Annotated in this window: 100 protein-coding genes, 2 tRNA genes and 1 other RNA gene (2 of these 103 cut by a window edge); 48 read left to right on the top strand and 55 right to left on the bottom strand. The window is 67.8% G+C overall.

All coding sequences use genetic code 11. The features are described 5' to 3' along the window. The 5 genes from QY917_RS04235 to gltS form a co-directional block, all read right to left on the bottom strand. Positions 1 to 1080, bottom strand: partial view of a penicillin acylase family protein gene (locus QY917_RS04235; protein ID WP_123676350.1) — the 5' portion only. It extends 1431 nt beyond the left edge of the window; 1080 of the gene's 2511 nt are visible here — the first part of the coding sequence; the start codon lies at positions 1078 to 1080; its stop codon lies beyond the left edge, outside the window. Positions 1081 to 1170: 90 nt separating this feature from the next. Then, complete coding sequence (locus tag QY917_RS04230) at positions 1171 to 2157, bottom strand: LD-carboxypeptidase (RefSeq protein WP_123676351.1); 987 nt, start codon at positions 2155 to 2157, stop codon at positions 1171 to 1173. Continuing rightward, positions 2150 to 3235, bottom strand: coding sequence for a tRNA adenosine(34) deaminase TadA (gene tadA / locus QY917_RS04225; protein WP_123676352.1), 1086 nt, complete (start codon positions 3233 to 3235; stop codon positions 2150 to 2152). The genes QY917_RS04230 and tadA overlap by 8 nt, the downstream gene beginning before the upstream one ends. Positions 3236 to 3288: 53 nt before the next feature. Further along, on the bottom strand, positions 3289 to 3525 hold the full coding sequence (locus QY917_RS04220) for a hypothetical protein (RefSeq protein ID WP_015913150.1): 237 nt from the start codon (positions 3523 to 3525) through the stop codon (positions 3289 to 3291). Positions 3526 to 3553: 28 nt separating this feature from the next. Beyond that, positions 3554 to 4768: a sodium/glutamate symporter gene (gltS, locus tag QY917_RS04215; protein WP_123676353.1), complete on the bottom strand. Its 1215-nt coding sequence runs from the start codon at positions 4766 to 4768 to the stop codon at positions 3554 to 3556. Positions 4769 to 4973: 205 nt separating this feature from the next. Here gltS and QY917_RS04210 point away from each other — a divergent pair, with 205 nt between their 5' ends. Both QY917_RS04210 and QY917_RS04205 read left to right on the top strand, forming a co-directional pair. Next, entirely contained in the window at positions 4974 to 6977 is a 2004-nt protein-coding gene (locus tag QY917_RS04210) for a U32 family peptidase (RefSeq protein WP_123676354.1), read from the top strand. A 298-nt stretch (positions 6978 to 7275) separates the two neighbouring features. After that, positions 7276 to 8556: an O-acetylhomoserine aminocarboxypropyltransferase/cysteine synthase family protein gene (locus QY917_RS04205; RefSeq protein ID WP_123676355.1), complete on the top strand. Its 1281-nt coding sequence runs from the start codon at positions 7276 to 7278 to the stop codon at positions 8554 to 8556. A 68-nt stretch (positions 8557 to 8624) separates the two neighbouring features. Here QY917_RS04205 and egtB read toward each other — a convergent pair whose 3' ends face one another. From egtB to QY917_RS04185, 4 genes are all read right to left on the bottom strand, one after another. Further along, positions 8625 to 9926 (bottom strand): ergothioneine biosynthesis protein EgtB, encoded by a 1302-nt coding sequence (egtB, locus tag QY917_RS04200; RefSeq protein ID WP_302079264.1) that lies wholly within the window; start codon positions 9924 to 9926, stop codon positions 8625 to 8627. A gap of 79 nt (positions 9927 to 10005) precedes the next feature. After that, positions 10006 to 11007, bottom strand: a complete 1002-nt coding sequence (gene egtD, locus QY917_RS04195) for an L-histidine N(alpha)-methyltransferase (RefSeq protein WP_123676357.1) — start codon at positions 11005 to 11007, stop codon at positions 10006 to 10008. 297 nt (positions 11008 to 11304) lie between these two features. Next, positions 11305 to 11892 carry an OmpW family protein gene (locus QY917_RS04190; protein ID WP_011805496.1) on the bottom strand — a complete coding sequence of 196 codons (588 nt, stop codon included), beginning with the start codon at positions 11890 to 11892 and terminating at the stop codon, positions 11305 to 11307. Between the two features lie 153 nt (positions 11893 to 12045). After that, entirely contained in the window at positions 12046 to 13044 is a 999-nt protein-coding gene (locus QY917_RS04185; RefSeq protein WP_123676358.1) for a DUF808 domain-containing protein, read from the bottom strand. A gap of 115 nt (positions 13045 to 13159) precedes the next feature. Between QY917_RS04185 and QY917_RS04180 the strand changes: the two genes are divergently transcribed. Further along, a complete protein-coding gene (locus QY917_RS04180; protein ID WP_123676359.1) occupies positions 13160 to 13591 on the top strand; it encodes a hypothetical protein in 432 nt (143 codons plus the stop codon). A gap of 19 nt (positions 13592 to 13610) precedes the next feature. Here QY917_RS04180 and purL read toward each other — a convergent pair whose 3' ends face one another. Next, complete coding sequence (purL, locus tag QY917_RS04175) at positions 13611 to 17645, bottom strand: phosphoribosylformylglycinamidine synthase (protein ID WP_123676360.1); 4035 nt, start codon at positions 17643 to 17645, stop codon at positions 13611 to 13613. Positions 17646 to 17823: 178 nt separating this feature from the next. On the opposite strand from purL, the gene map reads away from it, so the two are divergent. Next, entirely contained in the window at positions 17824 to 18639 is an 816-nt protein-coding gene (gene map / locus QY917_RS04170) for a type I methionyl aminopeptidase (protein ID WP_011805500.1), read from the top strand. A 59-nt stretch (positions 18640 to 18698) separates the two neighbouring features. Further along, positions 18699 to 21353, top strand: coding sequence for a [protein-PII] uridylyltransferase (locus QY917_RS04165; protein ID WP_123676361.1), 2655 nt, complete (start codon positions 18699 to 18701; stop codon positions 21351 to 21353). A 58-nt stretch (positions 21354 to 21411) separates the two neighbouring features. Here QY917_RS04165 and def read toward each other — a convergent pair whose 3' ends face one another. Further along, positions 21412 to 21951, bottom strand: a complete 540-nt coding sequence (gene def, locus QY917_RS04160) for a peptide deformylase (protein WP_011805502.1) — start codon at positions 21949 to 21951, stop codon at positions 21412 to 21414. A gap of 105 nt (positions 21952 to 22056) precedes the next feature. On the opposite strand from def, the gene QY917_RS04155 reads away from it, so the two are divergent. The 3 genes from QY917_RS04155 to QY917_RS04145 all read left to right on the top strand — a co-directional run bounded on the left by QY917_RS04155 (position 22057) and on the right by QY917_RS04145 (position 22753). Beyond that, entirely contained in the window at positions 22057 to 22476 is a 420-nt protein-coding gene (locus tag QY917_RS04155; RefSeq protein ID WP_123676449.1) for a YbaN family protein, read from the top strand. A gap of 73 nt (positions 22477 to 22549) precedes the next feature. Further along, a tRNA-Asn gene (locus QY917_RS04150) sits at positions 22550 to 22625 on the top strand. 52 nt (positions 22626 to 22677) lie between these two features. Beyond that, positions 22678 to 22753 (top strand) — tRNA-Asn (locus QY917_RS04145). A 121-nt stretch (positions 22754 to 22874) separates the two neighbouring features. Here QY917_RS04145 and icd read toward each other — a convergent pair. Then, positions 22875 to 24134: an NADP-dependent isocitrate dehydrogenase gene (gene icd, locus QY917_RS04140; protein ID WP_011805504.1), complete on the bottom strand. Its 1260-nt coding sequence runs from the start codon at positions 24132 to 24134 to the stop codon at positions 22875 to 22877. Between the two features lie 276 nt (positions 24135 to 24410). On the opposite strand from icd, the gene QY917_RS04135 reads away from it, so the two are divergent. Both QY917_RS04135 and QY917_RS04130 read left to right on the top strand, forming a co-directional pair. Continuing rightward, positions 24411 to 24674 (top strand): hypothetical protein, encoded by a 264-nt coding sequence (locus QY917_RS04135; protein ID WP_123676362.1) that lies wholly within the window; start codon positions 24411 to 24413, stop codon positions 24672 to 24674. A 95-nt stretch (positions 24675 to 24769) separates the two neighbouring features. Next, a complete protein-coding gene (locus QY917_RS04130; RefSeq protein ID WP_123676450.1) occupies positions 24770 to 25276 on the top strand; it encodes a DUF192 domain-containing protein in 507 nt (168 codons plus the stop codon). A gap of 233 nt (positions 25277 to 25509) precedes the next feature. On the opposite strand, the gene QY917_RS04125 is transcribed toward QY917_RS04130, so the two are convergent. From QY917_RS04125 to xseA, 3 genes are all read right to left on the bottom strand, one after another. Continuing rightward, the gene (locus tag QY917_RS04125; RefSeq protein ID WP_015913126.1) at positions 25510 to 27744 is read right to left on the bottom strand and encodes an NADP-dependent isocitrate dehydrogenase; all 2235 of its coding nucleotides are present in this window, start codon (positions 27742 to 27744) and stop codon (positions 25510 to 25512) included. Positions 27745 to 28088: 344 nt separating this feature from the next. Beyond that, positions 28089 to 28670 carry a superoxide dismutase gene (locus QY917_RS04120; protein WP_135147742.1) on the bottom strand — a complete coding sequence of 194 codons (582 nt, stop codon included), beginning with the start codon at positions 28668 to 28670 and terminating at the stop codon, positions 28089 to 28091. Positions 28671 to 28817: 147 nt separating this feature from the next. Next, positions 28818 to 30155, bottom strand: coding sequence for an exodeoxyribonuclease VII large subunit (gene xseA, locus QY917_RS04115; protein ID WP_302078747.1), 1338 nt, complete (start codon positions 30153 to 30155; stop codon positions 28818 to 28820). Positions 30156 to 30531: 376 nt separating this feature from the next. Between xseA and QY917_RS04110 the strand changes: the two genes are divergently transcribed. The 6 genes from QY917_RS04110 to adk all read left to right on the top strand — a co-directional run bounded on the left by QY917_RS04110 (position 30532) and on the right by adk (position 34408). Next, positions 30532 to 31170, top strand: a complete 639-nt coding sequence (locus QY917_RS04110) for a MotA/TolQ/ExbB proton channel family protein (RefSeq protein WP_011805510.1) — start codon at positions 30532 to 30534, stop codon at positions 31168 to 31170. A 31-nt stretch (positions 31171 to 31201) separates the two neighbouring features. Beyond that, complete coding sequence (locus QY917_RS04105) at positions 31202 to 31627, top strand: biopolymer transporter ExbD (RefSeq protein ID WP_011805511.1); 426 nt, start codon at positions 31202 to 31204, stop codon at positions 31625 to 31627. A gap of 10 nt (positions 31628 to 31637) precedes the next feature. Next, complete coding sequence (lpxK, locus tag QY917_RS04100) at positions 31638 to 32654, top strand: tetraacyldisaccharide 4'-kinase (RefSeq protein ID WP_123676363.1); 1017 nt, start codon at positions 31638 to 31640, stop codon at positions 32652 to 32654. A gap of 8 nt (positions 32655 to 32662) precedes the next feature. After that, entirely contained in the window at positions 32663 to 32845 is a 183-nt protein-coding gene (locus tag QY917_RS04095; protein WP_011805513.1) for a Trm112 family protein, read from the top strand. After that, entirely contained in the window at positions 32842 to 33630 is a 789-nt protein-coding gene (gene kdsB / locus QY917_RS04090; protein WP_011805514.1) for a 3-deoxy-manno-octulosonate cytidylyltransferase, read from the top strand. The genes QY917_RS04095 and kdsB overlap by 4 nt, the downstream gene beginning before the upstream one ends. Before the next feature lie 121 nt (positions 33631 to 33751). Further along, on the top strand, positions 33752 to 34408 hold the full coding sequence (gene adk, locus QY917_RS04085) for an adenylate kinase (RefSeq protein WP_011805515.1): 657 nt from the start codon (positions 33752 to 33754) through the stop codon (positions 34406 to 34408). 87 nt (positions 34409 to 34495) lie between these two features. On the opposite strand, the gene QY917_RS04080 is transcribed toward adk, so the two are convergent. Beyond that, entirely contained in the window at positions 34496 to 35467 is a 972-nt protein-coding gene (locus tag QY917_RS04080) for an asparaginase (protein ID WP_123676364.1), read from the bottom strand. Between the two features lie 82 nt (positions 35468 to 35549). Here QY917_RS04080 and lexA point away from each other — a divergent pair, with 82 nt between their 5' ends. The 3 genes from lexA to QY917_RS04065 all read left to right on the top strand — a co-directional run bounded on the left by lexA (position 35550) and on the right by QY917_RS04065 (position 37409). Next, on the top strand, positions 35550 to 36224 hold the full coding sequence (gene lexA, locus QY917_RS04075; protein WP_011805517.1) for a transcriptional repressor LexA: 675 nt from the start codon (positions 35550 to 35552) through the stop codon (positions 36222 to 36224). Positions 36225 to 36385: 161 nt separating this feature from the next. Next, positions 36386 to 36787, top strand: a complete 402-nt coding sequence (locus tag QY917_RS04070) for a hypothetical protein (RefSeq protein ID WP_123676365.1) — start codon at positions 36386 to 36388, stop codon at positions 36785 to 36787. 121 nt (positions 36788 to 36908) lie between these two features. Continuing rightward, positions 36909 to 37409 carry a pyridoxamine 5'-phosphate oxidase family protein gene (locus tag QY917_RS04065; protein WP_123676366.1) on the top strand — a complete coding sequence of 167 codons (501 nt, stop codon included), beginning with the start codon at positions 36909 to 36911 and terminating at the stop codon, positions 37407 to 37409. Between the two features lie 232 nt (positions 37410 to 37641). Here the strand turns inward: QY917_RS04065 and hrpA are convergent, their stop codons facing one another. Next, entirely contained in the window at positions 37642 to 41667 is a 4026-nt protein-coding gene (hrpA, locus tag QY917_RS04060; protein WP_123676367.1) for an ATP-dependent RNA helicase HrpA, read from the bottom strand. 47 nt (positions 41668 to 41714) lie between these two features. Then, entirely contained in the window at positions 41715 to 43055 is a 1341-nt protein-coding gene (locus QY917_RS04055) for an NAD(P)H-dependent oxidoreductase (protein ID WP_123676368.1), read from the bottom strand. A gap of 292 nt (positions 43056 to 43347) precedes the next feature. Between QY917_RS04055 and QY917_RS04050 the strand changes: the two genes are divergently transcribed. Next, on the top strand, positions 43348 to 44535 hold the full coding sequence (locus QY917_RS04050; protein WP_123676369.1) for a metallophosphoesterase: 1188 nt from the start codon (positions 43348 to 43350) through the stop codon (positions 44533 to 44535). A 183-nt stretch (positions 44536 to 44718) separates the two neighbouring features. Here the strand turns inward: QY917_RS04050 and QY917_RS04045 are convergent, their stop codons facing one another. The 6 genes from QY917_RS04045 to QY917_RS04020 are packed head-to-tail and all read right to left on the bottom strand — an operon-like array spanning position 44719 to position 50080. Beyond that, the gene (locus QY917_RS04045) at positions 44719 to 45417 is read right to left on the bottom strand and encodes a nitroreductase (protein WP_123676370.1); all 699 of its coding nucleotides are present in this window, start codon (positions 45415 to 45417) and stop codon (positions 44719 to 44721) included. A 2-nt stretch (positions 45418 to 45419) separates the two neighbouring features. Further along, the gene (locus QY917_RS04040; RefSeq protein ID WP_123676371.1) at positions 45420 to 46589 is read right to left on the bottom strand and encodes a thiolase family protein; all 1170 of its coding nucleotides are present in this window, start codon (positions 46587 to 46589) and stop codon (positions 45420 to 45422) included. After that, complete coding sequence (locus tag QY917_RS04035) at positions 46586 to 48070, bottom strand: AMP-binding protein (RefSeq protein ID WP_123676372.1); 1485 nt, start codon at positions 48068 to 48070, stop codon at positions 46586 to 46588. The genes QY917_RS04040 and QY917_RS04035 overlap by 4 nt, the downstream gene beginning before the upstream one ends. Beyond that, positions 48067 to 48651, bottom strand: coding sequence for a biotin transporter BioY (locus tag QY917_RS04030; RefSeq protein ID WP_123676373.1), 585 nt, complete (start codon positions 48649 to 48651; stop codon positions 48067 to 48069). The genes QY917_RS04035 and QY917_RS04030 overlap by 4 nt, the downstream gene beginning before the upstream one ends. A gap of 35 nt (positions 48652 to 48686) precedes the next feature. Next, entirely contained in the window at positions 48687 to 49280 is a 594-nt protein-coding gene (locus tag QY917_RS04025; RefSeq protein WP_123676374.1) for an energy-coupling factor transporter transmembrane protein EcfT, read from the bottom strand. A gap of 17 nt (positions 49281 to 49297) precedes the next feature. After that, a complete protein-coding gene (locus QY917_RS04020) occupies positions 49298 to 50080 on the bottom strand; it encodes an energy-coupling factor ABC transporter ATP-binding protein (RefSeq protein ID WP_123676375.1) in 783 nt (260 codons plus the stop codon). On the opposite strand from QY917_RS04020, the gene QY917_RS04015 reads away from it, so the two are divergent. Continuing rightward, a complete protein-coding gene (locus QY917_RS04015; protein ID WP_148061007.1) occupies positions 50079 to 50330 on the top strand; it encodes a hypothetical protein in 252 nt (83 codons plus the stop codon). The two genes, QY917_RS04020 and QY917_RS04015, sit on opposite strands and share 2 nt — an antisense overlap. 68 nt (positions 50331 to 50398) lie before the next feature. After that, entirely contained in the window at positions 50399 to 51604 is a 1206-nt protein-coding gene (locus QY917_RS04010; RefSeq protein ID WP_123676376.1) for an MFS transporter, read from the top strand. An 81-nt stretch (positions 51605 to 51685) separates the two neighbouring features. Here the strand turns inward: QY917_RS04010 and QY917_RS04005 are convergent, their stop codons facing one another. Continuing rightward, positions 51686 to 52033: an ankyrin repeat domain-containing protein gene (locus tag QY917_RS04005; protein ID WP_011805530.1), complete on the bottom strand. Its 348-nt coding sequence runs from the start codon at positions 52031 to 52033 to the stop codon at positions 51686 to 51688. 168 nt (positions 52034 to 52201) lie between these two features. Here QY917_RS04005 and QY917_RS04000 point away from each other — a divergent pair, with 168 nt between their 5' ends. Further along, positions 52202 to 52807: a trans-aconitate 2-methyltransferase gene (locus tag QY917_RS04000; protein WP_123676377.1), complete on the top strand. Its 606-nt coding sequence runs from the start codon at positions 52202 to 52204 to the stop codon at positions 52805 to 52807. Positions 52808 to 52908: 101 nt separating this feature from the next. Here the strand turns inward: QY917_RS04000 and QY917_RS03995 are convergent, their stop codons facing one another. After that, entirely contained in the window at positions 52909 to 53883 is a 975-nt protein-coding gene (locus tag QY917_RS03995; protein WP_123676378.1) for a tripartite tricarboxylate transporter substrate binding protein, read from the bottom strand. A 561-nt stretch (positions 53884 to 54444) separates the two neighbouring features. Here QY917_RS03995 and QY917_RS03990 point away from each other — a divergent pair. Together QY917_RS03990 and argA are read left to right on the top strand one after the other, a co-directional pair. Beyond that, positions 54445 to 55593, top strand: coding sequence for an acyltransferase (locus QY917_RS03990; protein ID WP_103738334.1), 1149 nt, complete (start codon positions 54445 to 54447; stop codon positions 55591 to 55593). 287 nt (positions 55594 to 55880) lie between these two features. Next, complete coding sequence (gene argA, locus QY917_RS03985) at positions 55881 to 57227, top strand: amino-acid N-acetyltransferase (protein WP_015913105.1); 1347 nt, start codon at positions 55881 to 55883, stop codon at positions 57225 to 57227. A 3-nt stretch (positions 57228 to 57230) separates the two neighbouring features. Here the strand turns inward: argA and bla are convergent, their stop codons facing one another. Continuing rightward, entirely contained in the window at positions 57231 to 58121 is an 891-nt protein-coding gene (bla, locus tag QY917_RS03980) for a class A beta-lactamase (protein WP_123676379.1), read from the bottom strand. Between the two features lie 103 nt (positions 58122 to 58224). Between bla and QY917_RS03975 the strand changes: the two genes are divergently transcribed. The 5 genes from QY917_RS03975 to QY917_RS03955 all read left to right on the top strand — a co-directional run bounded on the left by QY917_RS03975 (position 58225) and on the right by QY917_RS03955 (position 64193). Beyond that, complete coding sequence (locus QY917_RS03975; RefSeq protein ID WP_123676380.1) at positions 58225 to 59091, top strand: LysR family transcriptional regulator; 867 nt, start codon at positions 58225 to 58227, stop codon at positions 59089 to 59091. A gap of 137 nt (positions 59092 to 59228) precedes the next feature. Next, complete coding sequence (locus QY917_RS03970; protein ID WP_162844554.1) at positions 59229 to 59588, top strand: DUF2946 family protein; 360 nt, start codon at positions 59229 to 59231, stop codon at positions 59586 to 59588. A 166-nt stretch (positions 59589 to 59754) separates the two neighbouring features. After that, entirely contained in the window at positions 59755 to 61923 is a 2169-nt protein-coding gene (locus tag QY917_RS03965) for a TonB-dependent siderophore receptor (protein WP_123676382.1), read from the top strand. 19 nt (positions 61924 to 61942) lie between these two features. Beyond that, positions 61943 to 63496, top strand: a complete 1554-nt coding sequence (locus tag QY917_RS03960) for a PepSY-associated TM helix domain-containing protein (protein WP_123676383.1) — start codon at positions 61943 to 61945, stop codon at positions 63494 to 63496. A gap of 25 nt (positions 63497 to 63521) precedes the next feature. Continuing rightward, positions 63522 to 64193: a glutathione S-transferase gene (locus tag QY917_RS03955; protein ID WP_123676384.1), complete on the top strand. Its 672-nt coding sequence runs from the start codon at positions 63522 to 63524 to the stop codon at positions 64191 to 64193. A gap of 86 nt (positions 64194 to 64279) precedes the next feature. Here the strand turns inward: QY917_RS03955 and QY917_RS03950 are convergent, their stop codons facing one another. From QY917_RS03950 to QY917_RS03925, 6 genes are all read right to left on the bottom strand, one after another. Continuing rightward, a complete protein-coding gene (locus QY917_RS03950) occupies positions 64280 to 64807 on the bottom strand; it encodes a disulfide bond formation protein B (protein ID WP_123676385.1) in 528 nt (175 codons plus the stop codon). A 59-nt stretch (positions 64808 to 64866) separates the two neighbouring features. After that, positions 64867 to 65994 carry a sulfate/molybdate ABC transporter ATP-binding protein gene (locus QY917_RS03945; protein WP_011805541.1) on the bottom strand — a complete coding sequence of 376 codons (1128 nt, stop codon included), beginning with the start codon at positions 65992 to 65994 and terminating at the stop codon, positions 64867 to 64869. An 11-nt stretch (positions 65995 to 66005) separates the two neighbouring features. Beyond that, positions 66006 to 66917 carry a sulfate ABC transporter permease subunit CysW gene (gene cysW, locus QY917_RS03940; protein WP_123676386.1) on the bottom strand — a complete coding sequence of 304 codons (912 nt, stop codon included), beginning with the start codon at positions 66915 to 66917 and terminating at the stop codon, positions 66006 to 66008. Beyond that, positions 66914 to 67765, bottom strand: a complete 852-nt coding sequence (cysT, locus tag QY917_RS03935; protein WP_011805543.1) for a sulfate ABC transporter permease subunit CysT — start codon at positions 67763 to 67765, stop codon at positions 66914 to 66916. Before cysT ends, cysW begins: the two co-directional genes overlap by 4 nt. A 147-nt stretch (positions 67766 to 67912) precedes the next feature. Then, a complete protein-coding gene (locus QY917_RS03930; protein WP_015913096.1) occupies positions 67913 to 68920 on the bottom strand; it encodes a sulfate ABC transporter substrate-binding protein in 1008 nt (335 codons plus the stop codon). A 281-nt stretch (positions 68921 to 69201) separates the two neighbouring features. Further along, positions 69202 to 70155: a LysR family transcriptional regulator gene (locus tag QY917_RS03925; protein WP_015913095.1), complete on the bottom strand. Its 954-nt coding sequence runs from the start codon at positions 70153 to 70155 to the stop codon at positions 69202 to 69204. A 127-nt stretch (positions 70156 to 70282) separates the two neighbouring features. Here QY917_RS03925 and QY917_RS03920 point away from each other — a divergent pair, with 127 nt between their 5' ends. Next, complete coding sequence (locus QY917_RS03920; RefSeq protein ID WP_123676387.1) at positions 70283 to 70933, top strand: FMN-dependent NADH-azoreductase; 651 nt, start codon at positions 70283 to 70285, stop codon at positions 70931 to 70933. 124 nt (positions 70934 to 71057) lie between these two features. On the opposite strand, the gene QY917_RS03915 is transcribed toward QY917_RS03920, so the two are convergent. From QY917_RS03915 to QY917_RS03895, 5 genes are all read right to left on the bottom strand, one after another. Then, positions 71058 to 71609 (bottom strand): NADPH-dependent FMN reductase, encoded by a 552-nt coding sequence (locus tag QY917_RS03915; RefSeq protein ID WP_011805547.1) that lies wholly within the window; start codon positions 71607 to 71609, stop codon positions 71058 to 71060. 155 nt (positions 71610 to 71764) lie between these two features. Then, positions 71765 to 72565: a MetQ/NlpA family ABC transporter substrate-binding protein gene (locus QY917_RS03910; protein WP_011805548.1), complete on the bottom strand. Its 801-nt coding sequence runs from the start codon at positions 72563 to 72565 to the stop codon at positions 71765 to 71767. A gap of 185 nt (positions 72566 to 72750) precedes the next feature. Continuing rightward, positions 72751 to 73857 (bottom strand): DUF6817 domain-containing protein, encoded by a 1107-nt coding sequence (locus tag QY917_RS03905; protein ID WP_015913093.1) that lies wholly within the window; start codon positions 73855 to 73857, stop codon positions 72751 to 72753. 162 nt (positions 73858 to 74019) lie between these two features. Next, on the bottom strand, positions 74020 to 74685 hold the full coding sequence (locus QY917_RS03900; RefSeq protein WP_011805550.1) for a methionine ABC transporter permease: 666 nt from the start codon (positions 74683 to 74685) through the stop codon (positions 74020 to 74022). Between the two features lie 10 nt (positions 74686 to 74695). Further along, the gene (locus QY917_RS03895) at positions 74696 to 75742 is read right to left on the bottom strand and encodes a methionine ABC transporter ATP-binding protein (RefSeq protein ID WP_123676388.1); all 1047 of its coding nucleotides are present in this window, start codon (positions 75740 to 75742) and stop codon (positions 74696 to 74698) included. Positions 75743 to 76273: 531 nt separating this feature from the next. Between QY917_RS03895 and QY917_RS03890 the strand changes: the two genes are divergently transcribed. Beyond that, the gene (locus QY917_RS03890) at positions 76274 to 77506 is read left to right on the top strand and encodes an MFS transporter (protein ID WP_302078716.1); all 1233 of its coding nucleotides are present in this window, start codon (positions 76274 to 76276) and stop codon (positions 77504 to 77506) included. A 9-nt stretch (positions 77507 to 77515) separates the two neighbouring features. Here the strand turns inward: QY917_RS03890 and QY917_RS03885 are convergent, their stop codons facing one another. From QY917_RS03885 to dnaX, 4 genes are all read right to left on the bottom strand, one after another. Further along, positions 77516 to 77923, bottom strand: a complete 408-nt coding sequence (locus tag QY917_RS03885; protein WP_011805553.1) for an MAPEG family protein — start codon at positions 77921 to 77923, stop codon at positions 77516 to 77518. A gap of 64 nt (positions 77924 to 77987) precedes the next feature. Then, on the bottom strand, positions 77988 to 78578 hold the full coding sequence (gene recR / locus QY917_RS03880; RefSeq protein ID WP_123676389.1) for a recombination mediator RecR: 591 nt from the start codon (positions 78576 to 78578) through the stop codon (positions 77988 to 77990). 158 nt (positions 78579 to 78736) lie between these two features. Then, complete coding sequence (locus tag QY917_RS03875) at positions 78737 to 79069, bottom strand: YbaB/EbfC family nucleoid-associated protein (protein ID WP_123676390.1); 333 nt, start codon at positions 79067 to 79069, stop codon at positions 78737 to 78739. A 29-nt stretch (positions 79070 to 79098) separates the two neighbouring features. Beyond that, positions 79099 to 81138: a DNA polymerase III subunit gamma/tau gene (dnaX, locus tag QY917_RS03870; protein WP_123676391.1), complete on the bottom strand. Its 2040-nt coding sequence runs from the start codon at positions 81136 to 81138 to the stop codon at positions 79099 to 79101. A 236-nt stretch (positions 81139 to 81374) separates the two neighbouring features. On the opposite strand from dnaX, the gene QY917_RS03865 reads away from it, so the two are divergent. From QY917_RS03865 to QY917_RS03855, 3 genes are all read left to right on the top strand, one after another. Next, positions 81375 to 81653, top strand: coding sequence for a hypothetical protein (locus QY917_RS03865; protein ID WP_148061008.1), 279 nt, complete (start codon positions 81375 to 81377; stop codon positions 81651 to 81653). A 41-nt stretch (positions 81654 to 81694) separates the two neighbouring features. Beyond that, positions 81695 to 81791, top strand: an RNA gene (gene ffs, locus QY917_RS03860) — signal recognition particle sRNA small type. Between the two features lie 273 nt (positions 81792 to 82064). Next, positions 82065 to 82700 (top strand): hypothetical protein, encoded by a 636-nt coding sequence (locus QY917_RS03855; protein ID WP_162844555.1) that lies wholly within the window; start codon positions 82065 to 82067, stop codon positions 82698 to 82700. Positions 82701 to 82785: 85 nt separating this feature from the next. Here QY917_RS03855 and QY917_RS03850 read toward each other — a convergent pair whose 3' ends face one another. The 4 genes from QY917_RS03850 to QY917_RS03835 form a co-directional block, all read right to left on the bottom strand. Continuing rightward, on the bottom strand, positions 82786 to 84129 hold the full coding sequence (locus tag QY917_RS03850; RefSeq protein WP_088888536.1) for a TIGR03862 family flavoprotein: 1344 nt from the start codon (positions 84127 to 84129) through the stop codon (positions 82786 to 82788). Positions 84130 to 84142: 13 nt separating this feature from the next. Beyond that, on the bottom strand, positions 84143 to 84838 hold the full coding sequence (locus QY917_RS03845; RefSeq protein WP_123676394.1) for a class I SAM-dependent methyltransferase: 696 nt from the start codon (positions 84836 to 84838) through the stop codon (positions 84143 to 84145). Positions 84839 to 84941: 103 nt separating this feature from the next. Next, entirely contained in the window at positions 84942 to 88247 is a 3306-nt protein-coding gene (locus tag QY917_RS03840) for an exodeoxyribonuclease V subunit beta (protein ID WP_123676395.1), read from the bottom strand. Continuing rightward, positions 88240 to 90810 (bottom strand): PD-(D/E)XK nuclease family protein, encoded by a 2571-nt coding sequence (locus QY917_RS03835; RefSeq protein WP_123676396.1) that lies wholly within the window; start codon positions 90808 to 90810, stop codon positions 88240 to 88242. Before QY917_RS03835 ends, QY917_RS03840 begins: the two co-directional genes overlap by 8 nt. Positions 90811 to 90925: 115 nt before the next feature. Between QY917_RS03835 and trxA the strand changes: the two genes are divergently transcribed. The 9 genes from trxA to QY917_RS03790 all read left to right on the top strand — a co-directional run bounded on the left by trxA (position 90926) and on the right by QY917_RS03790 (position 103109). Continuing rightward, a complete protein-coding gene (gene trxA / locus QY917_RS03830) occupies positions 90926 to 91258 on the top strand; it encodes a thioredoxin TrxA (protein ID WP_011805563.1) in 333 nt (110 codons plus the stop codon). Positions 91259 to 91497: 239 nt separating this feature from the next. Continuing rightward, positions 91498 to 92760 (top strand): transcription termination factor Rho, encoded by a 1263-nt coding sequence (gene rho / locus QY917_RS03825; RefSeq protein ID WP_011805564.1) that lies wholly within the window; start codon positions 91498 to 91500, stop codon positions 92758 to 92760. A gap of 249 nt (positions 92761 to 93009) precedes the next feature. Continuing rightward, entirely contained in the window at positions 93010 to 94455 is a 1446-nt protein-coding gene (locus QY917_RS03820; RefSeq protein ID WP_302078707.1) for an efflux transporter outer membrane subunit, read from the top strand. Positions 94456 to 94475: 20 nt separating this feature from the next. Continuing rightward, positions 94476 to 95546, top strand: coding sequence for an HlyD family secretion protein (locus QY917_RS03815; protein ID WP_123676398.1), 1071 nt, complete (start codon positions 94476 to 94478; stop codon positions 95544 to 95546). Between the two features lie 24 nt (positions 95547 to 95570). Beyond that, positions 95571 to 98381, top strand: a complete 2811-nt coding sequence (gene rbbA, locus QY917_RS03810; RefSeq protein WP_123676399.1) for a ribosome-associated ATPase/putative transporter RbbA — start codon at positions 95571 to 95573, stop codon at positions 98379 to 98381. 3 nt (positions 98382 to 98384) lie between these two features. After that, positions 98385 to 99533, top strand: a complete 1149-nt coding sequence (locus QY917_RS03805) for an ABC transporter permease (RefSeq protein ID WP_123676400.1) — start codon at positions 98385 to 98387, stop codon at positions 99531 to 99533. Between the two features lie 97 nt (positions 99534 to 99630). Then, the gene (locus tag QY917_RS03800; RefSeq protein ID WP_011805569.1) at positions 99631 to 99885 is read left to right on the top strand and encodes a type B 50S ribosomal protein L31; all 255 of its coding nucleotides are present in this window, start codon (positions 99631 to 99633) and stop codon (positions 99883 to 99885) included. A 150-nt stretch (positions 99886 to 100035) separates the two neighbouring features. Beyond that, positions 100036 to 101733 (top strand): hypothetical protein, encoded by a 1698-nt coding sequence (locus tag QY917_RS03795; protein WP_123676401.1) that lies wholly within the window; start codon positions 100036 to 100038, stop codon positions 101731 to 101733. Then, positions 101733 to 103109: an MATE family efflux transporter gene (locus tag QY917_RS03790; protein WP_123676402.1), complete on the top strand. Its 1377-nt coding sequence runs from the start codon at positions 101733 to 101735 to the stop codon at positions 103107 to 103109. Before QY917_RS03795 ends, QY917_RS03790 begins: the two co-directional genes overlap by 1 nt. On the opposite strand, the gene phoR is transcribed toward QY917_RS03790, so the two are convergent. The 7 genes from phoR to pstS all read right to left on the bottom strand — a co-directional run bounded on the left by phoR (position 103054) and on the right by pstS (position 109793). Then, on the bottom strand, positions 103054 to 104451 hold the full coding sequence (gene phoR / locus QY917_RS03785; protein WP_123676403.1) for a phosphate regulon sensor histidine kinase PhoR: 1398 nt from the start codon (positions 104449 to 104451) through the stop codon (positions 103054 to 103056). The two genes, QY917_RS03790 and phoR, sit on opposite strands and share 56 nt — an antisense overlap. Before the next feature lie 86 nt (positions 104452 to 104537). Then, complete coding sequence (gene phoB / locus QY917_RS03780; RefSeq protein WP_011805573.1) at positions 104538 to 105245, bottom strand: phosphate regulon transcriptional regulator PhoB; 708 nt, start codon at positions 105243 to 105245, stop codon at positions 104538 to 104540. 16 nt (positions 105246 to 105261) lie between these two features. Continuing rightward, positions 105262 to 105963, bottom strand: coding sequence for a phosphate signaling complex protein PhoU (phoU, locus tag QY917_RS03775; RefSeq protein ID WP_015913075.1), 702 nt, complete (start codon positions 105961 to 105963; stop codon positions 105262 to 105264). A 14-nt stretch (positions 105964 to 105977) separates the two neighbouring features. After that, the gene (gene pstB / locus QY917_RS03770) at positions 105978 to 106760 is read right to left on the bottom strand and encodes a phosphate ABC transporter ATP-binding protein PstB (RefSeq protein ID WP_123676404.1); all 783 of its coding nucleotides are present in this window, start codon (positions 106758 to 106760) and stop codon (positions 105978 to 105980) included. A 22-nt stretch (positions 106761 to 106782) separates the two neighbouring features. Further along, on the bottom strand, positions 106783 to 107664 hold the full coding sequence (gene pstA, locus QY917_RS03765; protein ID WP_123676405.1) for a phosphate ABC transporter permease PstA: 882 nt from the start codon (positions 107662 to 107664) through the stop codon (positions 106783 to 106785). Further along, positions 107661 to 108674: a phosphate ABC transporter permease subunit PstC gene (gene pstC, locus QY917_RS03760; RefSeq protein ID WP_011805577.1), complete on the bottom strand. Its 1014-nt coding sequence runs from the start codon at positions 108672 to 108674 to the stop codon at positions 107661 to 107663. The genes pstA and pstC overlap by 4 nt, the downstream gene beginning before the upstream one ends. A gap of 78 nt (positions 108675 to 108752) precedes the next feature. Beyond that, positions 108753 to 109793, bottom strand: a complete 1041-nt coding sequence (gene pstS, locus QY917_RS03755) for a phosphate ABC transporter substrate-binding protein PstS (protein WP_088886974.1) — start codon at positions 109791 to 109793, stop codon at positions 108753 to 108755. Between the two features lie 200 nt (positions 109794 to 109993). On the opposite strand from pstS, the gene QY917_RS03750 reads away from it, so the two are divergent. The 4 genes from QY917_RS03750 to QY917_RS03735 all read left to right on the top strand — a co-directional run bounded on the left by QY917_RS03750 (position 109994) and on the right by QY917_RS03735 (position 113716). After that, positions 109994 to 110485, top strand: a complete 492-nt coding sequence (locus QY917_RS03750) for a fasciclin domain-containing protein (RefSeq protein WP_088886975.1) — start codon at positions 109994 to 109996, stop codon at positions 110483 to 110485. Between the two features lie 31 nt (positions 110486 to 110516). Next, positions 110517 to 111650 carry an ABC transporter substrate-binding protein gene (locus QY917_RS03745; protein WP_123676406.1) on the top strand — a complete coding sequence of 378 codons (1134 nt, stop codon included), beginning with the start codon at positions 110517 to 110519 and terminating at the stop codon, positions 111648 to 111650. Positions 111651 to 111734: 84 nt separating this feature from the next. Then, the gene (locus tag QY917_RS03740) at positions 111735 to 113216 is read left to right on the top strand and encodes an exopolyphosphatase (RefSeq protein WP_123676407.1); all 1482 of its coding nucleotides are present in this window, start codon (positions 111735 to 111737) and stop codon (positions 113214 to 113216) included. Positions 113217 to 113281: 65 nt separating this feature from the next. Continuing rightward, positions 113282 to 113716, top strand: coding sequence for a hypothetical protein (locus QY917_RS03735; protein ID WP_041838820.1), 435 nt, complete (start codon positions 113282 to 113284; stop codon positions 113714 to 113716). 51 nt (positions 113717 to 113767) lie between these two features. Here the strand turns inward: QY917_RS03735 and QY917_RS03730 are convergent, their stop codons facing one another. Together QY917_RS03730 and ppk1 are read right to left on the bottom strand one after the other, a co-directional pair. After that, positions 113768 to 114232, bottom strand: a complete 465-nt coding sequence (locus tag QY917_RS03730; protein ID WP_011805583.1) for a histidine phosphatase family protein — start codon at positions 114230 to 114232, stop codon at positions 113768 to 113770. Then, a protein-coding gene (gene ppk1, locus QY917_RS03725; protein WP_123676408.1) for a polyphosphate kinase 1 crosses the window boundary here: on the bottom strand, positions 114229 to 114769 show its 3' portion. It continues 1631 nt past the right edge of the window; the window shows 541 of its 2172 coding nt (coding positions 1632–2172); its start codon lies off the right edge, out of view — the gene reads right to left on this strand; it ends in the stop codon at positions 114229 to 114231. The genes QY917_RS03730 and ppk1 overlap by 4 nt, the downstream gene beginning before the upstream one ends.

The following is a 114769-nucleotide window of genomic DNA, read 5'->3' as shown; positions in this document are numbered from 1 at the left end:
GAAGCCCCAGGCCACCTCGGCCGTGCGGCCCAGCACCACGAAGGGCAGGCCCGGCAAAGTGGCGCCGATCACGTCAATGGCCGCGACGGGCGTGCCGTCGGACGCCCTACCCTGCGGCGCCTTCAGGTGCGCGAAGTACCACAGCGCCGGCGCGCCCAGGCCCAGGTGCGGGTCGTTGGCTAGCAGCGGCCGGCCGCTGGCCGTGCGCGTGCCGTCCAGCACCCAGTTGTTGCTGCCGCGCCCGCCGGGCGTGCCCAGTCCCGCCACGAAGTCCTGCGACCAGGCCTGCAGCGCGTGCGCCGCGCCTGCGCCTGCGGACTCGGCATCGGCCTGCGGGGCCGGTGCAGCCGCCTGCGGCGCGCGGTACACGCCCAGCGACCGGTACAGCGCCTGCAGGTCCACCGCCGTCGCGGGCGCCTCGCCAGGATAGGGCGGCATGAGCTGCCACAGCCGCTCGGTGGGCAGCGTGGCCGCCAGCGACAGGCGCGCGAACTCGTTGCCCCAGTTGCCGCCCAGGTCCAGCGCCATCATCAGCGCCCAGGCCACACTGTCCTCAGGCGCCCAGGCCACACCCTGCGCACCGCCGGACCGCGCACCCAGCAGCAAAAACTCCGGCGGCAGCGCCTGGGTCCGCGCCGCGTGGAAGGACTGGATGCCCCGGCTGTAGCCCTGCAGCGCCTCGCGCGCGAACGCGGGCAGCGCGGCGTACTGGCGGCGCGCCGCACCCATGATGTCCAGCGTGCGCATGAGCTTGTCGGTGTCCAGCGTGGCGGGGCCGAGGATCTCGGACAGCTCGCCGTGCATCAGCCGGCGGTTGAACTCCAGTTGCCAGGTGCGCTCCTGCGCATGCACGTAGCCCATGGCGAACCACGCGTCCCAGGGGGTCTGCGCCTCGATGTGCGTCACGTCGGCTTCGTCGCGGCGCACCGCCACGGCGTGCTGCAGCCCGGCGGCGCGCAGTGTCCCGTCCAGTTGCGGGAAGCTGCGCAGCGCATACACCGCGGCCACGCTGCCGGCCAGCAGCAGCGCTGCCACCAGCGCCACCACGGCGCCCGCGCCGATGCGTTGCAATCTGCCCATGCCGCCTCCCCCGCCGTCGCGGAGTTTCAAGCCAAAACCTGCCATCGCGCCCACCCTTCAAGCGCCGGCAGCTCTTAAATCAATAGCATCTCAGTGGGCATGGCCCCAGTAGATGAGCGCGTCGCGCCCTTCGACCGACAGCGACACCTCCGCGCCCACGGGCAGCAGCACCTTGGTGGGCACGTGGCCGAACGGCAGGTTGGTCAGCACCGGTGCCTTGATCTGCGTGCGCAGCCAGTCCACCACGCTCTGCAGCTTGAAGCCCTTGTCGTGCGGCGTGAGCTTGTATTCATTGAACTGGCCCAGCACCACGGCCTTTTGCCGGGCCAGCACGCCGGCGTGCAGCAGCTGGGTGAGCAGGCGTTCGACGCGGTAAGGGTGCTCGCCCACGTCCTCCAGGAACAACACGCCGCCCTTGACCTGCGGGAAGTACGGCGTGCCCACCAACGAGCACAGCACGGCCAGGTTGCCGCCCCACAGGGTGGCCTTCTTCACGTAGATGTCGCGCACGGCGGGCTGGCCGTCGGCGCGGGGTTTCTCGGCGTTCATGCGCCAGCCGCTGCCCTCGCCGTGGCCGGTAAGCAGATCGTCCAGGCAGGCCAGCATGATGTCGTCGGGCTCGCCCGGCACGCCCAGGTCTCCCACCAGCGCCGGGCCGGCCCAGGTGGTCGCACCGGTCTTGGCCAGCAGCGCGGACTGGAAGGCCGTGAAGTCGCTCACGCCCACGAACTGGGTTCCGCGCTCCACCGCCTTGGCCACGGCCTTGTACTGGATGCCCGGCAGGATGCGCGTGAGGCCGTAGCCGCCGCGGCTGATCAGCGCCACGTCGGCGCCGCTGGCGGCCGCGCGGTGGATGGCGGCCAGGCGCGTGGCATCGTCGCCGGCAAAGCGCGTGTGGGAGGCGAGCGCGTCGGGGTCCACCTCCACCTCGTGGCCCATGGCCTGCAGGCGGGCAATGCCGCGCTTGAACGCGGCCTTGTCGCGCACCGCGCCAGAAGGGGAGTAGATGTAGATGCGCCGGGGGCCGTGAGGGTGATCGCAGTGATCGTGGCCGCAGTCGTGGGGGTGGTTAGGCATAGCGGGTGAAGTATTCCATAGCGCGCAGCGCCGAGGCGGCGCTGGCGTCCGGCACGGTGAGGAGCGGCGCGGCACCGGCATCGGCAAAACGGACAAAGGCGCGCGGCCCGGCGCGATGGCCGGCATCAGGGAACGGCGCGGCGTCGCAGGGCGCGCCACGCCGCACATGCAGCACGCGCACCAGGGGCGCCGACGCCGCATCGGGCAGCAGCGGCGCACCGGGCTGCGCCACCTGCACCACGCCGCGCAAGGCCAGGCGCTGCACCAGCTCGGCCAGCACCTGTCGATGCCAGTCGAGGCGGTGGGCGGCTTCTTTCTTGGGTTTGTCGCTGCGGCCGAAGCCGATCAGGTCCGGCGCTACCACGCGGTGGCCGGCCTGCGCGAAGGCCGCCAACATGGGCTGCCAGCCATGGCTCCAGCCAGGGCTGGCATGCAGCAGCAGCCAGGTGCGGGCGGCGTCGCGTGGGCCTTCGTCCAGGTAGTGCAGGCGCAGGCCGGCCAGCGCGGGCAGATCGCTCACGTAATGCGGCGCGGGGCCGTCCAGATGGGCGAACGCGGCGTCGGGCGTGCGCAGCGCGTCCTGGCGCAGCGGGTGGGCGGCCAGTTGCTGCGCCCGCTGGGCGCGGCGGCGGTCGCGGAAGAAGTCGCTCAGCAGTGCACCGCATTCATCGGCCAGCACGCCGCCTTGCACCGCGGTCTGGTGGTTGAGACGCGGCTCGGCGAACAGGTTGACTACCGAGCCCGCCGCGCCGGTCTTGGCATCCGCCGCGCCGTAGACCACGCGCGGCAGGCGCGCGTGCAGCATGGCGCCGCTGCACATGGCGCACGGCTCCAGCGTGACGTAGAGCGTGCAGCCGTCGAGCCGGTAGTTGGAGAGCTGCGCCGCGCCGGCGCGCAGCGCGGCCATCTCGGCATGCGCCGTGGGGTCGTGCCCGGCGATGGGGGCATTGCGCCCGGTGGCGATCACCTGCCCATCGCGCACCAGCACGGCGCCCACGGGCACCTCGCCCGCCTGCTGCGCGGCGCGCGCCTGGGCGATGGCCTCGCGCATCCAGTGGGCGTCGTCGAATTTGCTCATCTTTCAATAGCTGCTCGCGCTTGATGGGTAAGCGCTAGAGGCCATTTTGTCCATCAATCTTCGGGCAGGGTGCGTGGCTGCTGCATCAGTGCGTCCATCTGCTGCTTCACCTGCTGCTGCACCTGCTGGCTTTGCGCGCGCACCGTGGAGGCGGCGCCCTCCGCCGGCGCCGGCAGCCCCTGCACGGCGGGCGGCACGGCGACGCGCGTGGCGCCCATCTGCTTCTTGACCAGTACGGCCACGAGGGCCAGGGCCAGCAGCAGCCCGATCAGTCCGAATCCTGTACGCACCGCCTGCCCTCCGCGCCGTGGTGGGCGCTTAGCCGAACACGTTGATGAAGACCTGGATGGCCACGGCATTGACCAGGTCGATGAAGAACGCGCCCACCATGGGCACGATCAGGAAAGCCTTGTGCGACGCGCCGTACTGGTTGGTAATGGCCTGCATGTTCGCCACCGCCGTGGGCGTGGCGCCCATGCCGAAGCCGCAATGCCCCGCACAGAGAACGGCCGCATCGTAGTTGCTTCCCATCAGGCGGAAGGTGACGAAGCCCGCGTAGGCCGCCATGACCAGCGTCTGCACGCCCAGGATGACGACCAGCGGACCCGCCAGCCCGGCCAGCTCCCACAGCTTGAGTGACAGCAGCGCGATCGCCAGGTAGACGGACAGCCCGGTGTTGCCGAACACGTCGATGGCGCGGTCGAACACCTCGAAGTTGAAGACGTAGTCCAGCACGTTGCGGATCAGCACGCCCCCGCCCAGCGCCCACACGAAGGTGGGCAGTTGCAGCGCCGTGCCCTTCGTCAACTGGCTCATGAACTCGGCAAAGGCCAGGCAGCCGGCAAACAGGGCCATGGTCTCGATGGCCGCGTCCGCCGTGATCAGGCGTGTCTTGTGCGGGAACTCGAAGTTGGGCGTGCCCGCCTCCAGCGCGCCGGCATCGCCCGTGCCCTGCGGGTGCTTCAGCCCGTGGCGCTGGATCAGCCATTTGGCCAGCGGCCCGCCGATAAGCCCGCCGATGACCAGGCCGAAGGTGGCACAGGCAATGCCCAAGGTGATGGCGCCAGGGATGCCATGGTCGTTTTCCAGCACCGAGCCCCAGGCCCCGGCCGTGCCGTGCCCGCCCACCAGAGTGATGGAGCCCGCGATCAGGCCGATCAGCGGGTCCAGCCCCAGCGCGGTGGCCAGCGCCACGCCCACGCTGTTCTGCACGCCGATGAACACCACCACGACCAGCAGGAAGACGATCAGCCCCATGCCGCCCTCGCGCAGCTTGAGGAAGTTGGCGCTCAGCCCGATGGAGGAGAAGAACACCAGCATGAAGGCGGTCTGCAGGCCGGTGTCGAACGACGCACGCACATCGAACGCGGCGTTCAGCCCCCAGGAGATGAGCGCCGCCACCAGGCCGCCCGCCACGGGTTCCGGAATGTTGAATTCGCGCAGCCAGCGGATGCGCTGCACGAGGAACTTGCCCACCAGCAGCACGATGGCCGCGAAGATCAGGGTGTAGTAGGTGCTGAACTGTATATCCATGTGATCTCAGAGTAAGAACCACGCCGGCGGACGCAACCCGGCCGTGCCGCTGGCGGTGGAAGCGGCAGGCGCACAAACCACACGCGCGCTAAGCGCCCTGTCCATGAACCATCCGGGAAAACCCGCAATTTTGCCAGACGCGTACCTGCCGCCGGGTACCCCCGCCCCGGCACGGCCGGGCGCAGACCGGGATAATTCACGCCCTATGTCCCACCTGCCCCACCAGCTCGAACTGCTCTCCCCCGCGCGCGACGCCGACATCGGCATTGAGGCCGTGAACCACGGCGCCGACGCCGTCTACATCGGCGGCCCCGCCTTTGGCGCGCGGGCCACGGCGGGCAACGACATCCGCGACCTGGAGCGACTCATCCAGCACGCGCACCGTTTCAACAGCCGCATCTTCATCACGCTGAACACCATTCTGCGCGACGACGAGCTGGAGGGTGCTCGCCAGATGGCCTGGCAGGTGTACGAGGCCGGCGCCGACGCGCTCATCATCCAGGACATGGGCCTGCTGGAGCTGGACCTGCCGCCCATCCAGCTGCACGCCAGCACGCAGACCGATATCCGCACGCCCGAGAAGGCGCGCTTTCTGCAGGACGCAGGCCTGTCGCAGATCGTGATTGCGCGCGAGCTGGATCTGCAGCAGATCCAGGCCATTCGCGAAGCCACCGACCCCAGCCGCACCACCATTGAATTCTTCGTGCACGGCGCGCTGTGCGTGGCCTATTCGGGGCAGTGTTTCATCAGCCATGCCCACACCGGGCGCAGCGCCAACCGGGGCGACTGCAACCAGGCCTGCCGCCTGCCCTACGAGGTGCTGGACGGCGCCGGCCGCATCATCGCGCACGAGAAGCACGTGCTGTCGATGAAGGACAACAACCAAAGCGACAACCTGCGCGCGCTGATCGACGCCGGCGTGCGCAGCTTCAAGATCGAGGGCCGCTACAAGGACATGGGTTACGTGAAGAACATCACCGCCCACTACCGCAAGCTGCTGGACGAAATCATCGAGGAGCGCGAGTTCACGGGCGAGCCGCTGACGCGCTCGTCCAGCGGCCGCACCACCTTCACGTTCGAGCCCGATCCCGACCAGAACTTCAACCGCGAGTTCACCGACTACTTCGTCAACGGCCGCAAGGAGGACATCGGCGCCTTCGACACCCCAAAGACACCGGGCCGCGCCATCGGCTGGGTGACGCAGATCGGCGACAACTGGTTCGAGCTGGAGGTGAGCGACAAAACCACCGAACTGCACAACGGCGACGGCCTGTGCTACTACGACCTGCAAAAGGAACTGGTGGGCGTGCACATCAACCGCGCCGAATGCGTGGCGCCCAAGAAGGGCATCTGGCGCGTGTTCCCCAAGAACGAGATCACCGAGTTCAAGGACCTGCGCAAGGGCCTGGAGATCAACCGCAACCGCGACATGGACTGGGTGCGCACGCTGGAGAAGAAATCCAGCGACCGTCGCATCGGCCTGTGGGCCCATCTGGCCGAGACCGCCGACGGCTTTGCGCTCACGCTCACCGACGAAGACGGCTTCGTCGGCAGCGCGTCGGTCATCCAGCCCCACCAGCCAGCCACCGATGCGGTCAAGGCCGAGGCCACGCTGCGCGAACAGCTCGGACGCTTTGGCGCCACCCGCTTCGCCGTGCACGCCATGGCGCTGCAGCTCTCGCAGCCGTGGTTCGTGCCCGCATCGGCACTGAACCAGTTGCGCCGTGACGCCGTGGTCGCGCTGGAGGACGCGCGCACCGCCGGCTTCGTGCGCCTGCCGCGCGCCGTGCCGGTGCAGCCACCCGTGCCCTTCCCCGAAGACACGCTGACCTACCTGGCCAACGTGTTCAACCACAAGGCGCACGACTTCTACGTGAAGCATGGCGTGAAGGTGATCGACGCCGCGTACGAATCGAAAGAGGAAGAAGGTGAAGTCAGCCTGATGATCACCAAGCACTGCGTGCGCTTCTCCATGAGCCTGTGCCCCAAGCAGGCCAAGGGTGTGATCGGCGTGAAGGGCACCATCAAGGCCGAGCCGCTGCAGCTCATCAACGGCAAGGAAAAGCTCACCCTGCGCTTTGAATGCAAGCCCTGCGAGATGCACGTGGTGGGCAAGATGAAGAAGTCGGTGATGAACCAGCACCTCAAGGACATGCAGGCCCAGCCCCTGCAGTTCTACCGCACGCGACCGGCGCCCACCTCCGCCTGATCCTGGCCTGCTGCCCAAAACATGGGCATCGCGTGCCAGGCCATGACTGGCGCGGCTTCGCGCAGTTGCCCACGGGGTTTTCCACAGCACAGCCCACAGGCTGCGGGGATAACGCGGCGCCTCGCCCCGCCCGGCGCCGCGCGGGCGCATATCGACATTGCCAATGCATCGTTGGCCTGTGGAGGGTGGGCCGCCATAATCGCGCGGCTATCTCCGCCCCAGGGCGCCCAGGGGCTCGCACTAGGAAGCGCCCCAGGACGCCGGGCCCCGCCCTCCCCTTCACCCGTAAAGGAAGCACATGCGCATCGAGACATTGGCCGTCCACGCCGGCTATTCGCCCGACCCCACCACCAAGTCCGTGGCCGTGCCCATCTACCAGACGGTGGCCTACGCCTTCGACAGCGCCCAGCACGGCGCGGACCTGTTCGACCTGAAGGTGCCCGGCAACATCTACACGCGCATCATGAACCCCACCACCGACGTGCTGGAAAAGCGCGTCGCGGCGCTGGAGGGCGGCATTGCCGCCGTGGCCGTGGCCTCGGGCATGGCGGCCATCACCTACGCCATCCAGGCCATCGCCGAGGCGGGCGACAACATCGTCAGCGCCAGCACGCTCTATGGCGGCACCTACAACCTGTTTGCCCACACCTTTCCCCAGCAGGGCATCGAGGTGCGTTTTGCCGACGCACGCGATCCCGCCAGCTTCGGCCAGCTGATCGACGCGCGCACCAAGGCCATCTTTGTCGAATCCATCGGCAACCCGCTGGGCAACGTGACCGACATCCGCGCCCTCGCCGACGTGGCCCATGCGCATGGTGTGCCGCTGATCGTGGACAACACCGTGCCCAGCCCCTACCTGCTGCGCCCCATCGAGCACGGCGCCGACATCGTGGTGCACGCCCTGACCAAATACCTGGCCGGCCACGGCAACAGCATGGGTGGCGCCATCGTGGACAGCGGCAAGTTCCCCTGGGCCGAGCACAAGACACGCTTCAAGCGCCTGAACGAGCCCGACGTGAGCTACCACGGCGTGGTCTACACCGAGGCCCTGGGCCCGGCCGCCTACATCGGCCGCGTGCGCGTGGTGCCGCTGCGCAACACGGGCGCTGCCATCTCGCCGCACAACGCCTTCCTGATCCTGCAGGGCATCGAGACGCTGGCGCTGCGCATGGACCGCATTTGCGAAAACACGCAGAAGATCGCCGAGGCGCTGCAGGGCCACCCCAAGGTGGAGTGGGTGCGCTACGCCGGTCTGCCGGACCACCCGGACCATGCCCTGGTGCAGCGCCAGATGAAGGGCCGCGCCTCGGGCATCCTGTCGTTCAGCCTGAAGGCCAGCGGCGACCCGCGCGCCGCCGGTGCGCGCTTCCTGGACGCGCTGCAACTGTTCACGCGCCTGGTGAACATCGGCGACGCCAAGTCGCTGGCCACGCACCCGGCCTCCACCACGCACCGCCAGCTCAATCCCGAAGAACTGGCCCAGGCGGGCGTGACCGAGGGCATGGTGCGCCTGTCCATCGGCATCGAGCATATCGACGACCTGCTGGCCGACCTGCACCAGGCGCTGGACGCGGTTTAAGCGATTTTCGGCTCTAGCGCTTTCCTGGCAAGCGCTAGTAGCTCCTGATTCAGGAGCATACCCACTGCTCAGCGGGCATCGCGTGCCAGCCGCAGGCCCGTGAACTGCCAGCGCGCCGTGGCGGGAAAGAAGTTGCGGTAGCTGGCACGCACATGGCCAGGCGGCGTGGCGCAGGAGCCGCCGCGCAGCACGTACTGGTTCACCATGAACTTGCCGTTGTACTCGCCCACGGCGCCGGGCGCGGGCGCGAAGCCGGGGTACGGGGCGTAGCTCGACTGCGTCCATTCCCAGACCTCGCCGCCCATCGGCTGGAAGGGATCGGCGCCGACCGCCGGCGCCGCTGGGCGGGGATGCAGCCGGCCGCCGTCGTCCAAGACATCGGCATCAGCGGGATGGTCCACGCAGCCCGCGGGCCCGGCACAGGCCGCCGCGGCCACCTCCCACTCGGCTTCCGTGGGCAGGCGCGCGCCGGCCCAGCGGGCAAAGGCATCGGCCTCGTAGTAGGACAGGTGCACCACCGGTTGCGCAGGATGCAGCGGGCGCTCGCCTGTTAGCGTGAATTCGCTCCAGCCGCCCGGCCCGCCGCCTTGGCCGCACTCCCCATCACCGCGCCAGTAGATCGGGTGCTCCAGCCCTTGCGCACGCCGCCAGTCCCAGCCCTCGGCCAACCAGTGGGCCGGCTCACGGTAGCCGCCGGCCTGCACGAAAGCCAGGTACTGCGCATTGGTCACTGGTCGGGTGGCGATCTCGAAGGGTTGCAGGAAGACGGTGTGGCGCGGCGTCTCGTTGTCGAAGGCGAAGCCCTCGCCATCGTGGCCGATCTGCGCCAGGCCGCCTTCCAGGCGCCGCCACGCGGTGTCTTGTGCCGCAATGGCGTCCGTCACCACGGCCGCGGCTGTGCCCTGGTAGGCCGGCCACAGCGGGTTGCACCAGAGCAGGTGCTTGACGTCGGTGAGGATCAGCTCCTGGTGCTGCTGCTCATGCTGCAGGCCCAGTTCCACCAGCGCCAGCACGTCACCCGGTACCTCGGGCTGCGACAGGAGCTGCTGCATGCGCGCATCCACGTCGGCGCGGTAGGCCCGCACGGTGGCCAGGTCGGGCCGCGTGATCAACCCACGCTGCGGGCGCGGGTGCTGCCGCCCCACGCCGTGGTAGTACGAGTTGAACAGCACGCGGAACGCCGGATCGAATGCTCGGAAGCCGCTCTCGTGCGCCTCCAGGACGAAGGTCTCGAAGAACCAGCTCGTGTGCGCCAGGTGCCATTTGACGGGGCTGGCGTCGGGCATGGACTGGGCGCAGCAGTCCTCGGCCGAGAGGGGCCGCGCCAGCGCCTCGGTGGCCGCGCGCACCGCGGCGTAGCGCCGCGCCATCGAGGGTTGCGACTGCTGCGGCGACGACGGCAGCGTGAGAGTCGAGGGTGGCAAGCGCATGTGGTATCCCCTGGCGGCATCACGCCTGGGCATGCACCATGGCGAACCAGCCGCGATCGTCCGTCCAGGCCTGCGTGCGCGTGAAACCCGCTTCGTGCAGCAACGCGGTGAAATCCGGCAGCGGGTACTTGTAGCTGTTCTCGGTATGGATGCGCTCGCCCGCCGCAAAGTCGCGCCCGCCGCCCGGCCAGCGCACGCGCTGCGGCCCCGCGGCCTCCAGGTGCATCTCGATGCGCGAGGCATGGGGGTTGAAGAAGGCGCGGTGGCGCCACTGCGCAGGCACGAAGTCGCTGCCGACCAGGCGGTTCACGTGGGCCAGCGCGTTGCGGTTGAAGGCCGCGGTCACGCCGGCGGCGTCGTCGTATGCGGCCTCCAGCACGGCCACGTCCTTGGGCAGGTCGAACCCGATCAGCAGGCCGCCATCGTCCAGCGCCAGTTCGCGCATGTGCCCCAGCAGGGCCAGTGCCTGGGGCGGGTCGAAGTTGCCGATGGACGAGCCGGGGTAGAAGACGAGGCGGCGCGCGCCGGGAACGTCCGGCGGCAGGTGCACACCCCGGGTGATGTCCGCGCCCACGGCACGGGCATGCAGGCCCGGCAGTGCCACGCGCAGGCGCGCGATGGCATCCCGCAGGTAGTCGGCGGAGATGTCCACGCCCACGAAGTGCGTGGCCCGCACCAGCGCGCAGAGCTCGCGCGCCTTGTCGCAATTGCCCGCCCCGGGCTCGATCACCACACGCGCCGGGCCTACGGCCTGGGCAATGGCGTGCCCGTGGCGCCGCAGCAAGGCACGCTCGGTACGCGTGGGGTAGTACTCGGGCAGGCGGGTGATGGCCTCGAAGAGTTCCGAGCCCCGCTGGTCATAGAAATACTTGGGTGAGAGCGCCGCCTGCGGCTGCAACAGGCCGGCCAGGATCTCGCCGCGTTCGTCGGCCGAGGCCACACCCGCGGGCGGCTGCGGCGGTGCCAGGCCGAGGTGGTGAAGGACGCCGTCAAGCCGAGCAAGGGGAGAAACTGCAGACATAGCGCTGCAGCGTAGGCCAGCGGCCAAATCGCCCGTGCAGTCCAACGACACCTCTTCAGGTAGGACGTACGCGCGATCTGCAGGGCAATCCACAGTGCACCTCTTGTGCCGGATTGCCCGCTGTGGTTGGCTTTTTCGCCGCCCTGCCAATAAAGGATCAAATCAAGCGGAAGCGCTTGCCCACCAAGCGCAAATAGCTCCTTCAATGAGAGCATCGATTTACCGTCCGCCGAGGATAAAAAAAAGGGCCGGCGCATGCGCCGGCCCACCCCACCATGAAGAACGGAACTTGCGTGCTTAGAAGCGGTAGCCCACGCCCACGCCGAACAGCACCGGGTCGACCTTGAAAGTGCCCACGCCGCGCACGTCGGTGTCGATGTACACCTTCTTCACGTCTACGTTCAGGGACCAGTTCTTGTCCAGCGCATAGTCGAAGCCCACTTGCAGGGCACCGCCCCAGCTGTTGCGCTTCACGTCCAGGCCCGCGGGCAGCTTCACGCTGGAAAAGCGCGTGTAGTTGACACCAGCGCCCACGTACGGCTTGAACGCGCCGAAGTTCGTGAAGTGGTACTGCAGCAGCAGCGAGGGCGGCAGGTGCTTGAGCGAGCCGATCTTGTCGCCGTTCAGGCGCACGTCGTGCTTTTGCGGGTAGGTCAGGACCAGTTCGGCAGCGAGGTTAGGCGTGAAGAAGTACGAGACGTCGACTTCAGGAATCCACTTGTCGTTGATGCTCACGCCCGCGTCGCCGGCGGCACCGTTGTTGGCGCTGTCCAGATGCACCGCGCGTGCACGCACCAGCCAGGAACCTTCCGCAACCTGCTGCGCGAAGGCAGCGCCGGAGGTCATCGCACACAGAACGGCCAGGGCCAGAAGATTCTTTTTCATGTTGACTCGATACGTTGGGTTGACCGGGGACGACCCCCGTGCACGTATTAAGCCCACGAGTAATATGGTCAATATTGCTGCAGATCAAACCCAGAATCTGTGTGTCTATTCGTATGTGTCTATTCCGTCACAAACGGCGGCATATGGCCTCATTCAATGCGTGCCATTGGCAGCCACCTTGCCGCGCAGCCGTCCCACCAGCGTCCACCCCGCCAGCACCACGGCGCCCGCCACCAAGCCCACCACGGCATTGAGCAGGTTGGTCACCAGCACCGACCACAGTCCGCCCAGCGGCCAACCCTGCACCGCCGCGCCCACGCCCTCGACGGCATGGTGCAGCGCCGGCACGCCATGCACCAGGATGCCCCCGCCGACGAGGAACATGGCTGCGGTGCCGACCACCGACAGCGTCTTCATGAGCCAGGGAGCGGCCGCGACGATGCCGCGGCCCAGGGCCTGTGCCGCGTTGCTGGCCTGGCGGCTGAGCCACAGGCCCAGGTCGTCCAGCTTCACGATGCCCGCCACGAGGCCATAGACCCCCACCGTCATCAGGACGGCGATGCCCGCCAGTACCGCCACTTGCTGCGCAAAAGGCGCGCCCGCGACGGCGCCCAGGGTGATGGCGATGATTTCAGCAGAGAGGATGAAGTCGGTACGCACGGCCGCCTTAATCTTGTCCTTCTCCACCCGCGCCAGGTCCACATTGGGATTGGCGTTGGCCTGCGCATGGATCGCGTGTTGCACGGCATCTTCCTCGGGCGTGTGCAAAAGCTTGTGCGCGAGCTTTTCGCAGCCTTCGAAGCACAGGAAGGCCCCGCCCACCATGAGCAGCGGCGTCACGGCCCACGGCGCGAACGCGCTGATGAGCAGCGCCGCCGGCACGAGGATGGCCTTGTTCACCAGGGACCCGCGGGCGACGCCCCACACGACGGGGATCTCGCGCTCTGCCCGCACGCCAGTGACCTGCTGGGCATTGAGCGCCAGGTCGTCGCCCAGCACCCCTGCGGTCTTTTGCGCCGCCACCTTGGTCATGACGGACACGTCGTCGGCCATGGCGGCGCTTTTCTTGGCGGCCACCTTGGTCATGAGGGCCACGTCGTCCAGGATGGTGGCGATGTCGTCAAGCAGGGTCAGAAGGCTGGCGCCGGCCATGGGTGAGTTCCTTTCAAGAAGCCGCCATTCTGAATGAAAACACCCCTAACGCATGTGGGACAAGCGCTGACAGCTATTGTTTTTGCAATACGGTGGGCAGGCGTACCATGGCGGCATGCCCTCTCGCACTGCGTCCTCGCGCCCCGTGCGCACCGCAGCCGCGCTGGCCGCGCTGGTGCTGTCCGCCTGCACCGGCCCGTCGGCGCGCCTGGGCGTGGGCGTGCCGGTGGGGCCGTTCAGCGTGGGCGTCGGCGTGGGTTCGGGCGGCGTATCAGCCGGGGTGGGCACCGGCGTGGGGCCGGTGGGCGTCGGAGTGGGAATGCACCCAAGCGGCCAGGTGACTGGGGGCGTGGGCGTGGGTGCCTCGGTTCCCATGGGCGGCGCACACGTCGGAGCCGGCGTGGGCTCATCCACCGTGCTGCACGATCCGTACCGGCCGCCGCAGCCACCCGCGCCGGCGGCGCCGTCTTCCGACAGTCCGCCGATGCAGTGGCGCGATTCGCACGGGCGCATCGTGCCCGAGTGCCAGGCGCGCGGCGGCTGCTAGCCGCGCGCCGCGGCGTCGATCACCCCACCCACTTGCGTGCGTTGCGCCACACACGCATCCAGGGGCTGAACGCGTCCTTGCCCCCCGTGGCGGCCAGATCGGTCCAGCTCATCTGGATGTTGCGGAACACACGCTCGGGGTGCGGCATCATGGCCGTGAAGCGTCCGTCCGCCGTCGTCACGGCCGTGAGCCCGCCGGCGCTGCCATTGGGGTTGAACGGGTAGCGCTCGGTCGGCTGGCCATGGTTGTCCACGAAGCGCATGGCACGCACCACCTTGGCGGCATTGCCACGGTACTGGAAGTTGGCATACCCCTCGCCGTGCGCCACAGCGATCGGCAGGCGGCTGCCGGCCATGCCCTGAAGGAAGATGCTGGGCGATTCCAGCACTTCGACCATCGACAGGCGCGCCTCGAAGCGGTGGCTCTGGTTGGTGGTGAAGCGCGGCCAGTCCTGCGCGCCAGGGATGATGTCGGCCAGTTCGGCAAACATCTGGCAGCCGTTGCACACGCCCAAGGCGAAGGTATCGCCACGCGCGAAGAACTGCTGGAACTGGGCCGACAGGCGCTCGTTGAACGTGATGGAGCGCGCCCAGCCGATGCCCGCGCCCAGCGTGTCGCCGTAGCTGAAGCCGCCGCAGGCCACCACGCCAGCAAACTGCGCCAGGTCGGCACGGCCGGTCTGCAGGTCGGTCATGTGCACGTCGAACGCCTCGAAGCCCGCCTCGGTGAAGGTGTAGGCCATTTCCACGTGCGAATTCACGCCCTGCTCGCGCAGCACCGCCACACGCGGGCGCGCGCCAGTGGCGATGTACGGCGCGGCCACGTTGTCCAATGGGTCGAACGTGAGCTGCACGTGCATGCCGGGGTCTGCGGGATCGCCGGCCGCGGCGTGCTCGCTGTCAGCGCAGGCGGGGTTGTCGCGCTGCTGGCAGATCTTCCAGCTCACCGCGTCCCACACCTGGTGCAGGTCCGGCAGGCTGGCGCTGAACACGGCCTTGGCATCGCGCCACACCTGCAACTCGCCCTTGCCCGCGTCGATGGGCGAGGACAGCGGGCGCGTCTTGCCCACGAAGTGGCTGCAAGTGGACAGTCCGTGCGCGCGCAGCGTCTGCATGACCTCGTTGCGCTCGCTGGTCCTCACCTGCAGCACCACGCCCAGTTCCTCGTTGAACAGCGCACGCAGCGTGCGCTCCTCGCGCCGGCCGCTGATCTGGGCGCCCCAGTTCTTGCCCTCGCCGCTGTCCATGCGGCTGTCGGTGACGCCGTCGCCCTCGGTGATGAGCATGTCCACGTTCAGCGCCACGCCCACCTGACCGGCAAAGGCCATCTCGGCCACGGTAGCCAGCAGGCCGCCGTCGCCCCGGTCGTGGTAGGCCAGGATCGCTCCTTTTGCGCGCAGCGCGTTCACGGCATCCACCAGGGCGATCAGATCCTTGGCGTCGTCCAGGTCGGGCGTCTCGTCGCCGGTCTGGTTCAGCACCTGCCCGAGGATGGAGCCGCCCATGCGCATCTTGCCGCGGCCCAGGTCGATCAGCACGAGGGTCGTGTCCTCTTCCTTGGCGTCGAGCTGCGGCGTGAGCGTGCCGCGCACGTCGGCCAGCGTGGCGAACGCGGTGATGATGAGGCTGACGGGCGAGGTGACCTTCTTGGTCTCGCCGTCCTCGCTCCACTGGGTGCGCATGGACAGGCTGTCCTTGCCCACGGGGATGGAGATGCCCAGCTGCGGGCACAGCTCCATGCCCACGGCCTTCACGGTCTCGTACAGCGCGGCGTCTTCTCCGGGCTCGCCGCAGGCCGCCATCCAGTTGGCCGACAGCTTTACGCGCGGCAGTTCGATGGGTGCCGCCAACAGGTTGGTGATGCTTTCCGCCACCGCCATGCGGCCCGACGCGGGCGCATTGAGCGCCGCCAGCGGCGTGCGTTCGCCCATGGCCATGGCCTCGCCGGCAAAGCCACGGAAGTCGGCCAGCGTCACGGCCGCGTCGGCCACGGGCACCTGCCAGGGGCCCACCATCTGGTCGCGGTGGGTCAGGCCGCCCACGGCGCGGTCGCCGATGGTGATGAGAAAGCGCTTGGAGGCCACCGTGGGGTGGGCCAGCACCTCGATCACGGCCTTCTCCAGCGGCAGGCCGTCCACGTTCAGCGGCGCGAAGCTGCGCTGCACGCTGGTCACATCGCGGTGCATCTTGGGCGGCTTGCCCAGCAGCACGTCCATGGGCATGTCCACAGGAAATTTCTGGTCGCCCGACGTGACCGCCGTGTCTTCCAGCACCAGTTGGCGCTCCTCGGTGGCCGTGCCGATGACGGCAAACGGGCAGCGCTCGCGCTCGCAGAAGGCCGTGAACTGCGCCAGCGACTCGGGCGCGATGGCCAGCACATAGCGCTCCTGGCTCTCGTTGGACCAGATTTCCTTGGGCGCCAGGCCGGACTCCTCCAGCTGCACGGCGCGTAGGTCGAAGCGCGCGCCGCGGCCCGCGTCATTCGTCAGCTCGGGGAAGGCGTTCGACAGGCCGCCCGCGCCCACGTCATGGATGGCCAGGATGGGGTTATCCGCCCCCTGCGCCCAGCAGTGGTTGATGACCTCCTGCGCACGGCGCTCGATCTCGGGGTTGCCACGCTGCACGGAGTCGAAGTCCAGCTCCGCCGCGTTGGTGCCCGTGGCCATGGAGCTGGCGGCGCCGCCGCCCATGCCGATGCGCATGCCGGGGCCGCCGAGCTGGATCAGCAGCGTGCCGGCGGGGAACAGGATTTTTTGGGTGAGCCGCGCGTCGATCGTGCCCAGGCCGCCCGCGATCATGATGGGCTTGTGGTAGCCGCGGATGATGGCGCCCTCGCCCGTTCCGACCACCTGCTCGTATTCGCGGAAGTAGCCCGTCAGGTTGGGCCGGCCGAACTCGTTGTTGAACGCGGCGCCGCCCAGCGGCCCCTCGGTCATGATCTGCAGGGGGCTGGCGATGTGCTCGGGCTTGCCCACCTCGCTGCCCCAGAGCTTGGACACGGTGAAGCCCGTGAGGCCCGCCTTGGGCTTGGAGCCGCGGCCGGTAGCGCCCTCGTCGCGGATCTCGCCCCCCGCACCGGTGGCGGCACCGGGGAACGGCGAGATGGCCGTCGGGTGGTTGTGCGTTTCCACCTTCATCAGAACATGGTAGGTTGCACTACGCTTTTGATAGCTTGGAGCGCTTACCTGTTGGGCGAAAGACTCGAATTTGGCGATGAATTGCTCGACCTCGCTGCCTTCCATGATGGAGGCGTTGTCGGCATAGGCCACCACGGTATGCTGGGGCGACACGGCTTCGGTGTTGCGGATCATGCCGAACAGGCTCTTGTCCTGCGCCACGCCGTCGATGGTGAACTGCGCGTTGAAGATCTTGTGGCGGCAGTGCTCGCTGTTGGCCTGGGCGAACATCATCAGCTCCACGTCGGTGGGGTTGCGCGCCAGGCCTGTGAAGGCGTTGACCAGGTAGTCGATCTCATCGTCGGCCAGGGCCAGGCCCCAGGCCTTGTTCGCAGCCTCCAGCGCCGCACGCCCGCCCTGCAGCACATCCACGAAGGCCATGGGCTCGGCCTGCAGCTCGGTGAACAGGCGCTGCGCCTCGTCCAGCGTGGTGACCACCGATTCCGTCATGCGGTCGTGCAAGAGCGCCGCAACCTGCTGCAGCTGCTCGGTGCTCAACTCGGGCTTGCCACCCAGCAGGCCGCCCTTGAGGCTGATGCGGTATTCGGTGATGCGCTCGATGCGGCGCACCGCCAGGCCGCAGTTGTGGGCGATGTCCGTGGCCTTGGACGCCCAGGGCGACACCGTGCCCAGGCGCGGAGTGACATACAGCACCATGCCGTCCCGCGGGCCGGCGTATGGGTCGCCGTAGGTCAGCAGCGCGGCCAGGCGCTCGCGCGCGGCGGCATCGGGTGCGGCGTCGCCGGCCACCAGGTGCACGAAGCGCGCCGCAATGCCGTCGATCTTGGGATGAATGGCCGCCAGGGCGGGTTGCAGTTGCTGGGCGCGGAAGGTGCTGAGGGCATTGCCGCCCTCCAGCGGGGTGATGTGCAAGGTCACGGTAGCGGCCTGTGTGGTGGCAGAAAGAGGCGTTTCGCCCGCTGGTTGAGGCAGCCGCTGAATGGGGCCGCCGCGCCGGCAGCGCGTGTTGGTGGGAGCCCGCTATTTTAGCCCGCGGCACCCGCCCTTGCCCGCCCCGCGCCCACAGGGGGCAAAGGCCGATGGGATAATTTGCGCCATGAGCATCACCATCAAAGACGCGCAGGGCATCGCCGGCATGCGCGAGGCCTGCCGCTTGGCGTCCGAAGTGCTGGACTACATTGCCCCACACATCAAGCCCGGCATCACCACCGCAGAGATCGACCGCCTGGGCGCGGAATGCATGGCCGCCCAGGGCACCGTGTCCGCCACCATCGGCTACCAGCCTCCGGGCTACCCGCCCTACCCCGGCCACCTGTGCACCTCGGTCAACCATGTGGTCTGCCACGGCATTCCCAACGACAAGCCGCTCAAGAAGGGCGACATCGTCAATGTGGACGTCACCGTGATCACCAAGGACGGTTGGTATGGCGACAACAGCCGCATGTACCTTATCGGCGAATGCTCCATTGCCGCCAAGCGGCTGTCGCAGCTCACGTTCGAATCCATGTGGCTGGGCATCCAGCAGGTCAAGCCGGGCGCGCGCCTGGGCGACATCGGCCACGCCATCCAGAAGTTCGCCGAGGGCCACGGCCTGTCGGTGGTGCGCGAGTTTTGCGGCCACGGCATCGGCCAGAAATTCCATGAGGACCCGCAGGTGCTGCACTATGGCCGCCCCGGCACGGGCGAGGAGCTGGTGCCCGGCATGACCTTCACCATCGAGCCCATGCTCAACCTGGGCAAGCGCGACATCAAGGAGCTGGGCAAGGACGGCTGGACCATCATCACCAAAGACCACAGTCTGTCGGCGCAGTGGGAACACACCGTGCTCGTGACCGAGACCGGCTACGACGTGCTGACCCTCTCCGCCGGCTCCCCCGCGCTGCCGGCCTTCGTCACCGCCACCACGACCTGAGCCAGGCCGCCGCGCCCAGAGCGCCGCAAGGCATGCACGGTTCTTGCTAAACGTCCTCCATGCCTTCCATCCCCCCCTGCCCCCCCGCCACTGCACCGGATCTCGCGCAGCTGCATGCGCTGCGCGACGCCTACCGCCAGGACAAGGCCGCCCTGCTGGCGACCCTGCGCGCGCCCGGAGCGTCCACGCGCGGCGTGCGCAGCCTGCTGCATCGCCTCTCCTCGCTGACCGACGGCCTGCTGTGCCGGCTGTGGGACCGCGCGCAGTTGCCTGAAGGCATGGCGCTGGTCGCCGTGGGGGGCTACGGACGCGCACAGCTGTTCCCTTATTCCGACGTGGACGTGCTGCTGCTGCTGCCGGACGGCATGAGCGTGGCCGCGGGCCATGCAGGTGCGGCGCCCTGCACGCCGATCGAGACCTTCATCGGCAGCTGCTGGGACGCGGGGCTGGAGGTTGGATCCAGCGTGCGCAGCGTGGCCGAATGCCTGAGCGAGGCCGCCGCCGATGTGACAGTGCAGACATCGCTGCTGGAAGCGCGCCTGCTGTGCGGCAACGCCGCGCTGTTCGATGCGTTCCGCCAGCGCTACGACGCGCAGATGGACCCGCGCGCCTTTCTGGTCGCCAAGACGCTGGAGATGCGCCAGCGCCATACGAAATACGAAAACACCCCCTACGCGCTGGAGCCCAACTGCAAGGAGTCGCCTGGCGGCCTGCGCGACCTGCAGCTCATCCAGTGGGTGGCGCGCGCCGCGGGCCTGGGGCGCAATTGGCGCGAGCTGGCGGCCAGTGGCCTGGCCACACCGTTCGAGGTGCAGCAGATCGAGCGCAACGAGGCGTTGCTGTTCCTGATCCGCGCACGCCTGCATGCGCTGGCCGGCCGGCGCGAAGACCGCCTGGTGTTCGATCTGCAGACCGCCGTGGCCGAGACCTTCGGCTACCGCTCCACCGCACCGGACGGCCAGCGCCTGGCGATGCGTGCCAGCGAGACGCTGATGCGCCGCTACTACTGGGCCGCCAAGGCCGTGTCGCAGCTGTGCCAGATCCTGCTGCTAGGCATCGAGGAGCGACTAAACCCCTCCACGCATGAACTGCGTCCGATCAACCCGCGCTTCTTCGAGAAGGCCGGCATGATCGAAGTGGCCAGCGACGACCTGTACGAAAGAGAACCCCACGCCGTCCTGGAAACCTTCCTGCTCTACGAGACCACCGTAGGGCTCAAGGATCTGTCGGCACGCACGCTGCGAGCGCTCTACAACGCGCGTGGCGTGATGGACAGCGAATTCCGGCGCGACCCCGCGAACCGCGCGCTGTTCATGCAGATCCTGCAGCAGCCCGCAGGCATCACGCATGCCATGCGGCTCATGAATCAGACCTCCGTGCTGGGCCGCTACCTGTGGCCCTTCCGGCGCATCGTGGGGCAGATGCAGCACGACCTGTTCCATGTCTACACGGTGGACCAGCACATCCTGATGGTGCTGCGCAACGTGCGGCGTTTTTTCATGGCAGAGCACGCACATGAATACCCGTCATGTTCACAGCTCGCCGCAGGCTGGGACAAACCGTGGATTCTCTACATCGCTGCGCTGTTCCACGACATCGGCAAGGGGCGCGGCGGCGACCATTCACAGATCGGCGCGCAGGAAGTGCGGCGCTTTTGCCGCCAGCACGCGGCGCACGGCATCACGCGCGAGGACGCGCGGCTCATTGAATTCCTCGTGGCCGAGCACCTCACCATGAGCCAGGTGGCGCAAAAGCAGGATCTGTCCGACCCCGACGTGATCGCCGCCTTCGCGCGCCGCGTGGGCAACGAGCGCTACCTCACCGCCCTGTACCTGCTCACCGTGGCCGACATCCGTGGCACCAGCCCCAAGGTGTGGAACGCCTGGAAGGGCAAGCTGCTGGAAGACCTGTACCACGCGACGCTGCGTACCCTGGGCGGGCGCGCACCCGACGCCGCCGCCGAGATCGAGGCGCGCAAACGCGAAGCGCTGGTGCTGCTGGCATTGGCCTCCCAGCCCCACGAGGCGCACAAGAAGCTGTGGGATACGCTGGACGTGAGCTATTTCATGCGCCACGAGGCGGCGGACATCGCCTGGCACACCCGCCACCTCTCGCGCCACGTGGGTGCCGGCAAGCCGGTGGTGCGCGCACGCCAGTCGCTGGCGGGCGAAGGCCTGCAGGTGCTGGTGTATGCGCCCGACCAGAGCGACCTGTTCATGCGCATCTGCGGCTACTTCGACCGTGCGGGCTTTTCCATCCTGGATGCGCGTGTGCACACCGCCAACAACGGCCATGCGCTGGACACCTTCCAGGTCGTTGCCTCCAGCCAGCCAGGCGCCTACCGCGAGCTCATTCACATGGTCGAGAACGACCTGCTGCGCGCCATCGAAGACCCGCGGCCGCTGCCCGAGCCTACGCGCAAGCGCGTGTCGCGTCGCGTCAAGAGCTTCCCCATCGCGCCGCGCGTCACGCTGCGCCCTGACGAAAAGGCCCAGCGCTGGCTCATCAGCATTTCCGCCAGCGACCGTGCCGGCCTGCTGTACCTGGTGGCGCGTGTACTCTCGCGCCACGGCCTCAGCGTGCAGTTGGCCAAGGTGAGCACGCTGGGCGAACGGGTGGAGGACGTGTTCCTGGTGCAGGGCCCGGAGATGCAAAACAACGCGCGACAGATCCAGATCGAGACCGAGCTACTGCAGGCGCTGGCCGATCAATGACTATGATTTCGATAGCTGCTTGCGCTTGCCACAAGGGCGCTACAGCCTGATTGAGCGCTCAATCGTCTTCTACCGCACCAATCTCCGGAAACAACACCTCCGTGTAACCGAACTGCGTGAAATCGCGCACGCGCATTGGGTAGAGCTTGCCGATCAGGTGGTCGCACTCGTGCTGCACTACCCGCGCGTGGAAACCTTCCGCCACACGATCGATGGGCGCGCCCAGCAGATCGACGCCGCGGTAGTGGATGCGCGCAAAGCGCGGCACCTTGCCGCGCAGGCCCGGCACGGACAGGCAGCCCTCCCAGTCGTCCTCCTCGTCGGCGCCCAGCGGCGTGATCACGGGATTGATGAGCACCGTGGGCGGCACGATGGGGCGGTCGGGATAGCGCGGGTTGCGCTCGCCGGAGCCGAAGATCACCACCTGCCAATCCTCCCCGATCTGCGGTGCTGCCAGGCCCGCGCCGTTCACGGCCTGCATCGTCTCGCGCATGTCGTTCACCAGTTGGTGCAGCGCGGGCGTATCGAATGCGGTAACGGGTTGGGCCACCCGCAACAGTCGCGGGTCGCCCATCTTCAGGATGGTGCGGATGGTCATGGTGGGTCTGCGGGCTGCAGCCGCCAAGCGCAGGGCATGGCGAAAGGCATGGCGGCGTCCCTGCCTTGGAGCATAACGCCCGGCAACACCTGCACAATGGCAGGCATGTCTCCGCCGCCCGAGCCACTGCCGCCCGTCCCTGAGCAAGCGCCCCTGCCCGCGCTGGCGCGCTGGCTCTTGCTGGTGTTTGCCGCACTCTGCCTGGCGATGGGGGTGATCGGCATCGTCGTGCCGGGCCTGCCCAGCACGGTGTTCATCCTCATGGCAGGCTGGGCGGCCGCGCGCAGTTCGCCGCGCCTGTACCGCTGGCTGTGGTTTCACCCGCTGTTCGGCTCCATGCTGCGCAACTGGGCCAACGGCGGACGCGTGAGCCGCCATGCAAAGTGGAGCGCCACCTTCCTGATGGCCCTGTGCGCGCTGGTGCTGTTGGTGGTGCATATCCCGCGCTGGGCGTCCATCAGCGCGGTGGTCAGCATGGCCTGCGTACTGGTGTGGCTGTGGCTTCGCCCTGAGCCGCAGCGCTGACATCGCCCTTCGCATCCCTTGCACAGCACAGTGCCAAGACGGCACTTTTTTATGTATATAATCTAAGTCTTGTTCCTCGATAGCTCAGTCGGTAGAGCGACGGACTGTTAATCCGCAGGTCCCTGGTTCGAGCCCAGGTCGAGGAGCCAAATTCCAAGCCTTGCAATTGCACAAGGCCTGCCAAAAACAAACACCGATCATTCCTCAATAGCTCAGTCGGTAGAGCGCCGGACTGTTAATCCGTAGGTCCCTGGTTCGAGCCCAGGTTGAGGAGCCATTCAAGGCCATTCCAGCATCTGTTGGGATGGCCTTTTTGCTGGGCGCTGACCTTGCGCTAGGGCAAAAAAACCCGCCGACCAGCGGCGGGCCCAGTCACGCACCCGTGGTTGGCGGGGCGCTTACATGTGGTCGATCATCACCTGCCCGAAACCCGAGCAGCTCACCTGCGTGGCCCCGTCCATGAGGCGCGCAAAGTCATAGGTCACCTTCTTGCTCTGGATGGCCTTCTCCATGGAACTGATGATCAGGTCGGCCGCCTCGGTCCAGCCCATGTGGCGCAGCATCATCTCGGCCGAGAGGATCTCGGAGCCCGGGTTGACATAGTCCTTTCCCGCGTACTTGGGGGCCGTGCCATGGGTGGCCTCGAACATCGCCACGCTGTCAGACAGGTTGGCACCCGGGGCGATGCCGATGCCGCCCACCTGCGCCGCCAATGCGTCGGAGATGTAGTCGCCATTCAGGTTCAGCGTGGCGATCACGCTGTACTCGGCCGGGCGCAGCAGGATCTGCTGCAGGAAGGCGTCGGCGATGCTGTCTTTGATGGTGATGTCCTTGCCGGTGCGGGGATTCTTGATGCGCATCCACGGGCCGCCGTCGATCAGCTGCGCCCCAAATTCCTGGGCTGCCAGTTCATAGCCCCAGTCACGAAAGCCCCCTTCGGTGAACTTCATGATGTTGCCCTTGTGCACCAGGGTCACGCTGGGCCGGTCATTGTCGATGGCGTACTGGATGGCTTTGCGCACCAGGCGCTGCGTGCCCTCGCGAGACACCGGCTTGACCCCGATGCCCGACGTCTCAGGAAAGCGGATCTTCTTGACGCCGAACTCCTCCTGCAAGAACTTGATGAGCTTCTTGGCCTTGTCCGACTCGGCCTCAAACTCGATGCCGGCATAGATGTCCTCGGAGTTCTCGCGAAAGATGACCATGTTGGTCTTCTCGGGCTCACGCACCGGCGAAGGCACGCCCTTGAAGTAGCGCACTGGGCGCAGGCAGACGTACAGGTCCAGCTCCTGGCGCAGCGCCACGTTCAGCGAACGGATGCCGCCGCCCACGGGCGTGGTGAGCGGCCCCTTGATGGAAACCACATAGTCGCGCACAGCGTGCAGCGTCTCCTCGGGCAGCCACACGTCGGGGCCATAGACCTTGGTGGACTTCTCGCCGGCATACACCTCCATCCAGTGGATCTTGCGCTGCCCGCCATAAGACTTTGCCACCGCCGCATCCACCACCTTGAGCATCACGGGCGTGATGTCCATGCCCGTGCCATCGCCCTCGATGAACGGGATGATGGGCTGGTGGGGCACGTTCAGCGACATGTCGGCGTTGACGGTGATCTTCTGGCCCTGGGGCGGAATCTGGATGTGCTGGTAGCTGGTCATGAAGAAGGTCTCCTGTAGGTGCGTGCGCAAGGCGGCGGGCTGCTCGCGCAGGAACGGGGCCCAAAGATTCTAGGGCAAGGCTGCAGGGGTGGCCCGCCCCGCAGCGCATGTCGGCCCGGCATGATGACCCGCGAAGGGGCGCTGTCAACGCGCGCTCCGGGAAGCCGTTGAGACAGGGCGTGCAACAGGCTCCGCGGCCGACGCACGCATCCGTGCCATGCGGCCTGGCCGCCTGGCGTATACCGGTATACCGACCCTTCCAAGGAATTGGCACATATGAAAAAACTCCTCGCTATCCTGGCCGGCGGTCTGCTCGCAACGGGGGCCTTCGCGCAAGCGACCCCTGCCACGCCCGCAGTTCCCGCCACCCCGGCCGTTGTGGCCGCCCCCGACACGGCCGCCCCTGCGGCCGCCGCACCGGCTCCGGCCGCCGCGCCCAAACCCGCCAAGCTGCGCAATCACCACGCCAAGGCGCCCGCCAAGCACAAGAGCGCCAAGGTCGCCAAGAAGACCGCCAAGCGAAGCAAGACGGCCGCCTGATCGCCGCGGCCACTGCTGAACAGCCCGCTTCGGCGGGCTTTTTGTTGCCTGCTACGCTCGGGGTTCCGCATTGCCCCTGCCAACCCATGTCTTCCATGCCCATGTTTTCGCTCACCGCACCTGCCATGCCCATCGCGCGCTTGCTGCGCAGCTTTCTGTCTCCCCTGCTGGCATACGGCGTGGCCTTAGGCCTGTGCGCAGCCGCAGCGGCGCAGGGTGTTCCGCAAATGAACCTGCCGCGCGTGGAGTTGCAGGCCGGCATGCACCGCATCGACGCCCAGGTCGCCACCGCGCCGCAGGAGCGCCAAGTCGGCCTGATGCACCGCCGCGACATGCCCATGCACGAGGGCATGCTGTTCGTCTTCGAGCAGCCGGCCACGCAATGCTTCTGGATGCGCAATACGCTGCTGCCGCTCACCGCGGCCTTCGTGGCCGACGACGGCACCATCGTGAACCTGGTGGACATGCAGCCGCTGTCCGAAGAATCGCACTGCTCCAAGCGGCCGGTGCGCTTCGTGCTGGAGATGAACCAGGGCTGGTTCGCCAAGCGCGGGCTGAAGGCGGGCAGCAAGCTCAGCGGAAGGCCGTTTGCGCAGCGGTAGAGCGCTATTTATTCAGGAGCTGGCAGCGCTTTCGCCGCAAGGATTTCATGAAATATTTACCTTGAAACCATTGCGTATCAAGCGCGAACAGCTTCATTTTTTATAGCATCCCGTCCGCGATTGCGAGGTTCCACCCCACCCAAAGGGCGTGCAAAAAAAACCGGCCTCCCCTTGCGGAAAGGCCGGTGACGGCCAGGTGCCAACGGCCGGGATGACGCCCGGCCGGTGCTCCGTCAGGCGAGCGCTGCGATGGCCGCGTTGAACGTGGCGCTGGGGCGCATCACGGCGTCCAGCTTGGACAGATCGGGCAGGTAGTAGCCACCGATGTCGGCGGGCTTGCCCTGCACCACGCGCAGTTCCTCGACGATCTTGGCCTCGTTATCGGCCAGGGTCTTGGCCAACGGAGCGAACTTGGCGGCCAGCGCGGCGTCCTCGGACTGCGCGGCCAGGGCCTGGGCCCAGTACAGCGACAGATAGAACTGGCTGCCGCGGTTGTCGATCTCGCCCACCTTGCGCGAGGGCGACTTGTTCTCGTCCAGCAGCTTGCCGGTAGCCTGGTCCAGCGTCTTGGCCAGCAGCTTGGCGCGGGCGTTGTTTTCCTTCAGGCCCAGGTCTTCCAGCGACACGGCCAGCGCCAGGAATTCCCCCAGCGAGTCCCAGCGCAGGTAGTTCTCTTCGACCAGCTGCTGCACGTGCTTGGGAGCGGAGCCGCCCGCGCCCGTCTCGTACATGCCGCCGCCGGCCATCAGTGGCACGATGGACAGCATCTTGGCGGAGGTGCCCAGTTCCATGATCGGGAACAGGTCGGTCAGGTAGTCACGCAGGATGTTGCCGGTCACCGAGATGGTGTCCAGGCCACGCGCCACGCGCTCCAGCGTGAAGCGCATTGCACGCACCTGGCTCATGATCTGGATGTTCAGGCCGGTAGTGTCGTGGTCCTTCAGGTACTTCTCGACCTTCTTGATCAGCTCGTTCTCGTGCGGGCGATAGGGGTCCAGCCAGAACACGGCGGGCATGCCGGAGTTGCGCGCGCGGGTCACGGCCAGCTTCACCCAGTCGCGGATCGGAGCGTCCTTGACCTGGCACATACGCCAGATGTCGCCGGTTTCCACGTTCTGCGACAGCAGCACTTCACCCGTGGCGATGTCCACGATGTTGGCCACGCCGTCTTCGGCGATCTCGAAGGTCTTGTCGTGCGAGCCGTATTCCTCGGCCTTCTGCGCCATCAGGCCCACGTTGGGCACGGTGCCCATGGTGCGCGGGTCGAAGTTGCCGTGCCACTTGCAGAAGTTGATCATCTCCTGGTAGATACGGGCGAAGGTCGACTCGGGCATCACGGCCTTGCAGTCGTAAGGCTTGCCGTCGGCGCCCCACATCTTGCCGCCCTGGCGGATCATGGCGGGCATGGAGGCGTCCACGATGATGTCGTTGGGCGAGTGGAAGTTGGTGATGCCCTTGGCGGAGTCCACCATGGCCAGCGCCGGACGGTGCTCCTGGCAGGCGTGCAGGTCGCGGATGATCTCTTCGCGCTTGGAGGCCGGCAGCGTCTCGATCTTCTCGTACAACGTGGCCATGCCGTTGTTGACGTTGATGCCCAGCTCGTCAAACAGCGCGCCGTGCTTCTCGAAGGCTTCCTTGTAGTAGATCTTCACGCAGTGACCGAACACGATCGGGTGCGAGACCTTCATCATCGTGGCCTTCACGTGCAGCGAGAACAGGATGCCGGCTTCCTTGCAGTCGGCCAGTTCCTTCTCGTAGAAGGCGCACAGGGCCTTCTTGCTCATGAACATGGAGTCGATGATCTCGCCGTCCTTGAGCGCGACCTTTTCCTTCAGCACGACGGTCTTGCCGGACTTCGTCTCCAGCACCATCTTTACGTCGCGGGCCTTGTCCAGGGTCAGGGACTTTTCGCCATGATAGAAGTCGCCCTCGTGCATGTGGGACACATGCGTCTGCGACCACTGCTTCCACTCGCCCATGGAGTGCGGGTGCTTCTTGGCGTAGTTCTTCACCGCAGCAGGCGCGCGGCGGTCGGAGTTGCCCTCGCGCAGCACCGGGTTCACGGACGAGCCCAGGCATTTGCCATAGCGGGCCTTGATGGCCTTTTCCTCGTCGGTGGTGGGGTTCTCGGGGTAGTCGGGAAGGTTGTAGCCCTTGCCTTGGAGTTCCTTGATGGCGGCGATCAACTGCGCCACAGACGCACTGATATTGGGCAGCTTGATGATGTTGACGTCGGGCTCGAGCGTCTTCTTGCCCAGTTCAGCCAGCGTATTGGGTACGCGCTGCTCGGGCGTCAGGAAGTCTGGGAACTCACCCAGGACGCGCGCCGCCACGGAGATGTCGCTCTCGGCCACTTCGATACCGGCCACCGACGCGAAGCTGCGCACGATGGGCAGGAAGGAGGCCGTGGCCAGGCGGGGAGCCTCGTCGGTCAGGGTATAGATGATGGTGGGTTTCTGGGTGCTCATCTCGTCTCTCAGGTAAACAAAACAGAGGTTTTGCGCCGCCGGTCCGCGGCCTCGCGCGCAGTCATCCGATGTGACAGTCCGGATTGTGCGCGAGTCGTTGCGCGGAAATCGTGTAATTTGCAATCGAATATCGCATTGCAAAAAATTGACAGGGGAACTGGCACTTTTTTTTGCAAGTCTTCTACAAGACTGTCGTCCCGCTGCCAAATTACCCAGTGAGGCCGTACCCAGTGAGGCCGCCACCCGGCCCATCAAGCCAGACAAAAAAACGGCCCGCAGATTCCTCTGCGGGCCGTTTGTCTTTGGGTCGCTCAACGCCGCAGGGCGCGGCGTGCGCTTTCGGCTCAGGCGAAGTTGGCTTCGGCGAACTTCCAGTTCACCAGCTTGTCCAGGAAGGTCTCGACGAACTTGGGACGCAGGTTACGGTAGTCGATGTAATAGGCGTGTTCCCATACGTCCACCGTCAGCAGCGCCTTGTCGGCCGTCGTCAGCGGAGTGCCGGCGGCACCGGTGTTCACGATGTCCACCGTACCGTCGGCCTTCTTGACCAGCCAGGTCCAGCCGGAGCCGAAGTTGCCCACGGCGCTCTTCACGAACGCTTCCTTGAACGCGGCGTAGCTGCCCCACTTGGCATGGATCGCCTGGGCCAGCGCGCCGCTGGGCTCGCCACCGCCGTTGGGGGCCATGCAGTTCCAGAAGAAGGTGTGGTTCCAGATCTGCGCGGCGTTGTTGTAGATACCGCCGGACGACTTTTTGACGATCTCCTCCAGCGTCATGTTCTCGAACTCGGTGCCCTTTTGCAGGTTGTTCAGGTTCACCACGTAGGCGTTGTGGTGCTTGCCGTGGTGGTATTCCAGCGTTTCCTGGCTGTAGTGCGGGGCCAGGGCATCAATCGCGTAGGGCAGCGGAGGCAGGGTATGTTCCATGGTCAAGTCCTTCGTGGGTTGGGATGGGGGAGATCGCGGCCACCAGGGCGCGGCGAAGCAACGGGCATTGTAGGAAAGTAATAGCACTCGCCGCTGTAGGCGGGCGGCGACTCCTGCCCTCTGGTACGGGATTGACCCGCGCCGCGTTCACAGCAAGCGGCGCTGCGATACCGTCAGGTCCAGTTCACCCTCGGCCAACTGGGCATGCACGGCGTCGCCCAGGCGCACCTGGGCGGGGCGCGTCACGGGTTGCCCCTGCGCATCGGTCAGCAAGGCATAGCCGCGCTGCAGCACCAGGCGCGGATCCAGCAGTTGCAGACGCAGCGCCGCGCGCTCCAGGCGCTCTCTGCGCTGCACCAGGCTGCGCTGCACGATTTGAGGGAAATGACCCTGCAGCGCTTGCCCCGCATGCGCAAGCCGCTGCGTTTTCAATAGCAAACCGTGGCGCAGGCGCTGTTCCAGGCCGCTCAGCCGCAGTTGCTGCCGCCCCACGAAACCCGAGGGCCGGCCCAGCCGCTGGGCCGCCTGATCCAGCCGTTGGTGCCGCAGGTCCACCTGGCGCTGTACGCCGTCGGCCAGCCGTTGCGCCAGCAGGTCGAGTGCCCCCAGCCACACGGCACGCGGCTGTGCCACCAACTCGGCGGCGGCCGTGGGCGTGGGCGCGCGCAGGTCGGCGCAGAAGTCGGCGATGGTGAAGTCGGTCTCATGCCCCACACCGCTGACCAGCGGCACCGGGCTCTGCACGATGGCGCGGGCCACGCGCTCGTCATTGAACGCCCACAGGTCTTCGATGGAGCCACCGCCGCGCACCAGCAGGATCACATCGATGGCTGGCGGCGCCCCGGCATTCATAGCCAAATCACCGCCCAGCGCCCGCCCCTCCTGCGCAAGCAGATACATTTTTGATAGCGCTTCGGCAATCGATGCGGGCGCCTGCGCCCCCTGCACGAGGGCCGGCACCAGCACCACGGGAATGTGCGGCACGCGCCGGCGCAGTGCCGTCACCACGTCATGCAGTGCCGCAGCGCCCGGCGACGTGACCACGCCGATGCCGCGCGGCATGGCCGGCAGCGCGCGCTTGCGCGCCGCGTCGAACAGGCCCTCGGCCTCCAGTTGCGCCTTGAGGCGCATGAACTGCTCGAACAGCGCCCCCTGCCCCGCGCGCTGCAGGCTGTCGACGATGAGCTGCAGGTCGCCGCGTGCCTCGTACACGCCCAGCCGGCCGCGCACTTCGACCAGTTCGCCGTCGCGCGGGGTGAAATCCAGCACGCCCGCCGCACGGCGGAACATGGCGCAGCGGATCTGACCATTTCCATCCTTCAGCGTGAAGTAGCAGTGCCCGCTGGACGCGCGCGAGAAGCCCGTAATCTCCCCGCGCACCGCGACAGGATTGAACCGCGCCTCCAGCGCATCAGCAATGGCGCGGCATAACGCGCCAACCTCCCAGATTCGCGGCGCCACGCCTGTATCTGCACGCTCAAACACAGGCCGCTCCACGCTTGTACGCGCACCGGGCCGGTGCACTAGTCCACAGATCCGGGCATCCGGCGCCACGGCGGAAGGCCATGCGCCAACCCGGCCCCATACCACAAGAGTACGTGCAACCCGTTGATTTCAAAGGTTTTTTTGATGCGCAGTTTTTCATCAAACTAAGCAAACCACGTAACGGCGCCGCTTCGCGACGGGTATGCACGTGGTTTCCCACAAAGTTATCCACAGAAAATGTGAGTCTCCCGGGCGACTCTACGTGCCCCGGCCCTGTGCTCCGAAAGGCGGTGGCGTAAAGCAGACGATGCGCCCAAAGGCCGGGTTGGAAGGTGCGCCATAATCCCCGCTGCTTTTTACGTGAGCGGAGTGAGAATTGCTGTCGATCATACAAGCCGCGGGCTGGCCGATCTGGCCCCTGATTGCCTGTTCCATCCTGGCGCTGGCGCTGGTTTTTGAGCGCTTCGTCGCACTGAAGACCGCCCGTGTGGCCCCCCCGAAGCTGCTGGACGAGGCCATCTCGGTCTCCTCCAAGTCCATTCCCTCGCCCGACGTGGTGAACCAGCTGGCGCAGAACTCGGCCCTGGGCGAAGTGCTGGCCAGCGGCCTGCGCACGCTCAACAGCAACCCCCAGAGCACCGAGGCCGATGTGCGCGCCGCCATGGAGGGCGCGGGCCGCGCCGTCGCCCACCGGCTGGAGAAGTACCTCAACGCCCTGGCCACCATCGCCTCGGCCGCACCGCTGCTGGGCCTGCTGGGCACGGTGATCGGCATGATTGAGATCTTCGGCTCCCAGGCCGGCACGGGCGCCGTGGGTGCGACCGGCGGCGGCAACCCCGCGCAACTGGCGCACGGCATCTCCATTGCGCTGTACAACACCGCCTTCGGCCTGATCGTGGCCATCCCGGCGCTGATCTTCTGGCGCTACTTCCGCAGCCGCGTGGACGCCTACCTGCTGACGCTGGAACTGGCGTCCGAGCAATTCGTGCGGCACATCAACCGCCTGCGCAAGTGAGCGGCGCCAGCGCACAGAGGCACGTTTCGCCATGAACTTTCGCCCCCGCCAAAAGGAAGAGCCGGAGATCAACCTGATCCCCTTCATCGACGTGCTGTTGGTGATCCTCATCTTCCTGATGCTGACCACCACCTACAGCAAGTTCACCGAGCTGCAGCTCACCCTGCCCGTAGCGGACGCTCAGCAGTTGCGCGACCACCCCAAGGAAGTCATCGTGGCCGTGGCCGCCGACGGACGCTACGCCATCAACAAGACCACGCTGGAGGGCCGGCAGGTCGACCAGGTGGCGCGTGCGCTGGCCGATGCCGCCACTGCGGGGCCGAACAGCGTGGTCATCATCAGCGCCGACGCATCGGCCCCCCACCAGTCCGTGGTCACGGTGATGGAGGCCGCGCGCCGCGTGGGCCTGTCGCAGATCACCTTTGCCACCCAGTCGTCGGCCACGGCCGGCAAGTAAGCCTGCGCCGATGGCCACGCCCGGCCGCCCGTCCCCCCTGGCCGAGCGGCTGCGCGGCGCCTGGCAGCAACGTGGCGCGCTGGCCCTGGCGCTGTGGCCGCTGTCGCTGCTGTACGGCGTGCTCACGGCGCTGCGCCGCGCGCTCTATCGCACGGGTCTGCTGCGCAGCGAGCGGCTGCCCGTGCCCGTCATCGTGGTCGGCAACGTGATCGCCGGCGGCGCCGGCAAAACGCCCGTGACCCTGGCCGTGGTGCGCCACCTGCAGGCCCGCGGCTGGCGGCCGGGCGTCATCTCGCGGGGATACGGCCGCGCCACCGCAGACTGCCGCGAAGTGCTGCCCGCCAGCAGCGCGGCCGAGGTGGGCGACGAGCCGCTGCTCATCGCCCGCGCCAGCGGCGCCCCGGTCTTCGTGGCGCGCAGGCGTGCCCAGGCAGGGCGCGCGCTGCTGGCCGCCCACCCCGCCACCAACATCCTGGTTTGCGACGACGGCCTGCAGCACCTGGCCCTGGCGCGCGACCTGGAAGTCTGCGTCTTCAACGACGAAGGCGCCGGCAACGGCTGGCTGTTGCCTGCCGGCCCGCTGCGCGAGCCCTGGCCGCGCGCGGTGGACTTGGTGCTCCACGCCGGCTCCTCGCCCGGTGGGGTCGCGCCGCAATTCGCGCTGTTACGTGAACTCGCCGCCCATGCCGTGAATGCCAGCGGGCAGCACCTGCCGCTGGAGCAATTGCGGGGCGAACCGTTGCACGCACTCGCGGCGATCGCGCGGCCGCACGACTTTTTTGCGATGCTGCACGCGAGGGGCCTCCAGCCCGAGAGCGAGGAAGCACTGCCCGATCACTATGATTTTTCTAGCTGGCAGCGCCCGCCGGATAAGCGCTTACGGCTGATTTGTACCGAAAAAGACGCCGTCAAGCTCTGGCCCACGCACCCGGACGCGCTGGCCGTGCCGCTGGCCGTGCGGATCCCGCCGGCCTTCTTCGACGCGCTCGACGCCCGCCTGGCGTCGCTATCATCGTCCGGCCATTGAGGAACACCATGGATCCCAAACTGCTTGAACTGCTGGTCTGCCCCGTCACCAAGGGCCCGCTGACCTACGACCGCGAACGCCAAGAACTCATCTCGCGCAGCGCACGGCTGGCCTATCCCGTGCGCGACGGCATTCCCGTGCTGCTGGAAAACGAGGCCCGCCCCTTGAGCGACGAGGAGCTGGAACAGTGAGTCGCGCCGCACCGTTCACGGTGCTGATACCGGCGCGCCTGGCCTCCACCCGCCTGCCCAACAAGCCCCTGGCCGATATCGCCGGGCTGCCCATGGTGGTGCATGTGGCCCGCCGCGCCAGCCAGAGCGGCGCCCAGCGCTGCGTGGTCGCGGCGGACGACGCGCGCATCGTCCAGGCCTGCCAGGCGCATGGTGTGCAGGCTCTGCTGACGCGCGCCGACCACGCCAGCGGCAGCGATCGCCTGGCCGAGGCCTGCGAGCTGCTGGGCCTGGCGGGCGAAGACATTGTGGTGAACGTACAGGGTGACGAGCCCCTCATCGACCCACGGCTGATCGACGCCGTGGCCGCACTGCTGCATGCACGCGGCGATGCCAGCATGGGCACCGCCGCGCACGCCATCGACAGCGCGGAGGACTTTGCGAACCCCAACGTGGTGAAGGTGGTGCTGGACGCGCAGGGCCTCGCGCACTACTTCAGCCGCGCCCCCATCCCCCACGCACGCGACCACGCGCCGGGCAGCCTCTGGTGGCAGCCGGGCCAGACGGGGGTGCCCGTGGGTTTCGCACCGCTACGGCACATCGGCATCTACAGCTACCGGGCAGGCTTTCTGCGCCGGTTTCCACAGCTGCCAGCGGCGCCGACCGAGCAACTGGAAGCGCTGGAGCAGCTGCGCGCCCTCTGGCACGGCCACCGCATCGCCGTGCACGTGACCGGCAGCGCACCCGGTGCGGGCGTGGACACGCCAGCCGACCTGGAGCGCGTGCGCACCCTCCTGGGCGGCTAGCGCGGCCGTCAGCTTGGCGCATGGCCCGCGTGCTATCCTTGTTCGCAACAAGAGCACCTGTCCCGCGCTGGCGCGCCGACGGCAAGCGTGCCCGCTGATTTCAAAACACTAGAGGACATCCATGAGACTGATTCTGCTCGGCGCTCCCGGCGCCGGAAAGGGTACGCAGGCCGCGTTCATCTGCCAGAAATTCGGCATCCCCCAGATCTCCACCGGCGACATGCTGCGCGCCGCCGTCAAGGCCGGCACGCCCCTGGGCCTGCAAGCCAAGGCCGTCATGGATGCGGGCCAGCTCGTCAGCGACGACCTGATCATCAACCTGGTGAAGGAGCGTATCGCCGAGCCCGACTGTGCCCAGGGTTTCCTGTTCGACGGCTTCCCACGCACCATCCCCCAGGCAGACGCCATGAAAGCCGCGGGCGTGAAGCTCGACTATGTGCTGGAGATCGACGTGCCGTTCGACGCCATCATCGAGCGCATGAGCGGCCGCCGCTCCCACCCGGCTTCGGGCCGCACCTACCACGTGAAGTTCAACCCGCCCAAGGTCGAAGGCAAGGACGACGTGACGGGCGAGCCCCTGGTGCAGCGCGAGGACGACAAGGAAGAAACCGTCAAGAAGCGCCTGCAGGTCTACAGCGACCAGACCCGTCCGCTGGTGGACTATTACTCCAGCTGGGCCAAGACCGATCCCGCCAACGCGCCCAAGTATCGTGCCATTCAAGGCACCGGCAGCGTGGAGGAAATCACCCAGCGCGCCCTGACGGCACTGTCAAGCTGACGAACCCGCCGCCGGCGCCCGCCAACGCCCCGCAACGCGGGGCGTTGTGCTGTGTGCCCAGGCAAGCGCCTCGGCCCATGACGGTGCTTATGAATTAGCGGACTGCATCAACTCCAGCAGCAGGCTGACCCGTGCCTTCACAGGGCTCAGCCCATCCGCATCGCGCCAGGGCGTACCCGTCAGGTCCATCATCCGCCCCTGCGGGCAGCGCGAAGCCACGCGCACCTGCACCCCGGCCGCCACGGCACGCGCGAGCGCGGCCTCCAGCGCATGGTGCAGCGTGCCATTGCCGGTGGCGGCCACCACGATGCCGCGCACGCCCTTCTCCACCAGCCAGTCCACCAACGCGCCATCCGCGCTGGCGTGGCTGAGGACGATTTCCACGCGTGGCCAGGCTGCATCTGGCAGGATCGGCACCAGCGCGCCATGCGCGGGCTGTTCCACCTGCGGCGCAAGGCCGCGGGCCCAGCGCACGCGCCCCGCTTCCATCCATCCCAGAGGCCCAGCATCGCCGGAGTCGAACGCGTCCAGCCGCAGCGGGTGCACCTTGCTCACCTCGCGTGCCCCGTGCACCACGCCAGCGGCCGCCATCAGAACCCCCCGCGCTGAGGGATCGGCCGCCAGCGTGACGGCATCCAGCAGGTTCTGCGGCCCGTCCGGCGCGAGCGCCGTGGCCGGACGCATGGCACAGGTCAGTACCACCGGCTTGGCGGTGGTATCGAGCAGGTTGTGCAGCAGCCAGGCGGTTTCCTCCAGCGTATCCGTGCCGTGGGTGATGACGACGCCGGCCACGGCCGGGTCGGCCAGGTGTGCGGCGCAACGACCGGCCAGGCGCGCCCACACGTCAAAGCCCATGTCCTTGCTGTCCAGTTGCACCACCTGTTCAGCCACCAGCGCGCCGCCCGCGGCCTGCACCAGCCCGGGCACCGCGGCCAGCAATTGCTCCACGCCGATCTGCCCGGCCGTGTAGCCCACGTTCGCACCTTGCACCGCGGAAGAGCCCGCAATCGTGCCGCCGGTGCCCATAACGACGATTTTTCTTGCAGCTGCCACTTGCATCCCTCCAAAAACTGTTCAAAAATACAGATACTGGATTAAAAAACAGTAACCCACTCAACCACCGACCGCATTGGATCGCACCATGCTCGACAGTCCCAAGCTCACCGCCCGCCAGCAGCAGATCCTGGACCTGATCCAGACCGCCATCGCGCGCACCGGCGCCCCGCCCACCCGCGCCGAGATCGCGGCAGAGCTGGGTTTCAAGTCCGCCAACGCGGCCGAGGAGCACCTGCAGGCGCTGGCCCGCAAGGGCGTGATCGAACTGGTCAGCGGCACCTCGCGCGGCATCCGCCTGCGCGGCGAAACCGTGCGCAACATCAATGCGGCGCGCGGCGCCCAGTTCAACCTGCCGATACCCGGCCTGTCGCAGCTCACGCTGCCGCTGGTGGGCCGCGTGGCGGCCGGCTCGCCCATTCTCGCCCAGGAGCATGTGGACCAGACCTATACGGTGGAAGGCAGCCTGTTTGCGCACAAGCCCGACTACCTGCTCAAGGTGCGCGGCATGTCCATGCGCGACGCGGGCATCATGGACGGCGACCTGCTCGCCGTACAGGCAACGCGCGAGGCACGCAACGGGCAAATCATCGTGGCGCGCCTGGGCGATGACGTCACAGTCAAGCGCCTGCGCCGCACAGGCAGCGCCATCGAACTGCTGCCCGAGAACCCCGACTACCCGGTGATCCGCGTCGAGCCGGGCGAACCTTTCGAGATCGAAGGGCTGGCCGTGGGCCTGATACGCAACACCATGCTCATGTAGTCCGTTGAATGCAGCGCCACCGCAGGTGGCGGGCGTCTGGCAGGCGGTAGCCCGGGCATGCCCCGTAGCTGCGGCATGCCAACCCTGCGGATGCGCGCTTGACGTCCTTGGCAATCCTGCCTGTGTTCCACCTTCATGCCCTGGCATGCCGGAGTCTTCACATGGGATTTGCCCTCTTTGCCTTTGCCACCCTTTCCCGCCCCTTGCGCCGCCTGCGCCGATGGGGACTGGCCGCACGCCATATGTCGCGCGGCGCGGCACCCTCTGCCTGCACCACGCACGGACGCACCGATGCACTCCAGGGAGCGACGCCCAACGCCGGCCCTCCCGATAGCCCCGCCGTGGCAGGCATGGCGCAAGAAATTCCGGCCCGCCACCGCGCCTTTGCCATGCCTGCCGCGGATGCGGCCACGCAGCACACAGGTCTGCGGCCTGCGATCTCCACCCGTTCGCTCCCCCTGCGCGTGATCCTGCGCCATGACACCGACGACGCCTGCAAGCTCGTGATTTCCGGCCGCATGGCCGATGTGTGCGCGGAACTGGAGCGCCTGGCCCTGCGCTGACCGCGGGGCACTGCCGCGACCGCTTCTGACACTTTTCGAAGGCGTCGCGGCCACAGCGCGTTCATCGCAGGCCCGTTTCTACAATGCACGGCACTTGCAACTTCCCGCCCCCAAGCACGCCATGACCCACGAGTCCCGCCTGGGCCGCTTGCTGCAGCAACTGCTGTGGGGCCGGCGCACGGCCGCGCTGGCAACGCTGCAAACCCTGCCCGGCGCGGAATCGGTGCCATTCACAACGCCGGCGGTGTCGTTCGTTCCGTATGCCATCGACTCTACGGCCCAGGTGCTGGTATTGCATGTCAGCGCCCTCGCCGCCCATACTCGCAACCTGCGGCAATCGCCCGCGGTTTCTCTCCTGATCACGGCGCCCGAGGACGCGGCCCAGCCCGTGCATGCGCTGGAGCGCGTTGCCATCCAAGGACAAGCCGTACTGCTTGCGCCCGAGGCAGCCGCCAGCGCGCGCGCCGCCTACCTGCGGCGCTTCCCTGAGGCAGCGCCCATGACGGCGCTGGGCGACTTCCAGTTCGTGCAGATCATCCCTTCGGTGGGCCGCCACGTGGCAGGGTTTGGCGCGGCGCGGGATTTATCTGCCGAGGAGCTGAAGGCGCTGCTCACGTCTTGACGCTGGGGCGATCGGCGCCGCCAGCAGTTGGATGGCAAGGGCCGTTCCGCCCGGACGAGCGCTGGCGGCCGCTAGCCCGGTGCCCGGGAAGGCCACACCGGTCGCGGCCAGGGCCGGCTGGGTGACGGGTTGGCGGACGCTCGCCGTGCGCGCCAAAGCATGAACGGCCCCGCCCACGGCAGCCGGTGGCGGCACACCTGTCCTGCAGGCTTGCCCCGCGCGAGAGCCGCTCTCAAGACACCAGTTGCGACCAGACCTTGTCCAGCCGCTTGCCGCTGACCGGATACGGCGTGCGCAACTCCTGCGCGAAGAAGCTCACGCGCAGTTCCTCCAGCATCCAGCGGTACTCCTGCATACGGGCATCCACCTGGCCCTTGCGCTCGGCCACCAGGCGCCAATAGCGCTGCTCCAGCGGCTGCAGTTCCTTGAGCTTGGCGGCATCGCGTGCCGGGTCGGCGCGGTACTTGTCCAGGCGCGTGGCGATGGCCTTGAGGTAGCGCGCGTAGTGCTGCAGCTGCGCCCAGGGCGCGGCGGCGATGAACTGCTTGGGCATCAGGCGCTGCAGCTGCTGTGACGCGTCGGCCGTGGCCTCGGGAGCATTCTTGGTGTCTTTGATCTTGCGCTGCGTGGCGGCGTATTCGATGAGGATGGCCGCCGCCATGCGCGCCACCTCGTTGGCGATCAGCGTGAGGCGCCCGCGCCCATCCTGCACGCGCTGCTTGAACTGAGCCTCGTTGCTGGGCAGCGGCTCTTGCAGGAAGGCGCGGTCGATGGCCACGTCGATGATCTGCGCGCGCAGCTCCTCCTGCGTGCCCAGCGGCATGAAGGCCACGGCCATTTTCTGCAGATCGGGGATGTTCTTTTCCAGGTACTTGAGCGCGTCCTTGATCTGCAGCGCAAACAGCCGTCGCAGGCCCACGCGGTGGCGCGCGGCGGCGACTTCGGGTTCGTCGAACACCTCGATGCCCACCGCATCGCCGTGGTCGATGAGCGCGGGGAAACCGATCAGCGTCTGGCTGCCCTTGGCGATTTCCATCAGCTCGGGCAGTTCGCCAAAGCTCCAATCCTCGTAGCGGGCATCGGCCTTGCGGGCCGCGGGCGCGCCGACGAGTGGTTCTTTTTTGATAGCTGCTGGCGCTCGATTTTCCTTGGCTTCAGATGGTTTTCCACCGGAGTCTGGCTTCTGGTGAGCGCCACCAGCTATCTTTAATGAAGCAAGCGCCTGGAACGCCCCACGTGCCTTGCTCCCCCACTCCGCCTTGAGCGCGCCCAGGTTGCGTCCCTGGCCGAGCTGGCGGCCGTGCTCATCCGTTACGCGGAAGTTCATGAACAGGTGCGGGCTGAGCATGTCCAGCTTGAAGTCCGCGCGCTTCACGTCGAGCGAGGTCTCGTCGCGCACTTGCTTGAGCAGCGTGTCGATCAAGCTGCCCTGGGCCCAACGCTCTTCCTCGGTGAACAGCGACGCCAGCCGCGCAGCACTTTCCGGCAGCGGCACGAAGCGGCTGCGCGGGCGCTGCGGCAGGCTCTTGAGCAGCGCCTGGATCTTGTCCTTGAGCATGCCGGGCACCAGCCATTCCGCACGCTCCTCGCTCACCTGGTTCAGCACGAACAGCGGCACCGTGACGGTGACCCCATCGCGCGCGTCACCGGGGCTGTGCAGGTAGCTGGCCGTGCAGTCCACGCCGCCCAGCTTCACCGTCTTGGGAAAGTTGTCGGTGGTGATGCCCGCGGCCTCATGGCGCATCAGCTCGTCGCGCTTGAGAAGCAGCAGGCCGGCGTTCTCCTTGCCGGCACTGCGGAACCACTTGTCGAACGTGGCGCCGCTGTACACGTCTTTGGGAATCTGCTGGTCGTAGAAGGCGAAGATGAGTTCGTCGTCCACCAGCACGTCCTGGCGGCGGCTCTTGTGCTCCAGCTCCTGCACCTTGCGCACCAGCTTGAGGTTAGCGCCCAAGAACGGCCAATGCGTCTCCCACTCGCCCTCGACCAGCGCCTGGCGAATGAACAGGTTGCGCGCCTCGTACGGATCCACGCGGCCATAGCTCACGCGGCGGCCGTTGTAGACCACCAGGCCGTAAAGCGTGGCGCGCTCGAGCGCGACCACGTCGGCCTGTTTCTTGGACCAATGCGGGTCCAGCAGCTGCTTCTTGAGCAGATGGCCGCCCACCTCTTCCAGCCATTGCGGTTCGATCGCCGCGATACCGCGTCCGTACAGGCGCGAGGTCTCGACCTGCTCGGCTGCGACGATCCAGCGGCCAGGCTTCTTGGACAGGTGCGCGCCCGGGTGCGGGTGGAACTTGATGCCGTGCGCGCCCAGGTAGGCCTCGCTCTCCTCGGCCTTGTAACCAATGTTGCCCAGCAGGCCCGACAGCATGGACAGGTGCACGGCCTCGTAGCCCGCGGGCTCGGTGTTCACCTGCCACTGGTGCTCCCGCACCACGGTGAGCAGCTGCGAATGGATGTCGCGCCACTCGCGCACGCGGCGGATGTTGATGTAGTTCTGGCGCAGCAACTGCTCCCACTGCCGGTTGCTGAGCTTGTGGGTGGCCTCCTCCGCATCGGCGGGGTGGAACTGTGCGAGGCGCTCCTCGCCTGCGGCCTCCGCTTGCGCGCCGCTGCTGCGCTGTGCGACGGGCAGGAAGGCCGTGTTGCGCGCTTGGGCCGCGGGGGCGGTCTGGGCCGCCATCTCCTTGCGCGTCTTGGCGACGATCTTGCCGCCGCGCGCATCCTGCAGCCACTTCCACAGGCGCAGGTAGCCGGTGAACTCGCTTTTCTCGTCATCGAACTTGGCATGCTGCTGGTCGGCCTGCTGCTGCGCCTCCAGCGGCCGGTCGCGCACGTCCTGCACGCTGAGGGCCGAGGCAATGACCAGCACCTCGGCCACGGCGCCGCGGGTGCGGGCCTCCAGGATCATGCGGCCCACGCGCGGGTCCAAGGGCAGGCGCGACAGTTCGCGGCCCATGGGCAGCAAATTGCCGCGCTCGTCCACGGCGCCCAACTCCTGCAGCAGTTGATAGCCGTCGGCGATCGCACGGCCCGAGGGCGCCTCGAGAAACGGGAAGTTCACCACGTCGCCCAGGCCCAGCGACTTCATGCGCAGGATGACGCCCGCCAGGGACGAGCGCAGGATTTCGGGGTCGGTGAAGCGGTCGCGCTGGTGGAAGTCCGTCTCGTCGTACAGGCGGATGCAGATGCCGTTGGCCACGCGGCCGCAGCGCCCGGCGCGCTGGTTGGCCGCCGCCTGGCTGATGGGCTCCACCAGCAACTGCTCCACCTTGCTACGGAAGGAATAGCGCTTCACGCGCGCCGTACCTGCGTCAATGACGTAACGGATGCCCGGCACGGTGAGCGAGGTCTCGGCCACGTTGGTGGCCAGCACGATGCGCCGTCCGGTGTGGCCGTCGAAGATGCGGTCCTGCTCGGCCTGCGACAGGCGCGAGAACAGGGGGAGTACCTCGGCGTTCCTCAGCACTGGCGAGTGCTGCAGGTGCTTGCGCAGGTGGTCCGCCGCCTCGCGGATCTCGCGCTCGCCGGGCAGGAAGACGAGGATGTCTCCGCCCTTGCCGCCCGCCCACAGCTCGTCCACGCCGTCGGCAATGGCATCGTTGAGGTCGAAGTCCTTCTTTTCTTCAAAGGGCTTGTAGCGCATCTCCACGGGATAGGTGCGCCCGGACACCATGATGACCGGCGCCGGACCGGCCTCGCCCTCGAAGTGCTTGGCGAAGCGCTCCGCGTCGATGGTGGCCGAGGTCACGACCACCTTCAAATCGGGCCGCTGCGGCAGGATCTGCTTGAGGTAGCCCAGCAGGAAGTCGATATTCAGGCTGCGCTCGTGCGCCTCGTCGATGATGAGCGTGTCGTAGGCCTTGAGCAGCGGATCGGTCTGCGTCTCTGCGAGCAGGATGCCGTCGGTCATCAGCTTGACCGAGGCGCCCTTTTGCAGCGTGTCCTGAAAGCGCACCTTGTAACCCACCACCTCGCCCAAGGGGGTGTTCAGCTCCTCGGCAATGCGCTTGGCCACGCTGCTGGCGGCAATGCGCCGCGGCTGGGTGTGGCCGATCAGGCGTCCCCGCGCGCCCTCGGGCGCGTTGCACTTGCCGCGTCCCAGGGCCAGCGCTATTTTTGGCAGCTGCGTGGTCTTGCCCGAGCCCGTCTCGCCGCAGACGATGATGACCTGGTGCTCGGCCATGGCCGCCATGATCTCGTCGCGGCGGCTGGAGACGGGGAGTTGCTCGGGAAAGGTGATCGTGAGGGGCATAGGGGCGGGAATTATCCCAGCCCCCAGGCACCCGTGCCGCACCAGGGTCAGGCGGGGAACATGGCCTCCATCTCTCGGCGCACCCGATAGGCGTGGGTGGTGGTGTCCATCTCGACATCGTCCCAGGACAATGCCTGGCCTTTTGCCACCGGGCGCACCACGCGCGCGCTGTGCGCCAGGCCCAGCGGCAGGCCCTTGATCTGCCGCGAGGTCGCAGCCGGCAGCAGCTTGCCCCAAACGGTGTAGCCGCCCTCGCCATCCAGCAGGTCGCCCGGGCGCAGGTCACGCTTGGCCGTGGCCACCACATCGGCGTTCCAGCCCTGGGGCACGCCGGTGGGCTCGCCGCGCAGCGCCACGCTGGCCACCGACATGCCCACCTCCAGCCCGATGAGGTGCCAGCGCTTGTACAGCGTGAAGTAGCGGCCCGTGGGGTCGGTGTGGGCGTTGTATTCCTCGAAACAGTGGCGGATGTAGTCAGTCTCGCCTTCCACCGTGACCCACACGCCCATGCGGATGTCGTAGGGGATCCGGCGGCCGTCCTTCTCCAGCGACGAGATCACTTCCACCATGCCTTTTTTCTCTAGCACTCCGCCCTCGCCCACCGGGCGCGTGACGTAGGGAATGTCCTCCACACTGGCGGGCGGGTATTGCAGGCCATTGCTCGGCACGGCCAGGCCCGTGGCGTTGGAGACGGCCGTGCTCTCGATGCTGGGCTTGGACCCGTCCAGGAAGCTGTTGAACATCTTGGGGTTCAGGCCGCCACGCTGCGCCTGCTCGGGCGTCAGGCCGTAGTAGCCCCACACCGTCTCGGGCGTGGATTCGCAGAAATGCGGCAGCCACTTGTGCCCGCGCCCGGCCGCCACCACCGGAAAGCCGCAGGTGCGGGCCCAGTCCACCAGCTCGCAGATCATGGCGGGCTGATCGCCATAGGCCAGCGAATAGACCACGCCCGCGGCCAGGGCCTTGCGCGCCAGCAGCGGGCCGCAGAAAGCGTCGGCCTCCACGGTCACGTTCACCACATGCTTGCCGTGGGCGAAGGCGTCGAGAATGTGGTCCACCGCAGCCAGCGGGTTGCCCGTGCATTCGACGATCAGCTCGATCTGCGGGTGGCGCACCAGGGCCTGCCAGTCCTCGGTGATCCAGGTCGTGCCCTGCTCCAGCGCCTGCTGGGCAGACGCGGCCTCCGACTGCTCGGGCGCCCATCCCACGCGCGCCAGGCTGGCGCGGGCGTTGGCCGGCGACAGATCGGCAATGCCCACCAGGTGCACGCCCGGCATGCGCGGCACCTGCGCCAGGTACATGGCGCCGAACTTGCCCGCGCCGATCAGCCCAATGCGGATGGGACGCCCTTGCCGGGCACGCTGCAGCAGTTTCTGGTGAAGGTTCATGGGTATGGCAAACGATGGAAGTGCGCCGCTGCGGCGCGAAACCCCGGCGCCTGCTGGCGCGCGGGCCGGTGGGAATCCCACGGCCACCGTAGCGCAGGGTACGCCCCACGTCTCTTGGGATACGCCCTAGGCCGGGACACCGCCCCAGTACCCCACCGCCTGCAAGGCATTGAAAAGGACCGTTATCCTGCGCACGCTCTCGGCCGGCGGGGCGCAACCCCTGTCGCCGCGACCACCCCCACGCCGGCCCCATACGCCGGTGCTGCTTTCTTCTTTGCATCTCCGGCTTTCCATGGTGTCTCTTGCTGCGTTGGTGATTCCGCTGCTGGCGGTCTGGCTCTGGGGGCCCGTGCGCGGCATGTCGCGCCAGGCGCGCCTGGTGGCCATTGCGCTGACCGCCCTGCTGGGCGTTACTCCGGCCCTGCTGCTCAAGCTCTTGCAGGCCGGCGCGATGGATTACGCCACCCTGGCCTATCTGCAGGTGCCCGGCGGCTGGGTGTTGGGCACGCTGGTGCTGATCCTTGCCTTTCTTCTGGCGCGTGATGGCGCGTGGCTCGCGGCGCGGGCCGCCGCGCTCATGGGCGGGGGCGACACATGGCACCTGCGACTGCGCGGCAGGCGGTTGACCGGCACCGCCGTGGTACTGGCGCTGGGCGCGGCGGGCTTTGGCACGGCGCAGGGCCTGCAGCCGCCCACGGTGCGTGAACAGGTGGTGCACCTGCCGCAATTGCCCGAGGCCCTGGATGGCCTGCGTGTGGCCGTGCTGGCGGATATCCACGCGAGCCCCATCAACCATACCGCCTACGTGCAGAGCGTGGTGGAGCGCACCCACGCGGCGCGGCCCGACCTGATCGTCCTGCCCGGTGACCTGGTGGATGGCGACGTAGGCAGCAGCGCCGCCTTCGTGGCTCCACTGGCGCAACTGCGCGCACCGCACGGCGTATGGGCCGCGCCCGGCAACCATGAGTACTACGGCGGCTACAACGCCTGGATGGCGGAATTTCGCCGCCTGGGCCTGGGCGTCTTGGCCAACCAGACCCAGGTGCTGCAGGTGAATGGCGCGCGTCTGGCACTGTCCGGCGTGGGCGACCCGGTCTACGGCCGCACCTCTCACCACAATGCCGACCCGCGCGTGCCCGAGGGCGTGCCCCCCGATGTACCCGCGGTGGCCCGGCAGGCGCGCGCGGCGCAGGCCGACTTCCACCTGCTGCTGGCGCACCAGCCCAAGCTCGCGCGCGACAACGCCGCGCACGGCGTGGACCTGCAGGTCTCGGGCCACACGCACGGCGGGCTGATCAGCGGCATGGACCGCTGGCTGGTCGCTCCGTTCAACAACGGTTTCGTGCGCGGGCAATACGACGTGGACGGCATGCGCCTGTTTGTGAGCGCGGGCGCGGGCCTGTGGGCCGGCTTCGCAGTGCGGCTGGGCGTGCAGCCCCATATCGACCTGTTGGTGCTGCGCCGTGGCACAGCGTCGTAAGACCGCGCGACGGCCCGGCGCCGTCGAATACTGAATAAGTCGGCACGAGGGTACGCCCTGGGCTGCGAGGGGACGCACCTCGCACGCAAAGCCCCGCCATCACCATCGCGACCGTTTTGCAACGCGGCAGGCCGCAGAAAAGGTGGCGCTCACGACACGCGAGGGAACGTGTTCCGCATTGCCTCAGCGCAGCACGGTGAAGTAGCGCTCCAGCGCCTCGCGCTCGGTGCGCGTGCGGTTGACGGGTGCGCCCGCGTCTTCCCAGCCCAGCGCCATGCCGCAGACGACCACCTCGCTGGCCTGCAGGCCCAGCGCGTCGCGCACGACCTGCGGGTAGCTCGCCAGCGCACCAATGGCACAGCTGGCCAGCCCCTGGGACTGCGCGGCCAGCATCAGTCCGTGCAGGCACATGCCCAGGTCCATGAAGCCACCTGCGCCGAACCCGCGGTCAATGGTGACGATCAGCGCCACGGGCGCATCGAAGAAGCGGTAGTTGCGCTCGAACTGTGCGGCCCGACCCGCGCCATCGCCGCGCGCCACACCCAGCGCCCCGTACAGCGCCTGCGCGGCTGCCACCTGGCGTTTGCGCAATGCCAGCGGCATGGGGCGGGGGAAATAGCCATAGTCCTCGGCCTCAGGCACCTGGTCGCGCCACGCCTGGCACAGCGCGGCACTCAGGCGTTCGCGCACCGCGCCCTCCACGGCCCAGAAGCGACCCGGCTGCAGATTGGCCCCGCTGGGCGCCAGCCGCGCCGCAGCCAGCAACCGCTCCAGCAGCGCGAGGGGCACGGGCCGCGGCAGGAAGGCGCGCACGGAATGGCGCGCCTGCGCCAGCGTCTCGAAGACGTCCTGCGCCACAGGCATCGTCAGGGGTTTGGTCATTCTCACTCCGGCATTTCCACCCAGGTGGCCGCACCCAGGCCACCCGCACCCGCAATGCACGCCATGCCGCGCAGCGCGCGGTCGGTGCGGTCGGCACCCTGCCGCTGCGCCATCTGCGCCAGCACGCGCACCAGCGCAATGGCGCCCGATGCACCGATGGGGTGCCCGCGCGCCAGGCCACCCCCGCCCCGGTTGATGGCACCGAGCGGCAAGCCCAGCGCATTGCAGAACGCCAGGCCCTGCGCCGCAAAGGCGTCGTGCAGTTCCAGCGCCTCCAGCGCCGCCCAATCCCAGCCACAGCGTTGCTGCGCGGCGCGTGCCACGTCGACGGCGCAGAGCATGGGCGACTCGGGCGCGCCACCCACGCTGACGCTGCCGCGCCACTGCGCACGCGGCCGCACGCCCCAGCGCGCGCAGGCCGAGGGCGTGGCCAACAGCAGCAGGGCCGCGCCGTCCGCCTTGGGCGACACGGCGACGGTGCTGAGGCTGCAATCCTGGCCGTCCACCGATTGACCGCTGGCCACCGCAGGCATGCGCGCCACACGCGCGGCGCTCAACAGGCGCGGGTAGGCGTCGTGCGCCAACCCCCGCAGCGGCACGATTTCATGGGCCATGGCAGCGCGCGCCGCCACGCTGCGCGCGTGGCTGGCCATGGCGTACGCATCCTGCGCGTGGCGCGTGAGCCCCAGGCGCCGCGCGCCGTCCAGCGCGGCCAGCAGCATGTCGGGGTCGCGCTCGGGCCAGGGCGTGAAGGGTGGCCGGTCATAGGGCTCCGGTGCCTCCTCCGCCTGCAGAGGCCGATGCATGCGCAGGGGTGCGCGGCTCCACGCCTCGGCCCCGCCGGCAACCACGACATCGGCCTGGCCCAGCGCCAGCAGACCGCAGGCATGGGTGACGGCATCCAGCCCCGCGCAGCACTGGCTGTCCAGCGTCACGGCGGGAATGCCCTCGGGGAGGCCGGCCGCCAGCGCCAGCATGCGGGCGGGGTTGCCCCCGGCGCCCAGGGCGTTGCCCAGCACCACGGCATCGACGGCCTCGGCCGGCAACTCGGCATCCGCCAGCATGCGCGCCACCAGCGGCGCCGCCAGATCGTGCGGCTGGCAGGCCGCGAGCACCCCGCCGACCGGCGCCACCGGCGTGCGCGCCCAGGCCAATATGGGAATAGCGTTCACCGCCAGCGCTCCAGCGAGGGCGACGGTGCCTGCAGCGCGCGGGCGATGGCTGTGTGGTCGGTCTTGCCGCTGGGCGTCTGCGGCCAGTCGCCCACCCACACCCACCAGTGGCGCGGCGCCTTGTAAGGCTCCAACACCGCGCGACACCAGGCCGCCAGCTCCAGCGCGCCGGGTGGCGGCGCGTCGCCCTGCCACTGCAGCACCGCCTGCACACGCAGGCCGCGCAGGCCGTCGGCCACACCCTGCAGGCTGGCCTGCGCCACCTGTGGGTGGGCCAGCAGGCGCGCTTCCACTTCCTCGGGGAACAGGTTCTTGCCTTGGGTGACGAGCATGCGGTTCTCGCGCCCGCACAGGTGCAGCAAACCGCTGTCGTCCACGTAACCCATGTCGCGCACCGAGAGCCAGTCGCCCTCGCGCAGGGCGGCGGTGCCGTCCGCGGCGTTCACGTAATCCATGAACAGCATGGGACTGCGCACCCAGATCAGCCCCGGCACGCCCTGCGGCAGCGCGCCGCTGCGGGGATCGGGGCCGATGTGCAGGTCCACGTTGCTGAACGGCCGGCCCACGGCCTGGGCCGGTGCGCCCGGCTCTGCATCCATCCAGGCGACGTAGCTGGCCTCGGATGCACCGTAGAACTCCACGATGCGTGCGCTCGGGAACAACCGGCGCAGTGCGGGTGTGCGCTCGCGCAGCCAGCGCGCGCCGCTGATCAGCACCAGCTCCACCCCCTCGATAGGTGCCAGCTGCCGCCGCTCGGCCCACTGCAGCATCAGCACAAGCTGGCTGGGCACCGCCACCAGCAAGGGCGCGCCGCCCGCGCGCAGGGTGTCCAGCGCGCGCGGCGCAGAAAAGCGCTCCTGCAGCACCGCGCCAGCGCCCGTCCACAGGCCCAGCAGCGCGCCGAACAGGAACAGCGAATGCGACATGCGGCCCGGCGCCAGCACGCGCGTGGCCGCCGCGACACCAAAGTCCTGCAGGCTGACGCGAAAGCTCTCCACCCAGGAGCGGTGGTGGCGCATGAAGCCCTTGGGCAGGCCCGTGCTGCCCGAGGTGAAGCCCACGTAGAACGGCGACTGCGGCGTGGCCGCTGCCGGGGCTCCGGAGCCCAGAGGCAGCCGCCGGGCAACCGCCCGGGCCACACCCGCCGGCCACTGGGGATCGCCCATCGCCGCGCAGCGCCCACTGGCGATCACGCCTAGGAATTCCACCACCCCCTCCAGCGTGCCGGCATCACCGGGCAGCAGCACGGTGGCCGGCGCGCCTTGCGCATCCCAGTAGCGCGCCCGCGTCTGCACACGGTCGTGCAGCGTCGCGAAGTCCCACTGGGTGGTTTCATTGGCCAGCGCCAGGGAGTGCGGCCGCGTGCGGGCCCAGTGCGCCAGGGGGCCATGTACCCACTCGAACAGCTCAGGCAGCGCATCGCCCGTCAGCAGTTGCGGCAGGGGCGCCAGCGCCTGCCGCTTGCAAGGGTGGGTGTTCAACGTTCGCGCCCACCAAACGGCCAGTCTGGCAGCGCCTTGGCCACGGTATGCACCACCACCGCGCAGAGCGCGCACTTGACCAGGTCACCGGGCACGAAGACCAGGTCCGCCAGAAAGGCCTTGTCCAGCGGCATCTGCGCCAGCAGCACGAGGCCGGCAATGCCCATGGCATGCAGGAAGACCAGCCCGCCAAGCACGGAAGCGATGAACGCGCTCGCGGCCGTGCGCAGCGGCGTGCCCTGCGGCAGTGTGCGCATCAGCGCGCCTGTCACCCCTGCCGCCAGAGCGTAGCCCACAAGGTAGCCGGCCGACGGCGCCATGAACACCCCCAGGCCGCCCCGCCCGCCCGACAGCAGCGGCAGGCCGGCCGCCACGGCCGCCAGGAACAGCAGCATGGACTGAAAGCCCCGGCGCGCGCCCAGCAGGCAGCCGGCCAGCATCACGCCCAGCGACTGCAGCGTGATCGGCACGCCCAGCGGTAGGTCGATCTTGGGAATGAGCCCCATCACGGCCATGAGCGCGGCGAACAGCGCCACCAGCGCCATGGAGTGAGAGGCTTTGCGGGATAGGGCAGCAGTCATACAACTCCTTGGGTCGACAAGAAAAACAGGAATAGTCAGCCGCCCAAACGGGCGTAGAGGGCATCGGCCACACGCTGCGCCCCCTGCAGCATCTGCACGGTGAGCGGCGCGACCAGCCGCAGGCCGCCGGCACGGCCGGTGCGCAGGCGGTGGGCTTCGTCCAGCTTCTTCCACTGCACGAAAAAATGTTCGGTGAACCGCAGCATCAGCGCCAGTTGCAGCGACACGCGCTCCGGCCGCAGGCCAAGGTGCGCCAGGGGCCGCAGCAGCGCATCCAGCACCTGCAACAAGTCCGTGGGACGCGTGCTCACGGTGAGCGCCACCCCCAGTGTGGAGGCGCAGGCCAGGCGCAGCGCGCTCACCGCCGCCACCTCGGGCCGTCCCATCCACAGGTGAAAGCCCGCCACCAGCGCCGCGGCGATGAGCACCGACACGATGAGCCGGCGCGCCACGCGCGTGGCCGGCCCCAGGCTCCACCACAACAGTGCGCACGCCACGCCCGCCGCCGCCAACGCCCCCGGCGCCGACAGCACGAACAGCAACGTGCCCAGCACCGCCATGCCGGCCAGCTTGCACCCCGCGGGCCAGCGGTGCAGCCAGGTGAGGTGTTCGCTGTAGAGGCTACCCATGGCGGTGCATCCTTCGCTCAGGCCGCGGCGCGCATACGGGCACGTGGCATGCCCGCCGCGGCGCGGGCCCGCGCCACCTGTTGGGCAACGGCGGCTTCATACGCCGCGCACACATCGTGGCCGCGGCCGTCCGCCTGCACCCGGCCTTCATGCAGCCAGACCACGCGCGGGTAGTCGCGCACATGCTCCAGCACATGGGTGGACACCACCACCTGCCGCCCGCAGGCGGCAATGTCATCGGCCAGCCGTGCCTGCCCCGGCAGGTCCAGGCTGGCGAAGGGTTCGTCCAGCAACAGCGTCCGCGGCCCGGCGAGCAGCAACGCAAGCCAACAAACGTGCTGGCGCTGGCCCTGGCTCAACGCCCCGACCGCGCGCGCGGCCCAGTCGGCAAGGCCCCGTTCGGCCAGGAAGGCGCGGGCGCGCGCCAGCGCATCACGCCGGGACAGGCCCTGCGGTTGCAGGCCCAGGGCGAGTTCCTCTTCCACCGTGGGAAAGATGATTTGATCGTCGGGGTTCTGGAACATCATGCCCACGCGTTGGGCCCGCAATTGCCCTTGCGGCAGTGCCTGCAAATCCTGCCCGTGCGACAGCACCTGGCCTTCGTCGGGCACCTCCAGCGCGCACAACAGCCGCAGCAGGCTGGTCTTGCCTGCGCCGTTGTGGCCGATCAGTCCAATGCGCGGCTCGGCCAGCGTGAGATCGAGCCCGTCAAAGACCTGTGTGACACCGCGGCGCAGGCGCACCTGCCGCACTTGCAGCACGGGAGCGTCAGGGGGGTGAGAGGAACAGGAGGGGAGCATGCCAAAAAGCCAAGCAAATTCGCCACGGATTCTACTCCCCCTTAAAAATCCTTTTCTTTCAGCAAAAAGCATCTATTGCCAATCAATTTCCGCCAATAAGCAGGCAAATCACATCCGCAACCTTCAGCAAAAGAGCACAAAAATCCGGCCCTTTCAACGCAGTTATCTTCAACTGGGCTCATTTGCAACAACCCGCCCTCTTCATGCCACCATCTGCATCCTTTATCGCGTCATCTACTACGAAAAGTGATGCATGGTCTACCCCGGAACCGTACGTCCAGCGAAGACAATAGGTGTCCTGTTCGCCGCCTCCCGCCCATGAAGACCTCTTCCACCGCTCTTGAACGCCGCAATCTCGGCCTGCTGGTCGCCGCCCAGTCATTGGGCGGTGCCTCGCCCCCCATCATCATTTCGCTCGGGGGCTTGGTGGGCCAGATGCTGTCGAGCACGCCTACCGCCAGCACGCTGCCCGTGAGCCTGTACCAGCTGGGCCTGGCCCTCTCTACCCTGCCCGCGGCATGGCTCATGCACCGCGCGGGCCGCCGCACGGCCTATCTGCTGGGCGCGGTGCTGGGCGTGCTGTCGGGCTTGATCGCGGCCTGGGGCATCAGCCAGTCGGACTTCCTGCTGTTCTGCCTGGGCACGACGCTGGCGGGCTTCTACGGCGCCTGCGTGCAGAGCTACCGCTTCGCCGCGATCGACGCGGTGGGCGACACCACGCGGCACGCCAGCGCCATATCGCGGGTCATGGTGGGCGGGCTGATCGCGGCCATCATTGGCCCGCAGGTGGTGATCTGGACGCGCGACAGCCTGCCCGCCACGCCGTTCGCCGGCAGTTTCTACAGCCAGGCCGCGCTTGCGCTGCTGGCGTTGCCCCTGCTGCTGGCCCTGCGCCTGCCGCCCGCGCCGCCGCGTGCCGAGTCGCATGGCGCGCGGCCGCTGTGGCAGATCGCGCGCACGCCGCAGTTCATCGTGGCGGCGATCGCGGGCGTGGTGAGCTATGGGCTGATGGCCTTTCTCATGACGGCCGCTCCCATGGCCATGGTGGGCTGCGGCCACAGCGTGGGCGAAGCCGCCCTGGGCATCCAGTGGCATGTGCTCGCCATGTTCGCACCCAGCTTCTTCACCGGCCGTCTGATCGCCCGTTGGGGCAAGCGCGCCGTAACGGGCCTGGGGCTGGTGCTGATTGCCGCGTCGGGCCTGCTGGCGCTGATGGGACTGGCGCTCACCCATTTCTGGGGCGCTCTGGTGCTGCTGGGCGTGGGCTGGAACTTCGGCTTCATCGGCGCCACGGCCCTGCTGGCCGACTGCCACCGCCCGTCCGAGCGCGCCAAGGTGCAGGCGCTGAACGACTTCCTGGTCTTTGGCACCGTGGCCGTGGCGTCCTTCGGCTCGGGCCAGTTGCTGCACAGCGTCGGCTGGGGCGGCATCAACGCCGGCATGCTGCCCATGGTGGCGGTGGTGCTGGCGCTGCTGGGCTGGCAGAGCCTGCGCCAGCGCCGCGGGGCCGCTACCCAAGGCTGATTACTCCTTTTTTTATAGCTTCCAGCGCTTTATCAGTAAGCGCTGAAGCACAAAAAATGCCTTGACGCTACGCCCCGTGCGCTACAACGGCAGCCAGCGCCGCCACGCTGCCACGCGCCTGGGCGGCGGCACGTCGCGCGCACCCCGGCTGCGCAGCAGTGCGGCCAGCTCACCGCGGCCATGGCGCAGCGCAGCCTGCAGCGGCGTGAGCCCGTCGAACTCCGACAGCAGGTGCGGGTCCGCCCCGTGCTCCAGCAGGTAGCGCGCCACCGCATCGTGGCCCTGCACCAGGCTGGCGACGAGCGGCGTGCACAGCACCTCGGGGTGCTGGTAGTTGGGATCCACGCCCGCGCTGATGTGATAGCGCACCCGGGCCAGATCCCCCGCGGAGGCGGCGGCGTACAGGTCTTTCCAGTCTCCGGCGGACATGGGCGCTCCTTTCATCGGGTTCTCATACGGCACTGCCGCGCAATATAGACGCCGCAGTACGCGCAGCACACCGGGGAGCCCCCATGGCAACCGCCCGCCATCGCGATGGACTGGTCCATACTCCCGGCGAGCGGTCCCAGCCCGGCGCCGCCTTCTTCAGGAGCGTGCGTGCAATCGGCGAGTGAGCAGTGGTTTGACGAGGCGTACTACCAGCGCTACTACTTCGACAAGAAAACCAGCGTGGTGGACCCCGGCCATGCGCAGCGGCTGGGCAGCTTCGTCTGCAGCTATCTGCACTACCTGCGCGTGCCCGTGGAACGGGTGCTGGACGTGGGCTGCGGCATCGGCCTGTGGCGGGACATGGTGCAGCACCACCTGCCCGGCGCGCTCTACCAGGGCGTGGAATACAGCCCCTATCTGTGCGAGCGTTTTGGGTGGGAGCGCGGCTCGGTGGTGGACTACACGGCGCGCGAGCCTTTCGACTTCGTCATCTGCCAGGGCGTGCTGCCCTACCTGGGCACGCAGGACCTGGCGCGGGCGCTGGACAACCTGGGGCGCCTGTGCCGCGGCGCGCTGTACCTGGAGGCCGTCACGCGCGAGGACTACGAGCGCGACATCATCGACGAAGACCTGACCGACCCGCGCCTGTACCGCCATCGCGCGTCGCTGTACCGCCGCGGCCTTGCGCGGCACTTCATCGACATGGGCGGGGGCCTGTGGCTCAGCCGCCAGGCGCAGGTGCCGCTGTTCGCCCTGGAGGCTCCGGGACAGTAGCAGCGCTTATTGATTGATAGCTGCCCGCGCTTGACCGGTGGGCGTCAGACGCAAAAAAGCCGTGAATCCTCACGGCCTTTTTTGTCACCTATTGCATGCGTTTAGTCCGCCGTAGCGCCCGATGCCTTGACCGCAGCACCCCACTTCTGAATGTCGGCGGCGATCAGCTGGGCAAAGTCGGCCGTGCTCAGGCCATAGGCCTCGGCGCCCAGATCGGAGATCTTCTGCTTCACGTTCTCCTGGGCCAGGATCTCACGCACGTATTTGTTCATGCGCTCGGCCAAGTCCTTGGGCAGGCCCTTGGAGCCGATCATGCCGTACCAGGGCTCGGCCTCGAAGCCAGGGAAGCCTTGCTCCGCCAGCGGCTTCACGCCCGGGAACTTGGGCGAGGCGGTCTTGCTGGTGATGGCCAGCGCCTTGATCTTGCCGGCCTCGATCTGCGGCTTGAGCGGCACGGGGTTGTCGATGGCGTACTGCACTTCGTTGGACATCACGGCCAGCACCAGCGGCGCGGAGCCCTTGTACGGCACGTGCATGGTCTTGGCCTTGGCCTGCATGTGGAACATCTCCACGATCATGTGCTGGGGCGAGCCCGCGCCGGCCGAGCCGAAGTTGATCTTGTCGGCCTTGATGAGCTTGAGCAGCTCGTCCACCGAGTTGATGCCCGAGTTGGCGCCCGTGACCAGCAGGAACGGCGCCTTGGCCAGCGGGGTGATGGGCGTGAGGTCCTTCACCGGGTCGTAGGGCACGTTCTTGTACAGCGTGGGCGAGATCACCACCGGGCTGCTGGAGCCCACCAGGAAGGTGCCGCCGTCGGGCTTGGCGCGGCTCACGTAGGCGGTGGCGATGTTGCCGTTGGCACCGGCCTTGCTTTCCACGATCACGCTGGCAGTGATGCGCTTTTCCAGCTCGTTGGCGATGATGCGCGCCAGCATGTCGCTGGTGCCGCCGGGTGCGTAGGGCTGCACCAGCGTGATGGTCTTGACCGGCCAGGCATCCTTGGCCAGCGCCATCGTGGGTGCGCCTGCGGCCAGGGCCAGGACTGCGCCAGCGGCAAGAACGGTTCTGCGGAACATAAGCTCTCCTTCAGTGAAGGCCCTTGTGGGGCCGGTGTACGAGGCCCGCGAAGGGCCGCTTGCAGAAAAGAAAAAGCGTCCGCTGGGGCGAACGCATCATCAGGGTTAACCCTTTGATGGTAACCGGAAAGACAATTTCACCGTCTCCGCCATGGGCCCCGCGTGCCCGCAGTGACGCCACGGTTGCTTGCAGCGGAACTTCGCACTCACCCGAAAGTCATCATCCTGAATTGGTAGCGACATTTGGTAACCCACCCCCTGTAGGCGGCCCCTAGAATCCGACGGCCGGGCGCAGATCCGGCGCGGCACGCAGCGCGTGCCCACGACCGCAGGACCGCTTTCACGGCCTGCCTTACCGACACAGGAGCGAAGGGTGCCGCGCCGTCCTCAGGGACGGCTGGCAGTGTCGACCACTCCCAGCCAGCGCAATGCGGCCAGGCACGGCCTGGGCAGCGCATTGGACTGGCGACAAGCCCATTCCGGGTCGGGATGTGATTGGTGATGAACACGGCGGGCGCCAGGCCTGCCCAGCAATGGAGGTGCCGCGTTTTGGCAGACAAAATGGACAACCCCCGGGTGAACCCCCTCAGCCATGACGGCCGCGCGCCGAGCCTGGCCTACAACAGCGCACTGGACGGACTGCGCGGCGTGGCGATCCTGCTGGTGATCCTGTCGCACGCCCATGCGCCGCTGTTCGACGGCGCGTTCTACGGGGTGGACCTGTTCTTCGTGCTCAGCGGTTTCCTGATCACCTCGTTGCTGCTGCAGGAACTGCAAAGCAACGGCCGGCTGGACTACTGGCGTTTTTACCGCCGCCGCTTCTTCCGCCTGATGCCGGCGCTGGCGCTGTTCCTGGGGGCGTACTGCGTGTTTGCGCCGCTGCTGTGGCCGGACCTCACGGACGTGTATTCCGACGCGCTGGTGTCCCTGTTGTACCTGGCCGACTACGGCATCGCCTTCTTCGACAGCCCCGACACGCTGCTGCACATGTGGTCGCTGTCGGTGGAAGAGCACTTCTATCTGGTCTGGCCACCGCTCCTGGTGGTGTTGGCGCGCTTCACGCCGCGCGGCGCGCTGTGGCGCCCGGTGCTGGGCCTGCTGGTGCTGGCGTGGGCCTGGCGCGTGCTGTGGGTGGCGCAGGGCCAGCAGTTCTACGAGATTTTCTTCCGCTTCGACACCCGCGCCACGGGCCTGCTGGCCGGCAGCCTGCTGGCCACGCTGCTGCACGAGCAACCCGCTTGGTTCCAGGCGCTGCGCCAGCGGCTGCACCATTTCATGTGGGTGGTGCTGGCCGTGCCGCTGCTGATGGCCCAGTCCTGGGACGACATGAACGCCATGCTCTGGGGCATGACGGTGGTGGAATGCGCCGCCCTGGTGGTGCTGCTGGCGGTGCAGCAGCACCGCGGCGCGCTGCACCAGATGCTGAGCGCACCGGCCCTGATGCTGGTGGGCAAGCTGTCGTACGGCATCTACCTGTGGCACTACCCCGTGGTGCGCTACCTGCGCGCCGACCTGCCGTGGCCGGCCGTGGTGGTGCTGGGCTTCCTGATCTCGGCGGCGCTGGCGGCGCTGTCGTACTACACCGTGGAACGCTGGGCCATGCGCTGGCGCGATGCCCGCCCGGCCCAGCGCAAGCCGGCCCCCGTGCGGACGGCGCGGCCGGCTGCCGCACGTGGTTCGCTGGCGCTGTCGGCGCGCGGCGGACGCTGATGGCCGGGTTGGCAGCTATTATTTAAATAGCTGCCCACGCTTTCCCCGCGGTGGATTTCAGAAGAAAACCCTTCGGAAATCATCACAATCAAGCGCTGGCAGCTATTATTTGAGGAGCACTCCTCCTCCCTCCCCGCGCTGCCCGCGGCACGGCGCGCAGCCCGCTACACTGCGGCCTGCGCTTGCTGGCGCCCCTGCCCTGGTACAGGCGCACGGGAAGCCGCGAGCGCTTTTCGTCTCCGCCCCTCTTTTCACCGCTCCACCGCCAACCCTTTGACGCACCGCCCATGTCCACGGTCTTCAACTTCACCTTCGTTCCCTGGTTCCGGTCCGTGGCGCCGTACATCCACAAGTTCCGGCACCAGACCTTCGTGGTGGGCCTGACGGGTGAGGCCATCGCCGCGGGCAAGCTGCAGAGCATCGTGCAGGACCTGGCGATGATCCAGGCCATGGGCGTGAAGATCGTGTTGGTGCATGGCTTTCGCCCGCAGGTCAACGAACAGCTGCACGCCAAGGGGCACGCCCCGCGCTACTCGCACGGCATGCGCGTGACCGATTCCGTGGCGCTGGACTGCGCCCAGGAGGCCGCGGGCCAGCTGCGCTATGAGATCGAGGCCGCCTTCAGCCAAGGCCTGCCCAACACGCCCATGGCGGGCTCGCGCGTGCGCGTGATCTCCGGCAACTTCCTCACGGCGCGGCCCGTGGGCATCGTGGACGGCGTGGACTTCAAGCACTCGGGCCTGGTGCGCAAGGTGGACGTGGAAGGCATCCGCCGCACGCTGGAGTCCGACGCCATGGTGCTCATCTCGCCCTTCGGCTTCTCGCCCACGGGCGAGGCTTTCAACCTGGCCATGGAGGAAGTCGCCACACGCGTGGCCACCGAGCTCAAGGCAGACAAGCTACTGTTCCTGACCGAAGTGCCGGGCATCCGCATCCAGCCGCTGGAACCCGACGCCGAGGACAACCCCATCGACACCGAACTGCCCCTGGCCGCAGCGCGCCAGCTGCTGGCCCAGTTGCCGCCCGCGCAGCAGCCGACCGATGTGGGTTTTTACCTGCAGCATTGCGTGAGGGCCTGCGAGCACGGCGTGGAGCGCAGCCATATCCTGCCGTTCGCGGTGGACGGCGCGCTGCTGCTGGAGATCTACGTGCACGACGGCATCGGCACCATGGTCATCGACGAAAAGCTGGAAGAGCTGCGCGAAGCCACCATCGACGATGTGGGCGGCATCATCCAGCTCATCGAGCCGTTCGAGCGCGACGGCACGCTGGTCAAGCGCGACCGCACCGAGATCGAGCGCGACATCGCCGCCTACACCGTGATCGAGCACGACGGCGTGATCTTCGGCTGCGCCGCGCTCTACCCCTACCCGGAGGCCGGCACGGCCGAGATGGCCGCCGTCACCGTGTCCCCGCAAAGCCAGGGCACGGGCGACGGCGAGAAGCTGCTCAAGCGCATCGAGCAGCGCGCGCGCATGCTGGGCCTGTCCAGCATCTTCGTGCTGACCACGCGCACCATGCACTGGTTCATCAAGCGGGGCTTTTCGCCCGTGGACCCCGACTGGCTGCCCGACGCACGCAAGCGCAAGTACAACTGGGACCGCAAGAGCCAGGTGCTGGTCAAGAAACTCTGAGCTTCACCCTGCGGCCGCCAGCCATGCGGCCGCCAGCGACCCCACCTCGGCAATCGCCGCGTCGCGCTGCGCGGGCGCAGCGGGGCACTGCGTGAGATAGCACGCCACCACGGCCGGCGCCCCGCCCTCCGGCCACACCACGCCCACGTCGTTGCTGGTGCCGTTGGCGGTGCCGGTCTTCTCGCCGATGCGCCAGCCCGCCGGCATGCCCGCGCGCAGCCGCTTGTCGCCCGTGAGGTTGCCCAGCAACCAGCCCTGCAACCGCGCCCGCGCCTCGCCAGACAGCGCATCGCCCAGCACCAGTTTCTGCACGGTGTGCACCATGGCGCGCGGCGTGGTGGTGTCGCGCAGTTCGCCCGCAGGCACATCGTTGAGCGCGGGCTCGATGCGGTCCAGCCGTGTGTGCGCATCGCCCAGCGTGCGCAGCCAGGCCGTCAGGCCGGCGGGCCCGCCCTGGCGGCGCAGCAGCAGGTTGGCGGCGCTGTTGTCGCTGAGCACCATGGTGGCCTCGCACAGCTCGGCCACGGTCATGCCGGCGCCGCCCGCGTGCGGCTCGGTGCGCGGGGAATATTCCACCAGATCCTGCCGGCCATAACGCACGCGTGCATCCAGCCGCTCCAGCCCCTGGTCCGCACGCTGCAGCACCTGGCCGGCCAGCAGCAGCTTGAAGGTGCTGCACAGCGCAAAGCGCTCGTCGCCGCGGTAGGTCGCAAGGGCGTCCGAGCCCGTGTCCAGCACGGCCACGCCCAGCCGCCCGCCCACGCGCTGCTCCATCCGGCCCAGCGCGGCCTGCAACTGCTGCGTGGCCTGAGCCCTGTTTTTCTCGACCCCGGTTTGGGCACACCCCACCAGGGGCAGCAGCGCGGCGCCCAGCAGCCAGCTTCGTCGGTCCATCGTTTCACCTCGTCATGTGTGGAAAGAAGGCGCCACGATAAGGCGGCACAAGTGGCTTGACCATCGACAATAATCGCCACCAGCCCTTAGAAAAACTTCACCCATGCACCTGCCCCTGAATGCGCTGCGGGCCTTCGAGGCGGCGGCCCGCCACCTGAACCTGACGCGCGCCGCGGAGGAACTGCACGTCACCCAAACCGCGGTGAGCCAGCACATCCGCAACCTGGAGGAACGCGTGGGCAAGCCGCTGTTTCGCCGCCTGCCGCGCGGCCTGGCCTTGACCGATGAGGGCCGCCAGTTGGTGCCCGTGCTGTCCGACAGCTTTGCGCGCATCGGCCAGGCCCTGCAGCGCCTGGCCGACACCCGCCCGCGCGAGGTGCTGACCGTGGGGGTGGTGGGTACGTTCGCCGTGGGGTGGCTGCTGCCGCGCCTGCGCGCCTTCCATGAAAGCCACCCCTTCGTCGACCTGCGCCTGCTCACGCACAACAACCGCGTGGACCTTGCGGGCGAAGGGCTGGACTGCGCCATCCGCTTCGGCGACGGCGCCTGGCACGGCACCGACGCCGAGCGGCTCATGCCCGCGCCGCTGGCGCCTCTGTGCGCGCCAGAAGTGGCTGCGCGCCTGCGCGAACCTGCTGACCTGGGCGCGGAGGCCCTGCTGCGCAGCTACCGTGCCGATGAGTGGCCCGCATGGTTCACCGCCTCGGGCGCGCCCTGCCCCGTGCTGCGCGGCGCGGTGTTCGACTCGTCGCTGACCCTGGCCGAGGCCGCAGCCCAAGGCGCGGGCGTGGCGTTGCTGCCCGTGCGCATGTTCGAGCGCGAACTGCGCCAGGGGCGGTTGGTCCAGCCCTTCGCGTGCACGGCAGCGCTGGGCGACTACTGGCTGTGCCGCCTCAAGTCACGCGCCCCGACCGATGCCCTGCAGGCGTTCCGCGACTGGCTGCTGCGCGAGTCCGCGCCGCCGCAGTGATGCCACCCCGCCAGAAAAACCGCATCAAAAAAGCCTTTCAGCCTTATAAATCAAGCGCTGGCAGCTATAAAAGTGGAAGCGCCCTGGTTGAGAAAATGCCTGCGCGGCGCAGCCCCGCAATGGGCATAATCGCCGCCATGAACTGGCCCCGCCTCCCGCTCACACTGCGCACCTGGGTGCTGGGCTGGTTCATGGCTTCGCTGGGCGTGGCCGTGGCCTCGCCGCTGGTGCATCCACAGTCCCTGCAGCTGGTGTGCTCGGCCTCGGGCGCGGTGATGCTGATGGTCCAGGCGGACGACGGCAGTGTGGGCGCCCTGGGCGCGTCCGGTATGGACTGCCCCTTGTGCGCGCCCGCAGGCGCACCGCCCGCCCCCGAAACCGCGTTGGTCGAGCCGCCTCCACCTTTGGCCCATGCGCTGCAGCCCATCGAGGCGGCGCGCATTGCCGCGGCCACCGCAGCGCCGCTGCCGGCGCGCGGCCCTCCCTCGACTCTCTGACCCTGCCGGGCCGCAAGGAGCCTGCTGGCTCCCCAGGCGGCCCTTGCCACGCCCACGCACTGGGTGTGCCTTGCCGCACGAGACAGCACCACCCCCCGCGCACCACTGGGGCGGCGCGCTGCACTCGTCGGCCGTTCTTCCGCAGAGACCGAGAGAGTTTTCACGCATGTTCCGTATCGACATACGCCAGAGCGCCGGCGCGTTCACCTTGGCCGCGCTGGCCGGTGCCGCCCCCGCCCAATCCGCCGGCCCGCTGACGCCCACCCTGCCCACCGTGGAGGTAAGCGACGCCACCCAGGCCCCCGGCCTGCTGCCGCTGGACACGCCGGTGGAGACCGGCAGCCGCCTGGGCCTGACCCCGCGCGAGACGCCCGCCAGCGTCACCGTGGTGGACCGCAGCACCATCGAAGCGCGCGGCGCCCAGGACACGCAAGAGGCCCTGCGCGCCATCGCCGGCGTGACGGCCCATGACGCGCCGGGCAGCATCGGCGTGAGCTACCGGGGCTTCAGCAGCGGCTCCATCGCCCAGCTGTTCAACGGCATCAACGTGCAGTACTCGATCGCCGCACGGCCTGTGGACAGCTGGATCTACGACCGTGTGGAGGCCATCGGCGGGCCGTCGAGCTTCCTGTTCGGCTCCGGTGCGGTCGGCGGGTCGATCAACTACCTCACCAAGACACCCGAGCGCTCGGACTTTGCCGAAGGGCAGGTGCGCGTGGGTGCCTACGGCCTCAAGGAGGTCTCACTGGGACTGAACCGGCGCCTGGGCGCCAGCGATGGCACGCCCGCGCGCCACCATGCGCGCCTGGACTTCAACCACCGCGACGCCGGCAGCTGGGTGCGCGGCACCGAGACGCGCGCCACCCAGCTGGCGGCTTCGCTGCTGTCCGATCTGGGCGGCGGCGCGACACATCTGCTGGCCTACGAATGGCAGCATGAGCATGTGGACCGCCCCTACTGGGGCACGCCGCTGCGCACGCCTGCGGTAGGCCGGCTGGGTGTGGACCCTGGCACGCGCTTTCAGAACTACAACAGCACGGACGGCCTGTACGCCCAGCGCGTGCAGTGGCTGCGCTCGGTCACCCAATGGCAGGCCACGCCCACGCTGCAGCTCACCAACACGCTGTACGCCTACAACGCGCTGCGCGACTACCGCAACGTGGAAACCTACCGCTTCAATGCCGCCAATACGCAGGTGGCGCGCAGCGGCGTCCTCCTGCAACGCCACGACCACCAGGTGGTCGGCGAACGCCTGGAGGGCCGCAAACAGGGCACGCTGCTGGGCCGGCGCAGCGACTGGGCCTTCGGCCTGGACGTGAACGTGAACCGGCAAACGCGCTTTCCCAACAGCCTGTCCGGCACGGTGAACACCACCGATCCGTATGACCCGGTGGTGGAGCGCTTCTTCGACATTCCCGGCATGGCTTCGGGCTTCCACGCCGATCGCACCAACAAGGCGACCACCGCCGCCGTGTACCTGGAGAACCGCACAGCCCTCGTGCCCAGGCTGCACCTGGTGACGGCGCTGCGGCACGAGCGCATCTCGCTGGACCTGACCAACCGCCGCGCCGTGACGGCCGCCCTGCCCGCCGCGTTCAGCCGCAGCTACCAGCCGACGACGGGGCGCATGGGCCTGGTGTGGGACATCGTGCCCGGTGCCAACCTCTACGCCCAGTACGCGACGGCGGCCGACCCGCCGTCGGGCGTCCTGTCCACCGCCTCGTTCGCGGACGTGATCAACAACAGCCGCCTCACCAGCGGCCGCCAGGCCGAGGTGGGCGGCAAGCTCGACTTCTGGGACGGCAAGGGCACCACCACGCTGGCGCTCTACAAGATCACACGCAGCAACATCGCCACGCAGGACCCCGATCGCCCCGGGGTGACCGTGCTCGTGGGCGAGCAGTCGGCGCGCGGCGCCGAGATCGCCGTGGGCCTGCGCCCGTCGCCGCGCTGGCAGGTGCAGGCCAACCTCACGCATGTGGATGCGCAGTACGAGCAGTTCGTGCAGGGCGGCGTGTCGCTGGCGGGCAAGACCCCCACGAACACCCCGGCGACGGTGGCCAACCTCTGGCTGGCGTACGCGCTCACGCCCACGCTGCAGGCCAGCGCGGGCGTGCGCCACGTGGGCAAGGTATATGCCGACGCCACCAACACCCAATGGTGTCCTTCCTACACGCTGCTGGACCTGGGCCTGGCGTGGAAGCTGAACCCCACGACCACCCTCACGGGCCGCGTGCGCAATGCCACCGACCGCGTATATGCGGCCAACGTGGGCAGCCAGGCCTATCTGGGCGCGCCGCGCACGCTGGACGTAGCGCTGCACGTGGCTTTCTGAAGCACGGGGTACGCAAGCCATGTCGCACCTCAAACGCTGGATGTTCCTCGCCCACCGCTGGCTGGGTGTGGCGCTGTGCGTGCTGTTCGCGCTGTGGTTCGTCTCCGGCGTGGTGATGATGTACGTGGGCTATCCCAAGCTCACGCCCGCCGAGCGGCTGATGCACCTGCCGCCGCTGCGCGGCGCCGCCGTGGCGCTGGAGCCCGACCAGGCCCTGGCCGCCGCCGGGCTGCAGGGCCCGCTGCGCGACCTGCGGCTGGCCGTGGCCAGCGGCGGGCGGGCGGTGTACCTGGCCACGCCCCAGCCGTCCAAGGCCGCCCCGCCCGGCGACGCACGCCCGCGCGGCGCCCCGGTGGTGATCGACGCCCGCACCGGCGCCGTGCTCACGGCCGTCGACGCGCCACGGGCATTGGCGAGCGCTGCAGCCTACGCGCAGGGTCCGGCCCATGCCGTTCACGAAGGCACGCTGCAGGAAGACGCCTTCACCCACTCCCGCGCGCTGGACATGCACCGGCCCCTGCACCGCGTGCGCCTGGGCGATGCACACGACACGGTGCTCTACATCTCCGGCACGACCGGCGAGGTGGTGCGCGATGCCACACGCACCGAGCGCCAATGGAACTACGCGGGCGCGTGGCTGCACTGGCTGTACCCGCTGCGCGGCGGCCTGGTGGACCGCTACTGGGCGGACATCGTCAATGCGCTGTCGCTGCTGGGTATCGCCGCAGTGGTCACAGGCGGCGTGATCGGCATCCTTCGCTGGCGCTTCGCGGGCACCTACCGCAGCGGCCGGCGTACGCCGTTCCCGTCCGCATGGGCGCGCTGGCACCACGTGGCGGGCCTGCTGTTCATGGTCGTCACGCTCGCCTGGATCTTCAGCGGCCTGATGTCCATGAACCCCTGGCGCATCTTCGACAGCGGCGCACCCGCTCTGCGCACCAACGCCATGCACGGCGGGCCCCTGCAGCTGCCGCACGCAGGCGCACCCGTGGCCGCCCTGCTACAGGCTGCGTCCACCGACACGCGCGAACTACGCTGGACACGCACCGCCGGCCATACGCTGGTGCAGGCGTTGCCCGCCTCTGGCCCGCCCACGGTGCTGGACGCGCATACCGCCCTGCCCCACGCATGGCAGCCGGGCGAGCTGGAAGCCGCCGCAGCCCGGCTGGTCGATGCGCCGCTGCAGCGCGTCGAGACCCTGCGCGCGTACGACGCCTACTACTACACGCGGGACGCCCACACCATGACCGGCGGCACCGACAAACCGCTGCCCGTGCTGCGGTTGGTGTTCGGCGACCCGCACGCCAGCTGGGTGCACCTGGACCCACACACGGGCGCCGTGCTGGGTCGGCTGGACCGGCACCGCCGCACCTCGCGCTGGCTGTTCGGCCTGCTGCACAGCTGGGACTGGCTGCCGCTGCTGCAGCGCCGGCCGTTGTGGGACGTGCTGCTGGTGGCGCTGAGTGTGGGCGGCACGGTGATCAGCCTGAGCGGCGTCGTGCTGGGCTGGCGGCGCGTACGGCGCAAGCTGGGCTGGCGTACACCTGCCGCACCCCAGGCCCCGATGCGGTGATGGACAGCGCTGCATACTCGGGCGCATGTCCGCCACGTCTGCCCTGCCCGTTCTGTATTCGTTTCGCCGCTGCCCCTATGCCATCCGCGCGCGCATGGCACTGGCGGTGAGCGGCCAGCGCTGCGAACTGCGCGAAGTGGTGCTGCGCGACAAGCCGGCGGCGCTGCTGGCCGTATCGCCCCAGGCCACAGTGCCCGTGCTGGTGCTGCCGGGGCAGGTGCTGGAGCACAGCCTGGACATCATGCGATGGGCCTTGGCGGCCCATGACCCGCACGGCTGGCTCATCCCCGGCCGGGGCGACCTGGGCGCCATGCTGGAGCTCATCGCGCAGTGCGATGGTCCGTTCAAGCGGGCGCTGGACCGTTGCAAGTACCCCAACCGCTACCCTGACGCCAGCCCGGCGGACGAACGGGCCGCCGCCCATGCCTGGCTGCGGGTGCTGGAACAGCGCCTGGCCTTGGAGCCGGGCGGGCACCTGTTCGGCCCACGCGCCGCCCTGGCCGACATGGCCATCGCGCCCTTCGTGCGCCAGTTCGCCGGCATAGACGACGCGCAGTGGCAGGCCGCACCCTGGCCGCACCTGCGCGCTTGGCTGGTGCGCTGGCAGCAGTCGCCGCTGTTCCTGGGCGTCATGCACAAGTACGAGGCCTGGAAGCCCGGCGCGCCGCCCGTGGTCTTCCCACCCCCAACCGCGTGAGATGGGTTGGAGACGGGGTGAAGACGAGGTGAAGCGCCGCGGGGCGCCCGAAGGCGCCCCGCGAGAGGTCAAAAAAAGACGCGTAGTTATGCCCGGGCCAGCGTGTCCGGCGCGCCCCGCCCGCCGCGCACCAACAGCACCAGCAGCAGCACGGCAAACACCAAGAACCAGACAAACGACCAGTTGGCGATGGAGCCGCCGAGGAACGTCCAGTCCACCGCCGTGCAGTCGCCCGAGCCGCGGAAGATCATGGGGATGGCGCGGCTGATGGGGTAGTTCTCGATCATTCCGTAGAAGTCGCGCCCGCAAGTGGCGATCTCTGGCGGGTACCACTGCAGCCAGCTCTGGCGCGCGGCCGTGAAGCCGCCAAAACCCGCTGCTGCCAGCGCCAGCACCGTCCAACCCATCCACCAGCCTTTTGTGCCTCTAGCGCTTGCCAGTCCTGTGAAGACCGCTACACCTATGAGAGCATAGCGCTGCACGATGCACATCGGGCAAGGCTCCAGTCCCACCACATGCTGCAGGTACATGCCGAAGGCCAGCATGGCCACGCAGGCGGCACTGATCAGCGCCAGGATGCGGCGCGGGGCGGTATCAATCCAGTTCAACAACACTTTTTGTTTTCCTTGCAGGGAGCGGCGTCCGCATCCGCTCCCTTGGCAGGCAGCGGCGCTCAGATGCCGGCGGCTTCGTCCAGAAACACCTTGGCGCGCCGCGGTGTCACCACCAGCGTCTCGCCCTCACGCAGCCCCATCTCGTGGAATTGCTGCGCCGGAATCTGCGCTTCGATCAACGCGTCCGAGGGCGCATTGTCCGCCGATTGGGTATCGCCCTCGGGGATTAGTTCCAGCCGCGCGATCGGCCCCACCACAATGGCGCGCGCCAACTGCACCACGATGCCGCGCGGGCGCCCGTGCGCGTCCAGCGCCTGGCCGGGGGAATAGCGCTCCACGTCCAGGTCGTGCGGGCGCACGTAGGCGAACGCGCGCGCATCGTCGGCGTGCTGGGCCTCGGGGCTTTCCAGCTGCATGCCGTCGTCCAGGTACACCCGGCCGTCGTTGGCGCGGCCCTTGAACAGGTTCACGTCGCCCAAAAAGCCATAGACGAAGGGGCTGGCAGGGTTGTCCCACACCTGCTGGGGCGTGCCCTGCTGCTCGATGCGTCCCTGGTTGATGACGACCACGCGGTCGGCCACTTCCAGCGCCTCCTCCTGGTCGTGCGTGACGAAGATGCTGGTCACGTGCAGTTCGTCGTGCAGCCGGCGCAGCCACCGGCGCAGCTCCTTGCGCACCTTGGCATCCAGCGCGCCGAAGGGCTCGTCCAGCAGCAGCACCTTGGGCTCCACGGCCAGCGCGCGCGCCAGGGCGATACGCTGGCGCTGTCCGCCGGAAAGCTGGGAGGGATAGCGGTCGGCGATCCAGTCCAGCTGCACGAGCTTGAGAAGGCTCATCACCTTCTCCTTGATCTGCGCTTCGGACGGCCGCTCCTTGCGCGGCTTCATGCGCAGGCCGAAGGCCACGTTGTCGAACACCGTCATGTGCCGAAACAGCGCGTAGTGCTGGAACACGAAGCCTACGCCGCGCTCGCGCACGTGCACGTCGGTCGTGTCCTCGCCGCTGAAGTGGATGCTGCCCACGTCGGGTGTCTCCAGCCCCGCGATGATGCGCAAGAGCGTGGTCTTGCCGCAGCCCGAGGGGCCCAGGAGCGCGATGAGTTCGCCCGACTGGATGTCCAGGCTGACGTCGCGCAGCGCCTGGAAGTCGCCGAACTGCTTGCTGACGTTGCGGATTTCAATGCTCATGTGTTCATCCTTCAGCGCGGCGCGCCGGGCGCGGGCGCAGGCCGCTCGGGCGGCAGCGCGGCCGCGGCCTTCATTTCCTGTTCGCTCTTCCACTCGGCCACCGACTTGATGACCAGCGTGACCAATGCCAGCAGTGCCAGCAGCGAGGCGGCTGCGAACGCGGCCACCGATTGGTATTCGTTGTAGAGGATCTCCACGTGCAGCGGGATGGTGTTGGTCTGGCCGCGGATGTGGCCCGACACCACCGACACCGCGCCGAACTCGCCCATCGCCCGGGCATTGCACAGGATCACGCCGTACAGCAGGCCCCACTTGATGTTGGGCAGCGTCACGTGCCAGAAGGTCTGCCAGCCGCTCGCGCCCAGCACCACCGCCGCCTGCTCCTCGTCGTTGCCCTGCGCCTGCATCAGCGGGATCAGTTCACGCGCGATGAACGGGAACGTGACGAACACGGTGGCCAGCACGATGCCCGGCACGGCGAAGATGATCTTGACGTCGTGCGCCGCCAGCCAGGGCCCCAGCCAGCCGTTGGCGCCGAACACCAGCACATACATCAGGCCCGCCACCACGGGCGAGATGGAGAACGGCAGGTCGATCAGCGTGGTCAAGAAGGCCTTGCCCTTGAACTCGTACTTGGCGATGCACCACGCCGCGGCGATGCCGAACACCAGGTTCAGCGGCACGGCGATCACGGCCGTGAGCAGCGTGAGCTGGATGGCGGACCAGGCGTCGGGCTCGCGCAAGCCCTCCAGGTAGGCATTCACGCCCTTGCGCAGCGCCTCGGTGAACACGGCGGCCAGCGGCAACACCAGGAACAGCAGCAGGAACACCATGGCAAGGCCAATCAGCGCCCACTGGATCCAGCGCGCCTCGGTCGTTCCGGCCTGCGCGCGCCGCACGGTACGGGTGTTCGCGGCGCTCATGCGGGTGCTCCTGCGTGGCGGCGCTGCCAGGCCTGCAAGGCGTTGATGACCAGCAGAAGGACGAAAGAGATCACCAGCATCACCACCGCCACGGCAGTGGCGCCTGCGTAGTCGTACTGCTCCAGCTTGCCGATGATGATCAGCGGCGTGATTTCAGACACCATGGGCATGTTGCCGGCGATGAAGATGACGGAGCCGTACTCGCCCACGGCACGCGCGAACGCCATGGCAAAGCCGGTGAGCAGCGCGGGCATGATGGCCGGCAGGATCACGTGGCGAAAGATCTGCCAACGCGTGGCGCCCAGGCTGGTGGCCGCTTCTTCCAACTCCTTCTCGCTGTCTTCCAGCACCGGCTGCACCGTGCGCACCACGAACGGCAGGCCGATGAAAATCAGCGCAATCACAATGCCGTTGGGGTTGAATGCGAGCTGGATGCCCAGCGGCTCCAGGTACTGCCCCACCCAGCCATTGCCCGCTAGCAGTGCGGTGAGCGAAATACCGGCGACCGCCGTGGGCAGCGCGAACGGCAGGTCCACCAGCGCATCCACGATCTTCTTGCCCGGGAACTTGTAGCGCACCAGCACCCAGGCGATGAGCAGGCCGAACACCAGATTCACGCAGGCGGCGATGAACGAGGCACCGAACGTGAGGCGGTACGACGCCAGCACGCGCGGCGACGCCACCGCCTCCCAGAACTGCGGCCAGGTCATGGTGAACGTCTTGAGCAGCAGCGCCAGCAGCGGGATCAGCACGATGATGCTCAGGTAAAACAGCGTGTAGCCCAGCGTGAGGCCAAAGCCGGGCAATACCCTCTTGGCTCGCCTGGGGGCGCTTTTCTTGCCACTCATATGGAGTTATCCGTTATTCGCCGCCGGTCAAAAGCCGGTGCGGCCCACGCCCGCAGGCACCGCGCTTGCATGCGCGGGCACCGCCACCCTACCCGGGCAGTCAGGGTGGGGTGAAGGCGCCAGGCGGCTCAGGGGCGTGTTCACTGCTTACTTGCCAGGCGTGTAAAGCTTGTCGAACTGACCGCCGTCGTTGAAGTGCACCTTCTGCGCCTCGGTCAGCGAGCCAAAGTACTTGGCCACCGTGAACTGCTGGATGGGCTTGAACAGGTCGGCATGCTTCTTGAGCACCGCCTCGGAGCGCGGGCGGATCGCATGCTTGGCGGCGATCTCCTGCGCTTCATCCGAGTACAGGTAGTCGAGGTAGGCCTTGGCCAGCTCGCCCGTGCCCTTCTTGGCGACCGTGCGCTCCACGATGGCCACGGGGTTCTCGGCCGTCACGCTCACCGAGGGATAGACCGCATCCACCTTGCCCTTGCCGAACTCACGCTCCACCGACACCACCTCCGACTCGAACGTGATCAGCACGTCCCCAATGTTGCGCTGCAGGAAGGTGGCCGTGGCATCACGCCCACCCTTGGCCAGCACGGGCACGTTCTTGTAGAGCTTGCCCACGAACTCCGCCGCCTGCGCGTCGCTGCCGCCCTTCTCGCGCACCGAGCCCCAGGCGCCCAGGTAGGCGTAACGGCCGTTGCCACCGGTCTTGGGGTTCACCACCACCACCTTCACATCGGGGCGGATCAGGTCGTTCCAGTCCTTGATGTTCTTGGGATTGCCGTGGCGCACCAGGAACAGCATGGTGGAGGTGGTGGGCGATGCGTCATGCGGGAATTTCTTGGCCCAGTCCTTGGCCACCACGCCGTTGTCCGCGAGGAACTGCACGTCGGTGGTGGTGTTGAAGGTGACCACGTCGGCGGCCAGGCCATCGTTCACGGCGCGCGCCTGGGCGCTGGAGCCGCCATGGGCCTGGTCCACCTTGATGTCCACGCCCTTGGTTTTCTTGTAGTGGGCGATGAAGGCCTGGTTGTAGTCCTTGTAGAACTCGCGCGCCACGTCATAGGAGACGTTCAGCAGCGCATTGGCCTGGGCCGAGGCCAGCCCGCTGGCCGCCAGGGCCAGCGTGGCGAGAAGGGTCTTGAGCTTGGTTGCCGGGGTCATGGGAGCGCCTCCACGTTGCAGGAAATCATGCATTGTGGAGAGCGCAGGTTAAAACTCAAAAGAATATATTTTTGTAAATTTATCCACGGATGAGCATATGCAATGCCATCTGGCACGCAGGCTCCCGGCACCGCCATGGAAAGTCAAATTGGTCTCTAGCCCTTATGCGATAAGCGTTACCAGCTATCAAAAGCAAAGCGCCCTTACATCGATCCCCCACTGGGGATCAAGCCGCACCGCCAACGCATCCCGCGCTCTTGCGTACACCACGCACCGCCGCATCAGCGGGGCAGTGCCGCGCCGGCCGTGGCCGTGTCGCCCCGCTCACAGACCGCGGCGGAATGGCCGGGCACGGTTTCACCCAGAAAGTCCAGGAAGCTGCGCACCGCCGGCGACAAGCCGCGCCGCGACGCAAACACTGCATGCACCACGCTGCGCGGCTGCGTCCACTGGGGCAGCAGGTGCACCAGCCGGCCCTCCTGCAATTCGGACATGCACATGTAGTCCGGCATCCAGCACAGGCCCGTGCCCGCCAACGCGGCGAATTTGAGCGTCAGCAGGTCGTCGGCCACGTAGCGCGGCGTGAAGTGCACGGTTTCCTCGCGCCCCTCGGGGCCGATCAGGCGCAGGCTGGCGCGCCCGTCGGCCGCGGACATGGCCAGCGTGTCCAGCAGCGCCAGGTCGCGCAGCGAGGTGGGCGTGCCCTGGCGCCGCAGTTGCTCGGGGCTGGCCACCAGCAGCAGGCGCACCTCGTCCAGGCGCTTGACCACCATGCTGCCGCTGTCCTCCAGCGTGGGGCGCACGCGCAGCGCCACGTCCACCCCCTCTTCCACCACGTTCACCACGCGGTTGGTGACCTGCATCTCCAGGCGCACCTGGGGGTGGCGCTGCAGGAACTGCGGCATCAGCTCGGCCACCACCGTCTGCGCCAGCGTCACCGGGCAGGTCACGCGCACGGTGCCGCGCGGTTCGGTCTGTACCTGGTCCACCGTGTCCTGCGCTGCCTGCGCCGAATCACGCATGGCCTGGCAATGGCGCAGGTAGGCCTCGCCCACCTCGGTGAGCGACAGCGTGCGCGTGGTGCGCTGCAGCAGGCGCACGCCCAGGCGCGCTTCCAACTCGGCCACGCGGCGCGACAGGCGCGACTTCGGGATCCCCAGCGCCCGGCCCGCCGCGGCAAAGCCGCCGCGCTCGGCCACCTCGGCGAAATAAAGCATGTCGTTCAGATCCTGCATCGCGCGCCTTTCGTTCCAAATTCAGAACAATCTATCGCAGCACCGCCTGCTTATCAAACATTCAGTCCAAAACGACAATCTATCCATCGCCCCATTGCGGGTTTATCCCTATCCCCAGGAGATTTCCATGCAACTGCTGCACATTGATTCCGCCATCACCAGTGACCAGTCCGTCTCGCGCCAGCTCACGGCGCAGATCGTCGAGGCCTGGAAGGCCAGCCATCCCGCCACCCAGGTGAGCTACCTGGACCTGGTGGCCGACGCGCCTGCGCACTTCACGATGGATGCGATGGCACCGCGCACCGGCCAGACCGACGGCCTGAGCGAGGCGCAGCAGCGCGAGAACGCCGTGTCCGAGCGGCTGGTGAGCCAATTCCTGGCGGCCGACGTGGTGGTGATCGGCGCACCGTTCTACAACTTCGCCATCCCCACGCAGCTCAAGGCCTGGATCGACCGCATTGCCCAACCCGGCCGCACCTTCCAGTACACCGCCAACGGCCCCGAGGGCCTGGCCAAGGGCAAGACGGTGATCGTGGCGTCGAGCCGCGGCGGCGTGTATTCCACCAGCGAAGGCGGCCGCGCCATGGAGCACCAGGAAAGCTACCTGCAGACCGTGCTGGGCTTCTTCGGTGTGACCGACGTGCGCTTCGTGCGCGCCGAGGGCGTGGCTATGGGTGGCGATGCCAAGGCCCAGGCCCTGGCCGCCGCCGCCCAGGCGATCGAGGCCCACGTAAAGGCCCATGCCGCCAACCAGGACCGCGTCAGCCAGGCCGCCTGACCAGCCCCGGCGCCTCGCCAAACAAAACCCGCCTCCGGCCATGCCGGGGCGGGTTTTTTCATATCAAAATGGGATGTAACCCTTGATAGTCAAGCGCAAACAGCTATCCAATCGATAGCAATCGTCAGCCGTTGTGGCGCTTGACCCAGGCGATGTACCGGTCCATCCAGCGCTGCAAGAAGTCCTTGCTGCCCTCGCCGATGGTGCCGTCTTCGTTGAACAGGCCGTCCTTGGCATGGATGAAGGCCTCGGGCTGGCCCAGCGTGGGCATGTCCAGGTAGGCCAGCACATTGCGCAGGTGCTGCTGCGCCATCGCCGTGCCCATGGCGCCGATGGACACGCCGATCACACCCGCGGGCTTGCCCGCCCAGGCGCTCTGGCCATAGGGGCGCGATGCGTTGTCGAGGGCGTTCTTGAGCACGCCGGGGATGGAGCGGTTGTATTCCGCCGTGACGAACAGCACGCCCTGCGACCCGGCGATCTCCTTCTTGAGCCGTTGCACGGACTCGGCCTGCTGGCCGTCGTCGTCCTGGTTGTACAGCGGCAGGTCGTCGATGCGCACCTGGTGGAATTCGCAGTCCGCGGGCGCCATGCGCGCCAGCGCGTGGGCCAGCTTGCGGTTGAACGAATCCTTGCGAAGGCTGCCGACGACGACGGCAATGCGGTAGTGGCTCATACGGACCCTTTCTGGCAGAGGTAGGCGCCGCGCAGCGCCATCGCGATGGCGGGCGGCCGGACCATCTTACGTGCCGTCTTGGAACGCTGCTGTCAGACAAGCGGCGGTCACGGCACCGGGGCCGGGGGCCGGTCGAGGCCGCCCGCCGCGCGCCATCACCAGCCTGCCAGCACCGAGCCCTTGAACTGCGTCTCGATGAAGCGGCGGATCTCCTCGCTCTGGTAGGCCTTGACCAGTTGCGCCACCCAGGGCTTGTTCTTGTCGGCCTCACGCACCACGAGCAGGTTGACGTAGGGGCCGTCCGGGCTTTCCTGCGCGATGGAATCGGTCTTGGGGTTCAGGCCGGCGGAGATGGCGAAGTTGGTGTTGATGGCCGAGGCGTCCAGGTCGTCCAGCGAGCGCGGCAGCTGCGCGGCGTCCAGCTCCACGAACTTGAGCTTCTTCGGGTTGCCCACCACGTCCAGCGGCGTGGCCTTCAGGCCTGCACCGTCCTTGAGCTTGATGAGGCCCTGCGCCTGCAGCAGCAGCAGCACGCGGCCGCCGTTGGTGGGGTCGTTGGGAATGCCGAAGCGCGCGCCTTCCTTCAGGTCGGCCAGCTTCTTGACCTTCTTGGAATACAGGCCGATGGGGAAGTTGACGGTGTTGGCCGCCACGGCGAACTTGTAGCCACGATCCTTGATCTGCGCATCCAGGTAGGGCTTGTGCTGGTAGCTGTTGGCGTCCAGGTCGCCGGCGGCCAGAGCCGCGTTGGGCTGCACATAGTCGCTGAACTCCACCACCTGGATCTTCAGGCCCTGCTGTTCGGCCACTTTTTTGACCTGCTCGAAGATCTGCGCGTGCGGGCCCGCCGTCACGCCGATCTTCAGCGGCTTGTCCTGCGCCAGGGCGTGGCCCGAGAGGCCGGCGGCCATTGCCAGGGCCAGGGTCGATTGGAGCAGGGAGCGCTTGGAAATCACGGAAAACCTTTCATACCGTTACAGGGAGAGCCGGCATCGTAGCCCCTGCGGCGCGCCCTCCGAACGAATACTTTTCCATATCCAAAGAACCCGCACACATGAAGAGCAACCGAGCGGCAGAGCACCTGAGGGGGTGAAAGGCCGTGCATTTTCCACCGCCCCGGGAAGGCCGCGGCGTCGCCCCGTCAGCCCTTGAGCGCCACGTTGTTGAGCTTGTCCAGCCGCGCGGGCCAGCCGCCCTCCTCGGCCGACTGCAGCAGGATGCGCGTCCAGGCGATCCAGGCGTCCCACTGCACGCGCTTGTCCCAGGCATTGCCCCAGGCGCTGAAGGCCTGCAGCGCTCCGCGTGCGGCGCACGCCGCGTCGTGCGCGCGGCCGGCCGACAGGTACAGCTGTGCCAGCACCATCTGCGGCTCGCCCACCCAGGGGTTCAGGCGCACGGCCTGCTCCAGCGTGGCCGTGGCGCCGTCCAGGTCCACCAGCGGCTGCGCCAACTGGATCACCGACCAATACAGGGCCGTGGCGGCCGCCTCGTCCTGCGCCGTCAGGCCCTGGCTGCAGTGGTCGAACACGGGCGGCAGCGGCAACTGCCCGCGCAGCCCGGGGTGCTGCAACGCCAGGCCCAGCGCCGCGATCTGGCTGACCATGCGGGCCGTGGGGCGCATGGGTCCGGGCCACAGCGACGCGGCCCAGTGCACGGCCTGTGGGCGCGAAGGATCGACGGCGGGAAAGCGCGAGTAGATGTCGTCCTGCCAGCTGAACCACTGCTCGATCGTGTCGGCCATGCTGACGATGGTGAAAGCCGCCACCTCGTAGGGTGCGAGGTGCACGGTCTGGCGCGGCGCGGGGCCGTTCTTCTCCACGACCAGCGAGCCGTCGGCCTGCAGCTCGCCGGCCAGCACCTTTTGCACGAACTGCGCACGGCTCATGGTGCAGAACAGGTACACCAGGTGTTCGGCGCTCTCGCCCACCAGCGCCTGCAGGCGGCCGCGCTCGCTGGCAGCGTCGAACTTCACCAGGTCGACGAAGGCATTGCCGTACACGCTGTGCAGCAGCCCGAGCAGACGCACGTCCCGGGGCTGGCCCCACAGCGCCAGCGACCGGGCCACGCCCACCAGGTGATGGCGGAAGGTTCCGGCCTTGTGCCAGTCCTGCCCCACGCCGCGCGCCAGCACCATGGGCAGCACGGGAGCCAGATCGGCATCGTGGGCCAGCCATTCATCGTCCAGCAGGGACTGGGCGCGCTGGAACAGCGCGTCATCCGGTGGCGCAAAGGCGGGCAGTGCGGACATGGCGGGGTCTCCTTCGTGGTAGTGGCTTTGCCATCGAGTATCGGCCAAGCCGCCCGCACACGCAGGTCTTCTGACAAAACAGCCCGCAGCGCCCGCTGTACAAGCGCCAAAAGCTATCAAATCAGGAGCTTACACATCCCGTGTGCGCCCCCCTGTCCTGCATCAGCGGTGCGACAGGCGGCGCACGGCCCAGTCACCCAGGCTCTGGATGGCCTGCACGAAGAAGATCAGGATGACCACCACGGCCAGCATGATGTCGGGCAGGAAGCGCTGGTAGCCGTAGCGGATGCCCAGGTCGCCCAGCCCGCCGCCGCCGATGGCCCCGGCCATGGCCGAGTAGCCCGTGAGGCTCACGAAGCTGATGGTCAGGCCCGCCACGATGCCCGGCAGCGCCTCGGGCAGCAACACCTTCCACACGATCTGGCCGGTGGTGGCGCCCATGGACTGCGCGGCCTCCACCAGGCCGTTGTCCACCTCGCGCAGCGCCGTCTCCACCAGCCGCGCCACGAACGGCGCCGCGGCGATGGTCAGCGGCACCACGGCCGCCCAGGTGCCGATGGACGAGCCGGTGATGAAACGCGTGAACGGGATGATGGCCACCAGCAGGATGATGAACGGCGTGGAGCGCACGGCATTCACGATCCAGCCCACGATCTTGTTGGCGGGGCCGTTCTCCAGCACGCCGCCCGCATCCGTGAGGCGCAGGAACACACCCAGCGGAATGCCCACCAGGCCGCCAACGATGCCGGACACGCCGACCATGATGATCGTCTCCCACAGCGAGGTGACGAACAACTCCAGCATCATTTCAGAAAAGTTCTCGAACATCGCCCGCCCCTCAGCCTGTCACTTCCACGGTGCGCACCACCACGCCGTTGGCACGCAGATAGTCGATGGCCGCGCCGATGCGCGCCATGTTGCCGCTGGCGTACACCGCCAGCGAACCGAAGGTCTGGTCCTGGATCTCGTCGATCTGGCCATGCAGGATGGACAGGTCCAGTCCCAGCTCGCGGATCAGGTGCGACAGGATCGGCTCGTAGGCATGCTCACCCGCATACGACAGGCGCAGCAGCTGGCCGCTCGCGCCCGGCTCCAGCCGCGCGGCCAGGCTGCGCACGCGCGCCAGCACCCCGGCGGGCAGCTCCTGGGGCACGATCTCGTCGATCAGGCTCTTGGTGATGTCCTGCTGCGGGCGGGTGAACACGTCGACCACCGGGCCCATCTCCACGATGCGGCCCGCGTCGATCACGGCCACACGGTCGGCAATCTGCTTGATGACCTGCATCTGGTGCGTGATCAGCACCACCGTCACGCCCATTTCGCGGTTCACCTGGCGCAGCAGGTCCAGGATGGAACGGGTTGTCTCGGGGTCCAGCGCGCTGGTGGCCTCGTCGGACAGCAGCACCTTCGGGTTGCTGGCCAGCGCGCGCGCAATGCCCACGCGCTGCTTCTGCCCGCCCGAGATCTGCGCCGGGTAGCGGTCGGCCAGGTGCGCCAGGCCCACCAGGTCCAGCAGCGGGTCGATGCGCTTCTTGATCTCGGCCCGCGGCATGCCCGCCAGCTCCAGCGGCAGCGCGGCGTTGTCGAACACCGTGCGCGATGACAGCAGGTTGAAGTGCTGGAACACCATGCCGATCTCGCGGCGCGCGGCGCGCAGGTCGGCGTCGGACAGTTGGGTCATGTCGCGCCCCGCCACCATCACCTGTCCCGACGTGGGGCGGTTGAGCAGGTTGATGACGCGGACCAGCGAACTCTTGCCCGCGCCCGAACGGCCGATGATGCCGAACACCTCGCCCGGCGTGACATGCAGGTCGATGCCGCGCAGGGCTTCGACGGGGCCCTGCGGGCCCGGGTAGATCTGGGTGATACCCCGAAGGTTAATCATGAAATGCAATGCAAAGCGCGCGCAGGCTGCCCCCTCAGGGATGGCCAGCCGCGGCGGGTGAAGATCAGAACAGCGGGTGAATGTAATTGTTCGTTATGAAAAACCCAACGAACAAAAAGTAGGCACATAAGACGGCCCCGTTATGAGGCGTGCTTCAGCGAGCCGCGCGCTGCCCCTGTCGGGCGGCAGTGCCACGCAGTAGCGGAGCACAGGGGCGATTTTAGGTGACGGGGCAAATCCCCGGCCGGCGTGCGCCTGCGCCTGGGGAAGGAGCACGCGCAACTGCAGCCGTCCGGCCAGGGCGAATGGCAACCGGTGCCAGCCCGCCCAGCGATGCGCAAGACTCGCCTACCACCGACAGCACAAGCGTATGGCGCGCCACCTATCCACGGCTGCGTGGCGCGTGGGGTCTAGCGCCGGCGGCCTGCATGGGGCCCCTCGCCCACCGTACCATTCACCGTTCCCGACACGCCCCGCTGCCGGCTCCCCGTCGCCGCCGCTCCCCACCGCGCGGGCTTTCTCCCTCCACCTATGCAAGAACGCTCCTGGTCTCCCGTTGTCTGGATTGGCTATGCCATGTGCGTCGGCGTCATGGGCACGGCGCTGGCCAGCCCGCTGTACCCGCTCTACCAGCAGGCCTGGGGGCTCAAGCCCAGCGACATCACGCATCTTTTCGTGGTGTACATGTTCGGCGCGCTCACCAGCCTGCTGTTTCTGGGGCGGCTCACGCAGCGCCACGGCTTCCTGGCCATCCTGCGCACGGGCCTCACACTGATGACCGCGGGCGTGGTGCTATCGGCCCTGGCGTGGAATGTGCCCGTCTTCATGCTGGCGCGGCTCATGATCGGGCTGGCGTCGGGAATGATCACCACCTCGGCCTCCATCGGCATGGTGCAGGCCCGCCCCGGGCGTGATCCACGGCGCACGGCCGCACTGACCACCGTGGCGATGACGCTGGGCTTCGGCCTGGGGCCGCTCGTGGGCGGCTTGATGGCCCAGTGGGTGCCCCACCCGCTCGTCACCGCCTACGTGCCCACGGCGGCCATGGGTCTGCTGGCGGTGTATGCGCTGCACCAACTGCGCGGGCTGCCCACAGGGGGAACGCGGGACGATGCCCTGCCGCCCGGCACCTGGCGCGGCGTGATCGCGCAGTGGATGCCGCGGCTCACACCGCCGCCGCGCCTGCGCCGGCGCCAGTTCTGGCTGGCGAGCATGGGCGCCTTCAGCGCCTTCGGCATGTTCAGCCTGTACTCATCGCTGGCGCCCAGCTTCATGCAGGAGATCGTGCCCTGGCATGGGCCGGCCGTGAGCGGACTGTCGATCGCGATGATCCTGTTCCTGTCGTCCGCGTTCCAGTTCATGGTGCGCAACTGGCGCACCAAGCGCGTGGCCCTGGCCAGCGGCTGCGCGCTGGTGCTGTGCAACCTGCTGCTCATGGCGACCACGCTCACCGGCGCCACGCTGGTGTTTGGCGCGGCGGTGATCGCCACGGCCTTCGGCCATGGGCTGGCCAATGTGGCGGGCATGGGCGTGGTGGCCAAGCTCACCACGCCCGAAGAGCGCGGCGGCCTGCTGTCGTCCTACCTGATCGTGGGATACCTGGGCACCATCGTGCCCATCCTGGGCATGGGCTGGCTGTCGGACCATGTGGGCCTGAACCGCGGCTTGCTGGTGTTCTGCGGCGCCATGGCCCTGCTGAGCGCCGTGGTCACCGCGCTGGGCATGCGCACCGCGGAAATCCCCGTGCCGCAGCAGCACCTTTAACCGCTGGTGTCAGCGCCAGCCGATCAGCAGGATGGCGATGTTGACCAGCAGTCCCGCGCCCCACACCAGGCTGCGCGCCGTGGGCATGTCGCCCACGTACATGGTGATGTAGGACACGCGCAGCATCACGAACAGGAAGGCCAGCAGGTCCAGCATCATCTGCGGCGCGCCCAACTGGTGCGCGATGATGACCGCGCCGATGAAGAACGGCAGCGCCTCGAAGCTGTTGGCCTGCGCCGCATTGGCACGGGCGCGCCAGCCGGTCTGGCGAGCCAGCCACGCACGCGGGTCGTGGTTGTCGCTGCCGCGAAAACCACCCCGCTTGGCCAGCAGCGCGCAAGCCATGGGCAGCAGCGCCGCAATCAGCACGCACCAGTAGGCCACGGTGAAGCGGGCCACATGCATTGTTGTGTTCATTTTTGCAGTGTTTTGGGCCTCCAGCGCTTATCCAACAAGCGCTAGCAGCTATTGTTTTTGATATTCAGCGCCGATCCGCCAGCGCATGAGCGATGGTGCCCAGGTCCACGTATTCCAGCTCGCTACCCACGGGCACGCCCCGCGCCAGGCGCGTGACGTGCACGCCGCGGCGCTTGAGCGCCTCGCCGATCGCGTGGGCCGTGGCCTCTCCCTCGGCCGTGAAGCTGGTGGCCAGGATCACCTCCTGCACCACGCCGTCGCTGGCGCGCTCCAGCAGGTTGTGCACACCGATGTCGCGCGGCCCCACCCCATCCAGCGGCGACAGCCGCCCCATGAGCACGAAGTACAGCCCCTTGAACGCCGCGGTGCGCTCCATCGCGGCCTGGTCGGCGGGTGTCTCCACCACGCACAGGCGGGTGGCGTCGCGCGCCGGGTCCAGGCAGGTCTCGCACACCGCGCCCTCGGTGAAGGTGTGGCAGCGCTCGCAATGGCGCACCTGCGTTGCCGCTTGCGCCAGCGCCTGCGACAGCATCTGCGCGCCGGCGCGGTCATGCTGCAGCAGATGGAACGCCATGCGCTGCGCCGACTTCACGCCCACACCGGGCAGGCGCCGCAGGGCCTGGATCAGTGCGTCAAGAGAACCGGTGTCGGACATGAAGAATGGATTTCGGAGTGCACACGCCGCCCTCAAGGGCGTAGCGAGCGCCTGCCAGGCGAGGCGGACGGAGCACAGCAACCGGAACGTACTTGCCTAGTACGTGAGGATTGCGAGCACTGCCCAACGACGCGTGGCCAGCGCGCAGTAGCCTGCCCTCAGAAGGGGAATTTCATGCCGCCGGGAAGGCCTGGCATGCCGGCCGTGATCTTAGCCATCTTCTCGGCCGAGGTTTCCTCGGCCTTGCGCACCGCGGCGTTGAAAGCGGCGGCCACCAGGTCTTCCAGCATGTCCTTGTCGTCGGCCAGCAGGCTGGAGTCGATGGTCACGCGCTTGACGTCGTGCTTGCAGGTCATCAGCACCTTCACCAGGCCGGCGCCGGATTCGCCTTCGACCTCGATGTTGGCCAGATCGTCCTGGGCCTTCTTCAGGTTGTCCTGCATGGCCTGGGCCTGCTTCATGAGGCCGGCGAGCTGTCCCTTGTTGAACATGGATGGTTTCCTTTGCGTTTCAAAAATGGTTATGCAGGCTTGATGCTGCCCGGGACGATTTTCGCCCCGAAATCACGCATCAGTTGCTGCACGTAGGGGTCGTTGTGGACGATCTCCTCGGCCACGCGCTGGCGTTCGGCTGCGGCGTGCGCGTTGCGGCGCGCGGGGCTGTCGATCACCACACCCACCTCCACGCTGATCTGGCGCGCATGGCCTGCGGCCTCCAGCGCCGCGCGCAGGCGCTCGCGCGCCGTGGGCTGGTTGAGCGACTCCCGCTCCACGCGCAGCAGCCAATGGTCCGGGTCACGCGCCACCAGTTGCGACTGCAGCGCCAGTTCGCGCACCAGGGCGGTGATGGCCTCCTGGGCAATGAGCTGCTGCACGGTGGCATGCCAGACATCGCCCTCCTCCGTGCGCACCAGCCGCGCGGGTGCCGGGGCCGCCGATGGCAGGGGCTGCAGGCGCGCGCCGGGTTCCGGCGCGGTACGCACGGGTATTGCTACCGTTTCAGGAGCTGCTTGCGCTGTATGGGCGGGTGCTGGAGGTGTTTTTTGCCTTAAATCCTCAGGGGAGCGTACGGGCAGACGCACAGGCGCTGCGGCCCGTACGGGCGCCTGGGCCGCGTCGCCGGCTTCCCACGGGGGCGATTCGCGGTCGCCCGCGTCCAACGCGTCCTGCACGGCCTGGTTCACATCGTCCGGCGTGGCTTGCGCCCGAGTGGGCGCTGCCGATGCGGCGGGCCGGGCGGGCGCGGCAGTCGCGCAGTCCATCGCGGGCGCCGCGACCGGAGCCGGGTGCACCGACACCGGCGGCGGTGCGGGAGCCCGGTCCGCGGCGGCCGGCACAGCCTGCGGTGCCTGGACTACCGGCGTATCGGCCGGCGCATGGGCCGACGGCGCTGCGGCTTCAGGCCGCGTCAGAGTTTTTTTTTCAGCCGAGGCAGCCGCGCCGCCTTCCGAAGCCGCCGGCTTGAACGCCAACAGGCGCAGCAGCACCATGGTCAGCGCGGCATATTCATCGGGCGCCAGACCCAGATCGGCGCGGCCGTGCAGGCAGATGCTGTACAGCAGCTGCGTCTCGTCGGCCGGCAGGGCGGCAGACAGGCGCGCAACCTCTGCCGCCTCAGGGTCGCTGGCGTCCGCGGCCGCAGCCATCTGCGGAACGGCCTGCAACACGGCCATGCGCTGCAGCACGGCGCTCATGTCCTCCAGCGTGGAGGCGGCGGACAGGCCGTTGATGCGCAGGGTGTCCGCCGTCTCGACCACCGTGCGGCCATCGCCCTGCGCCAGCGCGTCGATCAGACGGAACACATGGCTGCGGTCCACGCTGCCCAGCATCTGGCGCACAGCGGCTTCCTGCAATTGGCCGCTGCCGAAGGCAATCGCCTGGTCGGTCAGGCTGAGCGCGTCGCGCATGGAACCGCGCGCTGCGCGGGCCAGCAGCCGCAGGGCCTGCGGCTCGGCGGGCACGTTCTCGGCGGCGAGCACGCGGGTGAGGTGCTCCAGCACCGTCTCGGGCGCCATGGGCCGCAGGTTGAACTGCAGGCAGCGCGAGAGCACCGTGACTGGCACCTTCTGTGGATCGGTGGTGGCCAGCACGAACTTGAGGTATTCCGGCGGCTCCTCCAGCGTCTTGAGCATGGCGTTGAACGCCGTGTTCGTGAGCATGTGCACTTCGTCGATCATGAAGACCTTGAAGCGCCCCTGCACCGGCTTGTAGACGGCCTGCTCCAGCAGCCCCTGTACCTCGTCCACGCCGCGGTTGGAGGCGGCATCCAGCTCGGTGTAGTCAGGAAACCGGCCGCTGTCGATGTCGGTACAGGCCGGGCACACGCCGCAGGGCGTGGCAGTGATGCCGCCTTGGCCGTCCGGACCCTGGCAATTGAGCGACTTGGCCAGGATGCGCGAGACCGTGGTTTTGCCCACGCCGCGCGTGCCGGTGAACAGGTAGGCGTGGTGCAGCCGCTGCTGCGTGAGCGCGTTGGAGAGCGCCTGCACCACGTGCTCCTGCCCCACCATCTCAGAGAAGGTCTTGGGACGGTATTTGCGGGCGAGCACAAGATAGGACATGGGGCGTGATTCTATGTGCGGGCCAGACACGCAGCGCGCCAAGGCTTCTAGCTGGCCCGGGCCTACGCAGGCCACCGCGCCGACCGAGGGTGATCTGCTCTCTGCCAGGATTCACACTCCCCGGGAACGACTGCAAACTGCCAGTCGCACCGTACCGCCATGTTGCCCGCCTTGCTTCATCCTTTGCAGCCCGCAGGCGGCTATCGCGACAAGGGTTGCTGACCCGGTCGGCTGCGGTGCGTCTCGCCTGCTGGCTACTGTGTCTGTGCCTGCAGCCGCCGACGCAGGCCCAGGATGGTTCTAAAGACACCTCCGCCGACGATCCACCGACGCAGCAGCAGGCACTACCTGCGGCCCTGGATCTGCGTGCGCGTGACTACCCCGAGCCAGACGGTTACTCGCTGCCCAGCACGCCCGAGTTTGGCGCCATCGGCGTGCAGCTGCAGGGCGACTCACGTTTGCTGCTGCGCGTCCGGCGCGGCGGCCCCATGCTGTACTACCGGGCAAAGTTCTGACGGGCCACGGGCAGAGCGTGGTTCGTCGTACAATCACAGGCGACGGGCCTCCCCGCATGGTGAAGCGGCCAACCGGGTCAGGTGGGGAACCAAGCAGCCCTAACTGTGGAGCCAGTGCCGGGGGTAAGGCTCGTCACCTTCTTCTTCCTTTCCCCTTCTTTTTTTGCGTCGCCTGAGCGCCTTGCGCGTCATCGGGCGGTTGCGGCGTTGCCTGCACATGAACGCCGTGCGTCAGCTCCGTCCTACAGCGAAACAAGCACGGCGATCGCGACAAGCACGTGCCCGCGGTCCATACTGCGCACCAGGAGTTCTCGCCACCGATCCACTTTCTTGCTGTCCCGTGCCGCCATGCTGTCTGCCATGTCCGCGCTGCTTGCAAGTCATCTGCTCCGGCCGCTGCCACGGCCGGCCATGGATTGGGGCATTGTGTGCCTGCTGTGCCTGTGCGCGGCATTTCCCGCCCGGAGCGATGAGAGCCTGGCAGACGGCGCTGCGGCCGCATTGCGAGAGGCTCAGGATGAGCCTTCTTCCGCCGCCTTCACGCAGAACACCGCCACCTACCCCGACCTGAACGGCAGCGATCTTCCGCGCGCAGCATTCGGCAACAGCGTTCAGTACACGGACATCACCCGTTGGCTCACGCCGCTGCAAGCTTCCCGCCTGGGGCTGACGCTGGGCGTGGTGGTTCCGTCGGACGGCGCGGCCCGCGCAGGATCCGTCAGCCCTGCCTACCCGCCAGGCACCCCGCAGGCTTACGACCTGGGTCTGCGCTGGCGATCACAGTTGCAGCCGCGCGTACGGCTGGACCTGCAGGCCTGGGCCCGCACCCACCCGCACACGGGCCTGCACGACGCCATGGGCATGATCTGGGGTCGCGACCAGGGCAGCAACTTTGGCACCCGTCTGGAGGTGCAATGGTCCGCATCGCGCACGCGCGGTCTGGTCCCCGAGCTGGGCGCCATCGGCGTGCAGTTGCAAGGCGATGCGCGGCTGGTGCTGCGCGCCCGCCGCGGCGGGCCCATGGTGTATTACCGCGCGAAGTTTTGACCGCGCGCTCATGCAACGCTCTGGGTTGACGCCGACCTTCTTGCAATGATCGCAGAGCATGCCCTAAAGCGGCGCCCCTGCTGTACTACGCCTGCGTTGCCAGCCAGTGCGCGGCACCCGCCCCTGCCGCACGCCCGGTGGCATAGCACGCAGTCAACAGATAACCCCCGGTGGGCGCCTCCCAGTCCAGCATCTCGCCCGCGCAGAAAACCCCGGGCATGGTGCGCAGCATGAGGCGCGTATCCAGCGCTTCGAAGGCCACGCCGCCGGCCGTGCTGATGGCCTCATCCAATGGGCGTGCTGCCACCACGGTGATGGGCAAGGCCTTGATGGCATGGGCCAGCGCCATCGGGTCGGACATACCATCCTTGCCCAGTTGTTCGTAGAGGACGGCGGTTTTGATGCCGTCCAGGCCCAGCCGGCTCTTGAGGTGGGTGGAAAGGCTGCGCGAGCCGCGCGGGTGGCGCACCTCGGCCAGCACGCGCTCGGGCGTGTGGTCGGGCAGCAAGTCCAAGTGGAAGGTGGCGTGACCGTGTGCCACGATCTCGTCGCGCAGCAGGCTGGAGACCGCATAGACCAGGCTGCCTTCCACGCCAGTGGCCGTGGCCACGAATTCCCCGCGCCGCTCAAAGCGCCGGCCCTGGCTGTCGGTGAAGGACAGCACCACCGACTTGAAGGGCTGGCCCGCGAAGCGCTCGACGAAATGCGGCGTCCAGCCGACGGCGGGCGCGCCTCGGCCGATGAGCTCCAGAAAGAACTCTCGCCGCGTCTCGCCCACGGGCGCATCCACGCGCGGTACGTCGAAACCGCAGTTGGACGGCGCCAGCGGCGCTACAGGCACGCCGCGCTGCGCCAGCAGCGGCGCCCAGGTACCGTCCGAGCCCAGACGGCCCCAGCTGCCGCCGCCCAGGGCCAGCACGACGGCGCGCGCCCTTACCCGCACCTCTCCCGCCGGCGCGGCAAAGCGCAGCACAGGCGGCGTGATGCCATTCAATGCGTCGGCCCAGCCCATCCAACGATGGCGCATGTGCAGCTGCACCCCCTGCCCGCGCAAGCGGTGCAGCCAGGCACGCAGAAGCGGCGCGGCTTTCATGTCCTTGGGGAACACCCGGCCCGACGTACCGACGAAGGTCTGCGCGCCCAAGGCATCAGCCCACGCGCGCAAGTCCTCGGGGCCAAAGTCTCGCAGCCAGGGCGTCAGCGCCTGCTGGCGATCGCCATAGCGCGCCATGAAGGCCGCCAGCGGCTCGGAATGCGTGAGGTTCAGCCCGCCCCTGCCCGCCAGCAGGAACTTGCGTCCCACCGAAGGCATGGCGTCGAACACCTGCACGCTCAGGCCCGCCGCTGCGGCGGTCTCGGCGGCCATCAGGCCAGCCGGCCCTGCGCCAATCACAGCGATCTCGCAGGATCGCAGATCCGTATCCATCATGGTGTTGCTTTCATCAACCCGCACGCCGCAGCAGGCGCACGTGCATGGGCCGCACGAAGTGCGCTCCCTGCATCGTGCAATGCGGCGCGAAGGCCGCCGCCACGCGCTTGCGCAAGGACGCGTCGATGCGGTGGTCGGCAAAGGTGGGGTTCATCATCCGCCGCTCAAACTGGGCGAAGTCCTCGAAATGCACAGGCATGTCGAATCGCCGTTGCGCCACCTGCTCCCAGGTGCCGCGGACAGCCAGCGCGCGGTCCAGCGCCGCCTGCGCAGCGGCGCGCACGATGCCTTCGTCGTTGTACAGGCGCACGATCTCGTTGAGCGCGCCTTCGTAGACCGGCTCAGAAACGTACAGATGCCCGCCGGCACGCAGCACGCGCGCCACTTCGGTCAGGGCCTGGTCCATCGCATCCAGCGGCACGTGGTGCAGGGACTTGAGCATCAGCGCCAGGTCGAACTGCGCGTCATCGCATGCAATGGCCTGCGCACCACCCACGGCAAAGCGCATGCGCGGCGGCGTGTCCTGCAGGTTGATTGCGTGCTGCCGGAGGTCCACTTCCAGCCCCAGACACCGCATGTCCGGCCAACGCTGCAGCATCTGCCGCGCCATGCGCGCTCCGCCGCATCCGAGTTCGATGACGCGCGTGCCGGGGGTTGGCAGCAACTCGACCAGGACATCCAGTTCATCAGGGACGAGGGTGTGGTTCATGGGTCATCGATCAATCGGCAGAATCAACCGATGGTACCTACCCCTGCGCGCGACGCGGGGTATTCCCGTACGCTGGCCACAGGCCCGGCGCCTGCCCACCCGGTCAGAACAGCACGCCCTGCCCTGGCGCGTCCACGACCACCAGCCTCCCATCGCCCGTCAAGAAAGCCGCGCCCACCCGCTCGCCCGGAAACTGCGCTCCCACCGCTTCGCGGTACAGGCGCAGCTGGGCCATCAGCTGCGGCTGGCGCTCGGGCGCGGTGGCGCTCTTGTAGTCCAGCACCCACCAGCGCGCACCCTCACGCGGCTGGCGCAGCCGCACCAGGCGGTCCAGACGCAGACCCTGGCCCTGGTAGACCAGCGGCGCTTCGTTGAGGGCCTGCTCCACGTGATCGGGGTTCCACGCCCAGGCACCCTCGCCCTGCAGAATGCTCCGCGCCATCGCTGCGGCCTGTGCGGCAGCCTCCGCCGTGATGTCGAAATCGCGCGCCAGCTGCGCCAGCCGCCGCGCGGGCCACACGCCGCCCGCCCGCAGGGCGCCGACCACGCCCGCCTGCTCCAGCAACTGGTGCATGGCCTCGCCCTGGCGCGACTGCGGGGTGGAGACGGGAGCACCCGCCGCAGCGGCTTGTGCCCTCGGCGCAGCCCCCGCATACGGCGGAAGCTGCGGCAACGCGACGGCGGCATCGTCAGCCACATCGCCCAATGGCGCGGCGGGCGGCACTGGCGCGTCCTGCAGGGACTCGGCCAGCCGGTTCCACCAACTGCCGGGCGCGGCCGTGCTGGACTGCACCGCCGACAAGGCCAGGCAATGCTTGGCGCGTGTCATGGCCACATAGAGGGTGTTGAGCTCCTCGCGCTGGCGCTCCGCCAGTTCCGCCGCCAGCAGGTCCACCGCACTGGGCGGCGGGTTGGATTCGCTGGCCAGAAAGACAAAGCGCAGCGGAGCGGCCTGCTCGCCCGGCCAGTCGACCAGCGCGCCCATGGTCTCGGCCTTCTGCGCGCGCGCATCGGTGTCCAGCAACAGCACGCTGTGCGCCTCCAGCCCTTTGGCGCCGTGGATGGTGAGCAGGCGCACGGCCTGCGCCTCCACGCGGCCGGGTGCGCGCATGCCCGGGCGCTTCATGGCGCGCACGAAGGCATAGGCCGTGAGGTAGCGTCCCCCGCCCTGCTGCAGCGCTGCGGCCAGCAAAGCGCGCAGGTTGGCCAGCACGCCCGCACGCTGCGAGGCGGGAGCCGCGGCGGCAAAGCGCGCGGGCACGTCGCCGTGTTCGTAGATGGCATGCAGCGCATCGTGGGGAGGGCGTGTTTCCACCCATCGCTTGTATTGAGCCAAAACAGGCGCCAGCGCTTGCAGCTCGGGCGGTAGCAGCTCACTTTTTTGAAGTACGTCGAACCAGCTGCACGGGGATCCTTCTGCGGCCGTCTGGCGTACCCGCAGCGCAATCTGCACCAGCGCGTCATCCGTCAGGCCGAACAGCGGCGAGCGCAGCGCACGCGCCAGCGAAAGGTCATGCCCCGGTGAGACCAGAGCATCCAGCAGCGCGACGATGTCCTGCACCTCGGGCGCCTCGCCCAGCTCGGCCTTCTCGGGCTGCACGCAGGGCACGTGCAGCGCGCGCAGGGCCTCCTGCAGGGAGGCCAGCCGGTCGCGCTTGCGCGCGAGCACCATGATCTCCTGCGGCTGCACGCCCGCGGCGATCTGCGCCGCCACCCATTGCGCAGCCTGCGCGCATTCGCGCATGCGCAGGGTTTCCTCGGCTTCATGGCGCGGCTGGGTCAGAGTGTCGCGCCACTCGGGGGCAGTGGCCGCGGCGGCATCACCCCCGTCAGGCGCCGTGATCGGGGGCAGGCGCAGCAGTTGCCCCGGGTCGCGCGATTCGGTGGTGTGGTCGCGAAAGCCCGCGTACTCACCCTGCGCCTGCGCCGCCTGCATGGCCTGGTTCACCGCTGCGATCACGCCGATGGCGTTGCGCCGCGTGTGGTCGCAGGCCAGCAGGTCGCCCCCCAGCCCCTCGCGTACGAAGGCCTGGGCGGCCTTGAAGACCTGCGGCTCGGCGCGGCGAAAGCGGTAGATGCTCTGCTTGGGGTCACCCACGATGAACACGCTGGGCGGCTGCTGGCCGCCGCCCGCGCCCGCGTAACCTGCCAGCCAGGCATGCAGCGCCTGCCACTGCAGCGGGTTGGTGTCCTGGAACTCATCCACCAGCAGGTGGCGCACGCGCGCGTCCAGCCGCTCCTGCACCCAGCCCGAGAGGATGGGGTCGGACAGCATGACCAGCGCCGTGCGCTCCACGTCGTTCATGTCCACCCAGCCGCGCTCGCGCTTGAGCTGGGCGAACTGCGCGATGAGCGCACGCGCCAGCCGCGCCATGCGCTGCTGGTGCAGCCAGGCCTCGTGCTGGCGGCGCGCGGCGCACAGGCGCTGCAGTTCACCCTCAGCCTCCTGCGCGGCGGCGAACTTCTCCAGATTCTTGGACAGGCGATCCTCGCTGGCCACGAAGAAGGCCTTGCGCAGCGTGTCCAGACGCTGGCCCAGGTCGTCGCACAGCCAGGCGTCGATCACCGCGTTGGCGGCCTTCTGCGGCGTCTTGTTCGCCTGCGCCCCCAGCACCTGGGCCCAGGCATGCCAGCGCTGGCGCGCTGCGTCGCCGGCCAGGGCATCGGCCGGATGGTGCAAGCCGGCAAGGTCCGCGAACTGCATGCCGAAATGCGGGATCGATGCGTCCACCACGCCCGCCTCGTCGGCCAGCGCGAACTCCACGCGCTTGGCCAGCGCGCCTTCGAGCGCCTTGTGCGTCTGCGAGCGGCCGTGATGTGCTACGCAGGCTTCGTAATCCGCGCGCAGCGCGGCGTCCTGCGCCACGGCGGCGAGGTAGGGGCGCCAAACCTCGCGCACTGCCTCGGCGTCATCCTCCAGCAAGTCGTAATGGGCGGGCAGGCCCTGCTGCTCCAGCACCGCCAGCGGCGCCGTGCCCAGCAGCGCCGCAAACCAGCTGTGAAAGGTGCGTATCTGCACGGGGCGGCCCGCGTCCAGCGTCTGCCGATATAGTTTTTGTAGCTGCTCGCGCTTGTCCAGAGCGCGCTGCGGCCCGATTCCTCTTGCAATCAGCTCCTTTTCCAGATCAGGCAGTGGCTTGGCCGCAAACTCCTGCAGCCATTCCTGCAGGCGCTGGCGCATTTCACCCGCGGCCTTCTTGGTGAAGGTGATGGCCAGGATCTCGTGCGGCGCACAGCCGTCCAGCAGCGCGCGCAGCATGCGCGAGACCAGCATCCAGGTCTTGCCGGCGCCGGCGCAGGCCTCCACGGCCACGCTGCGCTGCGGGTCGCAGGCAATGGCGTAGAAGGCCTCCCGCGTGACCGGTTGGCCGTTGTGTTCGTAGGCGGCTTGCGCGGCAGCTTCACTCATTCCAGAAATCCTTGCGGCACAGACCGCGCGCGGCGCACCATTCGCACACGCTGCCCTCGCCCAACGCGGGCAGCGGCGCGCCGGCGGCAATGCGCTGCATGTCGTGCGTGATGCCGTCCAGCAGCAGGTCGCGCAGGTGCACCACGTCGTCCTGCTCGTGCAGCCGGGTTTCGCCGCGCTCACCCACATTCACGTACACGGCCCGCAAGGTGTCGTCCTGCAGCAATGCGGCATAGAAGGCGAGCTGCGTGTCCTCGGACCCGGCCTTGATGCGCCCGCGCGTGAGGGCGTCGCTCTCGGTCTTGTAGTCGATCACCAGCGCCAGGGGTTCGCCGCCGCCCTGCGGACGCACGGCGTCCACACGGTCCAGTGTGCCGACCAGTTCCAGCGCGCCCAGCGGCTGGCGCGCGCGCAGCTCGGCCTGGCGAAAACAGGCGCCAGCGGCTTCGTGCTTGCCCAGCCATTCCAGATAGCCGGCGCGCAGCGCGGGCCAGCCCGAGGCGTAGGGCAGGAAGTCGCCCTCCTGCAGCCCCAGCTCGCGCGTAGCGCGCGCAGCCGCCTCGTCCATGAGCGCCGTGCGCGCCGCGGCGTCGCCCGTGGGCGCGTCCTGCAACGCCTCATGGAAGTGCTGCAGCACGGCATGCAGCCAGGTGCCGAAGTCACGTTTGTCCAGCCCAGCGTCCAGTTCGTCGTCTTCCTGCAGCTGCAGTTGGCGCAGCGCGAAGAAGCGGTAGGGACAGTGGCGCAGGTCGGAATATGCCGAGGACGATAGCCGTTGCACCGGCAGCTGCGCGCCCACCGGCAGCGGACGCGCCGTGGGTGCCGCGGGCACGCTGCGCGTCACCCGGGGATCGGCACCGTCCGTGCCGGTTCCGTCCAGCCGAAGCGCCTGGACCAGCGGGCTCGGCAGGAGGGGTTCGCCCCCCTCGTCGCCCACGCGCCACAGGAGGTCGACACGCGCAATACGCAGGGCATGCCGCCAGGCGGCGTGCTGCGCGGCGGCCAACACGTCGCGCGTGGGCAGCCCCAGTCCCTCGCGCTGCGCCTGCGTCCAGGGGCCGGGCGGTTCAGGCGCGGCCTGCAGGCGTTTCTCATCGCAGCCAGGCAGCACCAGCGCAGCGAACGGGCGCGCCAGCAGCTGCGGCAGGGGCAGAACCACCACGGGTGCATCGTCCACATAGGCCGGTCGATAGCGCGCGCATTCCAGCACCTCTCCCACCCAGCGTGTGAAGTCCGCCAGCGCCATGCGCGCACCGGCCCCGTCCATGTCCTGCAGATCGTCCTGCAGGCCCTCGGGCAGGCGCAGTTCGGCAAGCACGCGCACACCGGCCTCGTCCTGCTGCAGCCCGTCCCACAGGCCGCAGTCCTGCAGCAGCACGCGCAGCGACTGCAACCACTGGGCCAACGGCCGCGCGGCCCGCAGCTGCGCGCGCCAGGCCTGTACCTGGTCCGCCAACGCGGCCTCGGCCGGGCGCCGCTCAGCCAACGCCTGCAGTTGCGTCGCCGCGCCGCTCCAATGCCGAGCGCCCGCACGGCGCAGCCAGTGCTCCAGCGCGCGCAGTGCGGCCCCATCCACCGCGGGCGACTGCTTGAGCCAGTCGAGCACGGCATCGGCGGTGGCGTCCCAGGCACAGGCCTGCAGCACCGCCATCAGCCGCGCCGCAGCGTGGGTGGTGGAGAGCAGCCAGCCGTTTTCGTCGTGCACAGCCACGCCTGCGCCGCCGAGCAAGGCGCTGATGCGGCGGGTGAGCGCGCGGTCGTTGGCCACCAGTGCCACGGGCGCCTGTCCCTGCGCCAGGTGCTGCAGCACACAGGCGGCGGCACGCTGGGCCTCGTCCTCGGCATCGGGCACGGCATGCAAGGTTGGCACGCCGGCCTTCCCGCCGTCCATCACCTGCGGCAGGTCCACGACAAGGCCCGCCTCTGCCCAGTGCTGCGCCAGCGTGCGGGCCAGGGGGTCGGGTTGGAAGCCCTGCACCACCACCAGCAGCGGCACGGCCGCACGCACGCCAGACTCGAACAGCACATCCCCCACGTGGCGCGAGGCCAGCACCCATTCCAGGGCGATGCGCGCTGCGGCGGCCTCCAGCCGGAGCGCGCCACCGTCGCCCGCCGCCGGCAGCAGGGCGCGCGCCGCCTCGCCCCAGTCCGGGCGCCGCTCAGGAGCCACGGCCGCTGCCACCACCGCCAACTGCGCGGCCATCTCCAGCAGCGGACCGCTGAGGACTTCGCGGTGCGCGGCGAGACCGGCGCGGTCGAGCAATGCACGTGCGGTGACCGCATCGCGCGCCATATCGCCCGCGTACTCGCTGCCCTCCGCCAGAGGCGCGCCCAGCTGGGCAGCCCAGTTGCGCGTGGTCTCGAAGCGCGGCGCGAAACCCTGCGGGTAGGCGCGTTGCCATTGCCGGCGCGCCTCGCCCATGAGCTGGGCGTACGGCACCAGCACCACGGTGGCCGCCAGGTGCGCGCCGCGCTGCGCAGCCGCCGAGCGCACCTGCTCGAAAACCGCGCACCACCCCGCGCTGCACGCTGCGGCGTGATCGTCTTTTGCTATGGGTGTCATAGCGTTACAAGCACCGGCCATATGAGGATGCGGGGATTCGGTTTCTGTCACAATGACTGGACTTTATACGTACCGGCATCGCCCACTGCTCACACAAGGAACCAAGGAACGCGCCATGGCCAGCGAACTCATCAAACATCTCTCCGACGCCAGCTTTGAAGCCGACGTGCTGAAAGCCGGCACTCCGGTGCTGGTGGACTACTGGGCCGAGTGGTGCGGCCCCTGCAAGATGATCGCCCCCATCCTGGACGAGGTGGCTGGCGCCTACCAGGGCAAGCTCACCATTGCCAAGATGAACGTGGACGAGAACCGCGAGATTCCCGCCAAGTTCGGCATCCGCGGCATTCCCACGCTGATGCTGTTCAAGAACGGTGAACTCGCCGCCACCAAGGTAGGCGCCATGAGCAAGGCCCAGCTCACCGCCTTCATCGACCAGCAATTGGCCTGATTCCCTTCTTGCCGGCCGCCCTCCGCGGCCGGCAGTCTTCCGAGGTGCGCAGCACCCGGGCAACCTGCGAATAGCGCAGAACTTTTCCTGTCATAATTCGCGCTGATCGCCTCGCCGCACGTGCACCCAGCGGCCGGCTCCGGATCACAGGCTCGCCAAGTCCGCCATCACCCATGGCCCGCACGAAACGCAGCCCTTCCCCTCACACAGACATTTCCACTCCGTCCAGGAGTCACTCCATGCACCTTAACGAACTCAAGGCACTGCACGTGTCTGAAGTCCTCAAGCAGGCCGAAGACCTGGAAATCGAAAACGGCGGCCGCATGCGCAAGCAGGAGCTGATGTTCGCCATCATCAAGAAGCGTGCAAAAGCCGGCGAGCAGATTTTTGCCGACGGCGTGCTTGAGATCCTGCCCGACGGCTTCGGCTTCCTGCGCAGCCCCGACACCAGCTACACCGCGAGCACCGACGACATCTATATCAGTCCGAGCCAGGTGCGCCGCTTCAACCTGCACACCGGCGACATGATCGAAGGCGAGGTGCGCACGCCCAAGGATGGCGAGCGTTACTTCGCGCTGACCAAGCTTGACTCCGTCAACGGCGGCCCGCCCGAGCAGAACAAGCACAAGGTGATGTTCGAGAACCTCACGCCGCTGTTCCCCAAGGAGCAGATGCGGCTGGAGCGCGAGATCAAGGGCGAGGAGAACATCACCGGCCGCATCATCGACATCATCGCCCCCATCGGCCGCGGCCAACGCGCGCTGATCGTCGCGCCTCCGAAGAGCGGCAAGACGGTGATGATGCAGCACATCGCCCATGCCATCACGGCCAACAACCCCGATGTGCACCTGATGGTGCTGCTGGTGGACGAGCGCCCCGAGGAAGTGACCGAGATGCAGCGCTCGGTCAAGGGCGAAATCATTGCGTCGACCTTCGACGAGCCCGCCGCACGCCACGTGCATGTGGCCGAGATGGTGATCGAGCGCGCCAAGCGCCTCGTGGAACTGAAAAAGGACGTGGTGATCCTGCTGGACTCCATCACCCGCCTGGCCCGCGCCTACAACAACGTGGTGCCCTCCAGCGGGAAGGTGCTCTCCGGCGGCGTGGACTCCAACGCTCTGCAACGCCCCAAGCGCTTCTTCGGCGCGGCGCGCAAGGTCGAGGAAGGCGGCTCGCTGACCATCATTGCCACGGCGCTGGTCGACACCGGCAGCCGCATGGACGAAGTGATCTTTGAAGAATTCAAGGGCACGGGCAACTGCGAAATCCACCTGAGCCGCCGCCTCTACGAAAAGCGCGTGTTCCCGGCCATCGAGCTCAACAAGAGCGGCACACGCCGAGAGGAACTGCTGCTGGCACCCGAGATCCTGCAGAAGACGCGCATCCTGCGCCAGTTCATGTACAACATGGACGAGATCGAGTCCATGGAACTCATGATCAAGAAGATGAAGGAAACCAAGACCAACGTGGAGTTCTTCGAGGCCATGCGCCGCGGCGGCTGACCTGGTCTGCTCCACCGCTTTACCCAGCCCCGCCTTCGTGCGGGGCTTTTTCATGGCCGCCCATTGCCCCTCGCTGCGTGCAGGCGTGACTCCCCGCCCACCGCTCACTTGATTCGCCTCAAGACACGGCGCGACGCGCCGGCCCATACTGGCTGTCATCTCATTTCGATAGCATGGTGGCCCGCAATGGGGCGCCCAACGGACCGGGCGCTGCGAACGAAATTGCGGATTACCATCGCCGGCCTGCGTATGCCCTTCGCCCTCCCCGCCCTCGTGTCGCTCCTTGACAGCCCAGCGCTGCGCACGGGCCTGCTCGGCATCTGCGTCACAGTCGCCGGATGCATGGCAGGGGTGCGAACGGACGTACCCTCCCCTGCGCTGCTGCCCGCCGCATGGCCCGTGCCACCCGTCGCCTTCGATGACAGCACCGTCAGCGTTGACGACCAGGCCGAGTGGGGGATGTTCTACCGCGACCCCACACTGCAAGGCCTGGTGCGCCAGGCGCTCGAGAACAACCGCGACCTGCGCCTGGCAATGCTGCGCGTGGATGAGGCGCGCGCCGCCCTGGGCCTGCAGTCCGCCGATCGCTGGCCGACCCTGGCCGTGGGCAGCAGCCACACCCGCGCCCGCGTGCCGGGGGACCTGAACGTGGCCGGCCGCGCCGTCACCACCGGCGAGCACCGCGTGGGCCTTGCCATCAGCAACTGGGAGCTGGATCTGTGGGGCCGCGTGCGCAGCCTGGAGGCGGCAGCGCAGCAGGCCTACTTCGCCTCCGCCGAAGGCAGCCGCGCCGCCCAGGCCGCATTGGTGAACCAGGTGGCACGCAACTACCTCGCATGGCGCGAAACGCAGGAACGCATCGCGCTGACAGAAGACACCATCGCCACGCGCCGCGAGAGCCTGCGCATCTTCGGGCGCCGCCACGCGGCCGGCGCCATCTCGCGCCTGGCGCTGACGCAGGTGGAATCTCTGCTGTACCAGGCCGAATCCATCGGCACCCAGCTCGCGCAGCAGCAGGCACTGCAGGCCCATGCGCTGGCGCAGCTCGTGGGCGTACCGTGGGATGCGCTGGCCCTGGCGCCGCCCCAGGCTGCCGTCGCCCTTCCCACCGTGCCCGCGGGATTGCCTTCCGACCTGCTGCTGCGCCGCCCCGACATTGCCGCCGCCGAGCACACCCTGCACGCCGCCAACGCCCGCGTACAAGCCGCGCGCGCAGCGTTCTTTCCGCGCATCGCCCTGACCACGAGTGCGGGCACCGCCAGCGCGCACCTGGACGGCCTGTTCGACAGCGGCAGCCGCGCCTGGACGTTCGCTCCCAGCGTCTCTCTGCCGCTCTTCGACGGGGGGCGCCTGCAGTCCAACCTGGATCTGAGCGCCGCACGCCAGAACATCGCCGTGGCCGACTACGAAAAGACCGTGCAGACGGCCTTCCGCGAAGTGTCAGACGCGTTGGCCACGCGCGCCACGGCAGCGCGCCAGATCACGCTGCAGCAGGCCCAGCGCGACGCCTTGCATGAACGCGCGCGTTTGGCGCAACTGCGCTACGACCACGGTGCCACGCCCTACTTCGAAGTGCTGGATGCCCAGCGCGACCTGCTGGCCGCCGAACAGCAACTCGTGCAGGCACGCTATACGCTGCAGGCCGCACACATCGCCGTCTATGCCGCGCTGGGCGGCGGCGCGCCCGCGCGCTGACAACCCAACGGGACCCTCGCATGACCATTCCCAAGAAAATCCTCATCGCCGCAGCCGCAATCGCTGCCATCGCCGCACTGGGCGGCTACGCCTGGCTGCAGTGGAAGGAAACGCAGCAGAACGCCGGCCTCGTGGGCGGCAACGGGCGCATCGAGGCCACCGAGGTGGACGTGGCCACCAAGTACGCCGGCCGTGTGGCCGAGATCCTGGTGCAGGAAGGCGACTTCGTGCAGGCCGGCCAGCCACTGGCACGCATGCAGGTGGACAGCCTGCTGGCCCAGCAGCGCGAGGCTGAGGCCAGCCGCGACCGCGCCCTGCAGGCCGTGGCCTCCGCGCGCGCCCAGGTGGCACTGCGCGAGAGCGAGCACACGGCCGCCCAGGCCCTGATCGCCCAGCGCGAAGCCGACCTGGACGCCGCTCAGCGCCGCGCGGCACGGTCGGAGACACTGGCGCGCGAGGGCGCATCCTCCGAGCAGGAACTGGACGACGACCGGGCCCGCGTGCGCAGCGCACAGGCCGCGCTGAAGGCCACGCAGGCACAGGCGCAGGCCGCGGGCGCGGCCATCGTTGCGGCGCGCACCCAGGTGGCCGGCGCCGAATCGGCGGTAAAAGCCGCCGATGCGACCGTGCAGCGCATCAACGCCGACCTGGCCGACAGCGAACTCGCCGCCCCGCGCGATGGCCGCGTGCAGCTGCGCCTGGCCCAGCCCGGTGAAGTGCTGGGCGGCGGCGGCAAGCTGCTGAACCTGGTGGACCTGACCGACGTGTACATGAGCTTCTTCCTGCCCGAGACCGTGGCCGGCCGCGTGGCGCTGGGAACCGAGGTGCGCATCGTGCTCGACGCCGCACCGCAGTATGTGATCCCGGCCAAGGTGTCGTTCGTCGCCAGCACGGCGCAGTTCACGCCCAAGACCGTGGAGACGGCCAGCGAGCGGCAAAAGCTCATGTTCCGCGTGCGCGCGCGCATCGCACCCGAGCTGCTGCGCAAGCACATCACGCAGGTGAAGACCGGCCTGCCCGGCCAGGCCTGGATCAAGCTGGACGCGGGCCGCGACTGGCCGGCGCACCTGCACAACGTCGTGGCCCCCTGACGGACCGTGACGCCCGGCTGCTCCATGCCCCAGCATCTTGAGACCGCCACCCCCGTGGCCCGGCTGCGGGACGTGCAACTGCGCTACGGCGCGGCCCAGGCCCTGCGCGGCATCACGCTGGACATACCGACCGGCCGCATGGTGGGCCTGATCGGGCCGGACGGCGTGGGCAAGTCCAGCCTGCTGGCGCTGATGGCCGGCGCGCGCGCACTGCAGCAGGGCAGCGTGCAGGTGCTAGGCGGCGACATGGCGCGCAAGGCGCACCGCGACGCGATCTGCCCGCGCATCGCCTACATGCCGCAGGGCCTGGGCAAGAACCTCTACCCCACGCTGTCGGTCGAGGAGAACCTGCAGTTCTTCGCGCGCCTGTTCGGCCACGGCGCGGCCGAACGGCGCAGGCGCATTGACGACCTCACGCGCAGCACAGGCCTATATCCCTTCCTCGCGCGGCCCGCGGGCAAGCTCTCGGGCGGCATGAAGCAAAAGCTGGGGCTGTGCTGCGCGCTGATCCATGACCCTGACCTGCTGATCCTGGACGAACCCACCACCGGCGTCGACCCGCTCGCACGCGCGCAGTTCTGGGAGCTGATCGCCCGCATCCGCACCGAGCGCGCGCACATGAGCGTGATCGTCGCCACCGCCTACATGGACGAGGCGCAGCGCTTCGACTGGCTGGTGGCCATGGACGATGGCGCCGTTCTTGCCACGGGCACACCGCAAGAGCTGCTGCAGCGTGCTGGCGTCGACACCCTGGAGGAAGCCTTCATCGCCCTGCTGCCCGAAGCCAGGAAGCGCGGCCACAGCCCGGTGGTGATTCCACCGCTGCCGACCAACGGCGAGGACGACATTGCCATCGAGGCGCAGGGCCTGACCATGCGCTTTGGCGACTTCGTGGCCGTGGACCAGGTGAGCTTTCGCATCCGACGCGGCGAGATCTTCGGCTTTCTGGGCTCCAACGGCTGCGGCAAGTCCACCACCATGAAGATGCTCACCGGACTGCTGCCTGCGTCCGAGGGCCGTGCGTGGCTGTTCGGCCAGGCGGTGGACCCGCACGACATGGCCACGCGCCGGCGCGTGGGCTACATGTCGCAGGCGTTCTCGTTGTATGGCGAGCTGACGGTGGAGCAGAACCTGGTGCTGCACGCGCGCCTGTTCCATGTGCCGGAAGAACAGGTCACAGCGCGCGTGGACGAGATGCTGCAGCGCTTTGCCCTGCAGGACGTGCGTGCCACCCTGCCCGCCAACCTGCCGCTGGGCATGCGCCAGCGCCTGTCGCTGGCCGTGGCCATGGTGCACCGGCCCGAGTTGCTGATCCTGGACGAGCCCACCTCCGGCGTGGACCCGGTGGCGCGCGACGCCTTCTGGCGCCTGCTGGTCGAACTGTCGCGCCGCGACCGTGTGACGATCTTCATCTCCACCCACTTCATGAACGAGGCCGAGCGCTGCGACCGCATGTCCATGATGCATGCGGGCCGGGTGCTGGACAGCGACACGCCGGCCGCGCTGATGGCCCGGCGCGGCGCCCAGACGCTGGAGCAGGCGTTCATCGGCTACCTGCTGGAGGCCGCCGGCGAGCCCGTGGCCGATGACAACGCTACGAAAACAGGAGCTTCCAGCGCTCTATCGACGGTCGTATCGAACGCAAAAGAGTTCGAAACACCCGCAGATCAAGCGGCGGCAGCTCCTGAAATAGAAGCACCCCGGCACCGCGCCTTCAGCCTGCAGCGCATGCTGAGCTACATGTGGCGCGAGTCGCTGGAGCTGCGCCGCGACCCGGTGCGCGCCACGCTGGCACTGGCGGGCTCGCTGATCCTGATGTTCGTGATCGGCTACGGCATCAACATGGATGTGGAGAACCTGCGCTACGCCGTGCTCGACCGCGACCAGACCACGCTGAGCCAGAGCTATGCCAACGCGCTCGCGGGATCGCGCTATTTCATCGAGCAACCGCCGCTGTCGGACCATGCCGAGCTGGACCGGCGCATGCGCAGCGGCGAGCTGTCGCTGGCCATCGAGATCCCCAGCGGCTTTGCCCGCGACGTGCTGCGCGGCAAGAACGTGGAGATCGGCGCCTGGGTGGACGGCGCCATGCCCATGCGCGCGGAGACCGTGCGCGGCTATGTGCAAGGCATGCACCAGCATTGGCTGGCCGCGCAACTGCACGAGCGCACGGGGCAGCGCCTGGCCAGCAGCGTGACCGTGCAATCGCGCTACCGCTACAACCCCGACGTGCGCAGCCTGCCCGCCATGGTGCCGGCGGTGATTCCGCTCTTGATGCTCATGCTGCCGGCGATGCTCACGGCGCTGGCCGTGGTGCGCGAGAAGGAGATGGGCTCCATCCTCAACCTGTACGTGACGCCCGTCACACGCACCGAATTCCTGCTGGGCAAGCAACTGCCCTACGTGTTGCTGGCCATGCTGAACTTCCTGCTCATGTGCCTGCTGGCGGTGACCGTGTTCGGCGTGCCCATCACCGGCAGCTTTGCCACGCTGGCGCTGGCAGCGCTGGTGTTCTCGGTCACCTCCACCGGCATGGGCCTGCTGGCCAGCAGCGTCACGCGCAGCCAGATCGCAGCCATGTTCTTCGCACTCATCGGCACGCTGATACCGGCGGTGCAGTTCTCGGGCCTGATCGATCCCGTCTCGTCGCTGGAGGGCAGCGGCCGCCTCATCGGCTCGGTCTACCCGGCCACATACATGTTCATGATCAGCCGCGGCGTCTTCAGCAAGGGACTGGGCCTGGCCGATCTGCAGGGAGCGCTGCTGCCGCTGCTGGCGTCGGTGCCCGTGGTCATGCTGGGCGCGATTGCGCTGCTGAAGAAGCAGGAGCGCTGACCAATGCCCGGCTCCTCCTCATCCGTGCGCCTGCACCTGCTCAACATCTACCGCCTGGGCGTGAAGGAGTTGTGGAGCCTGCTGCGCGACCCCACCATGCTGGTGCTGATCGTGTATGTGTTCACGCTGTCGGTGTACGCCGCCGCCACGGCCATGCCCGAAATCCTGCACAAGGCGCCGATTGCGATCGTGGACGAGGACCAGTCGCAACTGTCGCAGCGCATCGTTTCGGCCTTTTACCCGCCGCAGTTCAACACGCCGGCGCTCATCACCGCACGCGAGATGGATGCGGGCATGGACGCGGGGCACTACACCTTCGTGCTCAACATCCCGCCCGACTTCCAGCGCGACGTGCTCGCGGGCCGCGCAGCGGAAGTACAGCTGAACGTGGACGCCACGCGCATGAGCCAGGCCTTCAGCGGCAATGCCTACGTGCAGCAGATCGTGCTGAGCGAGGTCAGCGAATTCGTGCAGCGCTACCGCGGCACCGCAGCCCCACCCGTGGATCTGGCGCTGCGCATGCGCTTCAACCCCGCGCTGGACAAGGCATGGTTCGGCAGCCTGATGGAGATCATCAACAGCGTGACCATGCTGTCCATCATCCTCACGGGCGCGGCGCTGATCCGCGAGCGCGAGCACGGCACCATCGAGCACCTGCTGGTCATGCCCGTCACGCCCACCGAGATCATGCTGGCCAAGGTCTGGTCCATGGCGCTGGTGGTGCTGCTGGCGGCCACGACGTCGCTGGTCCTGGTGGTGCAGGGGCTGCTGCGCGTGCCCATTGGCGGCTCACTGGGGCTCTTCCTGGCCGGGGCGGCGCTGCACCTGTTCGCCACCACCTCCATGGGCATCTTCATGGCCACGGTGGCGCGCAGCATGCCGCAGTTCGGGCTGCTCATGGTGCTCACGCTCATCCCGCTGGAGATGCTGTCGGGCGGCACCACGCCGCGTGAGAGCATGCCGGCGCTGGTGCAGAACCTGATGCTGGCGGCCCCCACCACGCACTTCGTGGAGCTGGGCCAGGCCATCTTGTACCGCGGCGCAGGCATGGACGTGGTGTGGCCGCAGTTCCTGGCGTTGGCGGGCATCGGCTCGGTCCTGTTCGCCCTGTCGCTGGCGCGCTTTCGCCGCACCATCAGCAGCATGGCCTAGCACCGCTGAATCAGCTTGTGCGATAATTGCGGGCTTTTTTGCGGAAAGTACACTGGAATAGGCTGGTGCGGCTCCCGCTGACTTGAGGAAGAAGATCATGAAAGAAGGCATCCACCCCAATTACCGCGAAGTGCTGTTCGTTGACCTGTCCAACGGCTTCAAGTTCGTGACCCGTTCCTGCGTGAACACGAAGGAAACCGAAACCTTCGAAGGCAAGGAATACCCCCTGTACAAGCTGGACACGTCCTCCGAATCGCACCCCTTCTACACCGGCACGCAAAAGTCGGTGGACAACATGGGCGGCCGCGTGGAGCGTTTCCGCAACCGCTTCGGCAAGACCGCAGCGAAGTAAGCAGCAAGGCCTGCCCCGTGCAGGCCCGTGCAGGCAGGTGGCGAGCCCATTCGCCGCACCTGCACACACCAGGCAGCCCGGCTTCTCCGCGCTGCCTTTTTTATTGCGCACTCCGCTATCCTCGGCCCAACGCCATTTCCCCCCGTCCGCGTGATACACCCGACCCCCGCCATCGTTGCCCAGAGCGCCGTGCGCCCGCTGCCGCGTTGGGCCTTGCTGCTGCTGTGCCTGGCCTATGCCGTTCCCGGCTTCGTGGGGCGCGACCCGTGGCGCAATGCGGACATCGCCTCGTTCGGCTACATGCGCGAACTGGCCCTTGGGCGCACCTCCTGGATGGACCCGCTGCTGGTGGGCGTGCCGCCGGATGGCGACGGACTGCTGCCCTACTGGCTGGGCGCGTGGGCCATCCAGGCGCTGGACGGCTGGCTGCCGGCGGAGCTTGCCGCGCGCCTGCCGTTCGTCGCGCTGCTGCTGCTGACCCTGGCGGCCACCTGGTACAGCGTGTACTACCTGGCGCGCAGCCCCGGCGCACAGCCCGTGGCCTTTGCCTTCGGCGGCGAGGCGCAGCCCGCCGACTATGCCCGCGCCATGGCCGATGCCGGCCTGCTGGCCTTCATCGCCTGCCTGGGACTGGCCCAGCTGTCGCATGAAACCACGAGCTACCTCACCCAGCTGTGCTGCACCGCGCTGCTGTTTTACGCTGGCTCCGCAATGCCTTGGCGCACGGCGTGGCCCACCTTCACCGCCATTGCCGGGCTGCTGGGGCTTGTGCTCAGCGGCGCCCCCACGCTCGCAGTGCTGCTGGGCCTGGGCTGTGCCTGGCTAGTGGCCTGCACGCGCGGCGCGACACTGCGCAACCGCGCAGTGGCAGCGGGCGTGCTGCTGGCCGCCACAGTGGCCGCTGCCGCGCTGGCGCTGCAGTTGGACCTATGGCGCTGGCGCATCGTGCGCTTTGAAGATCTGAAACAGTGGCAAAGCCTGGTGCGCCTGTTCATCTGGTTCAGCTGGCCCGCCTGGCCCCTCACGCTGTGGACGCTGTGGCGCTGGCGGCAGCAGATCCTCAGCCGCGAATGGCACCGGCACCTGTTACTGCCGCTGTGGTTTGCCCTCGTGGCCGTGACAGCCACACTGACCACCCAGCCGGCCGACCGCGCACTGCTGCTGGGCCTGCCCGCCCTGGCGGCGCTGGCCGCCTTTGCGCTGCCGACGCTGCGGCGCAGCATCGCAGCGCTGATCGACTGGTTCACCCTGCTGTTCTTCAGCGCCTCGGCCATCGGTATCTGGGTGGTGTGGCTGGCGGTGCAGACGGGGGTGCCGGCCAAGCCCGCGGCCAACGTGGCCAAGCTGGCGCCCGGCTACGTGCCGTCGTTCTCGCTGTTGGCCTTCGGCGTGGCGCTGGCCGCCACGGCTGCGTGGTGTCTGCTGGTGGTCTGGCGCGCGGCACGCAACCGCCCCGCCATCTGGCGCAGCCTGGTGTTGCCCGCGGGTGGCGCCACGCTGGGCTGGCTGCTCATGATGACCTTGTGGCTGCCGCTGCTGAACTATGGCCGCAGCTTCGCACCCCAGGTGGCGGGTGTTGCCGCAGCCATCACCGACCGCGACAGCTGCGTGGTCGGCTACGGGCTGAACCGTGCGCAGTTGGCCGCGCTGCTGCACCATGGGCAGCTGCACATGGTGCCCACCGAACAGCTGGCGCAGTGCGACTGGGTCATCGCAGACGCCTCCGCCGCACCGCTGGTGAGCGCGTTGCTGCCCCCGGCGCAGTGGCAGGAGATGGCGAGCGTCAGCCGCCCCACGGACCGCGGCGACCGCATGCTGGTGCTGCGCCGCACGGCCCGCAAGCGCTGATGTCCGAGCTGTCCACCATTGCACGGCACGCACTCACCGTGCTGGCCGGGCAGCTTGCGGTGATGGCCTTCGGGGTCACGGACACCATCGTTGCCGGACGCCATTCGCAGGAGTCCCTGGCCGCCCTCTCCATCGGCTCAGCCGTGTTCGTGAGCGTGTACGTGGCGCTCATGGGTGTGTTGCAGGCCTTGCTGCCCATCTGGGCCGAGCAGCGCGGCGCAAACGCACAGGCCGGCATGGGCGCCAGCGTGCGCCAGTCGCTGTACCTGTGGGCGGGTGCCGCGGTGCTGGGCATGGCCGTGCTGCTGTCGCCAGGCCCGCTCCTGCAATGGACCGAGGTGCCGCCGGCGCTGCGCGGCGAGGTGCAGGCCTACCTGGCCATCCTCGCGTTCGGCCTGCCGCCTGCATTGCTGTTTCGCATCTACAGCACCCTCAACCAGGCTTTGGGGCACCCGCAGCTCGTCACCTGGCTGCAGGTCGGCTCGCTGGCGGTCAAAGTGCCGCTCTCGGTCTGGTTCACCTTCGGCGGTGCCGGGCTGGCGCCGCAGGGTGCCGCAGGCTGCGCGTGGGCCACGCTGGCCGTGAACTACGGCCTGATGCTGCTGGGCTGGTGGATGCTGCGTCACCACACGATGTACGGCCCGCTGCGGCTGTGGCGCCCGTTGGAGCGGCCCGACCCCGCGCAGATCGCGCGCTTTCTGCGGCTGGGCCTGCCAGCGGGTTTGTCCATCCTGGTGGAGGTGACCTCTTTCACGCTGATGGCGCTGTTCATCGCACGCCAGGGGACTTTGGCCTCAGCTGCGCACCAGATCGCTTCCAACCTCGCCGCCGTGCTCTACATGGTGCCTTTGTCGCTGGCCATTGCCGCAAGCGCCCGCGTGAGCTTCTGGCGTGGCGCGGGGAACGAGCACCAGGCCGCTGCCGTCGCCTTGAAAGGTTTTTGGCTTGCAGCGCTTATGGGATGTGCGCTAGCAGCTATATTATTAATAGCAAAAGGTACGATCACGGCCTTGTACTCCACCAGCGCGGAAGTCGTCGCCATGGCAGGCGCGCTGGCAGTATGGGTGGCCGCCTACCATGTGGCGGATGCCCTGCAGACGCTGTGCATCTTCGTGCTGCGCAGCTACCGCATCACGCTGGCGCCATTGGCGGTCTATTGCGTGCTGCTGTGGGGCGTGGGACTGTATGGAGGCTACGTGTTGGCCTACCGCGGTCTGGCGGGCTGGGGGCCAATGCATTCCCCTTCGCCTTTTTGGGCCGCCAGCGCTGCCGCTCTAGGCGCGACGGCGTTGATTTTCACGGCCCTGCTGCTGGGCGTGCTCAGGCTGCAGACACGCCGGGCGGCTCCGCCACTACCGCAGGAACCCCACCGCTGAGGCCGCGCGGCGGCGTCCGCAGGCGCGACGGCGGAAACACCACCGTGAACGTCGAGCCCTGCCCCACCACGCTGGCCACCTGCAGCGCTGCGCCATGGCGCTGCACCACATGCTTCACGATGGCCAGTCCGAGGCCCGTTCCGCCCGTGTCGCGCGAGCGGCTGCGGTCCACGCGGTAAAAACGCTCGGTGATGCGCGGCAGGTGTTCCGGCTCAATGCCAGGCCCTGAGTCGCGCACCATAAAACGGGCGCTGCCATCAGGCTCCACGTCCCACGCCACGGTGATGCTGCCTCCGGGTGGCGTGTAGCGCACAGCGTTGTTGACCAGGTTGGCCAGGGCGCTTTGCAGCTCGGCCGCATTGCCGGCCACCTGCCCGGCCGCCTGCGCTGCTTCGGCCGTGGGGAACGTGATCTGGTGAGGCTTGCCGGGCTGGTTCTGCGTCAGCAGGGCCGAGAGCGCGCGCCCCTCGTCCTCGCAGCGGCGCAGCAGCGTCGAGACCGCGACCCATTCGTGCATGCTGGGCGGAGGGCTTCCCTCCAGGCGCGACAGCGTCAACAGGTCTTGCACCAGGTTCTGCATGCGCACGGCCTGCTGCGACATCATGCGCAGGTAGCGCGCACGCTCCTCGTTGCTGAGCTGCAGGGTCTGCAGGGTTTCGACAAAGCCCATCAGCACCGTGAGCGGGGTGCGGATCTCATGCGACACGTTGGCGACGAAGTCGCGCCGCATGGCCTCGGCCTGCTCCAGCGCCGTCACGTCGCGTGACAGCAGCAGCTTGCGGCCATCGCCATACGGGTGCAGGTGCACCGATACGCGCACCGGCCGCGAGGGCGTGCTGGCGCGTCCGGGCAGCACCACGTCGCGCGTGTAGTCCTTGGACGCGTAGTAGGTACTGAAGTCCGGGTCCCGCACGAGGTTGCCGATGGATTGCTGCGCATCACGCTCCGCATCCAGGCCAAAGTGCTCCTCGGCCATCTGGTTGCACCATTCGATATGGCCTTCGGCATCCAGCAGCATCACGCCATTGGGCGATGCCTGCAGCGCCTGGAGGATTTCCTGCAGGCGCGCATCGCCAGCCTGCGCCTTCAACTGGCCCTGGCGCACCAAGCGCCTCGCGCGGTCTGCTGCCTCCCCCCACAGGCCGCTCAGGCGTGGCGTTTGCGTGGGGTCTCCCTGTCGCAACCAGTTCAGCACGCGCGCGCCGCGCCACAGATCCCAGGCAAACCACAACCATGCGGCGAAACAGGCGCCGATGCCGGCACCCCAGGGGCCCGCCTGCCACCAGCCCAGCGCACCGCCGATCAGTTGGCACAGCAGAAAGAAAAAGAAGCGCAGGAGCATGGCCGCAGGGCTCAGGTCAACAACAAAAAAGCGCCCGCATCATCTCCAGGCGCCTGAAAAAACACGGGGGCATCGGGCACCCGCCATCACGCCCGCATGAGTGTCTGCGGCTGCGCGGTGAGCCGGTATCCCGCTCCACGCACGGTCTCCACCATGGCGCCGCCTACCCCCAGCGCTTCACGCAAGCGTTTCACGTGCACGTCCACCGTACGCTCCTCGATGAAGACGTGGTCCCCCCAAATCTTGTCGAGCAGTTGCGCGCGGCTGTGCACGCGCTCCGGGTGCTTCATCAGGTAGTGCAGCAGCTTGAACTCTGTCGGCCCGACCTTGAGCTGCTGGCCCTGGTAGCTGACGCGATGCGTGGCCGCATCCAGCACCAGTTCACCAATAGAGACGCTGTCGCTGACCTGCTCGGGCGCACGCCGGCGCAGCACGGCGCGGATGCGCGCCAGCAGTTCCTGCGTGGAAAACGGCTTGGTGATGTAGTCGTCGGCGCCGGCATCCAGCCCGGCCACCTTGTCGGGCTCGTCACCGCGCGCCGTCAGCATGAGGATGGGGATCTGCTTGGTGCGGCTGTCGGCACGCCACTTGCGTGCCAGTTGCAGGCCACTTTGGCCCGGCAGCATCCAGTCCAGCAAGATGACATCGGGCAGCACCGCGTCCAGCTCGCGCTGCGCCGACTCGCCGTCTTCCGCCCAGATGGGCTGAAAGCCGTTGTGGCGCAGGTTCACGGCCACCAATTCTGCGATGGGGGACTCGTCCTCGACGATGAGTACCCGGGGAAGCTTCTTCATCGGTTCACCGCCTTTCTCAGGCCACGGCCGACTCGATCTCGTCCAGCGCCGTGTGGCGCACGTCCTTGCCCTTGACGAGATAGATGATCAGCTCGGCCACGTTCTTGGAATGGTCGCCAATGCGCTCGATGGCCTTGGCCAGGAACAGCAAGTCCAGGCTGGCGGAGATGGTGCGCGGGTCTTCCACCATGTAGGTGATGAGCTTGCGCACGAAACCGTCGAACTCCCGGTCGATGAGATCGTCTTCCTTCAGGATGGCAACAGCGGCCTTGGTGTCCAGGCGGGCAAACGCATCCAGCGCCTTGCGCAGGAGCCCCGAGGCCAGGTCGGCCGCCACACGCAGGTCGCTGGACGGTAGCGAACGGGCGGCCCCGCTTTCGATGATGGACTTGACCATGCGCGCCATGCGCGTGGCCTCGTCACCCATGCGCTCCAGATTGGCGATGGCCTTGGAGAAGGCCATCAGCAGGCGCAGGTCGCGTGCGGTGGGCTGGCGGCGCGCGATGACGGAAGCCAGCTCATGGTCGATCTCGACCTCCATGGCGTTCACGCGGCGCTCCAACTGCTCCACCTGTTCCACGGCTTCCAGGTTGAAGTGGGAAAGCGCATAGATGGCCTGGCGAATCTGCGACTCCACCAGGCCGCCCAGTTCCATGACGCGGGAGGAAATGTTGTTCAGTTCGCTGTCGAACTGTGAAGAAAGATGTTTGTCTGCCATGTCCCGTACCTCCATCAGCCGAAGCGGCCCGTGATGTAGTCCTCTGTCTCCTTGCGCTGCGGCTTGAAGAACATCTGCTCTGTGTCCCCGAACTCCACCAGGTCGCCCAAATACATATAGGCGGTGTAGTCACTGCAGCGCGCGGCCTGCTGCATGTTGTGCGTGACGATGACCACGGTGTAGTCGTCTTTCAGTTCAGCGATCAATTCCTCGATCTTGGCGGTCGAGATGGGGTCCAGCGCCGAGCAGGGCTCGTCGAGCAACAACACTTCCGGCTTGATGGCGATGCCGCGTGCGATGCACAGGCGCTGCTGCTGGCCGCCGGACAGACCCGCGCCGCTCTGGTCCAGCTTGTCCTTGACCTCATTCCACAAGGCCGCCTTGCGCAGCGCCCATTCCACGCGGTCGTCCATGTCGCTCGCGCTCAGGCTCTCGAACAGCTTCACGCCAAAGGCGATGTTGTCGTAGATTGACATGGGAAACGGCGTGGGCTTCTGGAACACCATGCCCACCTTGGCGCGGATCAGCGCCACGTCCTGCTTGCTGGTGAGCAGGTTCTCGCCGTCGAGGATGATCCGCCCCTCGGCGCGCTGTTCGGGATACAACTCGAACATGCGGTTGAAGGTGCGCAGCAGCGTGGATTTGCCGCAGCCCGACGGCCCGATGAAGGCGGTGACCTTCTTCTCGGGAATGTCGAGGTTGATGCTCTTGAGGGCATGGAACTTCCCGTAATAGAAGTTCAGGTCACGGACCGTGATCTTGGATTGCACGGGCGCGGAGGTCTTGGTGGAGGGCATGAATGTCTTCCGGAGGCAATAGTTACTTTTGGCGCGTGACCACACGGGCCAGGATGTTCAGGCCCAGCACCGCAAGGGTGATGAGGAACACGCCAGCCCAGGCGAGTTGCTGCCAGTTCTCATAGGGGCTCATGGCGAACTTGAAGATGGTCACCGGCAAGCTGGCCATGGGCTTGGACAGGTCGCCATTCCAGAACTGGTTGTTCAGTGCAGTGAACAGCAGGGGCGCCGTCTCGCCTGCGATGCGTGCCACCGCCAGCAATATGCCGGTAATCACCCCAGCGCGTGCCGCGCGCAACGTCACCATGGTGATGACCTTCCATTTGGGCGTGCCCAACGCGTAGGCCGCCTCGCGCAGACTGGCCGGAACGAGGATCAGCATGTTTTCGGTAGTGCGGATCACCACGGGGATGACGATGAGCGCCAAGGCCATGATCCCGGCGTAGGCCGAGAAGCTCTTGAACTGGGCGACCACCACGGCATAAACAAACAAGCCGATCACGATGCTGGGTGCGGACAGGAGGATGTCATTCACAAAGCGCGTCGTGGAAGCCAGCCAGCTGCGTGCGTCATATTCCGCAAGGTAGACCCCCGCCATGATGCCAATGGGCGTGCCCACGAACGTCGCCAGCAGCACCATGACGAAGGAACCGAAGATCGCGTTCGCGATACCGCCGGCTTCGTTGGGTGGGGGCGTCATCTGCGTGAACAGCGCCACGCTCAGCCCCCCCACGCCCAGCCGGATGGTTTCCCACAGGATCCAGACCAGCCAGAACACGCCAAACGCCATGGCCAGAAGCGACAGCGTCAATGCGATCTGGTTCACGCGCTTGCGCGACGCGTAGCGCGCCTGGCGCACCTGGGCCAGCTCGGCCGCGGAGATGAGTTTCTGCGACGTGCTCATGCGCGCGCCCCTTCGTTCTTCTTGAGTCGCGCCAGCAGCAGCTTGGACAGGGCCAACACGACGAAAGTTATGAAGAAGAGCACCAGTCCCAGATAGATCAGCGAAGCCTGGTGCAGGCCTTCACCAGCCTCGGCAAATTCATTGGCCAGCGCGGAGGTGATGCTGTTGGCGGCCTCGAACACGGACAGTGAATTGAGCTGGTTCATGTTGCCGATCACGAAGGTGACGGCCATGGTCTCGCCCAGCGCACGGCCTAGGCCCAGCATGATGCCGCCCAGTACACCGGACTTGGTATAGGGCAGCACCACCTTCCACACCACTTCCCAGGTGGTAGAGCCCAAGCCGTAGGCAGACTCCTTGAGCAGCGCGGGAGTGACTTCAAACACATCGCGCATGACCGACGCGATGAAGGGGATGATCATGATGGCCAGGATGATGCCGGCCGACAGAATGCCGATACCCACGGGCGGTCCCGACACCAGCGCGCCAAGGTAAGGCACGCCGTGGAACAGAGACTGCAGCGGCTGCTGGACGTAGGTGGCAAGAATGGGGCCAAACACCATCAGGCCCCACATGCCGTAGACGATCGAAGGCACAGCCGCCAGCAGTTCGATGGCCGTTCCCAGCGGACGCTTGAGCCATGCAGGGGAAAGCTCCGTCAGAAACAGCGCAATGCCGAAACTGACCGGCACGGCGATCAACAGCGCGATGATGGAGGTCGTCAGGGTGCCGTAGACCATCACCAGGCCGCCGTACTCGTTCTGTACGGGATCCCAGACGCTGCTCGTCAGGAAGCCCAGGCCGTACTGCTGGATCGATGGCCAGGCACCGTGCACGAGCGACGCCATGATGCCCAGCAAAAGCGCCAGGGTCAGCACGGCCGCGCCGCGCGCCAACCAGCCGAAGATGCGATCGGCAATCACGCCGGAAAACAGGGTGGTACGGGGCGGGGGTGAACCCCTGGATGCGCCAACAGCCGCATCAAGCGGCGGGGCCTCGTGGACGGGCATGGTACTGGACACGTCTGATTGCCTTGTAAAACAGGGGAACCGGTGGCCCCACCCGGGAGGGCGGGCCACCGTGTCAGCTTACTTCAGGGCGATGGATTTGCCCGAAGTGTCCTTGATCTCGCCCCACGACTTCATGATCACTGCCTTCACATTTTCCGGCATGGCCACATAGTCCAGGTCAGAGGCGGTCTTGTCGCCCGACTTGTATGCCCACTCGAAGAACTTCAGTGCCGTAGCAGCCTGCACCGGCTTGTCCTGCGACTTCTGCATCAAGATGAAGGTGGCCGAGGTGAGCGGCCATGCATCCTTGCCGGGCTGGTTCGTCAGGATCTGGTAGAAGCTCTTGGTCCACTCCGCACCCGCGGCGGCGGCCTTGAAGGTGGCCTCATCAGGCGACACGAAGTTGCCAGCGCTGTTCTGCATCTGCGCGAACGTCAGCTTGTTTTGCTTCACGTAGGCGTACTCCACGTAGCCGATGGAGTTGGGCAGGCGTCCCACGAACGCGGCCACGCCTTCGTTGCCCTTGCCGCCCGCGCCGGTGGGCCAGTTCACGGCAGTGCCTTCGCCCACCTTGGCCTTCCACTCGGCGTTCACCTTGCTCAGGTAGTTGGTAAAACCGAAGGTGGTGCCGGAGCCATCGGCACGGCGCACCGGGGCGATGGCGGCATCAGGCAGGTTCAGGCCCGGGTTCAAGGCCTTGATGGCTTCGTCGTTCCACTTGGTGATCTTGCCCAGATAGATGTCGCCGAGCAGTTGGCCGTTGAGCTTGAGTTGGCCGGGCTGAATACCCTTGATGTTCACCACGGGAACGATACCGCCGATCACGGTAGGGAACTGCACGAGCCCCTTCTTGGCCAATTCTTCGTCTTTCAGGGGCGCATCGGAAGCGCCGAAATCAACCGTCTTGGCCTCGATCTGACGCAGACCGGCGCCCGAGCCGACGGACTGGTAGTTGATCTTGACGCCCGTGGCCTTGTTGTAGTCGGCCGCCCACTTGGAATACAGGGGTGCAGGGAAGCTGGCGCCAGCGCCCGTTGCTTCCTGCTGTGCCCAGGCGCCAGAAAACGCGCCCATTGCCACAACACCAGACACCAGAACGCGAATCGCGGAGAGTTTCATGGAAGAGACCTCTTGGTTGAAAAAACTCAATGCCGCGACTCTAGAAGCCGTTTGTGACATCACCGTGACATTCATTCTTGACCGTCATACACCGTCCGCAGCGCTGCCCCACTTCCTTGTCACGGAACTGTCGCACGGGGAACGTACGCTCCCGCCACCGACAACAGTCGGTAACAAACACACCTCTACGGGAGAACCACATGTTCCGTCGCCTGACTCTTCAAACCACCCTGGTCCTCGCGATCGTCGCGACCCTGGGCGCCTGCTCTACCCCCGCGTCTGCCCCTAACACGGTGGGCGGCGTGGTTGCCAAGACCAAGAACCTCAGCACCTTCAACCAATTGGTCGCCGACGCAGGCATGGCAGCCACGCTGAACGGCTCCGGCCCCTACACGGTTTTCGCCCCCAGCGATGCAGCCTTCCAGGCGCTTCCTGCGAAGACGCGCGACGCCCTCAAGAACGACAAGGAACAGCTGAAGGCCGTGCTGAGCTACCACATCGTGCCGGCCCACGTCACCGCAAGCGCCAAGGCCGGCAAGCTGAAGACCCTGCAGGGCTCGGACATTGCTCTGGCACGCGCCGCAGACTTTGTGACCGTGGAGGACGCCCTGGTGGAACAGGCCGACCTGAAGGCGGGCAACGGTGTCGTGCACGTGATTGATCGCGTGCTGGTGCCTCCCCGCAAGAAGTAAGCCGCTCCACGCCAACCTGTCCTTCCAGACCATGCATCCTCCCCTTTCTTGCAGCCTGCGATTGCAGCGGCGCGCCCTGTTGAAGGCGGCGGGCGCTGCCTGCGCCATCGGCGCAGCGGCATATGCGCCCGTGGCGCGGGCGCAGGAGCAACGCGCTCTCGCAGTCACACAGATCGTGGATCTGTCGCCACAGAACCAGGACGTCAGCCGTGACTTCCTGATCGGGTCCCGGGCTGCATGGACGGACCTGAACGCTCGTGGCGGCGGCATTCGCGGCCGCTCCGTCCAGCATGTGGTGGTGGAGACCGACGGGTCGGCTGCCGCAGTTCGCACGGCGTGGAAGGCGGCATACGACAACGCCGCGTGTGTGGCATTGTCCGGGTGCGTGGGGGACAGCACGGCGGCCGCCATCGCCACCCTTCAGACGGGCGAGGCCGCACTGGCCCACCTGGCACCGTGGCTCCTGCGGCAATGGAAGGACGACAGCGACACCGTCTTTCCCATCTTTCCCAATTACCGGGCCCAGATGACCCATGCCATTCGCTCTCTCGCGGTCATGGGAGTGCAACAGGCGGGTGCGGTCTACGCCAATGCGACACTCCAGCAGCAGTTGCAGGGTCTGGTCACCGAAGTGGGCAAGGCCATGGGGTTGCGCATCCAGCCCCTCTCGCCCCAGGAGCAACGCGGAATTCCCCCCGCCATCGTGCTGTTCATCGGGGGCACTCCGGAGCTTCACGAATATGTAAGACACCTGACCCTGCCCCAGGGCCGGCAATGCTATGTAGTGGCCCTTGCCGATGCGAATCTGCAGGTGCTGGCGCAGTTGGGTGGCATTCCGCGCGGCATTTCCGTCATCGCCACGCAACCGGTTCCCTTGGTGTCGCACGGCATGTCCATCGTGCGCAACTACCGCGAGGTCATGGCCAAGCTCTACGACGAGCCCCCCTCGCCCCAGGGGCTGGCGGGCTTCATCGCCGCACGGTATACCGCAGAGGTGCTGCAGTCGGTGACCGGGCCGGTCACACGCGCCAGCGTTCTCGCCGCGTTGCGTAAACGCGTAGAAATCCAGGTCGGCGGCTACCTGGTGGCCTACGAAGACAGACGCCTGGCCAATACCCACGTCACACAAAGCATGCTCACGGCCGACGGACGCATCGTGGGCTGAGACGTGGCCGCCCTGCAGTCGTTTTCTCCCCGGCGCCGATGCTATGCTGCACCGCTGGAAAACCTGCGCACAACGTGCATCCCCATGCAAGATGGAATACTGCTGGCAGCCGTGGATCTGGGCTCCAATAGCTTTCGCCTGGAAATCGGCCGCCTCGAACACGGGCAGATCCGCCGTGTCGAATACCTGAAAGAAACCGTTCGCCAGGGCGGCGGCCTCGATGAGGACCGCAACCTCACGCAGGACGCCATGCAGCGTGGCTGGGATTGCCTTGCCCGGTTTGCAGAGCGGCTTGCAGGTTTTCCAGCTGCTCAGGTCCGTGCGGTGGCGACGCAAACCTTGCGCGAGGCACGCAACCGGGAAGAATTCATTACCCGAGGAAGCCGGATTCTGGGCTTTCCCATCGACGTCGTATCCGGGCCTGAGGAGGCGCGGCTCATCTACCAAGGCGTGGCAAGACTGCTGCCGCAATCCGACGAAAAGCGCCTGGTCGTGGACATCGGCGGACGCTCGACGGAATTGATTCTGGGGCAGCAGTTCACGCCAGGTACCGTAGCGTCCTACCGCGTGGGCAGCGTGGCTTGGTCTGCCCGCTACTTCGCTGACGGTTCCTTCACGCGCCACGCTTTCGAAGCCGCTGAGATCGCCGCCAAGGCCGTGCTGGACGAGGCGATGGACAGTTACCGGCGCCAGACGTGGGATGTGGCCTATGGCTCATCAGGCACCGTCGGGGCCGTTGGCTCCATCCTTGCTGCCGCCGGCGGTGAGGAGGGTGTGATCCGCCGGGAGGGCCTCGACTGGCTGCAGGACCAGTTGATGCGTGCGCGCCATGTAGACCGCCTGCGACTGGACGGCCTCAAGGACGACCGCAAGGCGGTGATTGGAGGGGGCGTCAGCATCGTGCGTGCGATCTTTGATCTGCTGGATATCGAACGCATGACCGTGGCCCAAGGCGCCCTGCGCCAAGGTGCCCTCTACGATCTTCTGGACCGCGACCAGCCCGAAACGGATTTGCGCTCAGCTACCGTGCGCTCGCTCATGCACCGTTTTACAGTGGACCACGCCCATGCCGAGCGCGTTGCCGAACTGGCCTGCCGCCTGTTCCGCGAGGCTTCCCCGCAAGGCAGCGAACGTGCCGCCCGCAAGCTCGGCTGGGCCGCCTGCCTGCACGAGATCGGATGCCGCATTTCACACAGCGACTACCACCATCACGGCGCCTACATCCTGGACCATACGGATGCAGCCGGCTTTGCCTTGCCCGAACTGCACCATCTGGGGCTCCTGGTGCTGGGCCACCGGGGGAAGGTGCGCAAGCTGGAAGCCGCGAATCTCGCCGATCCGGTCTTTGCCTTGCAGCTCATGTGCCTGCGCGCAGCAGTGGCCCTCTGCCACGCGCGGCGCCCTCCAGACGTAGAAGGTATCCATCTGCAGGTGGAAGGCCGCCGCTGTACCGTGCAGTCGCGCACCGGCTGGGCAGCGGCCTATCCGCAGTCTGCACACCTGCTGCGGGAAGAATCCGATGCCTGGCAAAAAACGCCATGGGAATTCGTGACCGAGCTTTCTTGATCTGATGGCGCCGCAACATAAAACGATATAAACTGTTTATATCGTTTTTCAGTCAGGCAAGGTATATGGCACGAACTCCCGCTACCGACACAGCGGCCCCGGCCGCGCAGGCCCCTGCTCCAGCTCCGGCAAAAGATCTGGCAACAGAAGCGCCAGCGGCTTCGCCGAAGAGGTCGCCGGCAAAGCCTTCCAAGGCACACGTAAAAGCGCCCCTCAAGGCGGCCACCAAGGCAGCACCATCTGTGGCCGACAAAGAAAAAGACATGAAGGCCAAGAAGCCCAAGCTGGTGCGCGATAGCTTCACCATCCCGAAGGACGAGTACGCCGTCATCGAAACGCTGAAGGAACGCACGGCCCGCTTGTCGACACCTGCCAAGAAGAGCGAGTTACTGCGGGCCGGCCTCAAGGTATTGTCGCAACTGGACGATGCCACCCTGCAAAAGGCAATGCAGTCCATACCCGCAATCAAGACCGGGCGCCCTAAGTCGGACAAGAAATAGTCTGCTTTGCAAGGCAGGTTGGAAGATCGCCTGCCCTGTCCTGCGCTCCAGCTACAGGAATTCGGGCGATTGCACCGCAAGCAGGATGGTCTCGCTGGCATCCTGTCGTTGCCGATGGCGCAGCCACCACACAGCTCCCTTGCGGATGGAACATTCATCGGCACGCAATCCCAGGAGCCGCGCCACCGTTTGCCCCAGCATTGGCTGATGGCCCACTACCAGCACTGCCCCCCGCGAACGCGGCCACTGGGCCAGTTCCAGTAGCTCATCGGGTTGTCCGCCGGGCAACAGTTCTGCACGCAGCTTGTATTTGCGGCCCAGTGCTTTTGCGGTCTGCTCAGTACGCCGTGCGGGGCTGGCAAGCACGCGCAATCCGTCGGGCAGTTGGCGATCGAGCCACACCGCCATGCGCGCCGCCTGTTTTTCGCCACGCTGCGTCAGCGGCCGGTCCAGGTCGTCTTCGTTCTCACCGGCATTTTCCGCCTCGGCATGGCGCCAAAGTATGAGATCCGTCATGCGCTTTCTTTCCGGGGCACGGGCGCAGCTACGGGGGCGTAGCGCGCCATCAGGGCATTTTGGGCTCCCGCGCCATCCAGCACATGCGGCGCGCGGGAATAACTGCCATCGCTCTCCAGGCTCCACGCATCACGGTTGTCGTGCAGGTAGGCCACAAGGCATTCGTCAATGATGCGCTGGCGCAGCTTCTTGTCCGTCACCGGCCACGCCAGTTCCACGCGGCGCAGCATGTTGCGGTTCATCCAATCGGCGCTGGACAGGTAAAGGTCTTCCCGCGTACCGCTGCGGAAGTAAAACACGCGCGTGTGCTCCAGGAAGCGACCGATGACGGAACGCACCCGGATGTTCTCCGTGGCGCCCGCCACCTGTGCGGGGAGGATGCATGCGCCGCGCACGATGAGGTCCACGCTTGCGCCACGCTGGCCCGCACGGATGAGCGCCTGCACCAATGCCTCATCGGTCAGCGCGTTCATCTTGGCGACGATGCGGCCGCCCTCGCCGCGCTCAGCCGCCAGCCCTGCCTGCTCAATTTGCTCC

It is taken from the genome of Diaphorobacter sp. C33 (assembly GCF_030503915.1).
Taxonomy (GTDB): domain Bacteria; phylum Pseudomonadota; class Gammaproteobacteria; order Burkholderiales; family Burkholderiaceae_C; genus Diaphorobacter; species Diaphorobacter nitroreducens.
Note: the sequence above shows the minus strand (reverse complement) of the source record. Positions and strands in the feature narration are given on the sequence as shown.

Coding starts and splice junctions, on each gene's coding strand:
- QY917_RS04025 (WP_123676374.1), bottom strand. CDS start 49,280: ATGGGTAGCCTCTACAGCGAACACCTCACCTGGCTGCACCGCTGGCCC.
- QY917_RS03750 (WP_088886975.1), top strand. CDS start 109,994: ATGTTCCGTCGCCTGACTCTTCAAACCACCCTGGTCCTCGCGATCGTC.
- QY917_RS04030 (WP_123676373.1), bottom strand. CDS start 48,651: ATGACTGCTGCCCTATCCCGCAAAGCCTCTCACTCCATGGCGCTGGTG.
- map (WP_011805500.1), top strand. CDS start 17,824: ATGAGCATCACCATCAAAGACGCGCAGGGCATCGCCGGCATGCGCGAG.
- QY917_RS04210 (WP_123676354.1), top strand. CDS start 4,974: ATGTCCCACCTGCCCCACCAGCTCGAACTGCTCTCCCCCGCGCGCGAC.
- QY917_RS04055 (WP_123676368.1), bottom strand. CDS start 43,055: ATGAACCTTCACCAGAAACTGCTGCAGCGTGCCCGGCAAGGGCGTCCC.
- pstB (WP_123676404.1), bottom strand. CDS start 106,760: ATGCCCTCCACCAAGACCTCCGCGCCCGTGCAATCCAAGATCACGGTC.
- cysW (WP_123676386.1), bottom strand. CDS start 66,917: ATGAGCGCCGCGAACACCCGTACCGTGCGGCGCGCGCAGGCCGGAACG.
- QY917_RS03995 (WP_123676378.1), bottom strand. CDS start 53,883: ATGTTCCGCAGAACCGTTCTTGCCGCTGGCGCAGTCCTGGCCCTGGCC.
- QY917_RS04190 (WP_011805496.1), bottom strand. CDS start 11,892: ATGAAAAAGAATCTTCTGGCCCTGGCCGTTCTGTGTGCGATGACCTCC.
- gltS (WP_123676353.1), bottom strand. CDS start 4,768: ATGGATATACAGTTCAGCACCTACTACACCCTGATCTTCGCGGCCATC.
- QY917_RS03920 (WP_123676387.1), top strand. CDS start 70,283: ATGCAACTGCTGCACATTGATTCCGCCATCACCAGTGACCAGTCCGTC.
- QY917_RS03735 (WP_041838820.1), top strand. CDS start 113,282: ATGGCACGAACTCCCGCTACCGACACAGCGGCCCCGGCCGCGCAGGCC.
- QY917_RS03840 (WP_123676395.1), bottom strand. CDS start 88,247: ATGAGTGAAGCTGCCGCGCAAGCCGCCTACGAACACAACGGCCAACCG.
- phoU (WP_015913075.1), bottom strand. CDS start 105,963: ATGGCAGACAAACATCTTTCTTCACAGTTCGACAGCGAACTGAACAAC.
- lpxK (WP_123676363.1), top strand. CDS start 31,638: ATGGCCACGCCCGGCCGCCCGTCCCCCCTGGCCGAGCGGCTGCGCGGC.
- QY917_RS04045 (WP_123676370.1), bottom strand. CDS start 45,417: ATGACCAAACCCCTGACGATGCCTGTGGCGCAGGACGTCTTCGAGACG.
- QY917_RS03855 (WP_162844555.1), top strand. CDS start 82,065: ATGGATTGGGGCATTGTGTGCCTGCTGTGCCTGTGCGCGGCATTTCCC.
- pstA (WP_123676405.1), bottom strand. CDS start 107,664: ATGAGCACGTCGCAGAAACTCATCTCCGCGGCCGAGCTGGCCCAGGTG.
- QY917_RS03945 (WP_011805541.1), bottom strand. CDS start 65,994: ATGAGCATTGAAATCCGCAACGTCAGCAAGCAGTTCGGCGACTTCCAG.
- QY917_RS04185 (WP_123676358.1), bottom strand. CDS start 13,044: ATGGCCGGCGCCAGCCTTCTGACCCTGCTTGACGACATCGCCACCATC.
- QY917_RS03895 (WP_123676388.1), bottom strand. CDS start 75,742: ATGATTAACCTTCGGGGTATCACCCAGATCTACCCGGGCCCGCAGGGC.
- QY917_RS03875 (WP_123676390.1), bottom strand. CDS start 79,069: ATGTTCAACAAGGGACAGCTCGCCGGCCTCATGAAGCAGGCCCAGGCC.
- QY917_RS03740 (WP_123676407.1), top strand. CDS start 111,735: ATGCAAGATGGAATACTGCTGGCAGCCGTGGATCTGGGCTCCAATAGC.
- QY917_RS03955 (WP_123676384.1), top strand. CDS start 63,522: ATGTCCGCCACGTCTGCCCTGCCCGTTCTGTATTCGTTTCGCCGCTGC.
- QY917_RS03990 (WP_103738334.1), top strand. CDS start 54,445: ATGGACAACCCCCGGGTGAACCCCCTCAGCCATGACGGCCGCGCGCCG.
- tadA (WP_123676352.1), bottom strand. CDS start 3,235: ATGAGCAAATTCGACGACGCCCACTGGATGCGCGAGGCCATCGCCCAG.
- QY917_RS04130 (WP_123676450.1), top strand. CDS start 24,770: ATGCCCATGTTTTCGCTCACCGCACCTGCCATGCCCATCGCGCGCTTG.
- egtD (WP_123676357.1), bottom strand. CDS start 11,007: ATGTCTGCAGTTTCTCCCCTTGCTCGGCTTGACGGCGTCCTTCACCAC.
- pstS (WP_088886974.1), bottom strand. CDS start 109,793: ATGAAACTCTCCGCGATTCGCGTTCTGGTGTCTGGTGTTGTGGCAATG.
- rho (WP_011805564.1), top strand. CDS start 91,498: ATGCACCTTAACGAACTCAAGGCACTGCACGTGTCTGAAGTCCTCAAG.
- QY917_RS04005 (WP_011805530.1), bottom strand. CDS start 52,033: ATGTCCGCCGGAGACTGGAAAGACCTGTACGCCGCCGCCTCCGCGGGG.
- QY917_RS04135 (WP_123676362.1), top strand. CDS start 24,411: ATGAAAAAACTCCTCGCTATCCTGGCCGGCGGTCTGCTCGCAACGGGG.
- trxA (WP_011805563.1), top strand. CDS start 90,926: ATGGCCAGCGAACTCATCAAACATCTCTCCGACGCCAGCTTTGAAGCC.
- hrpA (WP_123676367.1), bottom strand. CDS start 41,667: ATGCCCCTCACGATCACCTTTCCCGAGCAACTCCCCGTCTCCAGCCGC.
- QY917_RS03885 (WP_011805553.1), bottom strand. CDS start 77,923: ATGAACACAACAATGCATGTGGCCCGCTTCACCGTGGCCTACTGGTGC.
- recR (WP_123676389.1), bottom strand. CDS start 78,578: ATGTCCGACACCGGTTCTCTTGACGCACTGATCCAGGCCCTGCGGCGC.
- QY917_RS04165 (WP_123676361.1), top strand. CDS start 18,699: ATGCCTTCCATCCCCCCCTGCCCCCCCGCCACTGCACCGGATCTCGCG.
- QY917_RS04205 (WP_123676355.1), top strand. CDS start 7,276: ATGCGCATCGAGACATTGGCCGTCCACGCCGGCTATTCGCCCGACCCC.
- def (WP_011805502.1), bottom strand. CDS start 21,951: ATGACCATCCGCACCATCCTGAAGATGGGCGACCCGCGACTGTTGCGG.
- adk (WP_011805515.1), top strand. CDS start 33,752: ATGAGACTGATTCTGCTCGGCGCTCCCGGCGCCGGAAAGGGTACGCAG.
- QY917_RS04015 (WP_148061007.1), top strand. CDS start 50,079: ATGCCAAAAAGCCAAGCAAATTCGCCACGGATTCTACTCCCCCTTAAA.
- QY917_RS04120 (WP_135147742.1), bottom strand. CDS start 28,670: ATGGAACATACCCTGCCTCCGCTGCCCTACGCGATTGATGCCCTGGCC.
- QY917_RS04125 (WP_015913126.1), bottom strand. CDS start 27,744: ATGAGCACCCAGAAACCCACCATCATCTATACCCTGACCGACGAGGCT.
- lexA (WP_011805517.1), top strand. CDS start 35,550: ATGCTCGACAGTCCCAAGCTCACCGCCCGCCAGCAGCAGATCCTGGAC.
- QY917_RS04020 (WP_123676375.1), bottom strand. CDS start 50,080: ATGCTCCCCTCCTGTTCCTCTCACCCCCCTGACGCTCCCGTGCTGCAA.
- argA (WP_015913105.1), top strand. CDS start 55,881: ATGTCCACGGTCTTCAACTTCACCTTCGTTCCCTGGTTCCGGTCCGTG.
- QY917_RS03965 (WP_123676382.1), top strand. CDS start 59,755: ATGTTCCGTATCGACATACGCCAGAGCGCCGGCGCGTTCACCTTGGCC.
- QY917_RS03900 (WP_011805550.1), bottom strand. CDS start 74,685: ATGTTCGAGAACTTTTCTGAAATGATGCTGGAGTTGTTCGTCACCTCG.
- phoR (WP_123676403.1), bottom strand. CDS start 104,451: ATGCTCCTGCGCTTCTTTTTCTTTCTGCTGTGCCAACTGATCGGCGGT.
- QY917_RS03960 (WP_123676383.1), top strand. CDS start 61,943: ATGTCGCACCTCAAACGCTGGATGTTCCTCGCCCACCGCTGGCTGGGT.
- QY917_RS04080 (WP_123676364.1), bottom strand. CDS start 35,467: ATGCAAGTGGCAGCTGCAAGAAAAATCGTCGTTATGGGCACCGGCGGC.
- QY917_RS03745 (WP_123676406.1), top strand. CDS start 110,517: ATGCATCCTCCCCTTTCTTGCAGCCTGCGATTGCAGCGGCGCGCCCTG.
- QY917_RS04230 (WP_123676351.1), bottom strand. CDS start 2,157: ATGCCTAACCACCCCCACGACTGCGGCCACGATCACTGCGATCACCCT.
- QY917_RS03905 (WP_015913093.1), bottom strand. CDS start 73,857: ATGTCCGCACTGCCCGCCTTTGCGCCACCGGATGACGCGCTGTTCCAG.
- dnaX (WP_123676391.1), bottom strand. CDS start 81,138: ATGTCCTATCTTGTGCTCGCCCGCAAATACCGTCCCAAGACCTTCTCT.
- QY917_RS03890 (WP_302078716.1), top strand. CDS start 76,274: ATGCAAGAACGCTCCTGGTCTCCCGTTGTCTGGATTGGCTATGCCATG.
- QY917_RS03930 (WP_015913096.1), bottom strand. CDS start 68,920: ATGACCCCGGCAACCAAGCTCAAGACCCTTCTCGCCACGCTGGCCCTG.
- QY917_RS03820 (WP_302078707.1), top strand. CDS start 93,010: ATGCCCTTCGCCCTCCCCGCCCTCGTGTCGCTCCTTGACAGCCCAGCG.
- QY917_RS04105 (WP_011805511.1), top strand. CDS start 31,202: ATGAACTTTCGCCCCCGCCAAAAGGAAGAGCCGGAGATCAACCTGATC.
- QY917_RS04180 (WP_123676359.1), top strand. CDS start 13,160: ATGCCCTCTCGCACTGCGTCCTCGCGCCCCGTGCGCACCGCAGCCGCG.
- QY917_RS03800 (WP_011805569.1), top strand. CDS start 99,631: ATGAAAGAAGGCATCCACCCCAATTACCGCGAAGTGCTGTTCGTTGAC.
- icd (WP_011805504.1), bottom strand. CDS start 24,134: ATGACCAGCTACCAGCACATCCAGATTCCGCCCCAGGGCCAGAAGATC.
- QY917_RS04095 (WP_011805513.1), top strand. CDS start 32,663: ATGGATCCCAAACTGCTTGAACTGCTGGTCTGCCCCGTCACCAAGGGC.
- QY917_RS03845 (WP_123676394.1), bottom strand. CDS start 84,838: ATGAACCACACCCTCGTCCCTGATGAACTGGATGTCCTGGTCGAGTTG.
- QY917_RS03805 (WP_123676400.1), top strand. CDS start 98,385: ATGCCCGGCTCCTCCTCATCCGTGCGCCTGCACCTGCTCAACATCTAC.
- QY917_RS03915 (WP_011805547.1), bottom strand. CDS start 71,609: ATGAGCCACTACCGCATTGCCGTCGTCGTCGGCAGCCTTCGCAAGGAT.
- bla (WP_123676379.1), bottom strand. CDS start 58,121: ATGGACCGACGAAGCTGGCTGCTGGGCGCCGCGCTGCTGCCCCTGGTG.
- QY917_RS03925 (WP_015913095.1), bottom strand. CDS start 70,155: ATGCAGGATCTGAACGACATGCTTTATTTCGCCGAGGTGGCCGAGCGC.
- egtB (WP_302079264.1), bottom strand. CDS start 9,926: ATGGCGCGGCGCTACGCCGCGGTGCGCGCGGCCACCGAGGCGCTGGCG.
- QY917_RS04155 (WP_123676449.1), top strand. CDS start 22,057: ATGTCTCCGCCGCCCGAGCCACTGCCGCCCGTCCCTGAGCAAGCGCCC.
- QY917_RS04065 (WP_123676366.1), top strand. CDS start 36,909: ATGACCCACGAGTCCCGCCTGGGCCGCTTGCTGCAGCAACTGCTGTGG.
- QY917_RS03850 (WP_088888536.1), bottom strand. CDS start 84,129: ATGATGGATACGGATCTGCGATCCTGCGAGATCGCTGTGATTGGCGCA.
- QY917_RS03975 (WP_123676380.1), top strand. CDS start 58,225: ATGCACCTGCCCCTGAATGCGCTGCGGGCCTTCGAGGCGGCGGCCCGC.
- QY917_RS03835 (WP_123676396.1), bottom strand. CDS start 90,810: ATGACACCCATAGCAAAAGACGATCACGCCGCAGCGTGCAGCGCGGGG.
- pstC (WP_011805577.1), bottom strand. CDS start 108,674: ATGCCCGTCCACGAGGCCCCGCCGCTTGATGCGGCTGTTGGCGCATCC.
- QY917_RS03730 (WP_011805583.1), bottom strand. CDS start 114,232: ATGACGGATCTCATACTTTGGCGCCATGCCGAGGCGGAAAATGCCGGT.
- QY917_RS03815 (WP_123676398.1), top strand. CDS start 94,476: ATGACCATTCCCAAGAAAATCCTCATCGCCGCAGCCGCAATCGCTGCC.
- QY917_RS03790 (WP_123676402.1), top strand. CDS start 101,733: ATGTCCGAGCTGTCCACCATTGCACGGCACGCACTCACCGTGCTGGCC.
- cysT (WP_011805543.1), bottom strand. CDS start 67,765: ATGAGTGGCAAGAAAAGCGCCCCCAGGCGAGCCAAGAGGGTATTGCCC.
- QY917_RS03970 (WP_162844554.1), top strand. CDS start 59,229: ATGAACTGGCCCCGCCTCCCGCTCACACTGCGCACCTGGGTGCTGGGC.
- rbbA (WP_123676399.1), top strand. CDS start 95,571: ATGCCCCAGCATCTTGAGACCGCCACCCCCGTGGCCCGGCTGCGGGAC.
- QY917_RS04050 (WP_123676369.1), top strand. CDS start 43,348: ATGGTGTCTCTTGCTGCGTTGGTGATTCCGCTGCTGGCGGTCTGGCTC.
- phoB (WP_011805573.1), bottom strand. CDS start 105,245: ATGAAGAAGCTTCCCCGGGTACTCATCGTCGAGGACGAGTCCCCCATC.
- QY917_RS04070 (WP_123676365.1), top strand. CDS start 36,386: ATGGGATTTGCCCTCTTTGCCTTTGCCACCCTTTCCCGCCCCTTGCGC.
- QY917_RS04010 (WP_123676376.1), top strand. CDS start 50,399: ATGAAGACCTCTTCCACCGCTCTTGAACGCCGCAATCTCGGCCTGCTG.